A 114009-nucleotide genomic window follows, 5' to 3' on the forward strand; every position below is an offset into this window, starting at 1 on the left:
CGTGGATGTCCGCCACCCGTACGTTCAGGAAGCTGGAGGCGGTGTGGCGGTCCTGCGGTGGGCGCAGTGTGATGTCGGGTTTGTCATCCGTGGGCCCGCCACCGGGGTTCATGATGACCCAGCTGTTGGCGACCTTGATGATGCAGGGGCTCTCCTCCAGCACCACCTGCCCGCCCAGCACATCGGCATAGAACGCCCGCGAGCGAGGGACGTCGCCGACCGTGAGAAAGTGCGTCAGCAGCACCCCCTCGGCCGGTGCGGGAACGTCGTCGGCTGAGGCGCCGGCGGCGATGAAATCGGACATATGGCCAGCGTAGGGCGGGACCCCCCGCTCGGCATTCCCGCTTCGAGGAGGAAGCCGGTTTCACCGTCGACCTGGCGGCACGTCCCGGGGCGCGTTGGACGTTGTGGCGCGCCGCATGCGGTGGCGGTCAACGAGACGGTCATCTCCTTCGTCCTCGTCGGTGCCTTGACCAGGGCAGGCGACGACGGCGGGTTGAGTATGCGTACTCATGCGTCGGGCCTGTTCGCCGGCGGAGGGTTGAGGCGGACGCGACGGACGGATACGGGGGAGAAGCGGTGTCTCGGTGGAGTGGGATCGGTGCGTTGGTGCTCGCAGCGGTGCTGGCCGGGGCGGTCGCGGGGTGCGATCGCGTGCCGGCCGGCGATGAGCTGGCGCAGAAGGCCAGGGCGCCGCAGGCACAGTCGCAGCGGGCGACGGAGGAGGCCCGGATCCGTGACCTGATCGATCGCCTGAGCCGGGTGGAGGGGCCGGAGCCCGTGGTAACCCTGCTCGACGACACCTGCGAGAGGCGTTCCGAGAACCTCTTGGAGTCACGTACGCAGGTGTTGTTGACCTGCAGGATGCACGCCATCGCGGACTTCGGTGTCCGGGGAGACATCACCTCGGTGTTGCCCGGGATCCGCGCGGCCGGTCTCACCAGGTGGGGGCCGGTGGACGGGAACGGCCAGGACGGGCCGTACGCGACAGGAACCGTGCGCTACGCCATGGAGTACCACCGCACCTGCGGTCGCTACCCGGACGGTCGGCCGATGCCCAGCCCGCGGCTGGCGGCAGACGGGCTCGCGATCGACTGGGACCGGCTGGATCTGCCTCTCGTGAACCGGATCGAGGAACCCACGCCCTGTCTGTCGCCGTCCGGCGGCGGCACGTACCACCGCTGTTCGCAGGTTCCGGAAGGAGCGGGGAAGGTGACCGAGGCGCGGGCCCGGTACGGCACCGTACTGGAACTGACGGCGGATGGGCTCGACTACTTCACGGTGAAGAGGTAGGGCTCGCCGGGAGTCCGTCATCGACGGCCGCAGGCTCGCCTGCCTCGGCCTCGCGGGCGCCCGTCTCCACGCGCTGACAGTCGACGACCACCAGGCCGTCCGCGACCTCACCCGCGGCCTCGGCCCCACCACGCTGCGCCAGGCGCGGGAGGCCTGCCGCTCGGCCTTCTCCAGCCGGGCGGACTCGGCCGTGCTCTTCGTCGGCAACACCTGGCAGCCGGCCCGCCGAGCGGGCACCCCGGCGGCCTCGTCCTTGTACCCGGCACCACCGCGATCGGGAAAGTAGACGCCTGACACACTGTGCGCCATGACTGAGCACGAACACCATGCCTCGGTGCAGCTCTCCGAGGTGCTGCACCGCAGGTTGGAGCGGATCGAGCGGCTCCTGGAGCCCGAGAAGCCGGAGCGCCCAGCGTGGCGCTCGGTCACTCTCGGTGAGCAGCGCTGGGCGGTCTCGGTGGCCATCCTGGTCGCGGTGGGCCTCCAGCTTGCCCTGCCGACCCGTCTGACCATCCACCCGCATGGGATGCTGCCCACCCTGGAGCTGGCGCTGCTGGTGGCCCTGGTGGTCCTCAACCCGCACAAGCGCATCGACCAGACATCGCGGTTGCTGCGCCTGCTGAGCCTGGCCCTGGTGGCGGTGATCAGCCTGGCCAACGGCTGGTCGGCGGTGAAGCTGGTGCGCGACCTGATCCACACGTCCGCCTCGCCGGGTGCGCTGGCGCTGCTCGGTACCGGCGGCGCGGTCTGGGCGACCAACATCATCGCCTTCTCGCTGTGGTACTGGGAGTGGGACCGGGGCGGCCCGGCGGCCCGTGCCCAGGGGGTGAGATCGTACCCGGACTTCCTCTTCCCGCAGATGCAGCAGGAGGGCATCGCGGAGCCGGGCTGGGAGCCGTCCTACCCGGACTACCTGTACGTGGCATTCACCAACGCCTGCGCGTTCAGCCCGACGGACACCATGCCGTTGTCGGTCTGGGCGAAGCTGCTGATGATGACGCAGTCGGCGGTGTCGCTGATCACGGTGGTGCTGGTGGTGGCGCGGGCGGTCGGCATCCTGCAGTAGCAGCCACAGTGCGGCAGGCCAGCGATGGCTCGTGGGCAGCGCTCGCGCAGGTCCCCGCCAGGTACGGTTCGATCGGCACCACGTCGGCCCGCATCCGCGCGCAGTGACCACGCAGGCGGCCCGGATCACCGACCTGGTCAACGGCGCCCCCGACAACCAGCCGGTCACCGGGCTCGGAGCTCGCAGGCCATGGCGCCCCCGTCACCGATGGATCACTGCCAAGTTCGGCGGAGTGCCGGCTGTGAATCCGCGACGACTGCGAAGACCCGCGTGCTGCCCGGCCCGCATGGCCGTGTCGACCTTGTGGATGCCCGCCGGGGCCACCAGGTTGAGCGCGGCGATCAGGTAGAGGAAGGTGCCGGAGACGCTGTTGCCGATCACGCCCGGCCACTGGTGCGCGGTGGACCGGTCGTCGACCAGGGTGCCGGCGATCTGGGCGCCGCCGGCGACGCGGTCATCGCCATGACGATGCTGGAGTGGCCGAGCGCGAACCAGAACCCGGCCGAGACCGGGCGCTGGCCGTCCGCCATCAGCGTGGCGCCGGCCTGCCACACCTCGGCGTGCACGACGGGCCGGGTGCACGGCTTCCACTGGCAGGTGGTCGCGGCCGGCTGTTCCGGTCGACGGGCGGCGAGTCGTGGTGTCGGTGAGGCTGCGGCGTCCGGTGCGCCCGGTGCTCGGCTGCCCGCAGCAGACCTTCCGCGAGCAGGTGCCTGCGTCGTGGAGCGCTGTCGGCGCCACGCCAGGCGACTGGCCGACCAGCTGGGCTCCTTCGCCAAGAACCTCAACGAGTGAGGTATTTGCCTAAAGCTTTTAGGTAGATGCACACTGGCCGTAGGCACACTGAGAGTAGGTGATGGTTGTGGCTCGGGTAGGACTGAACCCGGAGCGGCTGACGCTCGCTGGTGCGGAACTCGCCGATGAGGCCGGTTTCGGCCAGGTGACCCTGTCCGCGCTCGCCCGGCGTTTCGACGTGAAGCCGGCGAGCCTGTACGCGCATGTGAAGGACTCCCACGAGCTCAAGACCCGGATCGCGCTGTTCGCACTGGAGAAACTCGCCGACCGGGTCGCCGACGCCGTGGCGGGGCGCGCGGGCAAGGGCGCCTTGACAGCCTTCGCGAACGCCTACCGGGACTACGCCCAGGCGCACCCCGGCCGGTACGAAGCAGCGAGGTACCGGCTCGACCCGCAGACTGCCGCGGCCAGCGCCGGCGTCCGGCATGCGCAGATGACACGGGCGATCCTGCGCGGCTACGACCTGGCTGAGCCGGCCCAGACGCACGCGGTCCGCATGCTGGGCAGCGTCTTCCACGGCTATGCCTCCCTGGAGGCGGCCGGCGCATTCGACCACACGGACGTAGCCGCTCAGCAGTCCTGGGCCTGGACCCTGGACTGCCTCGACACGGTACTGCGGAGCTGGTCCACCCCGGCCGCCCCACCCGAGAAAAGGGCTTGAGGCAATGAGCACCGAACAGAACCTGATCACCACCCCCGTCACTGCCGACTTCCTGCGCGGGCACCTCGACGTGGAAGAGACCGCCCGCGGCCTGCTGCCGCACCGGCTGCCTGCCCGGGCGCGCCGCCGGATTCCCGACGACCGGCTGGCCGTGGCCGAGGCCCAGCCCTCCGGTGTCCGGCTGGTCTTCCGTACCGACGCCACCACCGTCCGCCTGGACACCCTGCCCACCAAACGCGTCTACCGGGGCTTCCCGCCCCCGCCGGACGGCGTCTACGACCTCCTGGTCGACGGCCGCCTCACCGCCCACGCCACCGTGGACGGCGGGAACCTGCACACCATCACTGACATGCAGACCCAGACTGCGGAATTCACCCCGGGCCCCGCCGGCACCGCCCACTTCACCGACCTCCCGCCCGGTGAGAAGGACATGGAGATCTGGCTCCCGCACACGGAGATCACCGAGGTCATCGCGCTGCGCACCGACGCCCCCGTGCAGCCCGCCCCGGACGAGGGGCGCCGGGTGTGGCTGCACCACGGCAGCTCCATCAGCCACGGATCCAACGCCGTCTTCCCCAGCACCATCTGGCCCGCCCTGGCCGCCTCCGCAGGCGGTGTGGAGCTGATCAATCTCGGCTTCGGCGGCAGCGCGCTGGTCGACCCGTTCATCGCCCGCGCGATGCGCGACACCCCCGCGGATCTGATCAGCCTCAAGCTCGGCATCAACGTCGTCAACAGCGACGCCATGCGTCTGCGCGCCTTCGCCCCCGCCATCCACGGCTTCCTCGACACCATCCGCGAGGGTCACCCCACCACCCCCTTGCTCCTGGTCTCCCCCATCCTGTGTCCGACCCACGAGAACACCCCCGGACCTCTCATGCCGGACCTCTCCAGCGGAGCCCTGAGGTTCAAGGCCACCGGTGATCCGGCCGAGACCGCCGCGGGACGGCTGACGCTCACGATCGTCCGCGAGGTCCTGGCCGACATCGTCGAGCAGCGGTCCGTCGAGGACCCCAACCTCCACTACCTCGACGGGCTCGACCTCTACGGCGAGAGCGACCACGACGAGTTCCCCCTGCCGGACGCGATTCACCCCAGTCCCGAAGGACACCGCCGCATCAGCGAGAACTTCGCCGGGCTCGTCTTCGCGGACAACGGGCCCTTCGCCATCACCACCGGCTGACCGGACGACCCGCCGGGCGTGCAACCGGCGGCCCCACGGCGGCCCGCACTCAGGCGGCGCGGTGCGCGCGGCCGGACGGCGACGGCGGCGGCGCGCCGCGCGGGCTGCCCCCAGTGCGGCTCGGGCCTGTTACCGCTGAGACGGGTCATGGCCCAAGGCCGTAGGACGGGCGGCAGCCTGGGACGCGGTCCGTACCCGCTGCCGGGAGCGCCGCGTCCACATCACCAGCGCCGTCACCACCACGACTTCGACGGCTGTCGAAAGGCCGCTCACCACCGAGAGGGGCAGGGTGAACACCAGCACCAGCCGCAGCGCCGCCTCGGCCAGCAGTGCGGCCCCCCAGAGTGCGGTCAGCCGCCGCCGGGCGCTGTGGGCCGCAGGGGTGTCCGGGCCCCTGGCCGGCAGCCGCCGGGCCAGGTAGGCGATGGCCGGGGTCCGGGTGGCGCAGCTGGCCAGGAACACCAGGCCGGTCAGTGCGCTGGTGGCCGGGTCGCGGAGCAGCAGCAGCCGTGCGTCGTGGGTGGGGAGCGTGAGGGCCAGGCCCAAGGCGTACGTGGCGAGCATCAGCACGGCCACCGCGTCCAGGTGCCGACTGCGGAGCACGCTCCAGAGCAGTCGGCCGCCGGCCGCGGCGGTGGCGGCCATTAGCGAGGTGGTCACCGGGAAACCGGCGGCCTGGCAGCCGTAGAAGGTGGCGGGCGACAGCCCGATGTCGTAGGCGAGGCCGATTCTCGCGGCCCGCGTGGAGTGGCCCGCGTCGGGACCGACCGTCCGGCTCACCTTTGCCGGAACCGAGTGCGCGGTCTGGTGAGAGGTCATGCCACGACGCTACGAAGCGGTCGCCGGGGCGGGATCCACCCCGGGACGGAGGCCGGGCGGAGATGGCCCGACCGCGTTCTCCACCCGGAGCTGGAGAAGCAACTCCACCTGACGGAACGATTGGTGGTTTCCGTGCGCCACGCCTGCGCGGTGCGGGTGCGTGGGACGGACCACACGATGCGGTGCGGCGCCCTCGAAGCGCTCTCCGACGCCGGGCCGCTGGTCGGGCCGGTGCTGACCCACGTCGACGTGTCCGCGTGATCACACCGTCCGCCGGTCCCGCTGTCAGGCCATCTCGACGTAGCGGTGGACCCGGTCGAAGCGCCGGGCCGCCCCGGCCGGAACGCACCCGCACCGCCGCCTTCGCGCTGCGTGGCACCGAGCAGGCAGTGCCGTCCGGCCGTCCCGGGGTGCGCCGCAGCCACTTCTGGCGAGCGGCAAGGCGCCGGTCACCACCAGGTGGCCGCACCTTGCGAGATCGTCCCGCTCCTCAAGGAGGAGGGAATCACCGAGGACACCGATCCGACCGATCTGTCGACCCTTCAGGCCGCCATGGACCGCGGCCACGGCGTCGTTCGCGGCGACTTGTGCCGCAAGATCGGCGGCGTCATGGCGTCCATGCTGTCCAGGACGACCGCCACGGCGCCGGACAGCCGATCGGTGAGGTCCCCCGGCACGGGCAGGGCAGGGGGTGGTGTGCCGGAGCGCCGCACCCGTCCTGAGCGTGCGCGAGCACGGTCGCGGCGTCGTGGTCGGCGCACCGCTGGGCCGCGGTCCGGGTGCCGGTAAGGGTAGCCAAGCAGGTCGGCGCCGGTCAGGCTGCGGTCCTCTTTCTTGAGCAAGCGATCCAGATAGAGTACGGTGGAGCCATGGTAAGAACCCGGGAGTTCGACACCGAGGCGGCGGTGAGCCGCGCCATGGAACTGTTCTGGACGCGTGGTTACGAGGCCACGTCGGTACGCGACTTGACCCAGCGACTGGGAATCGGGCAGGGATCCTTGTATGCCGCGTTCGGCGACAAGGAGGGCCTGTACCGGGCGGCGCTGGAGCACTACCGCACCACCCTCGCGGCGGCCGCCCTGCGCAGCCTGGAGGAGGGAGCGGACGCCCGGTCGGCCATCCGTACGATGCTGGTCGAGCGGGTCCGGATCGCCGTGGAGGACGACGGCCGGGGGTGCCTGGCAGTCAACGCCGCCTGCGAGCGCCTGCCGGAGGCTGTGGCGATCCGGCGCACCGTGCGGGACATGCAGGACGCCAGTCGGGACGCGCTCGCGGAGGTGCTGCGGGTCGCGGCGGAGCGAGGCGAGATCGCGGCGCGGCACGACCCGCACACGCTGGCCGCTTTCCTCGTCACGTTCCTCAACGGACTGCTGGTCTCCTCGAAGATCACCCCGGATGCCCGCGCTCTCGAACCCCTCGTGGAGGTCGCCCTGGCCGCCCTCGGCTGACTTTTTCATGCCCGCAAACTGTATCGAACGATCCAGAAAGACGGGCCGGAGCCCGCACGAGTAGGGGATCCGGCGAATCCACCCCAGCTCCATCGACCCCCTTCGGAGGATCCATGCCCGCCGCGCCCACCCCGAGCACACCAGCTCTCGGCGGTAACCGCTGGAACACCTTCCCCGCAGCCGGCACCACCCTGACAGCCCGCGACTTCTTCACCGCCACCGAGCCGCTGCTGCAGGGCGTCATCGATGACAGCGCCCTTACCGGCGCCGACAGCGAGGTGCTGGAGGACCAGATCCGCGCGACACTCGCCCTCAGTACCCGGGAGACCTCCCTGCCGTTGGCCATCGGCCCGGACAGCGCCCCGGCCGCACGCGAACTGGGCACCCAGGCCGAGTCGATCGGCCGGGAGCTCGCCGCCTGGGCCACCGCGGCTTTGAAGAGGCTGCTCGCTGACCGGATACCGCTGCCCGCAGGACCGCTGGTGGTCCGCAGCCACTGCTACGGCCACCTGCTCACCCCTCCCGCGGCCGATCTGCTCCTCGGCCGGCGCGGCAGCCCTGTCGCGATGCAGCTCTACAACGAGTGGCTGCATCAGATGGTCCTGCTGCGCGACGCCCTGCTGCCCTTCACCAACTGGCAGGACGTACCGCTCCTGACCACCCCGTCCGGGCTCCGGCACACCGAACCGGCCCGGGACGCGTTCCTCACCGAACTGCTGGTCCGCCGGATCCGGCACTCCAGCATCGTGGGCTTCGCCCGCCACGTCGTCACCGGCACCTCCGGCCCGGCCGGCTACGGCTTCGAGACGGGCGGCGGGACCGCCCTGCCCGCCGTCCTCGATCAGCAACCCCTGACCGCACCCCGGTACCTGCTGACCTGGCGCACCGACCCGGCCGCCGAAGACACCGTCACGTACGTCACTGAAATACAGGACTACTACGCCGCCCCCCGCACCCTCGTCGAGGACCTGCCGCCCACCAACACCCCATCGGGGCCGCTCACCGCCCGTACCGTCACCGGGCCGATCACCGACGGGACTCGCACCGCCCGCATCGAGATCGCCCACGGCGGCACCCTCGCCCACGTCGACCTAGGCCAGGCCCTACGCGGCCACCGCTTCGCCCACCGGCCGGGCCCGGCCACAGCCGCCGCACACGCCGTTGCCGCGCCCCGCACTGCGGATGTGTGGTCCGCACTGCACGCACCGGGGCTGGTGTGGACGCGAGCAGGCGACGTCACCCTGGACGCCACCGGCCAGGCCGACCTCGTCGTACTGGCCCTGCTCGGCCGGCTCTACCCGGAGAACGTCACCCTGGACCCCGCAGGCCGCTCCGCTGCCCTGCCGACCCCGGACGGCAGCGGCCCGAGCCGCCTGGTGACGCTCGTCGACCCTCCCCGAGTCCACTGACACCCGTATCGCGGAGTACACCGAAACATAGGAGAACATGATGTTCGACCACGACGGAACTCCCGCTCGCACGGGCCGGGCCGCCGTCAACGGAACGAGTCTGCACTACCGCACGGCCGGTTCGGGCCCCGCGGTGGTGCTCCTGCACGGCGTGCCCAAGACCGGATACCACTGGCGCTACCTCCTCCCGAAGCTGACGCCCCACTACACCGTCGTCGTGCCGGACCTGCGTGGTCTCGGCGACTCCGCCCGACCGCCGGACGGCTACGACTCCGCGACGATGAGTGACGACATCGCCGAGCTGATGGCCCACCTCGGACACGGGACGTACGCCGTTGCGGGTGAGGACTGGGGAGCGGTGATCGGCTAGCACACCGGGCGCTCGGCGAGGCCGCCGGCCAGCACTGCAACGCGGTCGTCGGGCCCGCTCTGCGGGTATTCCGCAGGTCAGGGGTGCAACGCTGTCGTTGCGTTGCACCCCGCGTCGCACCTGTGTTGCACCCCGCGTTGCAGTGCCGGCGGGCAGGTGGACAGTTGGCGTGCCGATGCGACGCCTATGGTGCTTCAGCACCCCCGTTCCAGAAATCTGGAACAAGGTCGCGGCGGTCCTGTGCCGTCTGCGACCCGGCATGTGGCGGGTCCGGTGATCGACGCGGCCCGGAGCGTGCGTGCTCCGGGCCCCCGCTGAGGCTCAGCCCAGTGTGCAGGCGAGCTGTGCCTTGACCGCGTTTCGGAGGTCTTCCTGGGCGTAGCACTGGCCGCTGTAGACGTCCTGGAACTGGGGGCTGATGAGGTGGACGTTCACGATCTCGGTCACGATGTTGACGTTCCCCTGGGCCACGATGGTGTTGTGCGCCACGGCCACCTGTCCAGTCGGAGCTGTCTGGGCGCCGATGACGCCGCCTTCACCGTAGATCAGGTTGGTGATCTTGGTGTAGATGGTCACCTGCTTGCCCTGGATGGTGTTGCCGACGATGGCGACCGACCAGTCCTTGTAGTTGCGCTGCCAGGTGTAGTGGGTCCTCTGGTTCAGGGCCTGTACGGCGCCGTACCCGATCACGGTGATCCAGCGGTGCGGGAGCAGCGGGCGGCCGCCCGGGTGGTCGCGGGGCTTCGCAGGCTCGCCCGTCTGCACGGCCTCGGACAGCTCCTGGGTCCCCGTGTTCAGGCGGTCCGCCGCCGAAGCCACCCCGGGGGTGGCGCTCGCCGGTGCGGCGACGCCACCGGTGACGGCGAGGGCCGCGAGCGCGGCGACCGCGATCGTCTTCCACTTCCCGCCGGGCCGCTGACTGATGGCCATTTGTCACTCCTCTTCGCGTCCATCAACGAGCGCGCGCGTACCGACGCACCCGCCGCCGGGCACCCCGGCGCACACCACTGTCGCCGCCCCGCCACCCGGCCCACATCAGTCATTTGACTGCCGAACGCGGTCAGCCCGACTGGGACGCCGGCGCGATGGACGACGAGCAACTCCTGCGCGCCCTGGTCCACCACCTCACCGGCGTCCGCTGGGGCGTGAGCCTGGAGCCGTTCGGCAAGGTCGTCGCGGTCCTGCGCCGACTCCGACGCCGCTCTGCCCGGAGCCGTGTGCGCGGGGAGCCGGCGGCTCCTGCACCTGTTCCTCGCCCGGTTCGACCCCGAGTCAGGCACGGTGAACCTGAGCCAGCGGGACATGGGAGAGCTGCTGGCCCTGTCCCACCCATCGGTGAACAAGGCCGTCGGCGCCCTGGCTTGCACGAAGCTCGCCTGGCCGATCTCATGTGACAGGCGCCGGTCCCGTCGCCGTCGAGCGCCCACCGTTCTCCGGCACACCGGCTGCGCCGCACGTGACCGGCTCCGCCGCACGTGACACGCCCGGAACGCGACAACGCCGTCGACACCGCCGCGCGCCTGGGACGATGCCCGCCGGGCCTGCCTGACCGCCAGCGGACGGTGCCAGGCGCCGACCGCCGTCAGACCCCGTCCAGCCGGAAGGCGGAGGCAGGTTGAGGTTGAGAAGGACCGGTGAAGCCGAGCCCCGTCCCCTGGTCGTCATCGGTGGAGGGGCCGCAGGACTCAGTCTTGCCCATTGGCTGGTCGGACACGGAAACGAGGAACCCCGGCCCCGTCCCCGGCTCGACCTGACCGTCGTCGAGACCCCCGAGGGTCCGCTGCGCCCGCCGCCGCGGACCTGGTGCTTCTGGGACGACCGCCCGGGGGAGTACGAGCAGGCCGTCACCGCGCAGTGGTCCCGGCTGCGGCTCACCGACCCCGACGGGAACACCGTCGAGACGGAGGCCGCCCCGCTGCGCTACCGGATGCTGCGCTCCACCGCGTTCGAGGAACTGGTCCACCACCGCCTCGGCGCCCACCCCGGGGCCAGGATCGTGCGGGCCACCGTGCAAGGGGTGCAGAACCGGCCGGACGGACGCCCGGGTGCCCGCGTGGTCGCCACCGACCCCGCCGGGCGCCCGCTCACCCTCGACGCCCGGTACGTCTTCGACTCCAGGCCCCCCGTGCGGCTGCCGGCGGCCCGGACCACTCTCCTGCAACACTTCCGCGGCTGGTTCGTGCGCACCGCCCGCTCGCGCTTCGATCCCTCGACCGCCCACCTGATGGACTTCCGCCTTCCGCAGCCCACTCACGGCCTCGCCTTCGGCTACGTCCTTCCCCTGGCCCCCGACCGTGCCCTCGTGGAGTACACCGAGTTCTCCCGACGCCCCCTGGCCACCGCCGACTACGAGCGCGCGTTGCACGACTACACCCACCGCATCCTCGGCCTGGGCGCACTCACCGTGGAGGAGACCGAACAAGGCGTCATCCCCATGACGGACGGCCGCTTCCCCCGCCGTGCCGGGCCCGCCTGCGTACGCATCGGCACCGCCGGCGGCGCCACCCGCCCCGCCACGGGCTACACCTTCGCCGCCATCCAGCGGCAGAGCCGAGCCATCGCCGCCGCCCTGGCCCGGCAACCGACCCCCGGCCGGGCCGCACCCGCGCCCGCACCTCACCGCCGACGGGCCCTGGCCATGGACGCCGTCCTGCTGCGCGCCCTGGACACCGGCCGGATCGACGGCCCCCGCTTCTTCACCGACCTGTTCCGCCACACCCCCGCCGAACAGGTCCTGCGCTTCCTCGACGGCAGGAGCACCCCCGCCGAGGAACTGCGCATCGGCCTGCGCTGCCCCGTCGGCCCGATGCTGCGCTGCGCCGCCGAACTCCCCCTGCTGCCCCGCCGGGCCGTGCCCCGCACCGGACCGGAATTCGCCCCCGACTCCTCCGAGGAGGACCGTTGACGTCCATCCTGCACGACCGTGACCTCGTGCGTGCCTTCGACCACGCCGCCCCGGCCTACGACCGGCTGACCGCTCTCAACCCCGGCCACCTCGGCGCCCTGCGCCGCTCGGCCCGCCGCCTGTGCCTGCGCGACGGCGGGGCCGGCCTGCACGTGCTGGACCTCGGCTGCGGCACGGGGGCCTCGACCCGGGCGCTGCTCGAAGCGGCGCCGCACGCCCGGATCACCGCCGTCGACGCCTCCGCCGGCATGCTGGCGCGGGCGGCCGCGAAGCCCTGGCCGCGAAACGTGACCTTCCTTCACCGCACCGCCGAAAACCTGACCGCCGAGAACCTGACCGCCGAAAACCTGCGGGAGACCGGTACCGAAACCGCCGCCCCCGGTGCCGGGCAGCGCTACGACGCGGTGTTCGCCGCGTACCTGTTCCGCAACACCACCGACCCCGACGCCGTCCTCGCCGGCGTGCACGCCCTGCTGCGGCCGGGCGGGCGCCTGGCCGTCCACGAGTACAGCCTCAGCGGCTCGGCGGCGCACCGGATGCTGTGGAACGCCGTCTGCCGGGCGGTCATCGAACCCGCCGGGGCACTCACCGGCGACCGCGCCCTCTACCGTCACCTGCGCCGCAGTGTCCTGGACTTCGACACCGCCCCGCACTTCGCCGCCCGCCTGGCACGGGCGGGGTTCGCACCGGTGCGCATCCTGCCGGCGGCCGGATGGCAGACCGGCATCGTCCATACCTTCCTCGCCGCGCGCCCCCGCCCGGCCGCAGCCCCGCCCGGGACCGCCGCGGCGCGGCCGGGCCCCGTCCACCCGCAGGCGCACGCGTGAAGAACACGACGCCCGCCGCCCGGCGCGGCCGCGACCGCCGGGCCGAAACGGTGCCGGCCGCACCGGGCCGCGCCCGCTTCCCCGGAGCCGAGCCGCCCCGGGTCGCCGTCGTCGGCGGCGGCATCGCCGGCCTGGCTGCCGCCACCGCACTCGCCGAACGCGGCATCGCGGTGACCCTCCACGAACGGGAGCGCGTCCTGGGCGGACGGGTTGCCGGCTGGCCCACCCGTCTCGCCGACGGGTCGGCGGCGACCATGAGCCGCGGCTTCCACGCCTTCTTCCGTCAGTACTACAACCTGCGCGGCCTGCTGCGGCGTACCGACCCGGGGCTCACCCGGCTGTCCGCCCTGCCCGACTACCCACTGCGCCACCGCTCGGGACTGACCGACAGCTTCGCCCGGGTACCGCGCACCCCTCCGCTCAGCGCAGCCGGCTTCGTCCTCCTCAGCCCCACCTTCGGGCTGCGCGACCTGGCCGCCCTGGACGCACGGGCGGCCCTGCCACTGCTCGACGTCCGCGTACCGGAGGTGTTCGAACGGTACGACGACACCAGCGCCCACGAGTTCCTGGAGAGGGTCAACTTCCCCCGCGCGGCCCACCACCTCGCCTTCGAGGTGTTCTCCCGCAGCTTCTTCACCGACCCGCGCCGGCTGTCCGCCGCCGAACTGCTGCTGATGTTCCACATCTACTTCCTCGGATCCTCCGAAGGACTGCTGTTCGACGTCCCCACCGAGCCCTATCCGCAGGCCCTGTGGCAGCCCCTCGCCGACTACCTGGGCGCCCTCGGCGTCGATCTGCGCACCGCCTCCCCCGTCGACCGGGTCCGGCCGCTGGCCGACGGCGACATCGAGGTGGTGACCCCGGCCCGGGGCGCCGAGCGCCACCAGGCCGTCGTCCTGGCCCTCGACGCCGGCGGCCTACGGCGCCTGGTCGCCGCCTCGGAGCGCCTGGGCGACCCGCAATGGCGCGCCGACATCGCCGCCCTGCGCACCGCGCCGCCGTTCCTGGTCTCCCGGCTCTGGCTGGACCGCCCGGTCGCCGCGCACCGGCCCGGTTTCCTCGGCACCAGCGGCTACGACGGGCTGGACAACATCAGCGTCCTCGACCGCTGGGAGGGCGAAGCGGCCCGGTGGGCCGCCCGCACCGGCGGATCGGTGGTCGAACTGCACGCCTACGCCGTGGACGAGGACGCCGACCGCGAAGGGGTCCAGGAACGCATGACGGCCCGGCTGCACGAGGTCTACCCGGAGACCCGCGGCGCCCGCACCGTGGACGTGCGCCACGAATGGCGCGGCGACTGCCCGGTGTTCCCGGTCGGCGGATGGCCGCGCCGCCCCGGCGTCATCACCCCGCACCCCGCCGTCGTCCTCGCCGGAGACCTGGTCCGCACCGACCTGCCCGTCGCCCTGATGGAACGCGCCGCCACCACCGGCTTCCAGGCCGCCAACGCCCTGCTCGCCCGGTGGGGCGTGTCCGGCCAGACCCTGTGGTCCGTCCCCCGGGCCGGGCGCTGCCGCCCGCTGCGCGCGCTGGCCCGCCGGGCGGCCCGCTGACCGCGGGCCGGCGGTCGGCGGTCAGCGGGCCGCCCGGGCGCTCATCCGGGGAAGCGGCCGGTGCTGCGCAGGGCCCAGCGGCGCTCGGCGTAGGCCAGGTCGTCGCGCCACAGCCTCCCGGCCGTACGGCGCACCACCGGCCGCAGGACCGGAGCGAGCGCCCGGGCCACGGCGAAGCCGCGCCGTCCGGACGAGGCGACCACCGCCTCCACGACCGCCGAACGCGGGGCGGGGGAGGAGGGGGCGGTGAGCGCGGTGACATGGGTCTCCACCACCGAGCCGGCTCCCTCGCCCTCGGCGATGCGCATCACGACGGTGCGGGGCCCGGGCGCGGTGAAGACCGCGCGCACCGGTACCACCAGCCGTCCCGTCACCCGGAACGACACGTCGACGACGAACCCGTCCTCCCGGCCTCCGGTGACGTCCGGCACCGCCGCCACCCTGAGGTCCGCGAACGCGTAGGGATGGAGCCAGGAACCGTGCCACGGGTCGAGCCGATTGGCCACCACGTCCTCGGGCTCGCACCGGCCCACCGCGGTGTACACCGCCGTGACGGCCCCCTTCGGGGCGGGGCGCCGCGGCACCGCCGGCTGCTGCCAGGGCTCCTCGCCGCCGACGGCGTCCAGCCGCACCCAGGCCAGCACCCCGTCCTCGTACACCGGGTAGCGCTCCCACCCGGCCGACGCGCCGCCGTCCAGGGCCAGGCCGTGCCAGTGGCACACCAGCGTGCCGCCCACCACCCGGCCGTCCTTGAGCGGTGCGCCCAGGTGCGGGCAGATCCCCGACCCGGCCCGCAGCACCCCTGCGTCGTCCCGCCAGAGCACCACTTCCGTCCCGCCCACCAGGCGCCCGCACGGGCGGCCGCGGGAGGCGATGCTTCCGGCCGCGCCGACGACGTACCAGTTCCCGAACGGCCGGGACGTCGCCCGTTCGAGGGCGGAGGCGATCAACGCGGGCTTCGCCGCCTGCCACGACGGCTCCTGCCGCGCCCAGGCGGGGCCCCGGCGCAGCCGCAGCGGCGAGGTCCAGCGCCGCCCGGGCGACGCGCTCACCGCGCTGCCCTCCGGCCGTCCGGGCCCGCCGAACGGTGGTGCGGCGGGCCGGCGGGAAGGCCGCCCCGCGCAGCCGCCGACACCCGGGCGGCCAGCACGCGTGCCAGCCCCGCCGCCGCGACCGCGGCCCGCCGGCGCACCGGCACCGCCGAACGCCGGTGCAGCACCGCGTACCCGTCCCCGGCGATCGCGTCCAGGATGCCGCCGTAGAGCACGAAGGCGGTCCGGATGCAGGGCCGGACCCTGGGATCCAACATCGCGATGCCAGGCTCCGCGTCCCGGTAGACGCCGCGGGCCACCTCGGCGGCGGCGACCAGGGCGGTCCGGATGCGGGCGTCGTCACGGCCGGTGCGCCGGCTCCACTCCAGCAGCGGCCGGTCCACCCCGTGGGCCACGAGCAGGTCGCCGGGCAGGTAGACCCGGCCGCGGTCCAGGTCCTCCCCCACGTCGCGCAGGAAGTTGGTCAGCTGGAACGCCACCCCGAGGGCCGCGGCGTACGGCTCGGCCTCGGCACGGCCCGTCACCGTCCCGAGGACGGGCAGCATCTGCAGACCGATCACCGCCGCCGAACCGTGCATGTAGCGGTAGAGGTCCTGGTACGTGGGGTAGTCGGTGACGGTGAGGTCGGCGCGCATCGAGGCGAGGAAGTCGGTGAACAGTCCCGGGTCGATGCCGTACCGCTCGGCGGTGTCCGCGACCGCCCGCACCACCGGCTGGTCCGCGCCGCCGCTCCGCAGGCCCGCCGCCAGGTCCTTCTCCAGCAGCCCCAGCAGCCGGTCCCGTTCGACGGGTGTCTCCCGCCTGTCCAGCCCGTCGACGATGTCGTCCGCCCAGCGCGCGAAGCCGTACAGGGCGTGGACGGCGCACCGGCGCTCCACCGGCAGCAGCCGAGCGGCCAGGAAGTAGGTGCGCCCGTGCCGGGCGTTGAGGTCGCGACAGGCGGTGTACGCCGCGCGCAGGGCCGGCGCCGTCACGCCCGCGGCGTCCAGTTCACGGGCCGTCATGCGCCGCCCCTGAGGCCGGCAAGGGCAGCGGGCACCGGTGCGCGGCGGCCCGGGCGCGGCGTGCCGGTGAGGCGGGCGGCGGCGAGCTTCCCGCTGATCAGCACCGTGGGAACGCCGACGCCCGGAGTGGTGCCGCAGCCGGCCACCACCGCGTTCTCCAGCCCCCGCACCAGGTTGCGCGGCCGGAACGGACCGGTCTGGGCGAAGGTGTGGGCCGCGGAGAAGGGCGTGCCCGCCGCATACCCCAGGGCCGCCCAGTCGGCCGGGGTCACCAGGCACTCCTCCTCGACGGCCCCGGCGATGCCGGTGAGGCCGCGCTGCTCCAGGGTGTCCAGCAGGTGGCGGCGGTAGCCCGGCGCCAGGTCGTCCCAGGCCGCGGCGTCCGGGCCGACGACGGTGTTGGGCGCCGGCGCCAGGACGTAGTGGGTGTGCCGGCCGGCCGGTGCGAGCGACGGATCGGTGGCCGTCGCCCGGGTGACCAGGAGCGAGGGGTCCGTCATCAGCTCTCCGGTGCGCGTCAGTTCGTCGAAGGTCCGTTCCCAGGCATGGCCGAAGGACAGGGTGTGGTGCGCCAACTGGGGCCAGGTGCGGTCAGTGCCCAGGTGGAGGACGACCGCCGACGGCGAGAACCGCAACGGCACCCACCGGCGCGGCGCTCGCCCCAGCAGCCGGTACGTCACGGGCAGGTCGGGCGTGAGCACGACCGCGTCGCACGGGATGCGCTCGCGGTCCGTGACGACGGCCGTCACCCGCTGCCCCGACCGCTCCAGACGCACCACCGTGCTCCCGTACCGGAACCCGGCACCAGCCGCCGCGGCGGCCCCCGCCATCGCCTGGGGAAGGGCGTGCATGCCGCCGCGCGGGAACCACACCCCGGCCACGGTGTCCATGTAGGCGATGACCGCGTAAGCGGCCAGCGCTTGGCCCGGAGCCACCCCGGCATAGAGGGACTGGAACGAGAAGACCCGGCGCAGCCGCTCGTCGCGCAGATGGCGTCCGATCTGCGGGGCGAGCCGGCCGAACCCGCCCAGCGCCGCCAGGCGGGCCAGGTCCGGGTTGAGCAGCTGCCAGGGCGAGTCGAAGTTGGTGTCGATGAAGCGCCGCATCTGCGCCTGGTAGAGGCGGGTGAGCCAGTGGCGCAGATCCCGGTAGCCCGCCGCCTCCCGCGGCCCGGCGAAGCGCTCCACCTCGGCCTCCATCGCCTGCGCGTCCGTGTGCACGTCCAATGCACTGCCGTCCGCGAAGCGGGCCCGGTACGCCGGTTGCAGCGGCAGCAGCTCAACGTGCTCGCGCAGCGAGGTGCCCACGGCCCGGAACGCCTCGTCGGCCAGGTGCGGCATGGTCAGCACGGTGGGGCCGGTGTCGAAGACGTAGTCGCCGCGGCGGATGCGCCCGGCCCGGCCACCGGGCGCATCGTCCCGCTCGACCACGGTGACGCGCCGTCCCGCGCCGATCAGGTGGCAGGCTGCCGACAGCCCGGCCAGACCGGCTCCCACGACGACGACGTGATCGGCCGCCGGCACGGCGCGGCTCATGCGCCCCCCTCCTCACCGCGGAGCGGACCACGCGCCAACCCCGCCGCCGCCCTCAGCAGGTCCGCCAGCCGTTCGGCGCCCGGAGCGTGTGGCCTGGCCCTCTCCAAGTGCTCCAGGCTGCGCTCGGACAGACGCTCGATCTCGTCCTGGACCGCCGCCCGGGCCCCGGTGGCGATCAGTACCCGCCGCACCTCTGCCAGACCGCCGTCGTCCAGGTCCGGGTCGCCCAGGCAGCGACCGAGCACATCCAAGGACGCGCTGTCACGGCGAGCGACGGCCCGGGCGTGCGCCACCGCGACGAGGAACGTGGGTTTGCCCGCCCGCACGTCGTCACCGCAGGGCTTGCCGGTGTCCGCCGGATCCCCGAAGAGCCCGTCGAGGTCGTCCCTGAGCTGGAAGGCGATGCCCGCACAACGGCCCGCCCGGCGCAGGGCCCCCGTCTGCTGCCGGCCGGCACCGGCCAGCGCGGCACCCAGGTGGATGGGCCGTTCCACCGAGTACATCGCGCTCTTCAGGCACGCGGTCCGCATGGCCCGCCCCGGCGAACGGGAGCGGGTCACCTGGCCGTGGATGTCCATGTACTGACCGGCCACCAGCTCCAGTCGAAGGTTCGACCAGATGTCCCGCACCTGCTCGCGCCGGTGCGGACGCACCTGCGCCAGCGCCGTGAGGACGAGATCGTCGGCCCATACGAGGGCCAGATCCCCGGCCAGGACGCCCGAGCACGCCCCCAGGTCCGCCGCCGACCGGACACCGGCACCAGGTGCGTACTGGGCGGCCACGTCCGCGTGGAGGGCCTGTCCGCCGCGGCGCCTGACGGAACCGTCCATGACGTCGTCCTGAACGAGCGCGCAGGTCTGCAACAGCTCCACCGCAGCGGCAGCGGTCAGCGCCGCGCCGCCCGGCACGTCCCCGGCGCGGCAGGCGCGCATCGCCCACCAGAGAAACTGCGCCCGGGTCCGCTTGCCACCGCGCCGGGTGAACTCCGCCACCCGGCGGGCGATGTCGGCGGCGAACGTCCCGTCGATGGCAGCAGCCCGAACGACCCACCGGTCGAAGTGTTCGTCGAGCACCCGGCCGACCGCGCCCGGCACGTCGCGGTCCACCCCCTCCACCGCCAACAGGGGCCTTGCAGCAGGTGCCGGCCGGGGCCTGCCGGGCGAGCAGGCCGGCGCCGCCGACGAGGACGGACAAGACATCGGGCTCGCTTTCCACATCACGTTCCGGGGGCCGTGCACCTGCGGGCCCCGGGCGGCCGCGCGGCCAGGACGGCAGCGGATCCTGTCCGTCTATCCCGGATCCCGGCACGCCAGTCGTCCGCGGCGCATGATTCCTCCACCCTGGTGCCGACAAGCCCTCTATCGGCACATTCGCCGCCGCAGCGAATCGGGGGAGGCCATCAGAAGGCCGCCGCGGGTCGAAGCCCCTGTCCCGAGGCGGCCGGACGCCCCCGATGCGGAGCCGTGGTCGAACGCCGCCCCCACCGCTGCGGCGCATGCCCCGGCTCGCCCTACTACGCCCACGCCCGGCCCGAGGCCAGTGCCCGCCTCGCAGCACTTCCACAGCCCGGCCTCGACAGCGTCCAGCACCTCGCCCGGCCGCGCCGTCGAGGACGCCGACATCGCCTACCTCTGAGTCCGCGGCGCGAGCCCGTCACCGTGTACGCGACCCACGCGAGCCCGGAGTGGATCGTCCAGGCCCACTCACCGATGGGAAAAATCTTCAACGGGCCGGATCGGGCCTCCTCGGTCGGGGCCTGAACTCGTGATGTCGGGCCACTGAGCTGCTCAGGCCTTCCCCGCGTGGTGCTCGGTGGACGACGAGTTGGGACACTTCTGCGGTTCGCTGCCCGTGTAGCGGTCCTTGGGATTCTGCCGTACTACCCACATGGTGCCGTCCTCGGCCAACCCGTACAGGTTGATCAGCACCAAGGAGTCACGGTCGCCGTACTTCGCCCTCGGGTTCCACAGGTAGCTGGCCTTCACCTCGCGCATTGCCACGCCGTCCGGGAACGGGACTGTGCCCTTGTCATTCAGCTTCCAGTCGTCGTTCCATGAGCTCGCCTGCCACTGGCGTACCGTCTTGCTGCTGTCGTCCTCCTGGAACAGGTAGAGGTCGCTGGTACCCGCAGTTGAAGGACCCCAGGATCTTCCGGTAGGAGCCGATGGACACCTTCTGAATGTCCGCCCACGGCCCCCACAAGGCCACCTGGCCGTCCTTAAGGCACAGCCCGATGTTCCGCCCCATCATGACGAGACCGGGATCGGCCGCGCCTCGGCAGTCCAACGCCAGAGCGGGTACCACCTCGCCGCTGCTCTTCATGGTGTAGCCCACGGCGAAAGGCCGTCCCGCCCTGCTGCCGGTCTTCGCGAATCCGGCGGCACGGATGGAGAACTCGTGGTAGTCCGCATCGGCGCCCGACGACCTGCGATGGGAATCGAAGAGGCTGTAGGTCCTCAGCCCGGGCTGAACCTCGCCGGAATACAGCTGCTCAGGGGCGTTCCAGGAGCGCCCGTCGCTCTTCAGTGTGGAGAAGTACAGCTTGCCCCCTGAGATGAAGAGGCAGCTGATGAAGTTCCACTCGCTGCCGGTGCCCCAGTGGCCGCAGGACAGCACCTCCGTGACCTGGTACGTGGAAAACAGCCGTTGGGTGTTCCAGCCCGTCGACGAGGTCGCGTCGTGGTACAGGTGAAGGAGCTTGGAGCTGGTGGCGCCCTTTCCCGGGCCCCACCGCGGCGCTCGTCCTGCGCGGGGACCGGCCGGCGCGACCGGTAGTGCGCCGCAATCGGTTCGGACAGCCCGCTGGCTTTGTTCACGAGTTCTGACAGCAGATGTTCAGCACTTCCGACGGCACCATGTTTCGGAGTTGTTCGACATGGCTGTTGATGTGCGCATTGCCTCAGCAGCTGGACTGCTGGGTGTTGCGGGTCATGACGTTGTGGACGCCGGCGGTCATCGGATCTCGTTGTCGGGATGCTGCGCGTCGTAAGCCTGGCGGGCTTGGGCGATGGTGTCTCGGTGCCCGAGTGACCAGTCGGCCAGTGCCTTGACGAGGTGGGTCAGGCTTGCGCCGGTCTCGGTGAGTCGATAGTCGACCTGAGCAGGCACGGTTGGGTAGACGGTCCGAAGTACCAGCCCGTCGCGTTCCAGCCGGCGCACGGTCAGAGTCAGCATCCGCTGGGAGATTCCATCGATGGCGCGCTGAAGTTGCCGGAAGCGCCGCGCCCCGTTCGCAAGCTCGACGATCACGAGGACCGACCACTTGTCGCCCACGCGGTCGAGCACGTCGCGGAGCCCGCAGTCGGGGTGGTCCGGCTGCCCGCACGGATCCAGCTCTGCGGGGCCGACGGTTACATCGGTGTGCGTCACTGACATGAAACTGCCTCCTTGTGGGCCGACCGCGGCCGGTTCAGGATCGCCGTAGTTACTGAAGAGAACCACGGTAGGGGATTGAACCGTAATGATCATGGTGACCGGCGCGACCGGACAGCTCGCCTCCCTCACGCTCCAGCAGTTGGCCGACCGGAAGGTGACCGCCCTGGGGGGCAGCCGAACACCCGCCGACGGGCAGCGCCACCTGGACTTCGACGACCCCACCAGCCTGGACCTCACCGGTGTCTCGACGCTGGTCCTGGTCTCGGCCGGATATGCCGAGGACGACCAGGTCATCGCTCGTCACCGGGCCCTTCTCGACGCTGCGGTCCGCGACGGCGTCGCGCACGTGATCTACACCAGCCTGACCGGCACCGGGGATCACCTCGGGTTCGCGCTTGCCCACCGCGCCACTGAGGACCTGGTCAAGGCCAGCGGTCTCGGGTGGACGATCTTGCGTAACGGGCTCTACGCCGAGCTCTTCGGAGCGTTGTTGACGTGGACACCCGATGGCCTGGAGTCAGCTTTTGGCGATGGCGCTCTCTCTGCGGTGGCTCGGGCGGACCTGGCCGCAGCCGCAGCCATCGTTGCCAGCCACCCGACCGCGCACGTCGACAAGACCTACGACCTGGTCGGCGACCCGATCACCGCCGGCGACGTCGCCGAACGCCTCGACGTCGCCCACCGAGCGATCGGGCTCAGCGAGTACCGCGCCCGACTCCTCGCGGACGACGCACTGCTGCCGTTCCAGCCGCCGATGCTCGCCTCGATCGCCACCAGCGTCCGCCATGGGTTCCTCAGCAACTCCAGCCCCGACCTCGTAGTACTGCTCGACCGACCGCCCACCGACGCGCTGGCCGTCGCGGCGGACACCGCGGCTGCGATGCGTCCCAGCGCGCGCTGACGCGGATGGTGCATCGCAACGCGCCGCTGCCCCTCGAAGGTCGTCGGCGGCTGGCCGAACGCTGCCTTACTCGTCCCATCTCACACGGGGCCGCTGAGATGGGCATCTCTCGTGCGTGCGCATCGAAGTGGGTCAACCGCTACCGCCAGGATGGGGTGCTCGGCCTCCTGGATCGTTCCTCGGCCCCTCACCGCCAGCCGACAGCAATCCCTGCGGACGCCGTGACACAGATCGAGGACCTACGTCGCACGCAGAAGTGGTCCGCCTCGCGGATCGCCTTCGAACTCCGAGACGAGGGCATCAAGGTCAGCCGTCGCACGGTCTCTCGCCACCTTCTCGCCCTCGGGCTGAACCGACGCAAGGTCATCGACCCGAACGGCTCCTCAAACCGCGAACCACGCAAGATCATCGCTCGGCGGCCCGGCCACATGGTCCACATCGACGCGAAGAAGGTCCTGGCGCCGCGAGCCATCGCCCCGACAGACCGGGCCGGCCGCGGCTGGCCACCGTCACGGTGTCCGGCGCATCCCCTCAGCAGATGCCTGACCGGACGGGCGGTTCGGCTACGCGGCCACGGCCGGGGCGGCCTGGTCGTTGACGTGCTGGAGGAGGCTGCAGGAGAAGGCCCGGATCGGGCCGGTTCAAGGGTTCCCGCTTTTACGGTCTGCCGGTGGCAGTCCCGCCCCCCTGCCGCGTGGGGGGCTGTCGTGTGCTGTTACCTGCGCGATGGGCGCTTGACCCTGTGTGTGGTCGGGGCGCGACAGGTGGCCCGGGTGCGGCCGCCGGGTAGCTACGGATGGCATGGCAGTGCGCCGGACTCCTGTGCTCCGGTGACCGATCCGCCCCTATCCCCAAAGGGGTACCCCGATCGCCGACAGCACGGCCAGCAGCAGACATGCACCGGCGAGCGCCCCCACCGCATACACACAGCCGAGCCCGCCCTCCGCTTGCTCCGGCTGCCGCTGAGGAAGTGGCTCCGGCGCCGGCAGCGGCTGGGACAGATGCTCCCTGAGGTGTTCCTCGGAGCAGTAGCTGAGGTAGAGCGTCCGCGCACCGCTTCGGACGATCTCGACGTCGATCGTGTCCTCGTGGTCCGTGAACGCGTCACAGAAATCGCAGGGCAGCTGCGAGCAGCAGTCGTCCAGCTCGTCCTCGGTCAACGGTGTACCCAACATGCGCTGATCGTTTCACAGCCAGGGATGACCGCGTGTTGCACCCCTGAACTGGGCCTTTGCCGTCCTGAAGGGGCCGGCGGGCCGTTGTTGCAGCGGGCGTGTCGCGCCCCTGTGCCCCGGCCGCGTCCGGCTACTCCCAGCGCATGCCCGGCTCGGTGAGCCGGGCGGCACGTTCGGGGTGCGTTCGTATGGGGTGCCGACACCGCCCAGGAGCAGCGTGCAGGCGATGCGTCGGCACCGGGCTGGAACACTAATTCCGTTCCGTCGACGACGACTTGGTGAGCCACCATCTCCAGAACTGCTGCCACACCATCCCCCTCGACCGCCCGGATGCGTGGTTCGCGCTCCTCGCTCCCTTCCTCTCTGCCGATCTGCCGAAGTGACCGGAGCAGGGCCCGAGGAGTCGACCGTCCTGTCACGGTCAAGAAGCGAAGCCATCTGCTGACTCAAGGTCGCTGGACCTACGCAGTGTCGTCAAAGGGTCAGGCTCACATGAGGAGTGAGGCGAGGGCGGCTGCGGCTTGGTAGGAGACGGCGGTTCTGTCGTATCCGGTGGCGAGGCCTCGCCACTGCTTCAGGCGGTTGAAGCAGCGTTCGACGACGTTGCGATGCTTGTAGAGCCGGCGGTCGAAGGCCACGGGTGGACCGCCGAGGCTTCCGCGCCGTAGGCGGTTGGCGATCTGGTCGGCCCGCTCGGGGATGGTGTGGCCGATGCCGCGCTCTCGCAGCCAGACGCGGATCGCCTTGGAGCTGCAGCCCTTGTCGCCGAGGACGTGGTTGGGACGGGTGCGGGGCCGTCCCAGCCCGGTTCTGGGTACTCGTATCGCGTCCATGACTACGAACTCTTCGGCCGGTCACGGTCCATCGGGTCAGCGAGATACTCGGCCTTCCTGTCGGCGTCCGGGGCAAGCTGGAGCCGCTTCGCGCACAACCGACCGAGCTCGCCGACCGCGGCTGGCTGCGCAAACTCGCCGACGGCCGGTTCACGATCGGGGTTGAGAGGATCCGACAGTGGAATAGCGCTGGACGGGCCGGAGCGCGTGGATCTTCACGAACCGCGCGGCGCGTTTCTTAGGTCGGTTCGTTGAGACAGCGCGCGAACACGCCAGTGAAACAGCGATGAAGCACGTACAAGGCGCTGACGTCGCTAAAGGTTCTTCCTCGGTCCGATCCTCCTCGACCCGTGAAGCGGGCTACCACGCTCTCGACACCCGCGCCGGTCCGTGACTTCCTGAACAACCTGGGCTCGAATCCCGCCGCGGCCAGGTGGGTGAGCTCGCGCGTCTGGCGAACGTGGCGAACTCGTGGTCGGCGATCGTTCTTCTCACCCTGCCCTACCGTCCACCCGGCGTGAGTCCGGCCTCGAAAGCGATGATCGCCAGGTGGACGCGGTCCCGGGCTTCGAGCTTGGCGAACAGACGCGCGACATGCGTCTTCGCCGTCGCCGCGCTGATCACCAGCCGCTCGGCTATCTCACCGTTCGACAGTCCCTGTCCGACCAGTGCCAGTACCTCGCGCTCCCGGTTGGTGATCCCCGCGAGGGGACTCGGATCCGGGGCGGGACGCGGGTCCGGGGCGGGCTCGGTGTCCGGTGCGGGGGCCGCGGGGGTGGCGGAGGTTCCGGCGAAGTCGGCGATCAGCCGTCGGGTCACGCTCGGCGCGATCAACGCGTCGCCGGCCGCCACCACGCGGATCGCGTCCAGGATCGCGTCCAGGGCCATGCTCTTGAGCAGGAATCCGCTGGCCCCGGCGCGCAGTGCGCCGTAGACGTACTCGTCGTCGTCGAAGGTCGTCAGCACCAGCACCTTGGGCGGGTCCGGCTCGGAGGTCGCCTGCCGGGTCGCCTCGATCCCGTCCATGCCCGGCATCCGGATGTCCATCACCACGACGTCCGGCCGCAGTTCACGCACCAGGCGCACCGCCTCGCGGCCGTCGCCGGCCTCGCCGACCACCTCCAGGTCGTCGGTGTCACCGATCAGGATCCCGAGCCCGACCAGCATCAGCGGCTGGTCGTCGGCCAGCAGCACCCGCACGCTCATGCCGGGAGCCTCGCCGTCACCCGGAATCCGCCCTCCGGACGCCGGCCCGCGCTGAACTGGCCGGACAGCAACGTCACTCGCTCGCGCATGCCGAGCAGGCCGAAGCCGCTCCCGCCGGCCGCCGCCGCGGGCCTCGGACGGCCGGGTCCGCCGGGACCGTCGTCCCCGTCGTCCACCACCTCGATCCTCACTCCTTCCGGCTCGTAACCGACCTCGACCCGGCACGTCCGCGCACCGGAGTGCCGCACCACGTTCGTCACCGACTCCTGGATGATCCGAAATGCCGACAGTTCGATCTCCGGCGGCAGTGGACGCCGCTCGCCCTGCCAGGTCACGTGGACCCGCACCCCGGCGTCGGCCGTGCGTTCGGCGAGCCGCGGGACGTCGGCCAGGCTGCCGGCCGGCGTCAGCGGAGCGGCCCCCGGCATGGCGTCGTCCGGCTCGCCGCTGCGCAGCGCCCCGAGCATGCGCTGCAGTTCGAGCAGCGTCTGGCGGCTGGTGGACTCGATGCCGGTCAGCGCCTGCCGCGCCTGCTCGGGCTTGGTCTCCACGACCCGCGCCGCCGCCCCCGACAGCACCGTGATGATCCCGATGCTGTGCGCGACGCTGTCGTGCAGTTCGCGGGCGATCCGCAGCCGCTCGGTGACGACGGCGCGGGCCGCCCTCTGCTCGTGCAGGGCTCCGAGGTATTCACGGCGTTTGCGGTAAACCCCCCCGAAGACCCACGCGACCGCGAACCACAACGCGAACCCCCCGGCCCACTGGGCCGCGTCGCCGAGGGACTGGTTGCGGTCGTGGATGTCGTTGACGAACGCGGCCGCGACGCCCGCGACGGAGCCGACGGCGGCAGCCTTCGGCCGCCGGACGGCGAGGTACCCGCCCAGGGCGACGAGCAGGACGAACACGACGGCGGGCCGGGCGCCGAAGGCGTCGCCGAGGACCGATTCGCCCAGGATCACCGCGAAGACGGTCGCCGGCAGACGGCGCACCAGCAGAACCGGAAGGGCGAGCACGACGTACAGGCCCAGCGCCTGGACGGGTTCGAGGTCGGGGAACCCGAACAGGGAGTGCTCGGGCTCCGGGGTGCCCATCGTCAACGGGAGCATCAGCGCGTACAAGCCGGCGGCGGCCAGCACCACGGCCTGTGACGTCAGCCGGGTCACGCGCTTCGATGTCGAGAGACGCTGGAGAAGCTCTTCCATGCGGAGATCGTATTTAGTGGCGCCGGCTCTGCGCGTCGCCCCGGGGATGTACGCGGGGTACGTCCCCGGGCCGACGGCCTGGGGAACGGTGAAATCCACCGGCCGACGCGATGGATCATGGTTCGTTCCTAGGTTCATGGCCATGACGAATCCGCCGATGATCGCTCTCCAAGACGCGATAAAGCAGTACGACGACGGCCCGCCCGCGCTGGCCGGTGTGACCTTGTCCGTGGCGTCCGGTGATCGTGTGGCGCGCTGGAGTACGCCACGCTGGGCTGGAACGTGTTCGGCATCGCGATCTCGGCCATCGCGGCGATCGGCGCCCGGTCGGTGGCTCTGGCCGGGTTCGGCCTGGACTCGCTGATCGAGATCGGCGCCTCCACCGTGGTGATCTGGGAGCTGTCCGGCACCGGCGAGGAGCGCCAGAAGCGCGCGCTCAAGCTGATCGGCGTCGGCTTCGCGCTGCTCGGGGTCTACCTGCTGGTGCAGTCCACCTGGGTACTGGCAACTGGCTACCACCCGCACCACTCGACCCTGGGGATCGTCTGGACGGCGATCACCGCGGCCGTGATGTTTGCGCTCGCCGCAGGCAAGGCCCGCACCGGCGCCGCGCTGGACAACCCGGTCCTCAAGACCGAGGGCCGCGTCACGCTGATCGACGGCCTGCTGGCTGCCGCCGTGCTGCTCGGCCTCGTCTTGAACGCCACGCTGGGCTGGTGGTGGGCCGATCCGGCCGCCGGCTACGTGCTGGTCCATTACGCCGTGCGCGAGGTGCGGGAGATCTTCTCCGGCGACCACTGACGCGGATCATGGCGCCGACGCGCCCAACGCCACACGCGAGGGGCGTCAGCGCGCCGCTTCGATCGCCGCCCCAGCCTGGTCCGGCTCGTCCTGCTCCTCGACCGTGTCGGTGGCATCGCTGAGTCCCAGGCGCAGGTGCTCGATGTGGTAGACGGCCTGGTCGAGGAGTTCGGCGACGTGGTTGTCGTACAGCGCGTACACCACCGAGCGCCCCTGGCGGGTGCCGACCACCAGGCCGAGGTTGCGCAGCAGGCGCAGCTGGTGGGAGCAGGCGGACTGCTCCATGCCGACCTCGTGCGCCAGTTCGGTGGCGGCGCAGGAACCTTCGCGCAGGCGGGAGAGGATCAGGAGCCGGGAGGGTGTGGCCAGGGCCTGGAGTGTGTTGGCCACGCGGGCGGCGCTGGTCGCGTCCAGGCGCGTGTGCGGGACGGCGTTCTTGGCTGGTTCGGCTCCATGACCCATGCGCCCATACTACAAGGCACACTTGAAGGGCTGTTCATATGTTCCTGTATGGTGGGTGGAGTCGTTAGTCCTGCCCATGGCCTGCGCGAAGGGTCCTGCCTGCCATGTCTTCCACCCTGCTCGAACGCCCCGCCCCCGAGGTGGCCGCCGCATCTGCCAGTGTCGCTCCCCGGCGGCGTACGCGGATCTTCGCGCTTCCCGAGGCCCGCTGGGCGCTCGCCGCGCTGGTGCTGTTCCTGATCGCGCTGCCGCTGCAGCTGACCGGCGCCCCCGCCTGGGCGTGGGGTCCGCTGTACGCCCTCGCGTACGCCACCGGCGGCTGGGAGCCGGCCTGGGCAGGCCTTCAGGCGCTGCGGGAGAAGACCCTTGACGTCGACCTGCTGATGATTGTCGCCGCGATCGGCGCCGCCGCGGTCGGACAGGTGATGGACGGTGCGCTGCTGATCGTCATCTTCGCCACTTCCGGCGCGCTGGAGGCGATCGCCACGGCGCGGACCGCCGACTCGGTGCGCGGCCTGCTCGACCTCGCCCCCGCCACCGCGGTCCGGCTTCTGGACGACGGCACCGAGGAGAGCGTGCCGACCGAGGAGCTCGCGGTCGGCGACACGATCCTGGTGCGGCCCGGTGAGCGGATCGGCGCCGACGGCCGCGTCCTGGACGGCGCCAGCGACGTCGACCAGGCCACCATCACCGGCGAGCCCCTCCCGGTCGCCAAGGAGACGGGCGACGAGGTCTTCGCGGGCACCCTGAACGGCACCGGTGCGCTGCGGGTGAAGGTCGAGCGCGATGCCTCGGACTCGGTGATCGCCCGGATCGTCGCCATGGTCGAGGAGGCTTCCGAGACCAAGGCGCCGACGCAGCTGTTCATCGAGAAGGTCGAGCAGCGCTACTCGATCGGCATGGTGATCGCCACCCTCGCGGTCTTCGCGGTGCCGCTCGCCTTCGGCGCGGCCTTCACCGGTTCGCTGCTGCGGGCGATGACCTTCATGATCGTCGCCTCCCCGTGCGCCGTGGTGCTCGCCACCATGCCGCCGCTGCTGTCCGCGATCGCCAACGCCGGACGCCACGGCGTGCTGGTGAAGTCCGCCGTGGTCATGGAGCGGCTCGGCCAGGTCGACGCGGTCGCGCTGGACAAGACCGGCACCCTCACCGAGGGCACCCCCCGGGTCACCGACATCCGCCCCCTGCCCGGCTCCGGCCTGGGTGTGGAGGAGCTGCTGGCGCTGGCGGCGGCGGCCGAGCACCCCAGCGAGCACCCGCTTGCCCGAGCCGTCGTCGACGCGGCCCGTGCCCGCGGCCTGGCTCTCGCCACCACCGAGGACTTCGCCTCCGCCCCCGGCGTCGGCGTGACCGCCACCGTCGACGGCCGGGCCGTCGCGGTCGGCGCCCCGGCCCGGCTGCTGAACGGCGCGGAGGACGCTGTCTCGGCCCGTGCCGCCGCGATCGCCGGCGAGCTGGAGAACGGCGGCCGCACCGCCGTCCTGGTCGAGGCCGACGGTGTGCCGGTCGGTGTGCTCGGCATCGCCGACCGGCTGCGCCCGGACGCCGCTGCCACCGTCACCGCCCTCACCGCGCTGACCGGCACCCAGCCGATGCTGGTGACCGGCGACAACCCCCGCGCCGCCGCCCGACTGGCCGCCGAGGTCGGCATCACCGATGTCCGCGCCGGGCTGCTGCCCCAGGACAAGGTCACCGCCGTCCAGGAGCAGGAGCGGGCCGGGCGCAAGGTGCTGGTGATCGGCGACGGCGTCAACGACGCGCCCGCCCTGGCCGCCGCCCACACCGGCATCGCGATGGGCCGGGCCGGCTCCGACCTCGCGCTGGAGACGGCCGACGCCGTCATCGTGCGCGACGAACTCGCCACCGTCCCGGCCGTGGTGGCGCTCTCCCGGCGGGCCCGCTCCTTCGTGGTGCAGAATCTGGTGATCGCCTCGGTGTTCATCTCCGTGCTGGTGGTCTGGGACCTGGTCGCCACCCTGCCGCTGCCGCTGGGCGTCCTCGGCCACGAGGGCTCGACCGTGATCGTCGGCCTCAACGGCCTGCGTCTGCTGCGCGAGGCCGCCTGGACCAAGGCCCGCACCGAAGGCCGCAAGTGAGCAAGCGCAACCGCAAGCGGGCCGCCACCCCCGCCCAGGGGGCGGCGGCCCGCTGCACCGTCACCGTCTGCCGAGGATGCTGCTGCGGTACCCCCAAGGTCCCGGGCCTGGACCACCGCGCCCAGCTCACCGACCTGCGCGAATCCCTCGCCGGCGTGGCGAACGTGCGGCCCACCGATTGCTTGGACGCCTGTGAGCAGGCCAACGTGATCGTCGTCCAGCCCTCCGCCGAAGGCCGCAAGGCCGGCGGACGCCCCGTCTGGCTCGGCCTGGTCAACGACCCCGACGCCGCCCGCGACATCACCGCCTGGGTCCAGGCCGGCGGCCCCGGCCTCGCAGACCCGCCCGACATCCTCGACCTGTACGCGTTCAGCCCCTCCCGCCGCATCCGCCAGCAGATCGACAGCTGAAGCGAACCCATGCCGAAGGCTCCACCCGCTCACCAGGGTGGAGCCTTCGGTGCCATCGGGACCGAGCAGGTGTGCGAGCCCGCCAAGGCCGGCGCTAACGGGCTGTTCCGTTGTCCCGGGAGGCCGTCGGAGGACTCGCAGACTGTCCGTTCACAACTCGCGAGCCGGAAGTCGTCGGTGCTCGGGTCCGCTCAGGCATACCGCCCCGGTCCCCGGAGCAGGGCAGCGTGCGAGTCGCAGAAGCATGCTGCTGCCGCCGCCCCGGCATGTGTCATGTGAGGTGTCAGCGTGCCGCATTGGTGAGTTCGACGGCGGAGGAGGAGCTCAGCCAGGCCAGGCGGCCCAGCAGGGGCGGAGTCCGGTGTCGAGGCCCCGGGCGGCTCCGGCGGAGGCGCGGAAGAGGGCGAGGGAGGCGAAGATGTGTGCGGCGGAGGGACCGATGTCGGTGATGTCACCAACGGCGGCCTTCACCTCGACCCGCCACTGCGGCGACCACACCGCCTGAGCACCACCGAGGGCGCGGGCCTTGGCCTGTTCATCGTCCGCGCCGTCACCCACGGCCATCTGACCTCCACTGCCTGGCCCGAGGGCGGACTGACCACCACGATCCTCTTCGCCGGGGCCACCCGGGAAGGGATTGCGGGTCGGTCGGACCGGTCGCGGGTCAGACGCCGGAGACGTGGGCGATCTGGCCGACGGCCGCGGTGATGGCCATCGCGAGCCCGCCGCCGACCACCACCCGCACCGCGGGCCGGAGTACCGCCGTGCCGGCGGCGCGCGCGGCGAGTACACCTGCGAGAGCGAGGCCGCAGAGGGTGACGGCGACGATGAGCCACAGCCGTGCCGTATCGGATCCGGCGAGCAGGCCGAGGAAGGGCACGAGTCCGCCGAGCAGGAAGCTGGCGGCGGAGGCGATCGCGGCCTGGAGGGGGTTGGCCGCGGTGTGCTCGCTGTGGCCGAGTTCGTCGCGCAGGTGGGCCTGGAGCGGGTCGGCCTCGTGCAGGGCTTCGGCGACCTGGCGGGCGAGGTCGCGGGGGACGCCCCGGTCCTCGTAGATGGCGGTGAGTTCGGCGAGTTCGGCGTCTGGGGCTTCGGCGAGTTCGCGGGCCTCCTTGGCGCGGTCCGCAGTTTCGACGTCGACCTGGGAGCTGACGGAGACGTACTCGCCGGCGGCCATGGCCATCGCGCCTGCGGAGAGGCCGGCGAGGCCGCCGGTGACGACGGTGGAGGTGCTCGCGCCGCTGGCGGCCAGGCCGACCATCAGGCTGGCGACGGAGACGAGGCCGTCGTTGGCTCCGAGGACGGCGGCGCGCAGCCAGCCGGCGCGGCCGGCAGCGTGGCTTTCCTGGTGGGGGTTGAGCCTGTCGAAGAAGGTCATCGGGTCGGGTGCTCCTGTCCGGTCTTCAAGATCAGTTTGGTGGGGACTCGGCCGTCTGTCGTTTCGGGGCGGCCGTCAGGGCATGGTGAGGGTCACCCTCGGACTGTGCGCACGGCGAGTCGTGGGCAGGCCCGGACGGCGCGGCGGGCGTGAGCGTGCAGGTCGGGCGGGATGGTGGCGTCGTGCTGGACGGGGTAGCCCCATTCGTAGAGGGGAGGAGCTCGGGGAGCAGTTCGGCGCACTGGCCGTGGCCCGTGCAGGCGATCCGGTCGATGCGCAGGGTCTCGCGGTCGGCGGCGGTCATGTCCAGTGCTCCGTCCGGGTGGCCGATGGTGCGGGCACGGTGGTGGCGCGTCGGCAGTGGCCGTGGCGCAGGTGGTGGTCGACGCCGGCCTCGAAAGCGGTGAGGGCGCTGGCGGCGAGGCGGGCGGCGCCGTCGGGGCGGCGGCAGGCGCCGCGTCCGGGGAGCAGGCCGATCCGGTGGTGGAGGCGGTCGAGGAGGTCGGGGGTGGTGTGGCCGTCGGCGAGGGCGGTGAAGTCGTCGGCGACGGCGGGCAGGCCGAAGAGGCAGGGGCCGCACTGCCGGGCGGCGCCGTTGGCGGCGAGGTAGGCGAGGATGCGGGCGGTCTCGTCGAGGGGCAGGCCTCCTGCGGAGGGCGGCGATGACGCCGGCTCCGGGTGCGGCGTGCGGGGCGAGACCCTTCCGGCTGAACGGAAGGCCGTGGGCTCGCGCGGCACTGAGCCAGGTGCCGGCGAAGCCGCCGAGCAGGATGGCTTGGAGCGGCTGGTCCGGGCCCTCGGCTTGCCGGAGGAGTGTCCCGACGGGTGCCGGGTTCGGTTTCGAGGACGCCGGGGCGGTGGACGGCTCCCGCTACGGTGACCGGGGTGGTACCGGGTGAGGCGGCGGTGCCGGACCGCCGGAACCAGTCGGCGCCGCGGCGGGCGATCAGGGCGACGTGGGCGGAAGTCTCGACGTTCGACGAGTGTGGGCCGTCCTCGGACGCCCTTCTCGTGGGCGCGGGGCGGGGAGCTGGTGGGGCGGGCCGGGCCGCCGCCCAGCCAGTGGACCAGGGCAGTCGACTCGCTGGTGACGTGGCCGTGCGGGAGCGCCTCTACCCGGATGGGGACCGGATCGAGTCCGGCGCTTCGGCGTCGCGGCCCTGCGGCTGCGCCTGGACCTGCGCGGGGGCGGCCGCTCATTGCTCTGTTGTCTGTGGTCTGTTCGGGTGGTTCCACCGTCTCCGGGACTGACCGGGCGGTGACGTGAGCGCGGATCCTGCGGGAAGCAGGGCATGGGTCACCGGGTGCGCGTGTTTCATGGACGACAGGCCACACGACGCCCGAAAGGCGGCCGGTGGTGGTGTCGAGGTCGGCGATGGAGAGCGCTGGTCGGCGATCCGGCGGCGCCACTCTCGGGTGGCGGTGATCTCGCCATCGAACCAGGTCGCGCCGCCTGGGCAATGGATGGTTAGCCGGGCGCCGTTCAGGGCGGCGGACCACCCGGGCTGCGGGCCGGCCGTCAGGGCGAGGACGGTGTCGCGGTCGGCCCAGCCGTCTTCCAGGACGGGCAGACGCTCGGAGTGCGCGGGCCATCCCCCTGGCCCTGCCGGACCCAACGCCGGCATCCCAAAGGCGACGGATTTGCCGTTGAGGCAGGGGAACGTCCCGTGAGCCGCCCGCCGCACACATTGCCGACGAGCACGGCATGAGAACACCGTGGCCGGGCAGGTGCCCGCACATGGACCCGACGCGGGAGATGGATCTCGCAGGCGTGCGGAAGGCGACCTCCTGGAGTACCGCCCGCTGTGCCGCGCCCGGCCTCGACCCGCCCAAGTTCCCGCCGTGGCCCGGCCGTGACCGCCACCGGGCCGACATCATCCCGCGGCCGGGCAGCTGGCCGTCGGGTCGTCGCTTGCCGCTGGCTCGCCGTTGTGTCGCCGTCCGGTCGCGCCCCGGCCGGTGCCATGCCACCCCGCGCTCGCGATGTTGGGCCAAATCATCGTGCCTGCAATGGAGTTCGGCCCGTTCTCCTTCCCGCCAGAGAGCCCGTTAGGATCGCCCGGTGACCGACACGAGCATGGACAGAGTGAACCGCTTCCGGGCCGAGGCGGCCTTCCGGGATCTGCCGTCGGAGGAGGTGGAGGAATGGATTCGTGCCACCCGTCCGGCGGTGTACTTGGCGGAGGGCGGTGACGGTCCAGTCGTGGCCCGGATCGGCGGCGACCCCCTGCTGCCGCACGGCGTGTCGAAGCCGTCCGATCCCTTCGTGGCCTCGGTCGACCTCGCCGCTCTCCCATCGGGCGCGACCGGCCTTCCGCTCCCTGCCGACGGCCACCTGCTCTTCTTCTCCGGCGTCGATCTGCACGGCATCGGGGGACAGGTGTCCGATGCGGTGCTGTATGTCCCCGTAGGGACCCCGACGAGCCCGAGCGCCCTCGAACACGGCCGGCGCGAGCCGTACCGGCCGCGTGAACTGCGTACCGTGTGGCACCAGTTGAGCGCGCCGATGCCGGAGAGCTTCGCCCTCGACAGTTGGGGTGAATTCCCCGAGGACGAGCAGTTCGAACTCGCCGACGAACTCTCCGACGCCTGGGCACACGGGGGCGGCTTTCGACCTTCCTGGGACCTGCAGATCGGGGGCCATCCGGTCTCGCCCCAGAACGATCCCGTCCACTACACCCGTGATCCCCAGGAGGAGGCCGGCCCCGGCGAGCGAGGCGGTACGGCCCACGAGGGGGACACCGACGACTGGTCCCTCCTGGCCACCTGGAGGTGCGGCGACGACGTCACCGAATTGGACTCCGGCGTTGCCCACTGGGTAATCCGCCGCCAGGACGTGGTGGCCCGGCGCTTCGACCGGGTCCACCGCTACGTCGAAATGGCCTGACCGAGCGGACGGGGGGCAGCCGGCCGGCGCTCATCAGCCGCCCCCGCCCCGCCCCCGCCCCGTCCTGCCCTTGCCCCTGCGACCCGGGTCGCAGCAGCGACGACTGACCCAGCAGCACACGCCGCGGCGCCTATGAACAGCCCGTGCGCACCCGGCCCCGCAGCGGACCGGCCGTGCCGCTGCGCCCCGGCCGCGCCTGCCCGGCTGCCGGCTGCCTGTCGGCTGCCGCCCGTCGGCCGCCCGCCGTCCGTCGGCCGCCGTTGTGTCGTTGTTACCTGCCGCTGCTGTCCGGTCGCCGTTCGGCTGTCGTCGCGGCCCGCCGATCGGCAAGTACGGCTCGATCAACACCCATTCCGCATCCGTCAGCGGCGGCGGGGCCGGGGGCGACCGGGGCCGGAGGAGCCGGGGCCCGCGGACGAGCCGCGACAGGTCGTTGTCGCTGCCGCTGCCCGCCGTTGTGCCGCCTGCCCGGCCGCCGTCCGGCCGCTGCGTCCGGCCTCCGCCGGGTCGCCGCTCCCCGTGGGTGCGGGCCGGTACGGCGCCGCCCCAGCGCGGTCCGCTATGACCGGTAGGATCGGTTCTGGTTGACGGCGCTGTTCAGCCTGATGCTCCGTCACCGTTGGTGGGCAGTCCTCCCGGTCAGGGCCGGCACGTTGACTTCCATCAGGCGCCGGCGGTCCCCGAGTTGCACCAGCGGGTCCGCCGATGCGGTGTCGCCCAAGTCCTCGTCGAGCGCGGTGATGGTGAAGCCGGCACGCTCCAGAACGGTGGCAACGACAGCCTCAAAGTACTGGGCCCGAGCCGAAGAGCAGGCCATCCCGCACCGGGGTGGCTGGCGGGCTGCCTTCAGCTCGGCAGTCAGGCGCGCCTTGCGCTCCTCACACGTCTGCTCAAGCTCCTCCAGAGCAAGGCGGGCGGTTTGCTCGGCGTCGGTCTCCAGCTCCGGTGTCTGGGCGTGGGGTGCCCGTACCCGGCGCAGCGCGTCGGGGACGAACGCCGGAGGCGCCTGTCCGACCAGCCAGGCCACCATCTGCTCCCAGTCGACGGGCGCGGGAAGGATGGACCAGCGCTGGCTGCCGTCGTCATTCACCCACACGCCGACGACTGTGTCCCCGAGTCCGTCGACCGGGATCGGCTCCGGCCGACCGCCCAGCGGCAGCGGCTCCGTCCCCGTGGCCTTACCGTGCAGGTACAGCTGCTGCGGGGCCGGTGCCCACCACGGCGCGTCCTCCTCACGGCCGTTGAGAAGCCGCAACCCGAGGTCTCGGTCCGCACCGGTTACCCCGGGTGCCAAGGTGATCCGGGGGCCGGCGGGCAACCGCGTGCCGACGACGCTCCCCTAGTCCTGGGAGACCCGAAACCAAGGAGTCGTAGCGGCTCACCGCCCACCGCATGCTCACCGAGGCCCGGCGCTTGGCGGCCCAGGAGAGATTCGTCCCCCACCGCCACGCTCGCGCTGCGCGGCACCGAGCATGTTCCGCCCGGCCCGCCCGGCCCGCCCGGCCCGCCCGGCCTGCCGGGGCGGCTGTGACCGGGGAGCTACTTCCAGGAGCTGTTCAGCGTCATGGAGCCGGACGTTCCGGTGGTGCAGCTGCGGTTGGTGCCGCTCTCCCAGGTGACGTTGCCGTTCGGGTCCTTGGTGATGAACTTGTACTCAAGGGCGGTGTTCGGCGGGAGGCTGAGCGTGGTGGACCAGGTCGGGTAGGCGGCCGGGGAGAGCTTGATCGCCTTGCTGGTGTCCCAGAAGCCCAGTGCGGAGAGTGAGCCGACGAGGTACACGTTGGTGCCGTAGGCGGTGGTCTCGTTCTCGGTGAAGGTCACGCCGACGAGGGTGGTGGCGGCGGCGGTCCAGGAGTCGTTGAGCGTCGCACTGCCCGAGGCGCCAGTGGTGGCGGTGTGGTTCGAACCGGCCTCCCACTCGATCGTGCCGTCGGGGTCCTTCTTGATGTACTTGTACTGGAAGGCGGTGTTCGGTGGCAGGGTGACGCTGCCGTTCCAGGTCGGGTAGTCGGCGGAGGACAGGGCGACGGCGTTGCCGGTGTCCCAGTTGCCCAGGGCAGGGATGGATCCGACGAGGTAGACGTTCTGCCCGGTCCAGGTGGTCGCGGATTCGTTGAAGGTCTGGCTGATGTTCGCGGTGGATCCGTTGTAGGTGTCGGTGCACGCAGAGGTGCCCCGGGAGCCGGTGGTGGCGCTGTGGTTGGAGCCGGGCTCCCAGGTGACGTTCCCGGAGGAGTCCTTCTGGATGTACTTGTACTGGATCGCGGTGTCCTGCGGCAGGCTGACGGTGGTGGTCCAGGTGGAGCCGGACTGCGTCATCGGGATCGCCGAGGAGGGGTTCCAGCTGCCGAGCGGGGCCGACGAGCCGACGAGGTACATCGGGGCGCTGCCGGGGGCGCCGTTGACCGTGAAGGTCTGGGCGACCTGACCCGTCGTGGTCGTGGTGGCGGTCGGGGACGCCGTCGTGGTCGTGGTGGCGGTCGGGGACGCCGTGGCGGTCGGACTCGCCGTCGGGGAGGCGGTCCCGGTCGGAGACGGCGTGCTGCCGATGCGCCCGTAGAGGGCGACGGCGTCTTTCGCGGCGACCGAGACGGTGGCGTTGCCACCGGCGTCGACGGTGATGGTGGGGCCGTTGCAGGTGCCGAGGGCGGCGGTGTAGTCGCCGTGGATGACGTCGCAGTAGGTGCCGGCGGGCAGGCCGGTGGCGAAGGTGCGGCTCTGGGTGGCGGTCTCGTTGTTGATCGCGACCCAGGCTCTGGTGCCGCGGCTGAAGGCGATCAGGTTGGAGCCGTCGCTGTACCAGTTGGCCATGGGCTGGCCCGCGGCGGCGTTGTGCCAGCCCACCATGTTGGCGATGCCCTGGTTGCGGTCGGTGCAGTACCAGCCGTTGGAACAGTCGGTGTTGGTGACGAAGCCGTTGGCGTCGGACGGCGGGGAGTCGTCGGTGCTGTTCCAGGTGAAGCTCGCGTACACCTCGGGGGTGCCGTAGCCCCAGGCCAGGTGGAAGATGTTGGCCAGGACGTAGCTGGCGCCATTCTTGTAGTTGAGTGTCGAGCCGTTGCGCTCGGTGTCGTGGTTGGTGACCATCGAGCCCGAACCGGCTGCCGGCTCGATGCCCCAACTCTGGCCGAAGGTGCCCAGGTTGGTGATGTTGCCGGTGAACTGGTCCTTCAGCTTGGACGCGTAGGTGAACTCGATCACCTGGCCCGTCCCCTCGTAGGCGCTCGGCGCGAGGGCCCCGGAGCCGCCCGGCATGACCTCCTGGAGGACGTAGGGGCGGCTGCCCGTCCACGTGGTGTTGTTCACCTTGGAGAGGATCGCCGAGAGGTCGTTGGCGTTGATGTGCTTGGCGGCGTCGATGCGGAAGCCGTCCACGCCCGCGGCGACCATGCTGTTGAGGTAGTTGACCTCTGTCTGCCGCACGTGGCCGGTCTCGGTGGCAAGGTCCTCCAACGAGACCAGGTCGCACTCCTGCACCTGGGTCTGGTTGTTCCAGTCGTTGATGGCCATCGTGGAGTTCGGGCAGTTGGCCGGGTAGCTGTGGAAGTCGGCCGCGGTGTAGCCGGGCTGGGAGTAGGCGTACGACGAGCTGCTGAAGGCGTCGCCGCCGTAGGAGTCCGCGCTGGTCTGGTTGGCTCCGGCCATGTGGTTGAGGACGGTGTCTGCGTACACCTTGACGCCCGCGCCGTGGCAGGCCGTCACCATGGCGGCGAACTGGGAGGGGCTGCCCATGCGGCTGTTCAGGTCGTAGCCGACGGGCTGGTAGACCTCCCACCAGGGGTGGCCGTTGACGCCGAGCCGGATGGAGTCCTGGGGCGGGGCGACCTGGACGGCGCCGTACCCCTTCGGTCCCAGGACGTTCGTGCACTCGGCGGCCACCGAGGTCCAGTTCCACTCGAAGAGGTTGGCGACGACGTCACCGCCGTTCGGCACGCCCGCGTGCGCGGAGCTCTGGAAGGAAAGGGGCAGAACGGCGCCGGCGACAAGAGCGGCCGTGGCCAGTAGACCGGTACGGACTCTGCCGGGGCGGTCCGGGGCTGGTGCGGCGGGCGGGGATCCGTGGAGCGGACTCATGAACGACTCCTGGGGAGGCAGCCGAAGCCGCGGTGGCCGGGCGCGACGAGCACCACAACGGTCTGCGCCGCAGCGACGGCTGGGGGTGGGGGGGAGGGAGCGCGACCGCGCTCCGTGTGCTGGCTCACCGCCGCGACCGAGGGTCCCACTCGGTCGGCGCGGAGACCTGACGTGCGGTGATCTCTTGCCGGGGCCCCGCGGGGTGGCCCGGCCGAAGATGACGATGCCGTGAACCGGCAGTGTCGGTCAAGACGTTCAGCAAGCTTTCTGGAACTTTCAGAAAGTGATTGCAGGATCCCTGCGGCCGGGCTCCGGGCCCCGCCTCTCGGGGCCCGGACGCAGGAGGCCCGACGGTCGAGCCGTGCTGGTCACCCGATCGCGACGTCGTCCACCAGGAAGGTGGTGGCGAGGTAGGCGTCCTCGGCACCGGCGAACTCCAGCTTCACCGTCTTGCCCTTGTAGGCGCTCAGGTCGACAGTTCGCTGGACGTAACCGGAGCCGGCGTCGGCGTTGGAGTAGGTGGCGAGAGTGGTGCCGTTGACGTTCACCTTGAGGGTGTCGTACGGGGTGGTGCCGCTTTCCTGGGTGGCGACGTTCAGCCAGAACGTGAGCTTAGGGGAGCCGGTGGCGGGCACTGCGACGTTGCTCTGCGACAGAGACTCGGTGGCAGTGGCGCCGTAGCCCATCATCCAGGCGTACCAGGAGCCGCTGCGGGCGGGCCGCAAGGGAGAGTTGGTGATGTCGCCGGCGCTCTCGCTCCAGCCGGTGGCGCCCTGCTCGAAGGAGCCGTTGACCAGCGCGTTCCCGCCCGGGGTGGGAGTGGGGGTCGGGGTGGGAGTGGGGGTCGGGGTGGGCGTGGGAGTGGGGGTCGGGATGCCGGTACCCGGGTCGGGCAGGGCCATGCCGACGCCGACGGCGGCCCAGGCCCTGGAGACGGTGTAGCGCTCCTGGGAGTTAGCGCCGTAGAGGTCGGCGGCGGCCTGCAGGGTCGCGGTGCGGGCACCCGCGTAGTCGGTGGTGGAGGTCATGTAGACGGTGAGCGCCCGGTACCAGATGGCGGCGGCCTTGTCCCGGCCGATCCCGTTGAACGAGTCGCCGTTGCAGGGACTGCCGTTGTGCGGCAGTCCGCCGATGGTCTTGGAGCCGGTGCCCTCGGCGGCGAGGTAGAAGAAATGGTTGCCGATGCCGGAGGAGTAGTGGACGTCCACCGAGCCGGCGCCGGAGTTCCAGCAGGACAGGCTGGAGCCGTCGAGGGAGGGATTGTCCATCCGGCGGAGGTAGCCGTTCCCCGTGTTGAGCTTCTCGCCGATGTAGTAGTCGCCCGGCTCGCTGGGGTTCGCGGCGTAGAACTCCACCATGGTGCCGAAGATGTCCGAGGTCGCCTCGTTGAGGCCACCGGACTCGCCCGAGTAGTTCAGGTTGGCGGTGGCGGCGGTGACGCCGTGGGTCATCTCGTGGCCGGTGACGTCCAGGGCGGTGAGCGGGGTGTAGTTGTTCTGCGAGCTGCCATCGCCGAAGGACATGCAGAAGCAGCTGTCATCGTAGAACGCGTTCACCAGGTTGGTGTCGACGTGCACGTACGCCGGTGCACCGCGGCCGTCGTTGCGGATGCCCGAGCGGTTGAAGGTGTTCTTGTAGAAGTCCCAGGTCTTGGCCAGCCCGTAGGAGGCGTCCACCGCGGCGCTCTCGCGGCTCGACGTGGAGCCGTTGCCCCAGGAGTTGGTGGACTTGCTGAAGATTCGGGCGTTCTGCGCCGGGCTCGACTGCGAGCTGTTGTAGGAGTCGTAGACGATCGTGCCGCCGTGTGCCGCGTCGGTGAGGGTGTAGCCGCCGGCGGACTGGGTGGTCTCCAGCGGCACCTGGCCGACGTTGACGCCGTTGCCGGTGCCGGTGACGCCCTGGTGCAGCTCGTACTGGTCCAGCAGCGCACCGCTGGCAGCGTCCAGGATCACCGCCTCCTGCGAGGCCGGCCCGGCCTCGCCCGCACCGGTGACCGTCGAACGGTACGCGAGGACCGGCGCCTTGCCGACCGCGTACACCACCAGGGTGCTGCCGTCCGAGCTACCGGTCTTCGCGTTCCTCACGTGCTTGGCGTGCTTCACGGCCGCGGCCGCGGCGTCGGCCGCCGTCAGCTTCGGCGTGACGCCGGTGACCGATATCGGGCCCTGGTGCGCCAGGTTGGAGCCGGTGATCACGCCGTCCTTGTCGCGGTGCACCACCAGGTCGCCGCCGATCACGGGCAGGCCGCGGTAGGTGCGCTCGTAGCGCACGTGCCGGGCACCGTCGGTGTCCACCAGCACGTCCTTCGCCACCAGACGCTCGTCGGTGCCAAGTCCGAGCGCACGGGCCGTCGCGCTCGCCTCCCCGTCGGCCGCGCGTATCGCCTCGCCGCGCGCGTCGGCCGTCATCGCCCGGAGGCCGGCGCCCGGCCGGGCGGCCGGGCCGGCGGCGAGCGCGGGCGACTGGGCGGCTGCCACGGTCACGGTGCCGAAGATGAGGGCGGCCGCCACAGCGGCCGCCAGGGCGTTCTTGCGGGACATCACGATCCTCCCGCCGAGCTGGGGTAGAAGGGGGGGACAGCCGCGGAACGTCATCTGACGAGAGGTGGGGGACGTTCGGCGGCCGGTGACAGCTCGACTGTGGCGACGACGTTAGGGAAGGCGAGGGGGCGTCGAAATCAGGGCAAACCCTTGACCTGGCGCAGGGGGGCACTTCGGGCGCACCATGGCCCGATGCCAGACTCCGCACTGTGGATGAGCACGCTTCAGGAGGCCACCGGTACCGTCCTGCCGGTCCTGCCGGTCCTGCCGGTCCTGCCGGTCCTGCCGGTCGTGCCGGTCGTGCCGGTCGTGCCGGTCGTGCCGGACGACGTGGACGGCACCCGTCAGGTGGTACTGTTCGGGCCGCCCGGGATCGGCAAGACCACCGCCGCCGGGCTCCTGGGGCGGCGCTCGGGCCGGCCCGTCCTTCGGCTGGCCCCGGGCCCGGAGGACACCCGGGTCCCCTACACGGGACTGCTCGAACTCGCGCTGGCCCTCCGACCGCTGCCGTCCGCGCGGGACCTCGCGGCGGAGCTGGACGAGGCCGCCGGCGGCCCGGGCCCCTCGGATCGCTCCGGTCCGGCCCTTCGGCTGCGTCGGCTGACCGCCACCCTGTTGCGGGACACACCGCCCCTGACGCTGGTGGTGGACAACGCCCAGTGGCTGGACCCGGCCAGCGCGGCCATCCTGGGCTGGGCCCTGCGCCTGGCCCCGGACCTTCCCGTCATCGTGGCCGAGCGCACCCGGCGGCCGGAGGCCGGAGGCCACTGGTGCGGGGAGGACGCGTGCGCGGTGAGCGTTGCGCCGCTGACCGACCATCAGACCGCGGCGCTGCTGTCGCCGCACCGGCTGCCCTTCCACGAGGTCGCACGGATCCACACCCGCAGTGGCGGGAATCCGGCCCTGGCCCTGGCGCTCGCCGCGGCCGCCGGCCCGTCCGCGGACCAGGACGGTGGGAACGAGGAGGTCCTTCCGCCGACGGCCCGCCGACTGGTGGGCGAGTGGCTGGACGAGGTACCGGCCCAGGTGCAGGAACTGCTGACGTTCGCCGCACTGGACGACCGGCCCGACGTCGACCTGCTCGGCCGCCTCGCAGGCCCGGCGGCCGAACACCTCCTGGCCCAGGCCGAGGCGGCCGGCCTCCTCGACATCCGGCGGCCCGACGGGAAGGTGCGCTTCACCGCGACCGCGATCGGCACGGAACTTGCGACGCGGCTGCCGGGCACCACGCGCAGGCTCCTGCACGCCCGACTGGCCGAGGCCAGCCGTGACAGCGTCCGCCGCGACCGGCACAGCACGCTGGCGGCCGACACCGCCGACCCGCGAACGGCCCCGCACACCGCGCGCGACGCCGCCCGCGCAGCCGGCCGTGCCAGGTCGCGCGGCGAGCACCCGCTGGCCGCCGAACTCTCCCTCCTCGCCGCCGAACGCACCCCGAGTGAGGACACCGGGCTGCTCACCGAACGGGCACTGACCGCCGTGCGCGACGCCGCGCACTGCGGCGACCTCCCCCGCAGCCGGGCCGCCGCCCGCCTCGTACTGGACCACGACAGCAGCCCCACCCGACGCGTCAGCGCAATCCTGGCCCAGCTCGACGCGAGCGGGCAGCGCCTCCACGGCGCCGATGAACTCTTCGCCGGTGCGGTCCACGAGGCAGCGGGACAGCCGGGCCTGATCGCCCAGATCCTGCTACGCCAGGCGATCTGGGCCAACGTCGCCGAAGGCGCCCCCGATCAGGCCGCAGCCCTGGCCGCCCGGGCCACCGCCCTCGCCGAGGCCGCCGGCGACACCACCACCACCGCGCTCGCCCTGGCGATGCAGGCACGCGTCCAACGCATCCTCGGCAGCCCCGGAGCCGAGACCACGCTCCACCGCTCCCTGTCCCTGCCCCGCGCCGCACCCGTGCCCGTGAACGCGACCCCCGAACACCTCGCCGCCCGCCACGCGCTCTTCGACGACCGCCTGTCCGACGCCCGAACCGCCCTGCTGCCCCTGCTCGTCCAGGCCCAGCAGGCCGGGGACGCCGAAGGCAGCGTGGACATCCTGCGCTGTCTCGCGGAGGTGGAGATCCGCGCCGGACGGTGCGCCCGAACCCTCGACTACGCCGGCCGCGCCCAAGCGCTGACGGACCGCACGGGCCTGCCGGCCGGGCCCGCCTGCTACACCTCCGCCATCGTCGAGGGCACCGCCTCGCGCACCGACCTCGCCCTCGCCCACGCCCACCGCGGAGCCGACACCTCCCGGCAGGAGGGCAACCGGGTCTTCCTCTCACGCAACCTCTTCGCCCTCGGACACCTCCTGCTCGTCACCGGGCGCCCGAAGGAAGCCGTGGAGGCGCTGGAGGAGGTGCGCGTTCTGGAGGAACTCCAGCAGGTCCGCGACCCGTCCGTGCTGCGCTGGCACGCTGACCTGGCCGAAGCCCTCATCGCCCTGGGCCGCCTCGATCAGGCCCACCGTCTGCTGACCGGCACCCGCCGCACGGCGACCGCCCTCGGCAGAACCGCCGTCCTCCCCGCGCTCGACCGCGCCCAGGCCCTCCTGGACGCGGCACGCGGCGACTACGACGAGGCCGCCCACCGTCTCACCGAGGCAGCCGAGCGTCTGCTCCACCTTCCCGTCGAACGCGGCCGGACACTGCTGGCCCTCAGCCACACGGAGCGGCGCGGACGCCGACGCGCGAGCGCCCGCGCGGCCGCGCGAAGCGCCGCCGACCTCTTCACCGCGCACGAGGCGCACCCGTGGGCCGAGGCCGCAGCGCGCGCCATCCAGCGGCTGGAGCACAACCCCCCCAACGACCGCAACCATGCCTGCCTGACCTCCGCCGAACAGCGCTGCGCCCGGCTCGCCGCGGGCGGGGCGAGCAACCGCGACATCGCCGCGGCCCTCACCATCAGCGTGAAGACGGTCGAAGCGACGCTGACCCGGGTCTACCGGAAGCTCGGCCTGAACTCACGCGTGCAGCTCGCGCACACCGTGCCCCCGGCACGCGAGTGATCCCGGCGGGGCGCAGGAGGCCGGGAACGGGCGGTGGGGGCCGCGGCGGTCGGCGCGGCTCGCTGCGGGCCTCCGCCGTGGGCTTCGCAGGGATCAGCCCTCGGTGAGGCAGCGCTTCAGTTCGTCCAGGTCGTAGAAGAAGCTGTTCTCGGCGATGGGCCGGCAGGAGGGCTTGAAAGCGGTCTCCTTCTCGTTGTAGAGCATCCGGACCAGGTAGCGGGCGGGCTCGCCGTCGGCGGAGTTGTTGGCGAACAGGTCCCACTGGATGTTGGCGGCCATCGGCGCGACGTCGGCGCCGCGCCAGGGGTTGTTCCGGTAGCTGTACGGCTGCCCCGGTTCAGCGGGCTCGGTGCTGCCGGGCAGTCCCAGTAGGGCGGCGAGCGGTTCGATCTCCTCGGCGTGGGTGAAGCGGAGCACCGCCCCGTTGGTGCTGGTGCCGTTGGCCTTGGCCTGGGCCTGGGCGAGGAGGTCGGACGAGAGCACGTCGGCCATCTTGTAGGTGATGGTGCGTCCGGCGAAGGCGGGGCCCTTCTGGTAGAACTCCTCGGCGTCGTCGAGGTAGGCGAACCAGCGGGCGTCCGCGGCGGTCAGGAACGGAGTGAGGTCGACGTCCGGCGCCTCAACGCTCAGGTCGGGCGCCGCGGCGTAGAGCTGGTAGAGCGAACCGGCGAACGCGATCTGCGCGGCGGCGGGCAGCGTGGCGACGAAGTCGGCGCGGAACAGGCGCGTGACCACGTGGTGGGCAGCCTGGGCGGTGCGCGGGTCGGTGTCGATCTGCGCGAGTGCGGCGGCCAGTTGCGGGTCGTTCTTCAGGTAGGACTGGTAGTCGGCGTTCTGCGGCTGCTTGTGGAAGTACAGCAGGTTCTTGTCGGTGACCGGTGCCTTGATCAGGCCGGCCAGCGCAGGGTCGCCGGAGATCAGACCGCCGGTGAATGCGTTGGCGCTGGCCACCACGCGCGGCACACCCGATGTTTCGACCACGATGGGCTCCTGACCGGCTGTGATGGCCTGGAACAGCGACGGCAGCCGCTGCTCCATCCGCAGCGCGGTCTCCTGCTGCTCCTGGACGCCGCGGCCGGCGAGGTTGCCGTAGCCGAGCGAGGCGGCTGCCGCCATCAGCGACTGCACCTGCGGTGCCAGCCGGCCGCCGAGCCCGGTGAGCGCGTCCTGTGCCTGGGCCTGCCGCAACACCGCGAGCACAGCGTCGCCGTCCGAGCCATCCGTCATGGCCCGCGAACCGTGGCGCGCGACGTTCTCGGTGAAGACCGGGTAGAAGCCCTCCGGCGCCTCCTGGTAACGGCTCTGCCTCTCCTGCGGGAGGTAGGGCGCCTTCGTGCCGTAGAGGTGCCGGTCGGCTCGCGAGGCGTCGGAGCGGTCCCGCGCCGTGGCACTGCCGGCGGTGAACAGCACGCTTGCGGCCAGCGAGGCGGCCATGGCGACGGAGAGGGGAGCGGTGCGCTTCAAGGAAATCCTTCGGTAGTCGTGGCCTGCCGCCCGGCAAGAGGACCGTCCTGACACTGCCAAGTCCCTCGTAAGCACGGATGGTGACGGGCTGTTGCCAAAGTGAAGGCCGACTGAACAGTGAGTGGCTGCAGTGGCCCGGCCGGGTCGCGACAACCCCCCACCGAGCCGACCGCGTAAGGCGGCTCCGGAGGCACGGCGGCGAGCTTGGCCCGGCGGCTCCTCGTGTTGGGGATCCACACTCCGAGCTCCACCTCCACCGTCCCGCCGTCGCCGTTGGGGATCTCCTCGATGTGACCGCGGGGCACGGTCACCGAGACGGTCCGCTCCCGGTACTGCCTGAGCGCGGTCAGGCCCCGGCAGCGGCCGATCAAAGTTCTGACACCCTTCAGGCGGCCAGGTGGTGCGTTCAGCTGCGCGCGGGCTTCCCGTCGGCGGCGATCGCCGCCAGCCCGTTGTCGGTCGGGCCGTAAATCCGCCCGCCGCCGGCCCAGAACGGCACGGGTGTTGACGTGCCGCCGCCGGCATGGAAGTCGAACGTCCAGCGGGGGGAGCCGGTGACCGGGTCGAGGGCCCACACCTTGCCGTGGATCCAGATGTAGAGGGTGTCGTCCGAGAAATGTGCCGCCATGTCCTGGAGCACCCCGATGGGAAGGGAGCCCGACCAGCGGACGGCACCGGTCTTCGCGTCGAGGGCCTGGACGACCGTGCGGCCCTTCGCGTAGTGGGTTCCGGCCGCGTAGACGGTGGCGCCGTCGGTGCTCGCCACCGCCGTCTGGAAGGCCCACTCGCCCGGGGACTGCCAGACCACCTTTCCGTCCGCCGGGTCCACCGCGTAGAGCCGGTCGGCGAGGTAGAGGAACCGGCCCGCGGCGGAGCTGTGCGGACCGTCGCAGAAGAAGGACAGGTTGGTGATGGCGGCGCCGGTGCCGGGGGCCAGTTGCTGCCACAGGCTCTTTCCGCCGTCGCCGGCGTCGAGCGCCTCCAGCCGGCCGGCCTTCTTGAGGGTCTCCAGGTTGTAGGAGGCGCTCTCGAACAGCAGGCGGGAACCGGAGGAGGGGAGGTAGAGGCGGCCTTGGCTGCCCACCTCGTCACGCTGGTGGAGGTTCTGCCAGCGGATCCGGCGGGCCGCCGGATCCACCGCCCACACGAAGTCGGCCCCGTACCTGTACTTGAGCGGGTCCTTCGGGTCGAAGAGGGAGGCGTCCCCGCGGACGTAGACGAGGCCGTCGAGCAGGCCGACCACCGAGGCGGAGGTGCTGATGTGCAGGTCCGGTTCGGGGAGCGTCCAGGTGACGGTTCCCGTCGCGAGGTCGACGGCCTTGAAGACGTAACTCAGGTCGCCGGGACTGGTGTACCCGATGACGTAGGCCGTGCCCCCGCCGACGGCCACCGGGCTGTCGCCGCCGCCGATCCCGCGCGGGGAGCTGTAGTTGGTCAGCGGCTGCCACCGCTGCTGCCCCGCGCGGTCGATGGCCCACACGCTCTTCATGCCGGCGGCGACGATGGTGTCGCCGTCCCCCGTCACCTGGATCAGCGGTTCGGGCACCGGCGACGTCCACAGCGGGGTCGCGGCGACGGTGGTCTCCAGCGAACGGGTGTAGTCGCTCGGATCCGCCACGGGAGTCGGAGGCGGGTTCTGCGAACCGGGGTAGTCCTGGGACTGCTCCCTTCGGCCGGTCGTCCGGGTGAGATAGAGCGCGGTGCCGGCGCCGGCCAGGGCGACCGCCCCGCCGGCCAGCCCGAGCAGCACCTTGCGCCGACCGGGCCTGGACGGAGGCGTCGTGTGGCCGAGCCGGACGGTCGGGGACCCGGCCGCCGACCCGGCCGTCGTCACCAGCGGCTGCGGCCCCGTGGGCGCGACCGGTGGAGGCGGCAGCGGGGCCGGGGCCGCGGCCGGGGCCATCACCGCCGCCGCCTCCTCGATCGCCGAGACCAGCACCGGATGCAGCCACGTGCCGGGGGGCAGCGGCCCGGCGCCCTGGGAGGCGGCCAGTTGCCGGGGCGTCGGCCGGTCGCCCGGGGCCTTGGCCAGGCAGGCCGCGATCAGCAGCCGTACGCCGCGGGGCACCGCCGCCAGGTCCGGCTCCTCGCTCATCACCTTCCGCAGGACCTCCAGCGGGTGCCCGCCGTCGAACGGCCAGGTCCCGCCGGAGGCGGCGTAGGCGAGCGTCGAGCCGAGCGAGAACACGTCGCTCGCCGGGCCCGCCCTCTTCCCCATCGCCTGTTCCGGTGACATGAAGGCGGGCGTGCCGAAGATCGCGCCCTCGGCGGTCAGAGCGGTGCCGTCGGCGGCCCGCGCGATGCCGAAGTCGATGATGTGCGGGCCGTCCAGCGCCAGCAGGATGTTGCTGGGTTTGAGGTCGCGGTGGGTCAGACCGGCCGCGTGGATACTCTTCAGCTCTTCGGCGATTCCGGCCACCAGGATGCGCACGACGTGCTCGGGGAACGCGCCGACCAGCCGCACCGCCTCGTCCAGCGCGACGCCCGGCACGAAGACGGTCGCCATCCACGGGACGGGCGCGTCGGTGTCGGCGTCGACCACCGGGGCGGTGAACGCCGAGGAGGCCGCCCGGGCGGCTGCCACCTCGGCCCGGAAGCGGGCCCGGAACCGGGCGTCGCCGGCCAGCTCGGGTCGGATCACCTTGACCGCGACCGTCCGCCCGCCGGCCGACCGGCCGAGGTAGACCGACCCCATCGCGCCCGCGCCCAGCCGGCCGAGCAGGGCGTACGGACCGATCCACGTCGGGTCGGCGGGTTCCAGTCGGCGCATGCTCAGGCCCCCTTCGCGGGCAGGGCGGTGACCGTCTCGGTGGCCGTGTCGGACACGCAGAGCCGTCCGGCGCCGGCCGCCCAGGCGAGCCGCGTGGTGTCCTGGCCCTTCAGCCCGGAGTACTTCCAGCGTGGCTTGCCGTTCGCCGGATCGAGGGCCCAGAGCACCGCGTCCGGGCCCATCCGGTAGACGGTGCCGTCGGCGTACAGCAGTCGGGCGCCGAGGAACTTGGCCTCCGGATCGTCGAGCGGCAGCGGCGCCCGCCAGCCGGTGCGGCCGTTGGCCGGGTCCACGGTGGCGAGCGAGACTCCTCCGTCCGTGTCCTTCCCGAGGAAGTACACGACCTTGCCGTCCTCGCCGGTGACCAGGCCGCCGCCGCGCAGGGAGGGTGTGATGACGCCGCCGAGGGTCCACGCCGGGCCGCCGTCCTTCGGGTCCACCGCGGTCACCGTGCCCTGAACGTCGGGGGCGAGGAAGTACCCCCCGGCGGCGGCGATGCCGAACGCCATGAGTTTGCGGGACCACGCCACCGCGCCCGTCGCGTCCAGGGCTCTCAGCTCGTCGAAGTTGGTGACCATCAGCCGGTCGCCGCCCGGCAGCAGCGCGGACTGGACCATCAAGGTGTCCTCGCCGTGGAACCAGAGGGTCCGGTGGGCGGCGAGGTCCACCGCCCAGACGTGGCTGCCGGTCGGGAGGATGCCATGGTCCTTGCCGTCGCCCGCGCCCAGCAGGTAGGCCTTGCCGTCGCGGATTCCGGCGAAGAAGGTCTCGCCCGTGGTGTTCGTCTGCTCCAACGGGGCCTTCCAGTCGATCTTCCCGTCGGCCAGGGTGATGCTCAGCAGTTGGGTGCCCGCTACCTTCACCGCGCCGAGCACCCCGGCCCCCGCGCCGAGCGACCCCGTTCCCACCGGGATGTAGAGCCGGCCGCCGTCCGCTCCGGCGACGAGGCACGGGGTGTTCGGAGCGATGGCGAAGACGCCGCCGGCGGTGGTGTCGTCCAGGGTCCACTTGGTCCGGCCGCTGTCGTCCACACCCCAGATGTGCTGGAGGGAGACGCACACCGTCACGCCGTCGGCGCACAGCACCTGCGCGCTGGGACTCGCCTGAGTGACCTGCCACAGCGGTTTGGCCTCGGCCACGTCGGCACCGGACGGGCGGACCAGGGGGACGGGCGTGCCGCTCGCGCCGGCGGCCGGTGTGCCGCCTGCCTCGGCCGCGCCGCCCCGGTCGCCCAGCAGGGCGACCGCGCCGGCCGCGCCCGCCGCCGCGAGGACGCCGCCGAAACCGAGCAGCACCGCGCGGCGCCCCGGGCGGCGTCCGGACCCCGCGCCCTGCGGCGCCGCCCCTGGAGGCAGCTCCGGCGGCACCGGCGGCAGCGGTGGCGCCTTCGGCAGCGCGATCAGCAGCTGCCGCACGCCGAGCACGTCCGCCGCGACGGCCTGCGGGAGCCAACCGCCTTCCCCGGCCGGCCGCCCGATCCGTTCGACCAGCTCGACGAGCTGACGCGGCGTCGGCCGGTGTGCCGGGTCCTTGGCGAGGCACGCCGTGACGAGGTGCCGGATCCCGTGCGGCAACCCGCTCAGGTCGGGCTCGGTGTTCACCACCCGGAACAGCACCGCCGCCCCCGCACCCTCCCCGAACAGGTGGGCGCCCAGGGCCGCGTAGGCGAGCGTCGAGCCGAGCGAGAATACGTCGCTCGCCGGGCTGAGCTGCGTCCCCATCGCCTGTTCGGGGGACATGTACGGCGCAGAGCCGATGACGGAGCCGGTGGTGGTGAGCCCGGTGCCGTCGGCGGCGCGCGAGATGCCGAAGTCGATGACGTGCGGGCCGTCGAGGGCCAGCATCACGTTGGCGGGTTTCAGGTCGCGGTGGATCAGCCCGGCCCTGTGCACCTCGCCGAGCGCCTCGGCGAGCCCGGCGGCGAGGGTACGGACCGTCTCCTCGGGCAGCGGGCCGTGCGTGGTCACCGCCCGTTGCAGCGGGACGCCGACCACGAAGGCGGTCGCCATCCAGGGCGTGGCGGCCTCGGTGTCGGCATCGACGACGGGCGCGGTGAACGCCCCCGAGACCCGGCCGGCCGCGGTGACTTCGTGCCGGAAGCGGGCGCGGAAGGACCTGTCCTCGGCCAGCTCCGGCCGGATCACCTTGACCGCGACGCTCCGCCCGCCCGCCGAGCGCCCCAGGTACACCGCGCCCATGCCGCCGGCTCCGAGCCGCCCCATCAGCGTGTACGGCCCGACCTGTCGTGGATCCGTGGGTCCCAGTTGCTCCACCGCTTCCCCTCCCCGTCCCGCAAGCCCTCACAGGCTAGGCCGAACCATGCGGACATGACAGGCGATCATCCGGGATTGCGCGAAGACGCTGGGCGCGGACGGGGGCAGCGCCGGTCGAGCCCAAGCAGGGCGAGCTGGTTGAGTTGCCAGGCGGTGAGTTCGGCGCGGCGGCTTTTGGTGTTGGAGATCCACGCGCCGAGAGCAGGACGATCCCCGTTCCGCTGCGGGCGAGTTCAACGTGGAGCCCCCGTTCTGGCCAGGGGTGCCGCACTCAGAGTTCGGTGAGACGGGTCAAACTAACGTGAGACGGGTCATCACTCGCTTTGTGTGACAAATGAGCTTGACTGGACGATCTTGATGGACGGTAGGTTTCTGCCACTTGATCTTGATCGGTGGTGGGGTCTCGACACCCCGCTCACCTACAGCGGCCTCAACATCTTCCTCACCCAGGAGCGGTCCGCCCCCACCCAGGAGTAGGCAGATCGGTCCGCCTCTTGATCACCGCTGGCTAGACTCCCGGCGTTCGGATGCTGTCGGTGGACTGGAAGGCCAAGCCGTGGACGACGATTTCTGGGCCGGCTGGCCGGAACGGTGGGCCGGCACGGACTGCGACGTGCGGGTGGCCGTGGGCGCGATCCCGCCGGAGGTCAAGGACGGGTTCAGGTTCGACAAGGTCCCCTGGCAGCGGTTCCCGCACTTCTACGGTCCGGGCGAGGAGATCCCCGGTTTGCTCGCCACGCTCGCGTCGGGGGACGCCGAGGCCGCCGACAGGGCTCTGCTGCAGCTCTGGACGAATCTTCACCACCAGGGCACCACGATCGCGGCGGGAGCCCTGGCGGTGCCGTTCCTGATCCGGATCGCGACAACCGGGCGGCCCGAACTCTGCGCCCAAATCCTTCACCTGGTCGCCGAGATCGGCCGGTGCCAGCACATGGGGGACGGATCGCGCGAGGGCCTGCTCCAGGTCGCCGAGGAACCGCTGATGGTCGAGGGCAGCACGATGTGCCCGGTGGACTGGACGATCCAGGCCGCCCGCCGGGCGGTCACGGACGACCTGCCCCTCCTGCTCCCGCTTCTCGACAGCCCCGACCCCGAGGTCCGATCCATGACCGCTTACGTCCTGGCGGCCGCGACCGACGAGACCCCGCGCGTCTCCTCGGCCCTGCGGTCCAGGCAGGCGAAAGAAGACGACGCGGTGGTCCGGGTGAGCCTGATCCTGGCCATCGCCCAACTCGCCCGCGAACATCACGACGACCACGCTCCCCGGTGGGCCCAGGACCTCTGGTCGGACCCGGGACGACCGCCCGAGATCCGCATCGGCGCCGGTCTGGCCTGGCTGTGCCTGGTCACCGACCCCGCCCCCGACGAACTCCGCACCCTCCTCGCCGACCCCGGCATCCCCCGGTACGACGACCTGCTCCGGTCGGTGCCGTGGCTCACCTGGTGCGACGCCCCCGGCTTCGCGCTGCGCAGCTGCATCGACGAAATGCTCGCGGCGAAGGCCCCCGCAGCAGTGCTGTGAGGACCCCTGGGGCGGTGGGCCGTCAAGCTGAGGCACGCAGCGGCACCTCGTCCAGGACCTTCTCCCGACCCGGCGGCCGCTGCCGGCCCTGCCACCAGGACCGCGAGGAGCGCCTGGAACGGGAGATCCAGGAGCAGCTGGAGGCCGCCCGGGAGGCGAACGCCCCGCTGCGCCCGTGCTGGACGTGCCGGGGCTCGATCGGGGGAAAGGAGAGCTCGACGCTGGAGCTGCGGGAGGAGGCCAGGCCGGATCGGCTGGAGTGCCCCGAGTGTGTACAGTCCCGCGCTGCAGAGGACTTGGGCCCGGTGGTGCTGCCGGTCCCGACCAGGCGCGAGCTGGTGGCCGTGCTGGTCTCCACTTCAGACGATCCGTGGTGGGAGGACCGCATGCTGCACGCAAAGCTCCACCCGGCGAGGGTCCGCCCCGTCCGGGGGCCGCCCCGCCGAGGCCGCCCACCTGTCGGACGGGCAGGCGCCGCTGGCCCGTCCGGGCTGGTCAACGGGGCGGCACCGCTGCATCGGCCGTTCCGAGGGACGCTGTTTCCCTACTCCCGCTTGACAGTTGGCCCTGCGATGCCGAAGCTGTCTTACTGTCATAAGACAGTAGGAGAACTGCTCGTGATCGAGTTCGTACTGGACGGCCGCTCGCGGGTGGCCACGTACATGCAGCTGGTACTGCAGGTCAAACAAGCGCTGCGGGTCGGGCTGGCACAGCCCGGGGATCAGTTGCCCAAGGTGCGGGAGGTGGCGCGCGCCCTGGCCATCAACCCGAACACGGTCCTGAAGGCATACCGGGAACTGGAGCACGAGGGATTGGCCGAGGGGCGGCCGGGGGTCGGAACCTTCCTCGTGGGGACGCTGGCCGGTCCGTCGCTGCAGCACCAGGCCGAGCTGCGCGCCGAGTTGGTGGCGTGGCTGGACAGGGCGAGGGTGGCCGGGCTCAGCCGGGACGATCTTTCGGCGCTGATCGACACCACAGTACGGGCCGCGTTCGACGCCCCGACGGCAGTAGCAGCACGGACAACCGAGGGAGAGACATGACGGACTTGGCGTTGGAAACCGACGCCCTGGGCAAGCGGTACGGGCGCACGTGGGCGCTGCGTGACTGCTCGATGCAGCTGCCGGCCGGCCGTATCGCCGCGCTGGTCGGCCCGAACGGCGCGGGCAAGAGCACGCTGTTACACCTTGCGGTCGGCCTGCTGCAGCCGGACGAGGGGCGGGTTCGGGTTTTCGGGGAGGAGCCGCGCGGGAACACCCGCGCGTTGGCGGACATCGGCTTCGTCGCCCAGGACACCCCGCTGTACCGGGACTTCACCGCCACCGAGTTGATCACCATGGGCGGCAAGCTCAACCGGCGTTGGGACGCGGACGTCGCCCGTAGCCGTCTGGACGGGGCCGGCATCCCGCTCGGCAAGGCGGTGGGCACCCTGTCCGGCGGCCAGCGCGCCCAGGTCGCACTCGCCATCGCGCTGGCCAAGCAGCCGCGGCTGCTCCTGCTCGACGAGCCGATCGCGGCACTCGATCCGCTCGCCCGGCACGAGTTCATGCAGGCACTGATGGACGCGGTGGCCGAGACCGGCGCCACCGTGCTGCTCAGCTCACACCTGCTGACCGACCTGGAACGCACCTGTGACCACCTGGTGGTGCTGCGCGACGCACGCGTCCGACTGGCCGGACCGGTCGACGATCTGCTCGGCGACCACCGCATCCTGGTCGGCCCGCGCACCGAGGGCCCGATCCCGGGCGTCGTGCAGGTGATCCGCGCCAGCCATACCGACCGCCAGTCCACGCTGCTGGTCCGAACCGCCGGCCCGCTCACCGATCCGGCCTGGACCGTGCGCGAGCCGACCCTCGAAGACGTCGTCCTGGCCCACCTCGCGGCCGGCACCCCGTCGACCCGCACCACCCCGGAGGTGACCGCGTGATCTGGCTGACCTGGCGCCAACACCGCAAGCAAACCCTGCTCGCCGCCCTCGCGCTCGCGCTGCTCACCGCAGTCATGGTCCCGACCGGGCTGCGCATGCACGCGGTATTCGACAGCTCCGGGCTCGCCGCATGCCAGGCCGGCAGGGGCAGTACGTGCGAGCGCGTGGCCAACCAGTTCGACAACCAGTTCGGCAGTCTCGGCTTCGTCGCGATCCTGTTCATGCTGCTGCCACTCCTGGTCGGGCTGTTCTTCGGCGCGCCCCTGATCGCCCGTGAGGTCGAGAGCGGTACCCACCGGCTGATATGGACCCAGGGGGTGAGCCGATCGCGCTGGAGTACGGTCAAGTTCGCTTTGCTCGGAGCGGCGGGCGTCCTGCTGTCGACCGTCTATGCCGTCGGGGTGTCCTGGTGGATCGGCCCACTGGCGGCCGCCGGCGCTGGGCGGTTCGGCTACGGGTACTTCGACGTCCAGGGCATCGTGCCGGTCGGCTACACGTTGTTCGCGCTGGCGCTGGGAATCCTCGCCGGCACGGTGTGGTCGCGGGTACTGCCGGCGATGGCGACCACGCTGGGGGCCTTCGTCATGGTACGGACACCGATCGAGGTGTTCGCGCGACCGCACTTCATGCCGGCCAAGACCGTGACCTACGGCATCCAGGGACCCGCGCCGACGACGGCCGACCGGGTCGCGGGCAACTGGGTCCAAGCCCAGGGCGTGCGCAACGCCGCAGGCCAGATGGTTCTGCCTGACGGCGTGGTCAGCTGCCCGACGGAAGCGCCGAGCGACTGCGGAGTGCCGGGACTGGGACCAGGCTCATACAACTGGGTGGTCTACCAGCCAGCGAACCGGTTCTGGGAGTTCCAGGCCATCGAAACGGGCGTGTTTGTCGCACTCGCAGCCGCGCTGCTCTGGTTCGCTGTCCGCCGCATCCGCCGGATCGCCTGACCTCTGTTAAGCACTCCCGCGCGACGGTGGTCGCCGCGACCGGATCCGGCAAGACCCCTGGTCGCGGCCGGCTGCGCCCGGCGCCTGGCCGCGCGTGGTGTCGTCCTGGCTCGGAGGGCTCCAGCGCATCGTCGGGCAGGGCAGTTCCGAGGCGGCGCACTGTGTCCAGGAGGGCGCCCAGGCACCTTCTGAACCCTTCTTCGTTGCCACTCTCCATCTCCGCCAGCAGCTCGTCGTCAAGAGCGTTCAGCTCGGCGAAGTGCGAGTCGGCCAGCTTCACTTGGCCTTCGCCCATGATGCGCACGATCACGGTGGTCTCCCATCTGTGAGTGGCGTTCCCATCGGTGGAGCGCCACCTCATTTCATCGCTCCTTCCCTGGTGGCGCGACGTGATTGACCTGTGGCGGACGCTCTTCACCCGCACGAGGAGTATGACGGTCGTTGGCACCCGCGCCGCCCGGCAGCTCGACTCACGTGAAAGCCGCCCTCCGCGATCTTCTAGGACGCGAGGAGTTGCGGAGAAGGTCGAGCTTCGCACGGCCGAACATCTGCCTTCTGATCATCTTAGAAGTTACGTGGAATCTGTCGGGGTGATCATGTCTACCCGGTGCACCCACGGACTTGGGAGATGGCTTGAGCGGCGACGGTGGTGCTGACGGAGAAGTGGCCGGTGCTGGGCCGGCACGAGCAGGCGGCGGTGTGGCTGCAGATCTGGACCGATCTCGGTCGGGCGCCGAGGACGATCGATGCCTATGCCCGCGGACTGGCCGAGTACCTGGTGATGTGTGAGCGGGAGGACGTCGACCCGGTCACCGTGAACCGCGCCCACCCGCCAGATCGAGTGGTTGCCCGCGTACAGGGGAGTATCTGCTCAGGGTGGTACAGCCGAAGGTGCTCAGCTCCCGTGCTGGTTCAGGCTCGGTGGAATCGCGGCGGCCCGTCGTAATCGGGAGGCGTCAAGGGCGGGCGATGAGGAACACTTTGCCGAATGATCGTGATGCAAGCCGTCCTGGAGATACGCGCCCATGACGGTTTCGACCTGTGGCCCGTCGCCGAGATCGAGCCGACCGGCTTCCTGCCCCTCGGCGGCGGGCTCTCACCCGCCGAGGTCGGGACAGCGGTGATGTGCATCGCCGGCTGCAACGACATCGGACCCGACGATGACCGCCCGCCCCGCCCCGCCGACCCGCTCGGCTCGTTCCTTCACGGACTGCTGACCCTCGACACCCCTCTCGCAGAGGGTGGCCTGCGGGTCACCGACTACTCCGACGGCACCGTGTTCCAGCCCGGCTGCTGCGACGGGTTGGAGGACTGGCGCGACTGGCACCGGCTCGCCGACAGTGGAGGCCTGCTCGGCTTCGGCCACGACCCCGTCTCACCCGTCGCGCAACGCTTCGGCGACACGGTCCGGCTTACGGTCAACGCCGAGCAGAGCGACAGCCCAGTGATCGAACTGCCCGTCACCGAACTCCGCTGCCTGCTCGCCGGTGTCGAGCGCGACCTGGCCGACTTCCTCACGCTGGCCGCCGACTGGGCCCATCGGCACCTGCCCGGCCACCGGGCTCCCGTCACCGCCGCCCTCGCCCGGGTCCTCGACCTGCCCGCCCCGGCCATGCCGCCGGAGCAGTAGACCAGCGGGCCCGCGCCCAGGCCTTCGCTCGGCCGGCCTGCGGCAGGACCGCGAAGGCGGCCCGGCCGAGCAGGGTGGCCGGGCTGGCGGCGGGTTCGGTCCGACCGGATGTGGTGGGGCCGGGCTGGGCCGCCCGTTCGGGGCGGGGCCGGCTCGCCGATGCCGGTCCCTGCTCCGCCTCGCGCAGGTCTCGGCGGTCGCCGGGTGCAGCCCCGCCCGCCGGCCCGCCCCGCCTCGCTGTGGCCCAGCTGCGCCGCGACCTGGGCCGTCGCCGTCCCCACCCTCGCTCGCCGCCGCGAGGTCCTGCCGCCGTCCGGGCCGTCCGGGGATCGGGGCCGGGGGTGTGGTGTGGGCGGCCGTCAGGCCGCCGTCCAGGAGATGGTGCACCGCCGGCAGGTGGGCCGGGCACTACAGTTGTGCAGGACCGTGATGCGTTAAATATCAATATTGTCGTGGTTGAAACTGTGGCTGAGATCAAAGAGGTCGGCACTGCCGCAGTGCTGGTAAGGCCTGTCAACCGGCATCTGTAGGACGTTGGACAGCACACCGGGGGTGTAGGCAGTGATACCGGTTGCACTGACGGTGTGGCTCAAGGTGGTGCAAGTGGTGTCGAAGGCCGGGGAGGCGATGGGTGCGATGCCGCCCGCCGTGGCGGGGGAAGCCGCCGCAGCGAGGCCTGGAGCCGCAGCGAATGCCACGGTGCCGGCCCGGACAGTGTCACGCAGTGCATGCATGCCGGAACAACGAGTCCGCCGGGTCGCGGTCACAGGTGCCTGATCCAACCTGGCTGGAAGCCAGGAACCAGAAATCGGACGCCATTCCGGTTCCGACCCGCGTTGCGGTCACGTAGGGCGGGACCGCATTTGGGTCGCGGCTGCCTCGAAGGGCCCGGCGTCCTACTGGTCAAAGTATTTGCCGGGTGCGCCTGCTGCGTCCCACCTGGTAGTCGGCGGTCGCCCTCGCGCTTGCTGTCCCGGCCGCCGCCGTCGCGCTGCCGCGAGCCGTCTGGCGGGCAGCCCTGTTTCGTCCCGCCCGGTAGGCGCCGGGCTGCTGTCCCGCTCGCCGTCGCCCGGCCGCCGCCGCTCGTCCCGCACACCGGCCGCCATCCCGGCCTGTCGCCCCACCGGCCTTCCGCCGGTGGCGCTCCGCCCCGTGCCCGTCGATGCCGTTGGCCGCCCGCTGTCCGGGGTCGCTGCGCCCGGCCCGCCCCCCGCTCGCCCTGCCGTCGTCCGGCGCTCGCCGCCGGCGGCGAGCCTGCCGTTGGCGCCGTCCCGGCGCGGTCCGCCGCTCCCCGCTCCGTCTCGCCGGGTCGCCGTGCCGGCCGCGGCTGCTTCGCCGTTGCCGGTGCGGCTGGGTGGTGGCGGTCTGCCAGCCGTCCCGGGGCTGCTGCGTTCCGCCAGCCCCGCCCAGGCCCAAGTCGCCGCGCCGTCCCCGGGCGCCTGGCTTCGCCGGTCGCGCCATGCCGCCGGGCTCCGTTCGAGTGCTGGCCCGCGGTGGTGGTAGAAGGGGCGCTGCTTCTTGTCGGACGCCGCCGCGCTCGCGCGGACACCGGTGGCGAAGGCACCGGATCTCCTCTACTCCTACTCGCTAGTAGACATGCCGTCATCGGATGAACGCGGAAGGTAGTCTGGGCGGCCGGTCGAAGGAAAGACCGGACCGTTCCTGGCGCCCTGCGTAGCGGCCGGCAATGGCCTTCGCCAGGTCGATCTGAGGAGCTGTCGCAGTTGGTTGAGTACGACCCCAGCGGGGGCGCGCGATCCGACGCCCCTTCCCCCGAGAGCGCGTACGCCGCCGCCCTGGGACCGGCTGCCGAGAACACCGCGGTGACACGCCTGCAGACCGCGCTCAGGCACAGCGGCCAGTACCCGCGCGCCTCCCTGGAACGCGAGTTCCGGCTGCGCCGGGCAGCGCTGGCCGACCGGCTGGCGCTGGAGAGCGGTGAGGAGTGTGACGCCGCGGAGGCCGCGCGTACGGCGTACGAGCTGGTCGCCTTCGATCTGTCCGACGGCCGGTTCGTCCTGGGTCCGGCCGGGCCCAGCTCCTCCAGGTGGGAGGACTCGGCGCGGCCGTATGTCCGCCAGGAGTACGAGCGGTGGGCGGAGCTGACCGACGGCGGCCGGGACGCCCGCCTGAGGGACACGGGCGGCAGCTGACCCCGAGCGTCAACGGAACGAGGGCCCCCGTTGCCACGAGCGGGACAGGCCGACGTTCGACCTGAGTGACGGACTGACGGCGGTGAGGCCGGGGGAGTCGGCGGTGCCGGGTGCCCCGCGGCACAGGTCGCACGGCTCGGGCCTGCCGGTCCGTCGAGCTGCACCGGGCTGAAGGTGTCCCGGTAGTTCGGGAAGAAGTTGCCTTTGACGGGCGGACTACTGGATGTGACGACGGTGTAGCCCTGTTGCCTGTCTCCGACCCTGGGTGAATGGTCGAGACCTCCAGTTCAGTCGGACTTCGCGCTGCGGGTTCGGCCGCACAGCAACAGCTCGATGTCCTCCTCCCATGCCTTGCGGGGGTTGATCTCCACCGGCCTCGTCCCGGCACGGTGGACCGTCAGGCGGACGGCATGGGGCCGCGGTCCGCGGAGCCAGAAGCTCAAGGCCCGGGCCAGGTCCGAGAGGCCGCCGACTTCGCCGACCACCACGGAGACGGTGTGCTGTACCGGTATCTGTTCCTCAGGGCACGTGGCCCGGCTGGTGAGGCGCACGTCGAGCATCTCCGGATGGGCCCGGAGCTTGTCGGCGAGTGACTCGGCCTCTGCGGATGCCTCACCCCCGGTCACGGAAATTCGCACGTGAACGGGTTCGCCCAGAGTTGTTGCGTCCGAAGGAAGTCGAGGACGGGCGCTCCACCGGCGACGGGTCGGTAGGCGGTGGAGCCTCGACGGTCGCGGCGGGGCGGCCGTGAGGCGAGGCCGGGCTGCGGACCCTGGCAGGGGACGGCCGGGACGTCTGGCCGTCACCGTGCGGAGCACCCCCTCGGCGAAGTCCCGGCCGAGGAAGTGGATGTCGTCCCACGCGCAGTAGAACGCACCGGAGGCGCCGAGCAGGTAGAACCCGATGCTGCCCGACACGCCCAGCCCGACGACGCAGAGGTCCTCACCGGCCTCGCGGCAGAAGCTGGAGAGGGAGAAGGGGTGCAGGGCACTGGTGCCGCAGCCGAAGTCCACACCGGTGAGGCTCTTCGGATCGCGGGGATTCGGGAACCGGAGCGAGAGACCGGCGAACTCGGCGAAGAACTTCAACGCGTACCCGGGGAGTGCGTTACCCGAGGATTCGAATTCTGCGGCCGCCTTGGCCAGTGCCAGACCGGACCAGCGATCGGGGACCCAGCCGGCGGACAGGAGGACGAGCTCGGCGCGGGGGTCGAAGCGCATGCTTCTTCTTTTAACGATTGACTGACAGAACGTTTGATCGATTGATGGTACCGGTTGACGTAGAGCAGGAGTCAACCGGTACCCCGGGGATCAAGAGGTCGTGGCGACGCCGGTCAGGAGGTCGGTAGGACCCGATCGGGACCAGGTGGTCGATGTCGAATGCCTTGGCGTCGATGAAGGTCTTGCCGTCGTAAGGGGCTGGTCCAGGTGCCGGCCACCGCCCGGCACTGGTCGTCCCGGACGACGTCCCGGCCGTCGCGCTTGAGGGCGACTTCGCGGGTCCCGTACTGCGGGATTCCAGTGGGCGAAGAGCCTGCGGTCGTACCCGGCCAAGCTGTGCGGGGCCTCGACGACGAGCTGGTCGAGTTCGGCGCGGACCCGCTCGGCCGGAGGCGGCTCGGGCAGCTCCCGGTGCAGGAAGGTGACTGCGACCGGCGGCGCCGTGGGGGCGATGGCTTGCGCCGCCGGCGCGGACCGACCGGGCGACGGGGCGCAGCAACCGTGCTGAGGGACGGCCGTTCGCAGGGCCGTGCGGCCGGCCGGGGGTCAGCACGCGGGTGACGGACCGTCAGCCATGAGTGATCAATCCGGCCGTCCGTCCCGGCGCCCACTGGTGTCCAGGGACCCGCTGGCTCAACTGTTCTCCCACTCCGGCACCACGGTGGACCAGCCGCTGGGCGAGCGACTGCTCCCGGTGGAGCGCTCCCCGTTCTCCTGAGAGTTCCGGAATCGACGAGCGAGGAATTGAAGTCGAGCTGGACGCGCCGCGGTGCCGCGAGTGCGGCACCGTGCTGCGTGCCTCGGAACCGGGTCGCCGCCCGGTCTACTGCGGGCGGGTCTGTTCCTCGAAGGCGTATCGGCGTGGGCGGGCCGAGTACCAGCAGGACGCCGTCGCCGACGCCCTTGTTACCTCGCGCGTCGAAATCCCGGCCACCGGCGAGGCCGGCCACCACGAGCTCCTGGAGCTCGCCGCCGCCGTGCAGCGCAGCACCGCCCGCTTCCTGGAAAACCTGGAACGGGCCCGCCGCGGCGAGGGCGACGACCCGCGCTGTGACCAGGCCCTCGCGCTCCTGGAGACCAGCTCACCGGCGCCACACAGCGGCTCGTTCGCAAGGCCCACGTGCTGCGCTACGAGATGACCTCCACCCGGCTGCGCACCGAGCAGGCCCGCGCCCAGACACCCACTCCCGAGCCCGCCGCCCGCCTTGATTCCTCGCGCGTCGACACCGACGGCCCGGCCGCCGCCGCGCTCGCCCCGGCCGAACCGGCCGCCGGTGCCCGGCCCGGTCGCCGCAGCGGGCGATGGACCCGGCGCGGTCGCCAGTGCACCCGCCAGCCGCGCCATCATTTCCCCGCGCGTCGAATCAAGCGGCGCCGGCCCGGCCGCTGCCCGCTCCACCGTTTCCCCGCGCGTCGAAACAGACCAGGTCGCGCAGCAGCCGCAACGGTCCGGTCTCGGTGAGCGTGGCGGAGTCGCGGCGAGCGTGGCGAGTTCGGCCTCGTTCGTCTCGGTGAAGTTGGTGAAGATCGCGGATGCTGCCCCCTCTCGGGCGACTTGGTCTAGTTCGCTCGTCGTCTCAACAGCGAAAACTCAACGATCACGCTCGGCTGGACAACGGGCTTCTCAGCTCAGGTGCAACCGGGCGTGGTCAGGAATGGCTTGCTAGCCTCGTTCCGGCCCACGGGGGGCACGGGGGGCGGGGGTTTCACCATGGCGGGGATGTTGACCAGGCTGACGGGCTGGCTGGCGCTGCTGGCAGGGATCCGGGCTGGGTGGGTGGAGTTGCGTGGTGTTCTCGCGCTCACGCCCGTGCTGCCGGCCGACCGGGTGTGGCCCGTTGTGGAGGCGGCGGCGTGCGTGGTGTTGTGGATCGTCGTGTCGCTGGCGGCACGGGGTGGCGGGCGCCCGGAGCCCCGGTGGGACAACCGGGTGGTCGGCGCGGCGCTCGGGTTGGCCCTCGGGTTGTTCTGCCTCGACGCTGTGATGCCCGCGTTCGGGCATCACGGTGCCGCGGCCCGTTGGGAGGCGCAGGTCCGGCAGGCCGGCGGAGGACAGTACGACGTTCCCGTCGCGCGGGTGCTCGGTACGCCGCGGCAGGTCGAAGTGATGAAGAACCAGCGAGTGGAGTACGGGGCGGATGTCGAGGTCGAGGTGCCCTGGACGGCCGGACCTCAGCCTCTCGTGCTAAAGGACCAGCGGTTCATCGGCAAGCCGGCCGTCGGCGACCAGGTCGAAGTCCTCTACGCCCAGACCAGGCCGGATCTGGGGGCGCGAGCGGGGGTGTCCGGCGGGATCCTCTCGGACCTGCTCGGTTACGTCGCGCTGATGGCGGGGGTCGGCGCCTGTCTGGTCCTGACCGTGGTGGGGGCGGTGGAAGCGGAGGCGGTCGCCCAACTACGGCGCTTCCGTCCGGGGGTTCACCTTCCCGCGCTTGCGGCGGTCCTCGGCGCGGCCGGCCTGGATGCGGTGGTGCTGCTGGCGTTCCCCTCGTGGCTGGTCAGTTGGCTGCTGGCGCTGGGTGCGACCGCGCTCACGGCCCTTGCCGGCTGCTGGATGCTGGTGATGGCCGGGTCGGACTGATGGGCCGTCAACCCGTCGGAGTTCAGTCACCGATGGTGCCAACCAAGAAGTGTCATGATCCTGAGCTCGGCATCCCCGATCCGTCTCACCGAATGGCAACCCGCAGCTCGACATCATCGCTTCCGCCATGATCACCTGCTCGTCGGGGGTGCCGGGCCGAACTCACCACCTCGACTTACCTTCGGGGGCCCTGTCTGGTGGTGATTGTGGTGGGTGGTGTGGGCGTTGGTCGGTGTGTCCGGTCGCTGCGCTGGGCTGTTTCTTCCTGGCGTCCGGGTGGGGCCGGCCGCGTGGGTGGGTGAGGTCGGGGCGCTGTCCGGTCTCGGGGGCCTGATCCGTCGTCCGGCTCGGTGCCGTCCCTGTGTGTCCCTGCGTTCCGGTGTCCTGGCCGCCGGCTGCGCCCCCGCCGCCTCTTCCGGGGTGGGGCCTGCGGTGGGGTCACTTGGTTATTTTGGTGTGTTTTGGCGGTTTTGCCCGCCTGTCTCCCGATGTGTGGTGGGGGCGCGAAAGGTGGTTGCGACAACCGCCGGGAGCGGTTTGTGCTGCGCCCGGAAGGGCGTGTGTGTCTTCCGGGCTCCTTGGGATCGGATGGTTGCCTATTGAGGGAGGGACAGGGGCAGGAAGGTGCGGGGCGGGGCGGGATCGGTGCCTGGCACTACGACCATCCCGGAGAAGAGGCGGTCCACCAGGTCGCGGTACGCCGGGGAGAAGATGTCCTGCCCGGTCGCGTCGGCCTTGCAGAACCAGCCCGGCCCGTCCGCGCCCACGATGCGTCGGCGATGGAGCTTTCGGGTGTCGTCCTCCCAGTACGGGAGCTGGAGCCATACCTCGGGGCCCGCAGGGCCGGGAACCTCCTCGAACAGAGTGCCTCGCTCCAACAGTTCGGGATTGCGGACCATTTCGGACCTGATCCGGTCCCAGCCGTCTTCGGCACCGGCCGCGGTGAACGCCGACAGCCTCACCTCGATGCCACCGATGATCAGGTCGACGCTGGTGATGACCTCGCCGTGCCGGTGGGGCCGGATCTCCATCCCTTCCATCGCCGGGATCAGCAGGTGGCCCAGGTCCAGCCGGCCCAGGCAGGGCTCGGCCAGTTCCGTGACGTCCCACGGCCCGGTGGTGCTCCCGCGCTCGGCGCGCCCCTGCCCGCAGGCCGACTCGTCGGGCCCGCCGGGGCGCATCGGGTACGGCAGCCCCGCCCGGTGTGCCGTGAACCGCTCGGCGTCGGTGATGACGCCGATCAGCTCCGCGTCCGACAGCTTCAGGTCATTGACCAGGCCCAGGAACAGGTAGAGCTCATAGGTGACGATCTCGTGGTGCGAGAGCTTCGCCACCGTTTCGACGTCGGCGTCGCCGGCGGCCCACAGGATGAGAGACACCGTCTTGTCCGCCGAGTGCTTGACGTAGTTCCGGCTTGATTCAGCGGGCCACGGGCGCTTGCACGCCATGAACTTGAGAACCTGCCAGAGCTTCACCGACGGGCCGAACCTGAGCTCGACGATCCGGCGGAACGCTTCCTCCAGCAGGTCCTGCCAGGTTTCGCCTTCCTGCGCGTCCTGCCGAAGTCCGGAGGACCAGTGCTTGTAGTCCCTGTCATCCCCCCGGGTGAACGCGTACAGCATCCGCCCGCTAACGGTCCGTGGACCCGGTTCCGTCATCCCCCACCCCCGCAGACTCCCCTGTCAGCTCTTGAGAGTCTTACCTCGTGCAGGTAGGCAATAAGCCCCGGTCGTTGAGCAGGGCATGGACGAGGACGGTCCGCGCCGGTGGTGTACCGGCCGCGGCTTGGCCCGCCGGCCTCGTGCTCGCTCCCGTCTGCCGGCCTGGTGGGGATGGCTCGCGCGAGTCATCAAGTAGCGCTTGGCGGCGCGGCCGCCGTCCTCGACGCCGTCCTGGTCGCTGCGGTGCTGCGTCCTGGGCTGGGCTCCGCCGGCCGCCGACCCCTGCGGCCGCCTCGCTGCGCCCCCTCGGCGCAGTCCTGGCGCGGTACTGGCAGCGGGGCCAGGGGTGTGGTGTGGGTGGCCGTCAGGCCGCCGTCGAGGACGGGTCGGCGCCGCCTCGGGAGAGGCCTCGGGGCTGAGGCTGCGCCCCGCCTGCACCGTGCCGCCTGGCGCGCATCCGCGCCGCCCATCGTTCCGTCGCCGCTGCTGCTCGCCGTCGCCCGGGCCGGTCCCTTGGCCGCCGTCCGTAGTCGGCTGCCTCGGCGCCGTCCCGGCGGGGTCTGGGTGGTCGTCCGCGCCGCCGTCCGTGCGCCCGCCGGCGTTGACCGCCTGCTGCTCGCGGCTGCGCCGATGTTGTCGTGGGGATGGTCGCGTGGGGTGCTGTCGCGGCCTGTGACGTGGGTGGATACCCGTGATCGCCCGTGTGTGGTGAGGACGCGACACCCGTGGGGCAGAGCCCGGGGCCGCCTCAGGAGAGGCCTTGGCGGTGCGGTTGTCCCGCTTGCACCGCCCCGCCCTGCCACCGTCCTGTCCCCGCTCGGCAGGTGCTGCGCCCGTCTCGGCGCATCCGCGCCGCCCGCCGTGCCGCCACCGGTGCTTAAGGGGCGCTGACCCCGTTCTTTCCCGCGGGCCGGGCGGTGCCGGTGCCGTGGCGCCGGCGGTGCGCCTTCTGGCGGCAGGCGGCGCCGCAGAAGCGGGCGGGCCGCCCGGTGCGGGCCGTCGGGACGGGGCGGCCGCACAGCTCGCAGCGGACGGCGTCCAGCGGGGCGGGGCCCGCCGCCCCGTCCGGGGTTCCGTCGTACGGGGTTCCGTCCGGGAGGTCGTAACGAAACGTTTCGTTACTGGAGGGGAAGCGGTCCCGGCTTTCGTTCCGGTCCGGGACGGCCGCCCGGGGTTTCGTGACAGCCCCCGGCGTGCCGTCCGCGGCGTCGGCCCGCAGGACGGATCCGAGCAGGGCGGTCATCCGCCCCGGGCGGGTGCCGTCGGCCCGGGCCCGCTCGGCGGTCGCCGCCCCCACCATCAGGGCCCGCAGGTCGGCTGCGCCGAGGTCGGCGCGGATCGCGCCGGTGGACTGCGCGCGGGCGAGCAGCTCGCCGAGCGCGGCCAGGAAGTCCCGCTCTGCCTCCGGGTCGCTGGTCAGCCCCGGGTCGCCGTCCGGCGCCTCGAAGCCTTCGCACAGTGCCTTGTTGAGGGTGGCCTGCTCGGTCAGCCGGTGGAAGAAGCCGAGCAGTGCCTGGGCCGGGTCGTCGCTCCGGGAGAGCCGGCGCGCCTCGGCCGTCGCCCGGCGGATGCCGTCGGCGACGACGGCGCGGAAGAGGTCGTTCTTGGTCGGGAAGTTCCGGTAGACGGTGCCGACGCCGACCCCCGCGTGCCGGGCCAGGTCGTCGAAGGAGACCCGCAGGCCGTCGGTGGCCAGCAGCCCCTGGGCGACCTGCAGGATGTGCGCCCGGTTGCGCCGGGCGTCGGCTCGCCGCGGCGCGGTCTGCGCGGCTGTCGTCCCGATGGCGGTCATCCTGCCTCCTTTGGCGGTGGTCCGGCTGCTTGACTTCCGGAAAAAATTCTCCGTATCGTCCAATCGGAGTTCATCCTCGATTTTCCACCGGTCCTGGGGCCCGGACAACGCGGCCCCAGCAGTCACCTGGAGTGTCCCGTGCCGTTTACCCCCGTGCAGGTCGTCGAGCGGCTGCGTGCGGCCATGGAGGTCAAGGACCGGGCGGCGTTCGTCGACGAGTTCGCGGCCGACGGCGTTTACGAGCTGCCGTTCTCGCTGGCGGATGCGCCGTCGCGGTTCGAGGGCATCGACGCGATCCGCGCGCTGCTGGTGCGGGACAGCCCCATGTCGAACGTGATGGAGTTCCACCGGGTCTCGGCCCAGGTGCACCAGAGCACCGACCCCGAGACGGTCACCGTCGAGTTCACCGTCGAGGGCAAGAACACCACCAGCGGCGAGCCGTTCTCGTTCCTCTCCTCGGTCGGCGTGATCCGGGTGGTCGACGGCAAGATCAAGCACTACCGCGACTACCCGAGCGTGCTGCGCGGCGCGCAGGTCGCCGGGATGCTCAAGCCGTACGCGGAGTCGCTCGCCAAGTAGTCCCGTCGCACGCTTCCCAGGCCCCGCAGGTGCCCGCCATGCCTCCCCCCAGGCACGGCGGGCACCTGTGGTGGGGTCACAGGTGCGGTGATCGGGGTGAAGTCCCGTCTGAGCGGCGGCGGTTCGGCCGGGGGTTTTCCCTCCCTCGTCGGGGCCGGCAGATCGAGACACTGAACGACTTGGGACGCAGTGAGTGAGCCTTGCGGGTTGCTGGGTCCGGTCCGCCGGACCTTCGCCGTCTGCTGCTCGCGGCCGTGCGCCGAGGTCGCCTGGGGGGATGGCTTACGCGGGTCAGCAAGTGGTGGTTGTGGTGGGTGGGTTGGGGGTGTTGGGTCGGTGTGCCGGTGTCGAGGACCGGTTCAGCGTTCGAGTAGGGGCACAACGGCGCGGGCGAACTCTGCCGGCTCGGCGCTTGCGCCCACGTGGTTGCCGGGCATATCGACCAGAGGTAGTCCCAGCTGGCCAGCGAGTGCTTGGGTGGCTCGGCGCGCCATCTGGTGGTGGCTCAGCGCGCCGGCGCACAGCGCCACCGAAATCCGGCGGGTGGCTTCGATGTCGGGCACGTAGAAGACCGTGGGGCCGGCCATTCGCCCCAGGAAGTAGCGGTTCTTGTCGAGTTCCTCAGCCGGCAGTTCGGGTAGAGCCATGTGCCTGGGAGGCGTCTGATCTGGGCCTGTGTAGTGGCCTGCGCCGCTGAGATCGAAGAACTCTTGCACCGCCCGTTGGGGGTCGGTTTCCGCTGCTGTGAACGCTGCCGCAGCGCGGTCCGCCAGGTCCGCGTCGTTAAGGAGAGTTACAAGGGGTGGCTCATGCAAGACGGCCCGGTCGACCAGGTCGGGATGTTGCTTGGCCAGCTCCAGCAGTGTCACGGCACCACCACTGGTACCGACGAACAGCGCAGGCCCGCCGGTGAACCGGTCGACGAGTGCAGCAAGGTCCTCAGCCAGGACCTCGGGTGTGGGGGCAGCCATCCCCGATACCGCGCGGCTGGCACCGATGCCGCGCGGATCGTGGGTGACGACCCTGAACCGTCCTGCAAGCTCGTGTGCCAGTGCTGCAAAGCCAGCTCGTCCCGCCGGCGCGCCGACGAGGAACAGCAGTGGCCCCTCGCCCTGGGCGCTGAAGGCGATCGTGCAGTCCGGCCGGTGGAGGAGTTCCAGCGAACTCGTGGTTCGCTCGCTGTAGTCCGCGATCTTGCGGCTGATCACTTCGAGGGCACGGTCCAGGTCATCGCGGCGATCTTGGACGCGACGGCGGTGAGCCGTGAGCAACTCCAGCCGGAGGCCGGCCGGATCTGTCACCTTGTCGTCGGCGCCTGTGAACTGCGCAATGTCGGCGAGTGGCATCCCCGTCTCACGGAGATGGACCAACATGCGGATCAGCTCGACATCGGCCGTCGTGTATTGGCGACGGCCCGCATTGTCGCGCCGAGGAGACGGCACGATCCCCTGACGTTCGAAGTAGCGCAGCGTGTCGGGCGCCAGACCGATCCGCGCCGAGACCTCCGCGATGCCGAACTGCTCATCTGTCTCATCCATGCCCCAAGCCTCAGCGTTGGACCTTGGTACAAGTCAAGCGATCACGACTCGGCAAACGCAACCAACCTGTCCGGTCGGCGCATCTGGGCATGGGGCTATCGTCGACCGCGTGCACACTGACCTGGCCCCCGAGGACATCGAGCGGGTCCGATCCCGCTGACCGGCACCCCGTGGCCGCGCACCGGGCGGGATCCTGCGACTGGTGCCGGCCCTGAGCCGACTGCTCGCTCAGCGGGCCGGACCGGCCCCCCGCTCCCCCCTGTTCCGCTCCGTCCACGGTCGGAGCGGCACGGCCTCGGAACGCGGTGGTTCAAGGGCCGCCGGGCGCTCCGCCCGCGACCGGGGTCAGGAGAGGTGGATCGTCGCGCTCGCGTTCTCGGCGTACTCGCCGCTCTCCAGGATGGATTCGCTGCGTACCCGACTCGGTACTGGTGAGCTTCTTTGACCAATCGCTGAAGGTCACACCGCTCACGGCCGCGTTGATGACCTTGGCGAACTTTGCGGCGTCCCCTTCGGCGTTCGCGTCCACGTTCGCCCGGTTGAACGCGTCACCGCCCAGTCCTGATTCGTGTGCACCGAGCGGAGCTGGTGGTCGCCCTTCACGGCGATGCAGACGAGAGTGCCGTCCTCGGGCTTCGTCCGGAGGCTGTCGTTGCCGTCGTAGCAGAAGGTTGCGCCGGCCACGAACTCACCGCCTCGAAGCAGGGGCAGGGTTTCCGGTGTCGTGATCCGGAGCGTGCCCTTCTCCACACTGCCGTCGGGGCGGGTGAACGACCAGGGGACGGCATAGCCGGGCTCGATGCGAAAGCCCATCAGGAGAGGAACGCCGCCGCCCGAGAGCCCCAGGTGCGGATGTCCGCCAGGTCACGGGAGACGTGGAGCCGGGCGGCGGGCATCAGATCCGCCAGGGCCTCGGCGGTTTCGGCAGGGTGGGACGGGTCGCCCTCCCAGGCCAGGATCAGGGCGGGATGAGGCAGGGCACGCAGCGCCGCCGGGTCCGGCAGGTCGCTCGCGGCTGCCGCGCGCAGGACCGTCGGCATCAGGCGCTCCGGCACGTTGAACTCCGGCGGGAAGTCCTCGACTCCCGCCAGCGCGGACGGCGGGCCGGCTTGCCGCATCGCGGCGACGAGCGCCGCCCCGCCCTCCCGTTCGACGAGGTCCGCCGCCGCCTCCAGGCCCGACCGGCGCTCGGCCCGCGCCTGCCAGGCGGGGCCCGGGATGACCAGCACCAGACGGTCGAAGCGCTGCGGCGCCTTCACCGCCGCCCAGAGGACGGTCGCCGCGCCCATCGAGGAGCCCAGGGCAGCCATCGGGCTTCCCGGGGCGACATGGTCGCAGAGGGCCAGCAGGTCGTCCCCGAGCGCCGGGTACGTGTAGTCGGCCTCGACGGCCCGCCCGGTGGACCCGCCGTGCCCGCGGGCGTCGAACTCGACCAGGCGGCGGCCGGACGCGGCCACGGGCGACCAGTCCATGAAGCCCATCCGGCCTTCGTGGTCGCGACTGGAGAGGGCACCGTGGGCGTAGACGGCCACCGGCCCCTCTCCCGTTGCGTGGTAGGCGAGTCGGGCGTTCGGACGGTCGAGTACGTGCGGCGTAGGCGTGGACGCGGGCATGGGCATGACTCCCCCTCATCAAGGCTGTCGCGATGATCAGCACGTCGATCATCATCAAAGTATTGATGATTGTCAACGAAGTTGCCGAGCATGGTGGGCTTGTACGATCACGCCATGGGAATGCCGATCGGCGAGCGCCTCGGAGTCGACATCCGGGGGGCCGAACAGGAGTTGATGGCGGCCAAGCGAGCGGCGGTCGAGCCGGCCGGGCTCACCGTGCCGCAGTACGCCACGCTCTTCGTGCTGGCCGAGAATGCCGGAATCAGCGGCGCCGCGCTCGCCCGCGCCTGCAACGTCACGCCGCAGGCCATGGCCGTGGTGCTCAGGAACCTGACCGAGCGCGGGCTCGTCGAGCGCGCGCCGCACCCCTGGCACGGCAACGTCCTGGAGACCAGACTCACCGAGCAGGGCCGAGCCGCCCTGCACCTCGCCGACGAACGCGCCACAGCGATCGAACGCGCGATGGCCGAGGATCTCACGCCCGACGAGCGCGCGCAGCTCCGCACGCTGCTCGCCCGCTGCACCTCGGCCATCCGCCGCGCCGCCGAGGAACAGGCCGCCGAAGCGCAGCAGTGAGCGCCAGCCGGTGGGCGGGGGCGTTAGCGGGCCGCGTCCGTGACGGGCTCCATCCACGTCGTCCCGGGGTACCGTCGCCTGGTAGGGCCTGGTCAGGTCTGGGCTTGTGTGGGTATGTCGCGGTGGCACGTTGGGCATGTGCCGGCCCAGGTCGCGAGGAGAGTCTGCAGCTCGCGTGTATGTGCCAGCCCCCACCGGCGCTGATCAGTGCGTGTGAACACCCGAACACCCCGAACATCTCCGCCGTGAACGCAGATGACGCTACATCTCCCACCCCTGCGACCCACACGGCGATTGACGAAGACGTCGAAAGTCGAGCTTGTTACCTCGCGCGTCGAAATCCCGGCCACCGGCGAGGCCGGCCACCGCGAGCTCCTGGAACTCGCCGCCGCCGTGCAGCGCGGCACCGCCCACTTCCCCTCGCGCGAGTCAGCAAGTGGCGTCTGGGCGGCCGCGGGTCCTGGCCGGCTGTTGGGGTCGCTTGGGTCGCTGCTCCTGGTCGTGGGCGTCAGTTGGAAACCGGCTGGCTCCCGCACACCGACACCAGATTCCGCGTCCGTGCTCACAAAGATGCGTGTGCTCTCGCCGCCGCGGGAAGTCTGTTCGTCCTGATGCCGACCAGCGCGCAGGCCGCCACCGGAACTGTCCGGACAGGCGCCGGTTTCTGCCTGGTCCGGGACCAGGACATCCAAAAAAACTGCGTCTACCGCGACCCGGACCGCATCTATGCCCATCCGACGGCAGGCTGCTACAAGGCCGTAGCGACCACCCCCGGGAGCGCGGTGTACATCGACAACGAGTTGAACACCACGATCAGGGTCCACGCCGGTCCCGACTGCAAGGGAGGAGCCATCGACTCCCTGCCGAGTGGCGACATGTCGTTCTACCTCAAGCGCGCCTTTCCCGATGGGGTGAGCTTCTACGTCCCTCAGTAGGGGCTCCCTCTCGGTAGGCCATCGGTGACCGACCGGTGGGTCCGGAGCGGCGGGCGTACAGGGCCCGGACGCGCAACGATGCACGCTGCTCGCCCGGGGATGGCTCGCGCGAGCCATCAAGCGGCGCGTGGCCGCCGGTTCTCGCCGGTTGTGCGGGTCGCTTGGATCGCTGCTCCTGGTCGTGGTCGTCGGCCAGGAGCCGGCGAGGCGGTTGCGTCCCGCGGCCGCCTCGCCGCCCGTCCGGGCGCCGGCCGGGTCCCGCCGCCGTCGTGCTGCGCCCCGCCGCGCCCGGCGGGCTTGTGGCCCCGGGTTGTCGTGGCGCGGTCCTGGTGGACGTCGTCAGGGATGCCTCGCGCGTGGCATGGAGCCGGTGGGCGGCGTTTCCCCGGGGCCGCCTCGGCGCTGGCCTCGGCGACCGCTGTCCCGGGGCTGTCGGGTGCCTGTCGTGTGGGGTGTTGTCGCGGCCTGTGACGTGGGTGGATATTCGTGATCCCTCGCGTGTGGTGAGGACGCGACAGTCGAGGGTGGGACAGGGCCCGGGGCCGCCTCGGGGGAGGCCTTGGCGGTGGGGCTGCGCCCCGCCCCGGGGCCTGGTCCCCGCCCGGCCGGTGCTGTGCCGCCTCGGCGCATCCGCGCCGCCCACCGTGCCGCCGCCCCCGAAGTGCTGTGCCCAGCGAGCCACGGCCTGCGGGCCAGATCCCGGCCGCCGTCGTTCGTTGGCCCGGCCGTACCCTGGGTACCCGGCCCCCGCCGTCCAGGCCCCTGCCTCGGCGCCTTGCTGCGCCGCCGTTCTGGTGCTGCCCGGTGCCGCCTCACCGCTGCGTCGGGGCGTCGGCCGGGGTTCGGTTCGAGGTTCGGCCGGTGGTTCGTTTCCGCGGACGGCCCTGATCCGGTGCGCGGCCCGTTTGCACAATTCAGAGGCGCCTCGTGGCGTTCTCACCACTTTGACTTACCTTCCTGGGCCCGGGGACAAGTAGCGTTCAGTAGTCGCTATGACACTGCGTGACGGGTGAGGGGGCTGCCGCCTCTGGATGGGTCCCCGGGGCACACCGCAGCGGGTAGCCAGAGGACTCGGCAAGGGGAGGGGGTTCTGGCGCGTTGTCCTACAGCCCCCACGATCCCCAGATGCGCGCACGGCTGCGCGGTGTGCCGAACCCGGGCTCAGGATCAGTGCACGGACACCGAGCTGGTCCGCTTCCGGCATGGGCCAGCTGGCCCCGCGGATACACCGCGGCCCCCGTCGAGCACGTCGCTCGACGAGGGCCGCAGGGCTGTTTCTAGTACCAGTCCGTCCAGTCCTCCTCGTTGGAGGACTTGAGGTGGGCGCGGGACTTGACGTCCTTGTCGTTGAGCATCGGGGTCCAGAAGCGGCCGGTCGAGTACCAGGTGGCGGTCTGCCTGCCACCCGCGTCGCTGTAGACCTCCAGGAAGTCGCCGGGAATCCCGGCGACATCCCGTCCCCAGATGGCACGGCAGGACGGGCTGTAGCGCAGCTCCAGCGGGCCGTTCTGGGAGACGGTGATGGCGTCGCCAGCGCACGTCGTGGCTGCAGGGTCCAGCCCGGTGCAGCTGCTGGCGTAGCAGCTGGTGGCGGCGGAGGCCGGGGCGGCGGCAAGCAGGGCCCCGGACATGGCCAGGGCCAGGGTGGCGCCGATCGTGGCGGCCTTGCGGGTGGCGGAACGCACGGGGTCCTCCGAGTGGTACGGGAAGTTGGGCCAGCACCCCACTCTCAGGCCCCGCGCGACCGTCCCTCTAGCGTCCCGGCTTCCCAGGGACGCTCGGGTTCGTCCCACCGGGACGTGGTGGGCGCCAGGACCATCTGCACGCCGGGGCGTCGGCCCTGACAGCGCCGCACGTCACGGCCGACGCCCTCCCGTGGTGCACCGGGCCCTGAACGACCCCGCGGCGGTGCCGCCCCGGCAGGCCCACCGCGATCCCCGACCGGGCCTCCTGGACCACCCGGGCCACCGCCGTCGAACTCGGCCCGGCCGGCGGCCTCATGACCGCCTACACCCCGCTGCTCCACCGTCTGGTACGCCGCGGCGGTGACCGTCGTAGCCGTGACCGCTGTCGTGGCCCGGACCGATGCCCGTGAGGTTTGAGGGGGGTGTAGTTGGGATGTGGGGTGGTGTGTGGGCTGGGGTTTTGTGGGTGCGGTGAGAACGGGTGGGCGGGTTCTGAGGCGTTGGGCGAGGGTTGTGGGCTGGGGGTATTGCGGGTTGGGTGGGTTTGATCTTCAGCGTTGGAGATCGTTGTGGTGCCGTAATGGCAGGGATGGCGTTTTGGCTGGTCAGGGCTGTTTTGACTGGTCAGGTGGGGTGTTCTTGAGATGGTCTGGGCGTTTGTCGGCATCCGGTTCTCACTGATCTTGGGGTGTTCTCGGATCATCTCGGGTCGGACGGACGGTGCCGGGCGGTGTTCTTACTGTTTCTGAGGGTTTCTCAGCTGGTCTCGGTGGCCGGTGCCCCTTCACCGGGCGGCGTTCGGTGCCGTCGGGGATCGCGGTGAGGGCGGCTTCGCGGATGAGGCGTGCGAGGCTGCCGATGCGTCCGGCGGTGCGCTGGTGGAGATACGGGGCGTGGCGGGGAAGAGTGCCGGGCCGGTGGCGCCGGAGGTCGAGGGCCGCTTCGAGGTCGGTGACGAGGTCGGTGAAGGGGCGGCGGTTGCCGAGGCGGGCGGGTAGGGCGCCGCGTTCGATGAGGCTGGCGCGGGCGGCGAGTTGCGCGCCGCGGACCCGGTGAACAGGGCCGTGCTGGTGACGTCGATGCCGTCGTGGACGAAGGTCGCGCCGATGCGTTCGGTGAGGTCTTTCAACAGGTCGGCGGCTTCGGCGCCGGTGGTGGTGCGCGGGTTGAGGCGGTGGATCTCGTCGATTTTACCGACCGCGGGAGCTCGGATACCGGCTCTGAACTGCGGCGATTCATAGACTACATGTTCGCGATGGGTAGTTGGGGCCGTTGCCGTAGCTCCTCCGGGCGGAGCTGCCTCACGGCCCGTCCACCGGGACGGTGGGCGGGCCGTGAGGCGGTCAGCGAGGCAGGACCACGTCGCTGATCCCGGGTCGGGGGCGCGAGGTTCGGGGTCGGCAAGGCGCCAGACTTGGCCGAAATGCCGGGCTATTTGATGAGGTCGAGGAAGTCCAGCACTCGATGAGAGACCTGTGCGGCGGCCTGCTCGTCGTAGGACGGCAGGCTGCTGTCGGTGAACAGGTGCCTGTTGCCGGGGTAGAGAAACAGTTCGGCATCCACGGCTGTTTCGACGAGCGCGCGGGCCGCGTCCACGTCGCCCTCCCTGGCGAAGAACGGATCCGCGTTTATGCCACGGACCTGGACCGGGACATCGTGGGGCCAGGCACTGCCGAGCTCCGCGGCCGGGACGCAAGCCTCCAGCAGCAGCGCACCCTTTGCGCCAGGGCGGGTCTGGGCCAGCTTCTGCGCTGGCAGGACGCCGAGCGAGAATCCGAGGCAGACGACTTCCGCAGGCAGTTCCTCGGCGGCAGCAGTTCCGCGCGCGACAACCGTGCCGAACCCGACATCCTCGACGTAACCCATGCCCTCTTCGAGGCTGTCGAATACCTGCCCCTCGAACAGGTCCGGGACGTGGACGGTGTGTCCGGCCTGTCGCAACTGCTCGGCGAACTCACGGACGCCGGCGGTCAGCCCGTGCCCGTGGTGGAAAACCAGCACCTCAGCCATGTCGCTCCCCTCGTGCTGCGGTCTCCGGGCGGCACCGCAGCACGAGTATGGCCCGCGCCACTGACATCTGCGGGTCGCAGCCGGACGGGATTAGGTACCCTGCCACCTACGCCCGACGCGGAGCGTTTCCGCAGCTCAGAGGCGGCTTTCAGGCTGCCGGAAATTCCGACAACCCCCTCCTGTCTGTCCCTTTTCCCTGGTTGCTGGCGGTGTGGTGGTGCGGTTTGGGTGACGGTCCGGACGGCGGGGCTTTCACCCTGCCGGGGGCCGTTGGTGCGGTGAGCGTCCGGCGGTGCCGGCCGCCCCGGGCTCGGCGAGCAGGCCGACCGTCGCAGGGCCGCACCCGGACTCGCTGAACGGCCGTGAGCAACCCTCCGTCAGCCCGGCGCGCCTCGGCCCCGCGCGGCTCGCGCCCTCGCCCCAGCAGAGCCCCAGAGCCGGCAGCATCCGCCCTGGAGCCATCCCGCCGCCACCACCCCACCCGGAGCCCTACAGCCCGCCCCGCGGCCCGCCGAGTAAGCCGCGACGCCCCGCCGCGCTGTGCCACGTCCGCATCCCGGCCGCCGTCCTGGAGGGCGCCCTCCACCTCTCCCAGGCCCTCCTTGAAACAACCCCGCGCCGACCCGCTCCTCCTGGAGGCCGCCGAGGGCCTGGCCGCCGTCATCCCGCAGCACCTCCCCGCCATCCGGCCGCCGGCACCGACGCCGCAGCCCGCACAGACGACCACCGGGGCTGGCCAGCTGACCGCTTGAAGACGGGCGTGCCGCAGGTTCGCGCCGGGTACTGTCGGGGCAGCGTCGCTGTCAGTGGCGCATATGGACGTGGGACGCACGTGACTGAGGGGGAGGCATGGCCTTGGCCGGGCTAGACCCGAGAGGGCCGCCGGAGTCGAAGCGCGCGAGGGCGGACCTTCCAACTGGCGCGCCAAGGAAGAGTGGCTGCGGAGGTATCCGCAGGGGAACTGCGTGGGCTCCTGGCGACACCCCCCCGACTCCGGGAGCTGACACCGCAGCCCAGTCCCTCTTCCTTGGAAGGCCAGAGATGGAAACTGCCGGATGGGTGACCACCATCGTGGCGGGGATCGCCGGGGGCATCACGGTCCTCGGCTATCTCTTCGATCAGGTTCCGCCCCTGTCGCAGAAGCTCGTGAAAGCGATCCGATCGCTGCGCGCTTTGCGTGACGAACTGAGGCGTACGACGAACGGGTGAACGACGGCCGCGCTGGCTCCGACCAGCGCGGCCTTTCTGCCCGCCCGGACGGGCCGTCCGGAAGCTGGCGAGTTTCGCTCCTCAGCCGGTTGTCCCGGCCCTGGACCGGCCCGTTGGCACGCTTCCGGTACCGCTTCCGGTCACCCGTCACCTTGATGCCCTATCAGCACACCGACATCAGCCCGTCGTAGGTCGCACATGTGTGCAGTCGGCTGCGTGGCGTCCTGCTGGGGGTTCGCTGGTCGCGCCCTCGTGTGGCCTGCCGGCTGCCCGTCCTGGCGTCCCCGCCCTGGGGTGTGACCTGCATGAGGCCCGCTTGGTTGTTTTGGTGTGTTTTGGGGTTTTGCCCGTGTTTGGTTGGACCGGTGCAGGCGGGGTCGGTTGTCGGTTTCCGCGTGTTTCGCTGGTGTGGGTGGGCCGGGCTTTGGTTGCTGTGTTTCTGTCGTGAGCATGACATACCGGCTGGGGCGGGGTGTCGGTGGGTGGGAATGTGAGGGGTTGTTTTGTGGGTTTCCTGGCCGGTTTTCAGGGGGGGTTCTCGGCTGTCATTGTGGGGGGGTTGGGGGGGTGGCCGGTGATTTATCCGGGCTGGTTTTGGTGGGGTTGTGCGGGGTTGGGATATTGGCGGGGCGTTTGTCCGGCCCCGAGGTGGAGGATCAGTGAACCGGTATCGGATGATCGAGATCGTCGAGCGCGTCATCGAGTCCTATGTCGAGGGGGTCGACTACGAGGACCTCGATGCCAACGCCCTTGCGGAGCGTCGTCAAGGCGTTGGAGCGGGCGGGGGTGGCCGTCACTGACGAGGGCTGAGGGGTCCGCCGGCGAGGCCTCGGCCGCCGTCCAGCCCGTCGGCCTGGCCGTCGTCGGGGTGGTGCGCGTCACGGGCAATGGGGTGTGACGCGCACCGGGTGGTGATCTTGTCAGCCCGGGTGTCGGCGGCCCTGTCCGGGGGCTGCTGGTGGTCGTTCTGCTCGGCGCCGCCCCGGCGAGGCCTCGGCCGCCGTCCCGCCGCTGGCCTTTGGGCGGGAGATCTTCCTGTGTGGGGGGCGTGAGGTCCGCCCTGTGGACCGGAAATCCTGCGGTCCGGCGGGGCCTTGGCCGCCGTCCGGATGTCCGTCTCGCCGCCGGTGTGGGGGTGGTCGGGGGATGGCTCGCGCGGGTCATCAAGTGGTGTGCGGGCGGCCGCCGGTCCTGGCCGGTTGTGTGGGTAGCTTGGGTCGCTGGTGCTGGTCCTGGTCCTGGTCGTGGTGGTCGGTCGGGAGTCGGCTGTCCGTGTCGGCCTCGGCGTCGGCCTCGGTGTCCGCTGTGCCGCTGGTCGGGTCCCGCCGCTGTCGGCCTGGTCGTTGGCTGCGTGGCCTGCTGGGGGGTGTCCCAGTCCTGTCAGCTGTGTCTCAGCCCTGGCTGTTATGTCCGTTTTGCTGGGACGGTCTCAGGGCGTTTCCCCTGGTGGGAGCGTTTCGTCGTCTGCTGTCCCAGCTCGGCGGGCGCCCTCGGGGGATGGCTCGCGTGTCCTTTGACAGGCGATCTTGGCTGTTTGCCAAGAGATCTCGACCGATGCTGGGTTTCTGCCACCTTGTCCTGACCGGTGGCGGGGAGTCGGTCGCGGTTGCCGCGTTGGCGTACGGCGATGCCGCGATGTCGGTGTTCGAGTCGGACTTCGTCGACGCTGGTGAGCGCCGTCGGCTGCCGCTGGGCCCGGGCTGGAACCGGCGGTTCGAGACGGCCGATCCGGTACACGAGTTCCGCGTGGCGAAGGGCACCAAGGCTTCGAGGGCCCGCAGTTCTCGGCGCGGTGGGCGATTACGTGGGCAGTGAGTCGTAGCTGGAGTTCGACTGGTCGGTCCTGCTGGGCTGCGAGTCCGAGGCGATCGGGATCGCCTCGCCGGTTCTGGTTGCACTGCCCCGACGGGAAGCGGCGGCGCCGACACAGGCCGGAGTACTTCGTGCCATCACATGCCGGGCAACGGCGGCCAATATGCCATCGCGTACGACTGGTAGGCGCGATCGGTGGTGCAGGGGGCCTCGAAGGGAGCGGGCCACACGCTGACGGCGTGGGTGTCCATAGTGGCGAAGACGCACTGGTGCAGTGTGCCCAGTGCGAGCACGGCGACGCCGGAGCGCATGGCGAGCGTGCGCGGCAGGGCGGGATCGATCTTCGCGGTGACGAGCACGTCGTGCAGCTCGTCCACGCCGGGCTGGAGCGCCGCGCCGGCGGGACGGTCCGCGGGGCGGATCCGGCGGGCGAGCTGCGCTGTGCGGCGTTGGAGCGTCCACACGTCCTCAGTGGCCGAGCCGGGGCCCGAGGACGTGTCCGGGTTCGTCGGCGACGGGCCCGGCTGAGGGGGCGGGGGCAGATCCTTCGGGCAGCTGATCACCCGGTGGCGCAGGGTGTACAGCATGTTGGTGAAGGCGTAGCGGTAGCACCCCTGGACCCCCTTGCCCGGGCCCCAGCCGATCAGTCCCTTCGGAACCGCCCCGCTGAACACGTAGTCCACCTCGACCGTCCGGTCCCTGGCGTCGTGGTGCTCACGCACATCGAGCAGTGCGGGGCTCCGGACGTCCTGATCAGACACCACGAAGCGCTGGTCGCTGCCCGTGTTGTTGGACCGGTAGAGGTTCTGCTGCAGCATGTCGTCGATGCGGTCGGCCTCGGCTCTCATCTCCGCCGTCGGAACGTCTGCCGCACTGATCGGGCCGACCTCGTAGCATGTCAATCCCGCCAGGAGCAGCCCCGCGGCCACAGCAACCGCACCCACCCCGCGCCGTACACTCATCGCCCGCCCCCCGGCCCACTCCGATGTTCGGTCGGTACTCTAACCGCCCACACCCTCAACCCGGCCCCAGCAACGGCAGGGTCTACCTCCACAGTCTGCTCTTGACCGGCGGCCTTGACATCATCGTCAACCTCCAGGGCTGCACCGAAGAATGAGGTGCGTCCCGGTTCTCCTTGGCTGGCCGGCCTCGCCGCCACAGGCTCTGGCCTGTTCCGGCATCGACGGGTTTGCCCAAAGCGAGTGGTCAAGATCGCTTGGCAATCGGTCAAGATCGCGTGTCAGAGGACATCGCGCGAGTCATCAAGTGACGCCCGGTCGCGTGGCCGCCGCCCTCGCCGTCCAGGTCCCGCCGCCGCTGTCCCGTGTCGACCTCGGCGTCCGGCTCGGCCGCCGTCCGGCCGCCGTCCGGGGACGGTCCGGGCCCGCCGGGTCGGTCCTGCTCGTCGGCTTCCTGTCCGCTTCGGTGCCTGTGGGGCGGGGGCTGTGAGCCTGCGTGAGGTGTGTCATTGGGGTGCTGTTCTCCCTGGTGGCGGGGGTGGCCTGTAGGGGTTGTGAGCCTGTGAGGCTGTGGTCCGGGGGCCTGCGAGGGCGTGGTCCGGGCCGTCGTCCGGGTGCGGTCGTCGTGGGCCTGGTCGGCGTCATGACCGTCGAAGTCGGCGTCATCACCGGCGACCTCACCCTGCGCACCACCTGGGACGGCCACCAGGCCCTCCTGGACGTCCAGTACGACGGCGCCGACGAGTGGTACACCGTGGAGGGAAGCCCCCTGCCGCCTCCTGACAGGGCCTGCGTCCTGGCCGTCCACAAAGCGATGACCGCGGCCATGGAACGCGGCGGTGGAACCGGGGCGCCGGCCCAGCCATGAGCGCGGCGCGCGGTCCCGGCCGGGGATCTGTCCTCCTCGGCCAGCTGGCCGTCGCCGCCGGGGAGCACCTCCTGGTGGCTGGCCCGCTCGATCCCTGCGGCCGCGTGCTCCAGGATCCAAGCGCGACGCTCGTCCTCCTGGCGGCTGCTGAGCGAGCGCACCCACGCGGCCGCGGCTTCCCCAGCGTCGCCGCCCCGGTGAAACGCGGCGAGCTGGACGGGGTCGAGCTCCTGGTCATCGGATTCGGAGGCGGGCTCGTCCTCGGCCGGTTCGGCCGGGGAGAGCAACGGCAGCGGCAGCCAGGACAGCGGGGTGCAACCGCCCGCGGGACCGGACGGTCACGGGTACAGCAAGGCCACCCATGCTGCACCCGGTCGTGCTACTGCTCCCCGTGGAGCATGGCTGCCCTTGCTGCACTCTGCTGCTCGGCGGTGCACCAGCAGTGCATGCGGCACCACCGGGTGCTGCGACTGCGACGGCCCGCGCAACCGCCGGCTGCGCATCGGGCGGTGGTGCGACAGTGCGGCCCGGGTCGCAACCGCCCGGATCACGATATGCAAGGGAGCGTCCGGGCCAGGTGCGCGGAGTGCGACGCCGCAGGTGGGGCACTGCGATGGGGACCCTCGGCAGGCCCGGGGTGTACGCGCAGGTGCATGTCGAGCGGGAGGTAACCGGAGTTCGGGTGCGCAGGTGCCCCTGGCCGAGGTCCGGTCAGGGGCACCTTTTGGTCAGCTCATCGCCTCATTCAGGGGTTCAGCTTCGTACGAGGGCGGTCCACTTCTGGGCGGGTGTGCCGTTGCAGTCCCAGAGTTGGAGCCGGGCGGTGTTGGTGGTGGTGCCGCCGGGCAGGTCGACGCATCGGCCGGAGGCGGGGTTGTAGAGGCTGCCGTCGGGCCTGGGGACGAAGGTCTGCTGCGGGGCGCCGTTTCCGCATTCCCAGATCTGCAGGGGGGTGCCGTTGGCGGTGCCTCGTCCCGTGGCGTCGAGGCAGTGGCCGAGGGCGCGGAGGCTGCCGTCGGGTTCGAAGGTCCATTTCTGGGCGTTGCTGCTGTTGCAGTCGTACAGCTGGACGGCGGTGCCGTTGGCGGTGCTGGCGCCGGCGATGTCCACGCACTTGCCGGTCTGGGCGGTGTAGGTGATGGGGCTGTTGTCGGCGTAGGTGCTGAGGACGCCGGTCGGTCCGTTGGTCCAGGTGTAGTAGGGGTCGGTGGTGGTGGAGTGACCGGTGAAGGTCTGGATGATGCCGCCTGAGGCCATGCCCCACAGGGTGGGTGAGCCGATGCCGGTGAGGTCCCCGTCGGAGCCGATGACGGGCCAGTTGACGCCGTAGCCGATCTTGGTGTCGGTGGCGATGCCGGTGAGGGTGGGGTAGTTGATGGTGCCGCCGTAACCGTCGCTGATGGCGATGGTGCCGGTGTTGAAGCTGTAGCCGCGCAGGTCGCCGTTGCTCTGGTTGCGGGCCCACAGGCCGGGGTGGCCCTGGCCGATCCAGTCACCGGGGGAGATCAGGTCCCAGCCCTTCCAGCCGGTCGCCGCGAGCTTGGTGGGCGAGCCGAAAATGGCGTCTCCGAAGGTGGGGTAGAACCAGAGGGCGCCGGTGCCGTCCGGGCTGATTTCGATGGTGAACAGGCCGGTGCGGTTGAGGAACTTCTTGCTGGTGTCGAGCTTGGTGGTGCTGGGGTCGCCGCTGGCGGCGATCTGCAGGGTGGTGGACCAGTCGGTGGCGTTGTAGCCGGTGCAGTCGGTCAGTTTCGGGTCGCAGACAGGCTTGGCCAAGGGGCTTTTGGCGTCGAAGACCCCGGTGACGCCAGTGTTGCCAGGATTCTGGTAGTACCAGAGCGTCGGGTTGCTGTCCTTGTGGACGAGGAGGTCGTCGACGTTGTTGCCGCCGCGCAGGCTGCCGCGGTGGGTGAGGCGGTAGTTGGCCCAGGAGTCGCCGCCAGGGGACTTGGCCTTCGGAGCGGCGAGCGGGGCCTTGGCCTGGGTGGCGGGGATGCTGTAGGCGCGCAGGTCGCCGTTGGGGTCGGCCGTGACGATGTCAGGCAGGGCGTCGCCAGTGACGTCGCCGAAGGTCGGGGCCGGGCTGTTGGGGTTCCACGGTGCGTAGAAGGAGTACTGCGCGACCGGGGAGAGGTTGCCGGCGTTGTCCTCGGCCTGGACGTAGAGGACGTTGGTGCCCCAGCGTCCCGGGGTCACCTGGATCTGGCCGGTGGGCATGGAGCTGCCGCACTGCCAGGAGGAATCGACGAGCTGGGGGTCGAAGCTCCAGCGCAGGCAGACCACTCCGGAGGTGTAGGCGCCGCTGGGGTTGGGGTCGGTGGCGGTGAAGGGGATGCCGCCGCTCTGGCCGACGTAGAGCTGAGGGGTCTGGCCGTTGCCGCTGGGCGGGAACTGCTTGCTGGTGTCGGCGACGGTCGTGGGGAAGGTTACGGTCGGCGGGGTGAGGTCGACCTTGAAGTAGCAGTTCGGTGTCGGGGCGGACCAGGGAGTGTCGTCCAGGCCGTCCTTGGCCTGCATGTCGTAGCCGTAGGCGTGCCCGTCCTGGATCAGGCCTGCGGGCAGCTGGAAGCTGGTGGTGCCTCCGCTGCTGACGTAAGGCGTGTCGCCGCTCGCGCCGTTGGATGAGTTGTAGTCCCAGATGTGGTCCCAAGACTTGACCTGGGCCTGGGTGGAGCTGGTGACGGTGGCGTTGAGCCAGACTGCGTTGTTCTGGGCGGAGCCGGCACCGAGCCAGGCCCAGTCGTTGGCGTTGCCGTCACCACAGGACTGGTTCGTCGACGCGGGGCTGACCGTGGTGGGGGCGGGCCACACCGACGGGTTGCTGGGGACGTTGGGCACCCGGTCGTACATCACGGACAGCGCCGGCTGGTAGGTGAACCGCTTGAAGGCGTACTGGTTGCTCTCGTCACCGTAGAGGCCGAAGGTCAGCTGCCCGTAGTTGACGTACTGCTTCATCGCGCCGGTGATGTCGAAACTGAACGGCACGTTGTCGTGGCACGGATCCTGGCCGGAGCCGGTCACCCAGGCCGTGTCGCCGAGCTGGCCCCCCTGCTGTCCGGGTTGGTTGGACCAGGTCGTGCCGTTTCCGATCGGCCCATTGGTGACGTAAAGATTGAGCGGGTACTTGTTGGTGCATGACCAGTCGGCGGAGACGTATTCCTGCATGGTCATCGTCGCCGAGTGGATGACCGCACCGCTGAGCGCGCTGATGTCGAACTGGTAGAAGCTGCGCTCGATGTCGGCGGGTGAGCAGCTGCCGCCGTTGGGATAGGTGCCGCACTTGCCGACGCCCGGGTGGTCGGCATCCGTGCCGCCCTGACGCATCCAGTTGTTGGAGGTGTGGGAGGACTGGACCCAGGTCCAGGAGTTGCCCGTCAGGGTCCAGGGGAGGTAGTCGGGGTCGATGTAGTACGGGGCGGTGCCGTGGGCCAGGAGGTCCTGGTCGGGAGTGAGGTCAATGCCGGCGTCGGTGGCCTTGACCGGCATGGTGGAGATCTTGGCGGTCGTCCCGGGGCCGGCGTCAGAGCTGGCGGCAGTGGCCTGGCCCGGATCCGTGGGTGCGGGTGCGGGTGCAGGCGTGTCTGCCGCAGCTGCTCTGAAGGTCAGGGCGGTCTTCGTCACGGTCGTGGGGGCGCTTGCGGCAGGTGCGGTGGTGCTGTCCCACATCTGCGGGGTGCGGGAGACCCAGCGGGGCTTGCCGTCGGTACCGACGACAGTGACGCTGCCGTGCTCGTCGCTCTTGACGGTGACGCCGTCCAGGGTGGTCCCGAAGTGCAGATTCTTCAGAATCGGGTTGGCAGCCGCGGCCTGGGTCTTGACGATCAGGACGGTGCTCAGGCCGCCCAGCTTGGTTGTGGTGACCTTCAGGTCGATGTCGGGTGCCACCGACGGGTAGACCGCGCTGTCGCCGCTGACGGTGGGCGCGGGCAGCGCGAACGGGGCGGACAGTGCGAGCTTCTTCCCGTCCGAACTGGTCATGGTCGCCAGCGGGCCGTCCCCGCCCTTGGACAAGGCCACCTGACCTGCCGCTGACTTCGGCGAGAACGTGCCGTCCTGATTGGCCGCGAGGGTGGCGTCCAGCCCGTGCCAGACGCCGCCTCGGCGCACCCGCTGCTGCTCCAGATGGCTGGTCAGCGCGAGGTGGCCATCGGGGGTGGCCACGGTTTCGCTGTACTCGGTCGTGAGCGACTCGATCGGGACGTTCTTTTGCGTGGCCTTGGCCTCGGCGAGGGCCTGATCGGCCGCGTTGGCGGGCGGTCGTTCCTGCGACTGCTTCGCGGTGACGGCGTCGATCGTGGCCTGCGACGGCACGTTCGGCGCGTCGGCGGCTTGGGCGCTGAGACCTGAGAGGCCGGTCGCGAGTGCGAGAACGGCCGCCGCGGTCGAAGCCCTGAGCGGCACGCCGTTGTAGCGGCGCTTTCTGTTCAAAACGGGAATCTCCCCCAAAAAAGCACGGTAAGCCTGCGTAGGCACAGGCCAGAGGCACCGTAGGGGGACGCACTGACATCGGCCAGTTCAAATTCGATGACGAAGTCCAGGATTGGTGCGAATTAGCCGCTTCGTGCACCTCCATGAGAGTTCTCACCACGGGAAATCCTTGACTGACCGTCATCAAGTACCGCTAGCATTCGCCGGTTCGGATACAGGACAGCCTCCCGTATTCCGGGGGGATCAATGCTTGGGGGATATAAAAGGGTGTCAGTTATACAACGATCAGGCTTCGAGAGGGCCACGGGCAGGAGGGGGAGACTTCGCGGACGGCTCGCGGCCGTGACGACGGCCGCCGTCCTCGGATCTCTGCTCGCTCCCCTGCCAATCGCGGCTGCCGCGGACGGGCCGGACTACTCGCGCACGTGGTCGCCGCCGAACACTGCCCTGCCGAAGACGCCCTCGGTCGCAGGGCAGAACGCGGCACTGGTGCCGGTTCCGAAGCCGGCGCATCCCGTACCGCCGACCTGGACACCGCCCAAAGAGCCGAGCGCGGTTCCGGGCGGCCACGCCTCGGTGACACTCGGCTCCGCACCCGAGGCCCACCCTCTCGGCGAGGGTGAGAAGCCGCAGGCCGGGGCGGAGGCCAAGGCCTCGGGCCTGCCGGTCACCCTCGCTCCACTGGCCGGCTCGTCAGCCGCGGGCCAGACGATCCAGGTCGAGATGGCCGATGCCAAAGCCTCGGCGACCGTCGGAATTTCCGGCGTGGCGGTGACCCTCACCCGACCCGGATCGGGCGACGACGCACCGGTGCGCCTAGGCGTCGACGCCTCCAGCCTGGACAGCGCGTTCGGGGCGAACTGGGCCGCGCGCGCCCACCTGGTGGTCCTGCCCGGCTGCGCAACGACAACGCCGCAGGCCACCGACTGCCGCAAGCAGACGCCGCTGGAGTCGCACTACGACCCGTCGGCTAAGAAGCTCGTCGCCGACGTCCCGCTGAACGGCACGGGCAGCGCCAAGGCCACCGCTCCTGCTACCAAGAGCGCCACCGATGTCTCCGGTTCGGCTCGCGCTGTATACGCGGGATCCATGGCTACCTCGACTACGGTCGGTGTGGTGTCGGGTTCGTCGAGCGGGGCCGGAACTTACTCGGCGACCCCGCTCAACCCCTCCCAGTCCTGGACCGCGGGCGGCTCCTCCGGCGCCTTCACGTACGGGTACCCGGTGCAGACGCCACCGGCGCTCGCCGGCTCGGCGCCGAAGGTGTCGCTGTCGTACGACTCGGCGTCGGTGGACGGGATGACCTCGTCGACGAACGCGCAGGCGTCCTGGATCGGTGACGGCTGGGGCCTCGGTGCCGGCTTCGTCGAGCGTTCCTTCAAGCCGTGCTCGCTGGACGGGATCACCGGCTCCGGGGACCAGTGCTGGGGCGGCGCGAGCCTGACCATGTCGCTGGGAGGCCACTCGGGGCAACTGGTGCCCGACGATGCCTCCTGCCAGTCGGGCGCGCCGGCGGCGATGGAGCAGTCGGCCTGTACGTGGCGGCTGAAGGACGACGACGGCACGAAGGTGCAGTTCCTGACCGGTGCCACGAACGGCACCTGGAACGGCTCCTACATCAAGGTCACCGACACTGGTGGCACGGTGTCCTACTTCGGCCTGAACCACGTGCCGGACGCGAACGGCAACCCGACCACGCTTGGTGCCGACTCCGGTTCGGCGTGGACCGTCCCGGTGTACTCGCCCAACAGCGGGGATCCGTGCTACGACCCGGCCAAGGGCCACGGCTCGTGGTGCCAGACCGCGTGGCGCTGGAACCTCGACTTCGTCGTGGACCCGCACGGCAACCTGACCACCTACACCTATGCCCCGGAGACGAACTACTACTCCCGCGGCGGCGCCCAGAACAACGGCAACGGCACCAGCACCGCCTACACCCGCGCCGGCGTGCCGACCACCATTGGCTACGGGCAGCTCCTCTCTGACCAGCTGAACAACAACGGCGCCTACAACCCCGCCGCGAAGATCGTCTTTAACACCTCCGAGCGGTGCGTCACCTCCACCACCGCCTGTGACCCGTCCCAGCGCACCGCGGCCAACGCGGCGAACTGGCCGGACGTCCCGCTGGACCAGCAGTGCGACGCGACCAGCCCGTGCAGGGTCTACGGGCCGACGTACTGGACCACCAAGTGGCTGACGTCCATCACCACCCAGGTGAAGGTCAACGGCACCTACCAGACCGTGGACTCCTACGCGCTCAACCACACGTTCATCAACGTGCAGAACGCTACTGAGAACACCCAGGTCCCCTGGCTCGCCTCCATCCAGCGCACCGGCCAGGACCCCCAGGCCACCGGCGGCTCCATCACCCTGCCGCCCGTGTCCTTCACCTCGCAGCTGCTGCCCAACCGCGTGGACGGCACCAACCTGGTCCCCGCGCCGCCGGCCTACAACCGGCCCCGCATCCAGCTGATCACCACCGAGACCGGCAGCACCATCGGCGTCAACTACGCCCCCGCCGCCTGCTCACGGGTCAACAACGTCATGCCGGCCTCCGCCGACAACGACACCCTCTCCTGCTTCAACGTCAAGTGGAACCCGCCCGGCTCCATCGCCGGCGCCACGCCCGTGGACGACTGGTTCCTGAAGTACCCGGTCACCAGCGTGACCGTGAACCCCGGCACTCCTCACTCCATCCCGATGGAGACCGACTACACCTACGGAAAGGCCGCCTGGCACCGCAACGACTCGCCGTCGACCCAGGACAAGAACCGCACCTGGGACCAGTTCCGCGGCTACGCCTCCGTCACCGCGATAGCCGGCAGCGGCAATGACGGGCCGCAGTCACAGAGCGCGAAGACCTTCTACCAGGGCATGGATGGCGACCTGCTCGCCAATGGCACCAGCCGCAGCGTCCAGGTGGCTGGCCCGATGAGCGGCCAGGTGACCGACTCCGACTGGCTCTCCGGCCAAGTCTTGGAATCCGACACCTACACCCAAGCAGCTGGCAGCATCGTCGGCTACACGGTCAACACTGCGAGCAGCCCGGTCACCACGGCAACCCACAGCCAGGGCGGTAACTTGCCTGCCCTCACCGCCCGGTACGCGGCCACCAGCTCGACAGCCACCTCCCGCTCACTGAAGGCGGACGGCACCTGGCGCACGGGCGCGAAGACCACCACAACCGACCCAGCGCACGGCAATCGAATCGCCAGCTCGATCGACACCGCGGACGGTCTGCCAGACATCTGCACCCGCACCAACTACGCCACCGGCGCGGACCCGCAGCTCCTGACACTACCGTCCGAGGTGATCTCGGTCTCCGGTGCCAGTGCCTGTACCGCCACGCCCACCGCCGCCAACACCGTGTCCTGGAGCAGGTCCGCATACGATGGCCAGACCTTCGGACAGCTCGGCACCGCGCACGATGTCACGAGCAGCCTGTCTCTCGACCACTTCGACTCCAGCGGCACACCACAGTTCACCGCGACCAACGCGACGTACGACGGCTACGGACGCGCCACGAGCGCGACCGATCCCAATGCCACCGACAGCGCGCACCCCGGCGGTGCGATCGTCACCACCGCCTACACGGCGGCGGGCGCGGGTGAACTGCCCAACCGGGTCACCGTCACCACCCCGGCTCCCGCTGGCGCAAGTGACGCGGCCACCGGCCGGACCACCACCACCACGTACGACACCGCACGCACCCTGCCGCTGACGGTCACCGACCCCAACGGCCGTACGACCACCTCGGCCTACGACCAACTCGGCCGCGCGACCGGTGTATGGCTGCCGGGCCGGGACACCAAGGCTGGCGCCAACAAGAAATTCGCCTACACACTTCCCGGCGTAGTCAACGGCGCCGCCGTTCCTCCGACCGTGACCACCTCTGACCTGCAGGCGAACCCCAACCAGCAGGCCAATGACATCTACACCGTCAAGATCGATATCACGGACGGTGAGGGACGGTCCGTCCAATCCCAGTCGACACCGGCACTTTCCGCCTACAGTGGCCGACTGATCACCGACACGGTGTACGACTCGCAGGGCCGCGTCACCCAGGCCAACAGCCCGTGGTACAACGACGACACCGCACCGAGCACCACGCCGTTCCAGACCGACACGAAGAAGGTCCCGGCACAGACTGCCACGGTCTACGACGGCCTGGGGCGCCCGGTGACCCAGCAGTTCGTCGCCTACGGCGTCACCCAGAGCACCACCACCACGGCCTACCCAGGCGCCGACCGCATCGACGTCACACCTCCCGCAGGCGCCACACCCACCTCCGTCGTCACCGACGCCCGCGGCCACACCGCCCAGCTGTGGCAGTACAAGACCGCCACCGCCACCGGCAAGCAGACCGACGCGGACACCACCAACTACACCTACACGGCGAACGGCCACCTCGCCACGCAGAAAGACGCGGCGGGCAACACCTGGACCCGCGGCTACGACCTGCGAGGACGGGAGGTCACCACCACCGACCCCGACACTGGGGCCAGCACCAAGACCTACGACACCGCGGGCCGGCTGACCACGACCACCGACGCACGCAACCACACCATCGCCTACACCTACGACCTGCTCGGCCGCGTGACGGGCACCTACGCCGGATCGGTCAGCCCGGACAACCAGCTGACCGGCTTCACCTACGACACCGTGGTCAAGGGCCAGCCCTCGACCTCGACCCGCTACGTCAACGGTGCCTCCGGCATCACCTACACCAGCTCCGTGCTGGCCTACGACACCGCCTACCACGCCACCAAGACCACCACCACGATCCCCGGCACCGAGATCGGCCAGGGCACCACCCCCTTCACCTACACCTACCAAGCGACCTACGACCCTATTTCCGGTGCGCCGATCTCCGACAGGCGCTCGGCCGTCGGCGACATCGCCGCCGAGGTAATCACCTACACCTACGACCTCAACGGACCGCTGCGCAGCTACGGCGCGCTCGGAGGGGCCACCTATGACATGTCCTCGGACTGGGACGCCTACGGGCACAGCATCCGCGCCACGGTGAACCCCTGGGGTACCCAGATCGTCGTCACCAACACCTACGACGAATCCACCGGCCGCCCCCTGCAGCAGTTTGTGGACAAGCAGACGGCTGCCACCGGCGCCGTGCAGCAGCTCACCTACGCCTACAACACGGCAGGGCAGCTAACTGCCGTCCGCAACATCCCGGACAACACCCCCTCTTCCACCGATCTCCAGTGCTTCGGCTACGACTACCTCAGCCGGCTCACCACCGCATGGTCAGACACCGGCACACTCACCCGAGCAGCCCAGCCAACGGTCGGCGGCATCGGCGCCTGCGCCAACTCCACACCCACCAGCGGAGCTCAGGCGCCGCTGAGGACCACGGTCGGCGGCCCCGCCGCCTACTGGCAGAGCTACGGCTACGACCTCACCGGCAACCGCACCCAGCTCGTCCAGCACGACCCTGCCGGTGACACCACCAAGGACACCACCACCAACCAGGCGTTCCCGGCCACCGGGACCGTCAACACCCCGACCACCGCACCCAACACCGGCGGCGGCACCGGCGGCCCGCACGCCCTGACCACCACCACAACAACAGCGCCCACCGGCACGACCGGCAGCAGCGCCCAGTACGACGCGGCGGGCAACACCACCGCCGTCACAGACACCTCCGGCACCGCTACCCTCGCCTGGAACAGCGAGAACAAGCTCGCCTCCTACACCAAGACGGGCACCGCCGGACCAACCACCTACCTCTACGATGCAAGCGGCAACCAGCTCATCCGGCGCGACGCCGGCAAGACCACCATCACACTCGGCGGCGACGAGCTGGTCTACGACGCGACCGCCAACAAGGTCACCGGTGTCCGCTACTACCAGATCCCCGGCGGCATCACCCTAGTCCGCCAGGGCGGCAACTCCACCTATCAGATCGCCGATCCTCACGGCACCGGAACCCTCGCCCTCGACGGCACCACCCTGGCCGAGTCCCGACGCCTGTCGGACCCGTTCGGCAACCCCCGCGGCATCCAGCCCACCACCTGGGCCGGCGACCACGGCTTCGTCGGCGGCACCAAGGACGACGCCACCGGCCTCACCAATCTCGGCGCCCGCGAGTACCAGCCGACCACCGGACGGTTCCTCAACCCCGACCCGCTCATCGGCCCGAGTGATCCACAGCAGTGGAACGCCTACGCCTACAGCAACAACGATCCCGTCAACTCCAGTGACCCGAGCGGCCTCTACACCTGCCGTAACGGCCATGAAGGCTGCAACGAACACGGCAACGCCTGCGGCAGCGACTGCTCCGCCGAAGCCACCATGGTCGGTGACTGCACCACCAGCGAGTGCGGCCACAGCGACATCAATCAGAACCCCGACCACACCATCGCCGAGCAGAAGACCGCCCGCGTCCAGAAGATGGTCAAGGACTACCAGGCGGCCTACACGAAGAAAACCTGCTACGACACGTCGCGGCAGGGGAAACACTGCACCAGCCAGAAGGACCGGGATCAGGACAGGGCCCGCGCTGACGCAACCGTCAAGATGCTGTCCGACATGACGATTGTCATCCCTTGGTACAACTGCTCCAAGGGCGGCGGATTCGGCGGCTCGGACCAGGAGGCCTGCGACACCCTCGGCGCCGCAATGTCCACGTTCGACCTCGGCCCGGCAGCACGGGACCTCTCAGCAGCGGCGGCCTCAGGCGAACAGACAGGCCTGAAGGACCTGCTCGCAGCCATCGGACGAGTATGTGGGACCAACAGTTTCCCCGCGCAGACCGGCGTACTCCTCGCAGACGGCAGCACGAAGCCGATCGAAGAGATCCAGACCGGCGACACCGTACAAGCAACGAACCCCTCGACAGGCGAGACCCGCGCCCAAAAGGTCACCGACGTCATCAAGACCCTCACCGACGTTGACTTCACCGACCTGACCATCCACACGGCCAACGACGACCAGACCCTCACCTCAACCCAGCACCACCCCTACTGGAACGAGACCACCAACAGGTGGACCAACGCCGCGGACCTGGAAGCCGGACAGACACTGCGCCAGCCGAACGGCAGCCGCGCCACGATCACGGCAGTACACAGCTACCAAAAGCCCACCGTCACCTACAACCTGACGGTCAGCGAATTTCACACGTACTATGTGCTGGCGGGGGCCACGCCGGTTCTCGTTCACAACAGCGATTGCCCGCTGACTCCGACTGGTGGGCGGGGAACAAATTTCAGGAACCTTTCGCCCAATGAGCCAGCTACAATCAGTGGTCGCGAGTATTCTGGACATGCGATTGATCGAATGCAGGAGCGCGGCATCATGCCTTCTGTGGTTGAAAACACAATCCGTGTTGGCGAAAGGTCGCCGGGGAAGAGGGCGGGGACTAGTGCCTACTACGAACCGGAGAACAATGTGACCGTGATTGTGGACTCCGAATCTGGGCGGGTTGTCACAGTCAGCTCTGGAAGGATAAAGCAGTGAGTGAGGATTCCGAGGCTCAAGAATGGCTGCGTGAAGGCGCGCGCCAGTCAGTTAAGAGTTACCGGTCGGGAGGCATCACGCTCCGTCAGCTGATTGATGATCTCGATGCGATCTGGTCAAATCTCGCGCAATCTGCATGGAGTGAGAATCTCCGATCGCAATGGTGGGTCCTGGAGGAGATCTATGCTGTTGCTCTTGATCGAGGTGATCTAGAGAGGCTGCCGCGCGAGGATCGGCAACTCATCGAGGGTGCCCTCGATGAGTTGGACCAGCTGCTGAGCTAGAAGTGAGGGTGATGCTGAGACGGCATCACCCTCACTCCGTTGTGCATGGGCATGGGAAGTTCCTGGCAGGTGACTGCGAGGGGATTCCTGGGGCGTAGCCCGCATGAGTAGCTGGCAGATGCCATGGGTGCCGATAAGAACACGGTGCTGGGTGGTACTGTCTACCGCGATAATGGGCGCCTGGTGTTCGCGGAGAATAGTGGACACTATGGGCACCGGTGGACGGATGCTACACGCCAGTAGTTCCAAGAATTCCTGAATGGCTATGGCATTCAGGATGACTACAGGCCGTGGGGTTGATATGACCGAATGGACTTCGGTGGTGTATCGCGGCGACGGGGCATGGATTGGAATCATGCCTGACGGCCGGATCGGCGTGGGCGTTGAGACCGAAGGTCGGGCTACCCTTGAGGGCTCTGGGTTCGTTCCCATCTGGCCCCTCATGGAGCGCGATCTCTCCGCTTGCCTAGGCGAGTTATCCCGGGCATGGGAATCGCTCAACGGAGGTGCCATGTCAACTCCCGAGAAGCTGATCGAGCTGACAGTTGGGTCGGCTTGGAATTCTGGCCGCTCCTATTGGATGGAGCTAGCTGTCCCCCTGGGTAGTTGAGATGGCTGAGCAGCCGAATTTCGACCGTGAAATCATCCGGGAGCTCCTCGATGGGATGGCGAATTTAGAGGTCCTTGCCCCAGATCTGCGAGATCGAGTTCAGCGTGCCAATCCGTAGCCGAGTGCCTGCCATACTGATGGCTGCCGACCTCTAAGTCCCGGTTGGCGAGCGCCTAAACAGCGTGTCGCCTTGGTAATTTAAGTCGCAGTATTGATGCGCGCCAAATATCACGGAGGCCCCACCGGAAGTAATTCCGGTGGGGCCTCCGTGGCGTCTTGACGGCAGTAGTTGACGGCAACGTCAGCGGACGGGTGCTGCACAAAGCGGTGGGTCGTCGCTGTCGTCGGGGTTGGTGGCGGCCTCGGAGGGCTTGCCGAGGGTGCGGCCGAGGAGGTCGATGGCGTCGCGCTGGAGGCGGAGGCGGACGTGTGCGTAGACGGTGGCGGTGACGCCGATGTGGGCGTGGCCGAGGAGTTCCTTGATGACGACGAGTTCGACGCCCTGTCCCAGGAGGAGGGTCGCGGTCGAGTGCCTCAGGTCGTGGAAGCGGATCTGGCGGAGGTGGGCGCGGCGGAGGAGCGCGTTGAAGTGGCGGGTGAGGGTGGCGGGTTCGATGGGGTGGCCGTCGGGCCGGGTGAAGACGAGGCCGTTGTCCACCCACTCCGCGCCGGCCTTCTCCTTCTCCTGGGCCTGCTGGTTGCGATGGGCGCGGAGTGAAAGCAGGCAGGGGGCCGGGAGGGCGATGCGGCGTTCGGAGCTGACTGTCTTGGTCGGGAGGGTGGTCAGGCCGCCGGTGCGGGTGCGCTGGAGGGTGCGGCGGATGCTGGCGGTGCCGCTGCTGTGGTCGAGGTCTTCCCAGCGCAGGCCGAGGAGTTCACCCTTGCGCAGTCCGGTGCGGAGGGCGAGTTCGAACAGGGCGTGGAGGCGGTGGCCCTGGGCGGCGGTGAGGAGGGTGCGGGCCTCGTCGGCGGTCAGGGGTTCGAAGCGGCGGGGTCGGGGTGTGCCGGTGCGGACGTTGCGGGCGACGTTACGCGGGATCTCTTCCTCCCGGACGGCATGCTCCAAGGCGGACTTGAGTACCGAGTGAATGTAGGCGAGGGTCAGCGGGGAGAGCCGCTTGCCGCAGCACGTACCAGTCGCGCAGCAGCGGGGGCGGTCGCGGGCCGCGTCGAGGCCGCGTGCGCAGCACTGGCAGGTGGTGCGGAGCCCGTTGAGCCATGTGCGCACGTCCTTCGCGGTGAGCTTGGCGATCTTCTTCTTGCCGAGGCCAGGGATGAGGTAGCGGTTCGTGCAGGCGGTGTAGCGGATGTGGGTGTTCTCGCGGAGCTGGTGCACGGCGACGTTCTCCAACCAGTACGTCAGGTACGCGGCCAGGCTGCCCTGGGCAGTGACGGCGGGTACGCCGCGGTTGCTGGTGGCGATCTTCTCGGTGAGCTTGGCGAGTGCTTCCTTGCGGGTGATGCCGTAGACGCGGACGCGCTTGCGGGTGTCGCCGGGCGCGAAGAGGTAGCCTGCGGCCTCCCAGCGGCCGTCCTTGCGCTGGTAGACGGTGCCGTCGCCGTTGGCGCGGCTGCGGCGGGAGGCAGGGGTGTCGCGGGGTGTGGTCATCAGGCGGCGTCCTGTTCGAGTCGGGTGCGGATGAAGTCGGTGAGGGCACGGGTGGGGATGCGGCGGGCGCGGCCGAGGGTGATAGAGGCGAGCTGCCGGGTGCGGAGCAGGTCGTAGACGGCGGAGCGGCCGAGCTGGAGTCGGGCCATGACCTGGGGGACCGTCAGCAGGTCTTCGCTCATGCCTGGCCCGGGGAGCACGGCTGTCATGAAGGGCCGCCTTCTGCGGTGAACTGCCGTTCCAGTTCTCTGCGGTGCCAGACGGCGGCGGCGAGGAGTTCCGCGCCGGGGCTGTAGCCCGAGCCGTGGTAGGTCCACTGGCCGATGACGAGGGTCGTGCTCGGGTCGAGGTCGGGCAGGCCGGCGTGTGTGCGGACCTGTTCGGTGCACCATGCGCGGCGGTCGTCGCGCAGAGCGCCGAGGGTGACGGAGTAGCAGCGGGACTTGGTGGAGAAGTGGCCCCGGAAGCCGAGCATGTGCGCCCACTTCCAGAGCTTGAGGTCGGCGAACTCCGGGCGCTTGCCCAGCTCCCAGCAGGTGCGGATCATCTGCCGCACGTGGCGTTCGACGGCCAGGCGGGGCAGCGGCCGGGCCTGTCCGGTGCCGCCGCAGGCGGTGCACGTGATCGGGGTGCCGTGTGCGGCCAGGGCCATGCCGCGTCCCTGGCAGGGGCGGCAGAACAGGGCGCGGTCGAGAGCGCCGGATGAGTCGGCGGACTTGGTGGCGTACTTGGCCACGTAGGCGGCGACCGCGTGATCGGTCAGCTCGGCGTCGGTGCCGAAGGCGGCGATCTCCCGCACGTCGAGCTGTTCGCCCCAGACGAGTTCGCGTTCCCCGACCGCATCCGAGACGACGCTGACCGAGACGCGGTCGGCGGCGGCCCGGATGGCGTCGGCGAGCATGGTCACGGTGGCGGACGGGGGCGGGGGCTGGGTGCTGCCGTCGGGGCCGTCGAGGCGGATGACGGCGTGGAAGTGGACCAGGCCGCGCTTCTGGTACTCGGCGACCTTGGCGAAGGAGACGCGCAGCACGGCGCGGGCCGCCTTCTGGGTCAGGCCGAGCCGGGCGGCGATCTCGCGGCGCAGGTAGATGGTGAAGCGGGCCCACAATGCTCCGGCGTGGGCGTTGAAGAGGACCGCGCCCGGGTAGTCGTAGGTCTTCGGGTCCAGCGGCGTGCCGAGCAGCGCGTCCGTGGGTTCGTGGAGCTTGCCGCAGCGGCAGGGCCGCAGGGCACCGGCCGTGTCGGTGGGGCGGTTGTGGACGGGGCCGAAGGAGGGCGCGGTGAGGGTGGCGAACACGCGAGGGTGGGTGCGGACGGTGTCCGGCACGCTCTTGCCACCGGTCAGGCCCGCGCGGATCAGTTGGAAGGTGTCTGCGGCGTAGACACGGGAGCAGGCCAGGCAGCGCGAGGCGCGTCGGTTGCCGCAGGCCGTCAGCAGACTGCCCGTGGGCTCATCGGCGGTGCTGTAGGAGCGCAGTACCTCACCGGTTGCTGTATCGATGGTGGAGGTCTGGCCGAGCAGGCGCACGGGCTCCGTGCAGCCGCCGAGGCGGTCGATCTGCTGGTGGGCGCGGTCGAAGTCGGGCAGGTTGACCAGGTGGATCAGGTCCCGCAGGGCGGGGCTTGCCACGTGGCGCAGGTCCAGGGTGACCATGGGGGCGTGTCCCTTCTGTCGGGCGGGGTGGCCCCGAGCAGCAACCGGCTAGGCAGGAAGGCGTATTGGTGCTGCTCGGGGCATGGCGGACCGAGCCCGGTCGGGCGGGGTCGGTCAGGTGGGGAAGGGCCGGCGGGGCTCAGACGGAGAGCTGAGCGTGTGCGGCGGTGGCCAGCGGCAGCGTGACGCCCAGGCGGGCCTTCAGCTGACCGGGCGTGATGTGCTCGCCCTGTTCGGCGTGGTGCGTCTCGGCGATGCGCCGGGCAGCGGTCAGCAGGGCCTCGGGGACGGCCGGCAGAGAGGCGGGCACGGTCGGCTTCACCGGCACGGGAGCAGGCGTGGGCTCAGCAGTGACGACCACAGCCGGGGCAGACACCGGCTCGGAGGACGGTGCGAGGACCGGTTCCGGTGCCGGGTCGAGCGACGCGAGGCGGGCCGGCAGGTGTTCCACGACCGGAGCCAGGACGGGGGCTTCCGCCGGAGTCGGGGCGGCCACGGTGTGGAAGTGGCGGAGGAACTGCGGGCCGACCTGGCCCCAGCCGAGCAGCAACAGCGGGGCGACCGCATCGACGGCGGCACGACCGTAGTGTCCGGCCGCCAGCGGCTCGGCGATGTTCAGGGCCAGGGTCAGCAGGCCACACAGGTGCATCAGGCGCGTTGCCGCCGCCAGGGAGCGGGTCTTCGCCGATCTCGACCCGGGCGAGCTTCCCCGCTTGGCACAGGTCGCGGACCATTGGGCGTCACTGACCGCTGAGGACACCTACCTGGACGGGCTCCGGGCCCTGGTGGACGGCCTCCTCGCCACCCACTGACGGACCGCCGCCGATGAGCGCGTCAACGTCCTGCGCCGCTGACATTCTGTCAGCACGCCAGTGCCCGTCCCCTCTGTCGAGCATGGTCGCCTTGAGATGGGTGCGCAGCCGCCACTCCTCGCGGGTCTGGGTTCCGCCGGCCAGGTTGCGGGTCATATGAGCCTCGATGGCGCGGACGGTGAGTAGGTGCGGCAGGACGCCGTAGCCCAGTCGGGCCAGGGCGGCGTCCTTCTGGAGATATGCCCTCGGGGCCACCAACCTACGGAGCCACCAACCTACGGAGCCACCTAACCGTGCTGAATCGGAATCAACCTGCACGAATCTCCTGAACGACACCACCCTGGGGCCGTTCCCGCCTTGTGGGGGAGCGGCCCTTTGCGTTGTCCAGGTGGGGGCCGTCGGCGGTCTTGGCACCAAGTGCGGGTGGGGTGGGGAGAAGTGGACAGGGGATCACGTGTTCGAGGGGTGGCCGCGCTGGCAGGGTGGAGGGCAGGAGACGGCAGGCGCAGGGCGGCCCGGTCGGGTGGGTCCTGCGCGGGGAGCGGGAAGTGTGGAGGCGGCCTTGCAGGTGGCGAAGTGTGTCGTTCGGGCCGGTGCGGTGCTGGTGGTCCTGGGGGTCGCGGTGCCGGGGGAGGCAGTGGTGGGGCTGGTCAACGGCTGGCAGTGAGCGGACGGCGGGCGGCGGGCACATGGTGTGGGTCGCGGCGGTGGGGGAGGGGGCGTGGGCGGTGGCGACCACGGTGATCCGGCTGGTGGGGATGTTGCCGGCGGGGTGGGCCTGTGAGCCGTGGGTGGAGGGCGGGCGGATCGGGCTGCGGGTGGAACCGGGGCCGGGCGGGGCGGTGGACCGGTGGTTGGCCGGGGTGCTGGCGGATCGGGTACTGGCAGGCTGGGGCGCCGTCCAGTGGGGCGGCTGACCGGGTCGGTGGCCGGGGCGGGACGGCGGCGGGGTCAGATCCAGCCGCGTTCGCGAGCCAGCAGGGCCGCCTGGGCGCGGCCGCCGGCGCCCAGGGTCCGGAGGATCTTGGCGATGTGCCGGCGGTAGGTGCGCACGGAGATGCCGAGATTGCGGGCGCCGATCTCGTCCTTCCCGGCCCGGCACATCTCGGCGAGGACCAGCTGTTCGGTCACGGAGAGCCGGTGGGCCCCGTTGGCCGCCAGGTCGGCCGGGCCGGGCAGTTCGGAGGCCTCGCCCCAGAGTTTCTCGAACAGGGCGAGCGCGTTGGCGACCAGCCCGGGCTGGCGGGTGACCAGTGCCCCGCGCGAGGTGTCGGCGGGGTCGGCCGGGACCAGGGCGGTCTGGCGGTCGTAGAGCAGGATCCGTTCGGACAGTTCGTCCGTGATCCTAATCTCGGCGCCCTGGGCGGCGAGTTCGTGCAGGTAGCCGGCGGTCGGCGGGTGGTCCAGCGCCCGGCCGAGGATGAGGCTGCGGATCCGGACGCCCCGGCGTAGGCAGCGGGCGTCCAGCGGGCGGGCGTGGGCGATGTTCTCCGGCGTCAGTTCGGTGTACGGCGCGGCGGAGAGGATCTCGTGGCGGGCGAAGAAGGCCAGGTCGTCGATCCGGGTGCGGATCTCCGCCAGCACCTCCAGCCGTTCGACGTCCTGGGCCGGGCACGACCGGGCGCCCTGTTCGCGGCGTAACTCGTCGATCAGCCACCGGGATTGGGTGACCTGCTGGAGTTCCTCGTGCAGGCTCTGCAGCCGCAGGCGGCTCAGCCGGTCGACGGCGAGGCCCGGGTCGGTCGCGGTGAGCGCGCCCGTACCGGAGCGCTGCAGCAGGCCGAGGTCGGTGAGGCGGTCCAGGGCCGCGTGGGCGGCTTCCGGTGAGGCGTGCAGCAGCAGGTGGACGTTGTCGTCGGTGGTCTCCGGATTGCGCAGGAAATGGCGGTAGAGGCGTTCCTCGACGGGGTCGAGGCCGAGTACAGATATGCGGGTGCCGCCCATGACTATCCCCCAGGTGTGGTGCTCGGCGTGCCGTCCGACGGCGGCCGCGCGAGCGGACCGGACGTCGACGATCGGTCGTCAGGGGAATGGTAATCCACGGTCCATAGGACAGTAATGTGATGAAAAAGTAGTGAGGTTTCCGATGGCTGCCGAAGGCGGCTGTGGTGGGGTGAAATGTCGATGAGGGAGGGTGAATTGGGAGCGTTGACGGGGGCTTCGGTGCATGCGGAGATGGACTTCTCCGTGCTCACCGACCGGGAGCGGGAAGTGCTGGGACTGCTCTCCTCGGGGGAGACCAACCGCCGGCTGGCCCGGCGCCTGGGGATCGCCGAGCGGACGGTTCGGGCGCACACCGCGAGCATCGTGCGCAAGCTGTGCCTGCAGTCGAGATTCGAGGCGGCGCTGGTCTCCGCCCTGAACGCCGCGGAGTTGGCCCGGGAGCCGGCCGATGGGTCGCCGCATCGGGAGGCCCTGGCCGCGGCGCTGGCCCCGGCCCCGGCGGCTCACGGGATGAGCGCGGCGACCGCCTCGACGAGCAGCATCCAGGTCGGGTGCCCGCCGGTGCCGAAGGCGGAGGCGAGGGCGTAACCAATGGCGGCGTCGGCGGGGCGGGCGGGGGCGTCCTTTCGCCACTCGGCGAGGACGATCTGGTCGCCGTCGCAGGAGAAGTCGCCGAGGCGCTTGCCGTCGCGGGTGAGCCGGCTGCTCGGGATGGAGTCCGGGACCAGGGCGTACACCGCGCCCTCGTGCGTGGTCTCGACCCGGTAGGACCCCCGGAGGAACTTGCCCTTGCCCGGGCGCAGCGGCACCGCGACGCCGTCCACGGTCAGGCTGAGGTGGGCGGCGTCGCGCGTGCCGATGGCGATCTGCGGGTCCGGTTCGCAGTCCGGGTCGCGGGTCAGTACGACGGCGGGGATCCGCTCACCGGAGACGGTCACCCGCTCCTGGCCCTCCAGGCTGACGGTGATCGCGCCGAACAGGGTGTCCTCGGAGGTGAAGGGGGCGGGCGTCGGACGGTCGGTCATCGGTGCTTCCTTCCCGTGGTTTGATCAACTAACCTACAACAGACTGGAGTTAGAGGTCGGATCAGCCGCTCGCCGGGGCGAGTCGGCTGCCCGCCAGTTCGCGGTAGAAGTCGCTGCGGTCGAGGAGTTCCAGGTGGGTGCCCTGGTCCAGTACCCGGCCACGGTCGAACAGCACGAGCCGGTCGGCCGAGGCGACGGTGGACAGCCGGTGGGCGATCAGCAGCACGGTGCACTCCCGCGCGGCCTGTTCGACGGTGGTGCGCAGCGCCTGCTCGCTGCGTCCGTCCAGGTGGGCCGTCACCTCGTCCAGCAGCAGCACCTGTGGGCGGCGCAGCAGCGCCCGGGCGATGGCCAGCCGCTGCCGCTCGCCGCCGGACAGGGCCAGACCGCGGGCGCCGATCTCGGTGTCCAGGCCGTCCGGGAGGCCAGCCACGAAGTCGGTCAGCAGGGTGCGGCGCAGGACGTCGACGATTTCCTTCTCGGTGGCGCCGGGCGCGGCGTACAGCAGGTTCTCGCGCAGGGTGCCGGCCAGCATCGGGCAGTCCTGTTCGACGTAGGCGATGCGGCGGCGGAGTTCGGCCCGGGGCAGGGCGCCGATGTCGGTGCCGTCCAGCCGGATGCTGCCGCCGTCCGGCTCGTAGAAGCGCTGGAGCAGGGAGAACAGGGTGGTCTTGCCAGAGCCGGAGGAGCCGACCAGCGCGGTGATCCGGCCGGCCGGCGCGGTGAAGCCGACGCCGTCGAGCGCGGCGGCGCGGCCGGGGTAGGCGAAGGTCACGTCGGCGACGGTGACGCTGGGGGCGGGGCCGGACGGGCGGACCGGGGCGGCGTCGACGTCGTCCTCGGCCTCCATCCGGTTCAGCTCCTCGATCCGGGCGAGCGCGCCGAGGCCCTGCTGGAGCGAGGTGAAGCCGCCGATCAGAGAGACGATCGGGCCGCCGAGGTTGAACAGGTAGAGCAGGAAGGTGACCAGCGCCGCCAGGTCGAGGTCGCCGGTCGCGGCGAGCACGCCGCCGAGGCCGATCACGGCGAGGAAGGACGCCTGGACGACCAGGCCGGCCAGGACGGCGATCAGTGCCTGGTAGCGGGCGCCGCTGAGCCCGGCCCAGTAGGCCCGCTCGGCGGCGGTTTCGGCCCGGGCGGTCTCGATCGCCTCGCCTCCGTTCGCCTTGACGGTGCGGGCGGCGCCGAGGGCGCGGTCGAGGGCGGCGCCAATCTCGCCGACCGACTCCTGGGCCCGGGTGGTGAGGGTGCGGATCTTCGGCATCACCACACCCAGCGCGATGCCGACGACCGCCAGCACGGCGGCGGTGATGCCGAGCAGCGGCAGGCTCACCACTCCCATCAGGACGATGGTGGCGATCAGGTGGATCGACCCGTCGACCAACTGGATCAGCCCGCCGGTCGCGGCGTGCTGGACCAGCGTGCTGTCTGAGGTGACACGGGTGGTGAGGCTGCCGGGCTCGACCCGGTCGAGTTCGGCGGTGCGCAGCCGGATCAGCCGGGCTATCAGGCCCTTGCGGACCTGCAGCACCACCCGCTCCGAGGTGCGCTCGCCCAGCCACGCCTGCCCCCAGGTGAGGGCGACGGAGAGCGCGAACAGTCCGCTCAGGAGCAGGATCTCGTCGCGCAGCCCGTCGCCGGTGGCGAGCTTGACCAGGACATCCTGGACGACCAGCGGTTGGGCCAGGCCGGCTGCGCTGCCGAGCATGGTGAGCAGCAGCACCAGGGAGAGGACCTCGCGGTGCGGCCGTGCGTAGGCGAGCAGCGCACGCAGGGCGGGCCGCTCGGCCGGAGTCTGTTCTGCGTCAGGTGTGGTCACACGATCATTTGTAGCCCGTCAACGGGCACGGGGACATGGTCACTTGCGGCAATGCCCGGAAGGGAATGGCCGGAAGTGGCAATGCCGGGTGCGGAATTGCCGGAAGCGGCCGTGTCGGAAGCGGCCATGCCGCGGTCGGAATTGCCGGGACCGGCGATGCCGCAATTGCCAGTGGTGGCACAGAAATCCGGCGGGTCAGGATGAAGTCGTCCCCCAGGGACAACGGTCCGCCGGCCGATCCGGGAGAACCGGATGGGGCCGAACGGCCCGGCATCGGAAATCCATGTACCGACGGAGGAGAAACTTCATGCAGACCACCACCGAGCAGACCACCACCGAACTGGACCTGTTCGACGGCTACACCGCCTACACCTCGGCCGAGGAGCTGGGCCTGGCGGACGGCAACGAGACCGGTCCGGCCTTCACCCCGACCATCCCGTGGGCGATCCGCGCCACCATCATCACCGCCAAGTCCTCGCAGCAGTGCGCCGCCGCGCTCGGCTCGCTCGCCGCGCGGACCATCGAGAGCAAGTGCTGATCACGCGGTGAACCCTGATCGGGGCGGACCGGCGTCGGGCCCAGCGCCGGCCCGCCCCGGTTCGTCCGGGCGGACCGGAAAGGCCGAGGAACACGAGAAACAGGAGAAGGGACAGAATGGACGAGGACGAACTGGGTGTGCCGGATCATGGATTCCGAAGGATCCTGCTGGCGGGAACCGGGGCGCTCGGGGTGGCGTTCCTGCCGTTCTGGATCAACTGGTTCCGGAATGCCTTGCCGGGCGTGGAGTTGCGGGTGCTGCTCACCCGCTCCGCGTGCCGCTTCGTGTCGCCGGAGGCGGTGTCCGCGCTCAGCGGGCGCGAGGCATTCCTCGACGAATGGGACGGCCCCCGGCGGGCCGGATTGCGAACCGGTCCGCCGGCGCCGCACGTCGAACTCGCCCGCTGGCCGGACCTGGTCCTGGTCCACCCGGCCACCCAGCACTTCCTCGGCCGCTACGCCCTCGGGCTCGCCGACACCCCGCTGCTGCTCGCGCTGCACGCCACCGAGGCCCTGGTGGGGGTAGCACCCGCGCTGCCGCCGGCCGCCGAGCGCAACCCGGTGGTCCAGGAGCACCTGCGCACCCTGCGAGCCCGGCCCGGCGTGGTGGTGGCGCCCACCGTCCCGGCAGCCAGTGCCGCCACCGGTGAGGTGGCGGACGGCGGCGCCGCACCGCTCACCGACCTGCTCGCGCTCTGCGCCGACCGGCGCGGGCGGCCCGCTCGGTCGGGCGGGGAGGCGGGCACCGCATGACGTCCGTTCCCGGAACGGCCGAACTTCCCGCATCCACCGTGGACCCGGCCGGACTCGAACCGGTCGCCGAGTACGTCACCGGCCTGCAGACCACCAACGTGCTCCGTGCCGCAGACGGCACCTACCGGTGGTGGCAGCGACCCGGCCCGCTGGCCGGGGAGCCGCCTACCGCCACGCCGTTCCCCTCCCGCCTGCCGGACGCCCCGGGCGCCGCCCGGCTCGCCCTGCCCCGGCCGACCGGCGACGGGCTGCTCTACCAAGTGCCCGGCCCCGCCTCCGCCGCCGCCTGGCTGCGCGACTTCCGCCCGGCGGCCCGGCTGCTGGTGGCCAGCGCGCTGGCCTCGGTGGCGCGCGGACTGCGAGCGCTGCACCGGTCCGGGCCGCCCGCGCCGGAGCGCTCCGGCCCGCCGCCCGCGCTGCTGCGGCTGCGGTCCTGGGCCGCCTCGGACGACGAATCCCGGGGCCGCGCAGAGGAGTTGTGGGGCCGCCGCCGGACCGTCCGACTGCTCGACTGGGCGGACGAGGCGGCCGGGACGACTGCGACGGCCGGAGCCGAGCTTCCAGCCGGGCCCGTCCACGGCTGGGCGTCCCTGGGTGCCCTGGTGCCACCGCTGCGGGCCGGCCGGACCGCCCTGCTCACCGGCCCGGACCTCGGCACCGGCCGGCCGGAGCTGGACCTCGGCTGGACCCTCGGCGAACTGGCCGAACTCCACTGGCGCCTCCCCTCGCTCCACACCACACCGGATCCGAACCGGGCGCCGTCCAGCCCGCCCGCCCTGGCCCGGGTGTTCCTCGATGCCTACGGCCCTGGCCCCGACCCGGTGCTCCTCGGCCGCTGCGCCGTCCTGCGGATCGCCGTTCACCTCCAGGACTTCGCCCGGCACCAGGGCTGGCACGACGAACTCCTCGACTACTTCGCCTTCACCGCCGATCTGATCGACCAGGAGGGGCGGCCCGCACTGCCCCCCGAACTTGGAGACCACCACCATGACCCCGCCTGAACCGGCCGGTGGACCGGCCCTGCTGCGCTACCGGCCCACCGACCCGGCCGCCGCCCCGGCCCTGCTGCGCTACCGGCCCACCGACCCGGCCGCCGCCCCGGCCGTGCAGGAGCTGCTCGACGACCTGGGGCTCGGCCGCCTGGAGCCGGAGGACCTGGCTGGCTACGGCGGCCGCAACGACAACTGGGCCGGCCGGACCACCACCGGCGCGCTGGTGTTCCTCAAGACGGTGGCCCGCGCGCCAGACGGCAGCAGCGGCGAACTCGACCGCGCGCTGACCTTCGAGACGCTCGCCCGCCGCCTCCCGCCCGGTTCCTCGCTGCGCGTCCCCGAGCACCTGGGCAGCCACCGCCCGGGCGCGGTGAGCGCCTACCGGCTGCTGCCCGGCGCCCGCTCGGGCGCCGAAGCCGCCCTGGACGGCGACTTTGACGAAGAGCTCTGCCGCACCGCCGGCCGGGCCGTCGCCGCCCTGCACGGCCTCGATCCGGCCGGCGCCGGCCTGGACGATGGCGCGCCGCCGCTGCCGCCACTGGACTGGCTGACGGCGTTCCCGTGGAGTGCCCTCCAGGACCGCAGCATGGGGCAGATCGCCGCCTGGAAGCTGCTCCAGGACGACCCGGAGGTGGTCACGGCGCTGCACGGGCTGCGCGCGCGGGAGCGCACCGCGCCCCGCACCCCAGCCCACTGCGACCTGCGGTTCGACCAGTTCGTGCTGGCCGACGAGCAGTTGTACCTGTGCGACTGGGAGGAGTTCCGGCTGGCCGACCCGGCCCGGGACGTGGGCGCGTTCGTCGGCGAGTGGCTCTTCCACGCCACCTGCGCCGTCTTCGCCCCCACCGGCGGCGGGGCCGGGGCGCGGCCGTCGGCCGGGTTCGACTTCAGCCACCAGGAGGTGCTGCGGCGCGGCGCCGAGGGTCTGCGGCGCCACCTGCCGCGCGTCGAGGCCTTCTGGCGGGGCTACCTGGAGTGCCGCACCCCCGATCCCGGGCTGGCCGAACGGGCCGTCGGCTACGCCGGCTGGCACCTCTTCGACCGGCTGATCGCCACCGCCCAGGCCCATGCCACCCTCAGCCCGGTGGCCCGCGCCGCGGCCGGCATCGGCCGCACCCTGCTCACCCGCCCGACCGGTGCCGTCACCACCCTGCGGCTCCACACCCCGACCGGGAGCTCCACGTGACCGTCCCGCCCGAGATTCCGCCGCCTGCCGACCACCTGACCGGCGTCGTCCCGCTCGCCCCCCGCCTGACCGCCGCGCTGGAACGCGTCACCGTCCGCCCGGACGGTCGGCGGGCCGTGGTCGAGGGCCGCGAACTCACCGCCGAGACCCCTCGCGAGCTGCGCGGCCGCCTCACCGACGCGCTCTACCGGGAACTCCACGCGGGCAACAGCCGCCCGGTCGAGGACCCCGCGACGGCCCCGCGCCGCGATACCCGCGACCGGGCCCTGGAGCAGCGCTACGCGGCCGGCGTCCCACACCGCTGGGCCCCCGCCTCCGGCCGGCTGGTCGACGCGCGGCCCGGCGAAGGGCAGTTGGTGGTGCGGCTGCCCGAGATCACCGCCCGGGTCCCCGCCGACCGGCTGCTCGGCCCCGCCGATCCCGCCCCCGGCACCCTCGTGCAGCTAGCCGTCGAGGCAGCCCGGCCCGCGCTCTCCCCGGGATTCTTCTACGTCCTGGGCTCGCGAGCCCTGCCCCGCCCGGCCGGCCCGGTCCGCCGCCTGTTCACCCACCTCACCGATCCCGGGGCGGCGGTCGCCCATTGGTCCGCCGTGCTCACCGCCCTGGAGGCGTCCGGCGCCGCCTACCACGCCAAGGTGCTCTCCGACCCGGAGGACTTCCCGCGCCGCGACGCCCTGGTGGTCTACCTGCACGGCGACGACGGGACGGTCGAACGCGCCGTCACCCGCGCCGTCCACGGCCTGCCGGGCCGGGGCACCGACGTCTCGCTGTTCACCGACGAACTGGCCCCCGGTCTCTCCGCCGCCTGGGACCCGGCCGACCCCCGCCCCGGCCACCGCGACCTCAGCTTCGGCCAGCACCGCTGCCTCACCCTCGCCACCGCGCTGATCGACCACGCCCTCGGCGGGCGCGGCGGGAACCCCGCCGCCCAGGTCGCCCGGGCCTTCCGGCAGGCCGGCATAGACCCGCTGCGCCCCGCTCACAACACCACGCAGACCCGGAGGAGAACTGACATGACCGACACCGCCGTCGACACCGCTGCCGGCCCGGCCGGGGGCTTCGGCACCGCTCTGACCACCGCCTACAGCGAGGCCCTCGCCGGGGTATACGACGACGTCTACCCCGACACCCCCGACCTCGACGACATCGGGACCTTCCTGCTCACCCTCACCCGCCCGGGCTCGAGCGTCCTCGAACTCGGCGTCGGTACCGGCCGGGTGGCGCTGCGGCTGGCCGCCCAGGGCTTCGACGTGCACGGCGTTGAGACCTCCCCGGCGATGCTCGCCCGCCTCGCCGGGAAGGACCCGGCGGGCACGGTCACCCCGCACCTCGGCGACCTCGTCGCCCTCGACCTCGGCCGCACATTCGACGTCGTGCTCGCGCCGTTCAACGTGCTGTGCTGCGCCACCACCGTCGACGAGCAGATCGCCCTGATGCACGCGCTCGCCCGGCACACCGCCCCCGGCGGCCACGTCGTCACGGAGACCTTCGACCCGAGCGACCACCACGTGCAGAAGGGCAACGCGCTCACCACCCACCCGGTCGGCGAGCGGGGCGCGATGATCGAGTCCGTCTCTGTGCTGCCCGCCTCGCAGAACATGCTGGTGCAGAACACCCTCTTCCTCGACGGCGCGGCCCCCAGCTGTGCCACCACCGTCCTGCGGTACCTCTGGCCGTCCGAGCTCGACCTGCTCGGCGGCATCGCCCGGCTGGAACTGACCGCACGTCACGCTGGCTGGCGGGAGCAGCCGTTTGACGGCGGCGACAGTCGGCGGATGTGCGTATCGGTCTTCCGGCCGCTGGCGTGAACGGCCGTCCCCGGCCGCACCGGGAGCAGTTGGCCAACGGGCTGCGGGTGCTGGTCGAGCCGAGGCCGGGGCACGGCCGCGGGCTGGTCGCGGTGGCCCTCACGGTGGCCGCAGGCAGCGACCACGACCCGGCCGGGCGGCACGGGACGGCGCACCTGGTCGAGCACCTGATGTTCCCCCGCAGCGGGGGAACGGACGGCGGCGACGGGCACGCCGCCCGGATCGCGGCTGCGGGCGGCGTCTGCAACGCGGAGACCCACCGCGACCGGACCGTCTTCCACGCCGTGGCACCGGCCGCGATGCTGGCCGAGCTGCTCGACCGGGAGGCCGACCGGCTGCGGGAGTTCGCACCCGCTCCGGCGGTGCTGCGCACCGAGACCGCGGTGATCGCCGAAGAGATCCGCGGCGGCACGGCGTCCGGCCGGCTCTGGCACACCGTCCTCGGCGCCCTGCACCCCGGTAGCCGGGACAGCTACGGGACGCCGGACGAGCTGGCCCGGACCACCCCGGCCGAGGCGGCGGCCTTCGTCCGGCGGCACTACCGGCCCGGCGCGACGGCCCTGACAGTAGTCGGCGAGGTGGAGCCCCGGCGGGCGCTGGACCGGGTCGAGGAGGCCTTCGGCGGCCTCCCGCCGGGCGGCTCCGTCCCGGACCCGCCGCTCGACGGGACCGTCTCCACCACGACGGTCACCGCCCCGCTGCCCTGGGCCGCCGAGGCCGTCGCCGTGGGGCACCTGGCGGCTTCCCCCGCCCGGGACCTTCCCGGCCACCTCGCCCTGGTGGTGCTCGTCGAACTTCTGGGCCGCGGCCGCCTGCCCGCCCTGGTCCGCGCCGACCCCCGGCTCAGCTCCGCCCGAGTCGGCTTCGGCCTGTACGGGCAGTGGCTCGGCGCGCACGCCCCCGAACCCGTGCTCGCCGTCCTCGGCCGCGCCCCCGGCGTCCGCCCCGAGCAGGCCGCCGAGGCGTGGGCGGCCCTGCTGGGCGAGGTGGCCCGCCGCCCGCCCGAACCGGCCGAACTGCGCCGCGCCGTCAACGCGCTGCTGCTCGCCCGGCACCGCGGCGAGGACTCGCTGACCGCCCGCGCTGTCACCCACGGGCACCACGAGCTGTTCCTGACCGGCAGCGGCGGGCCGGCCGGGCTCACCGACGCGCTGCGCCGGACCACTCCGGACAGCGTCACCGCGGCCGCCCGGAGGCTGCTCGCCGGGCCCCGTTCCCTGACCGCTCTGGGCGGATGAGAGGCCATGACCCCGTACTCCACACCCACTCGCCCGGCCACCGTGGACACCGTGCTGCCCGGCGGCCTGCGCCTGGTGGCCCTGCACACCCCGGACGCGCCGCTGGCTGAGCTCCGTCTGGTACTCCCCTTCGCCCGGACCGAGCCCGCGCTCACCCCCGCCCAACGGGCGCTCGCGGCCTGCCTGGGAACCGGTGCCCGCACCGCCGACGGACGGACCCTCACCCGGCAGGCCGTCGCCGACCGGGCCGCCGACCTCGGCGCCGAACTCACCACCGTGGTGACCGCCGAATCACTGGTCATCGCCGTCGGCGTGCTCGCTGCCGGACTGCCCGGCGCCCTCGACCTGCTCGCCGGGCTGCTGGTACGGCCGCACTACACCGACCACGAGATCGGCCTCGCCCACGCTCGTCAGCCCAGCCCGGGCGCCCGCCCGTCCGACCGGGCCCGGCTGCGCGCGGCTCTGATGGGCCGGGCCTTCGGCGACCACCCGCTGCTCGCCCCGCCGCCCCCCGCCGGACCCCCGCCCCGCGCCGCCGAGCTGCACGCCCTGCACCAGCGGGCCGTGGTACCCGCCGGAGCGGTGCTGCTGATCACCGGCGAGGCCGATCCGGCCGCGGTCGCCGCCCGGGCGAGGGAGGCGCTGGGTGCGTGGTACGGCGGCCCGTCCGGCCTGCTGTCGCCGCCCTTCGCCCGTGCCGTCCCCACCCCCGGCCGCACGGCCGTGGGCGCGGCCGACGGGTCCGGGCAGGCCCTGCTGCTCACCGCCGGCCCGGCCGAACCCGGCAACGCCCCGCTCCACCTCGCCCAGTTGGTGCTCGGCGGCCACGCGTCGAGCCGACTCGCCCAGCGGCTGCGCGACCGGCACGGGCTGACCTACGCCGTCTCCGCGACCCTCCGGGAGACCCGGGCCGGCCACTGGCTGGAGACCGAGGCCGCCGGAGCCCCCGGCACCGCCGCCCGGCTGGCCGAGGAGGCCGTCCGCTGCCTGGCGGACCTCGCCGCGCACGGCCCGACCGCCGCCGAGACCGAGCGGGCCCGCAGCTACGCCCTCGGCTTCACCCGGTTCGCCCTCGCCACCCGTGCGGAGGAGGCCACCGCCCTGGCCGGATTCCTCGCCGCCGGCCTCCCGCTGGACTGGCTCGACCGCTATCGAACGACGCTCGAAGAAGTGACACACAGCCAGGTCATCGATGCCGCCTCTGAGTTCCTCGACCCCGACCGGGCGGCGATCGCCACCCTCGACCCCGGCGCCCCCGCCCGGCACGACAAGACGGAGCCCGCTGCATGACCCCCGCCCCGGACGCCCCCGCCGTCCTCTACCCGCTCCAACCAGACCACCCCGAGCTGGTCGCCCCCTTCGCCGCCGCCGCGCAGCGCAGCGGCGCCCGCCGACTCTGGCTCTGCCAGTCCTTCCGTGCCGAACCGCACCAGACCCTCGCCTACCTGGCCGGCCGGGGCCACGCCGTCCCGGTCGGCACCGCCGTCACCCTGCTGCCGCTGCGCCACCCCTACGAGGCCGCCGTCCAGGCGCGCTCCCTCTCCCTGCTCACCGGCGCGCCCTCGGTCGCCGGGTTCGGCATCGGCAGCCCCGGCTTCGTCACCGGGCTCGCCGGGCAGCCGTACGCCAGCCCGCGCCGCGCCGTCCACGGCTACCTGACCTCCGTCCGCACCCTGCTCGACGGCGGGACGGTTGCCCACGACGGCCCCTACCACCGGTTGCACGGCGCCCTCGCCCAACTACCGCACGCCCAGGTCGAGGTCGGCGCGGGCGTGCTCCGCCCCGGCATGGCCCGTACCGCGGGCGAGGCCGCCGACGTGGCGATCACCTGGATGACCCCGCCCGGCTACCTCGCAGGCACCCTCGCCCCCGCGATGGCCGAAGGCGCCCGGGGGCGGCCGGCCCCGCCGCGCATCGCCACCGCTGTGCACGTGGTGCCCGCCGCGCCGGGCCGCGACCCGCGCCGGCTCGCCCTCACCGCCACCCGTGAGCATCTGGCCGCCCCGCACTACGCCGACACGCTGCGCCGGGCCGGCATCCCGGTGGACCCGCACGACCCGGACGGAACCGCGCGTGCCCTCCTCGACTCCGGGGTGGTCCTCACCGGGACTCCGGAGGAGATCGCCGAGGCTCTGGGCGAGTACCACCGCGCCGGAGTCGACGAGGTGCTGCTCAACCCGACCGCCGTGCTGCTCACCGAGGGAGTGCACGCCGCCGCCGAGGAGGTCGAGCGGATCGTCGCCGCCTGCCGGGCAGTCCGCCGTCCCACCGCCCAGCAGCAAGCTGCCGCCCGCAGACAACATGCTGCAGCCGAAGCGGCACCCGCCGCCTCCGGCCCGCTGCTTGGCTGAGAGGGCGCCGTGCCCCACGGGACGTAAGCCGCGCGCACGACAGCTCAAACACCCCGGAGAGGCCACTTGACCGGCAACGACCACAACGACCCCGGCGGGGTCGCCTTCACGGGCGTCAGCAAGCGCTTCGGCCCCCACCAGGCCCTCGACGACGTCACATTCACGCTCCGCCCCGGCCGCGTCACCGGCCTACTTGGCCCCAACGGCGCGGGCAAGAGCACCCTGCTGCGGATCCTGCTCGGCCTGGCCCGCCCCGACCGGGGCACCGTCCGGGTGCTCGGGGCCGCGCCCGGTACCCTGCCGGACGCGGCCCACCGGATCGGCGTCGCCATGGACGCGGTCGGCTTCGCGCCGCGCCCGACTGTCCGCCAGCACCTGGAGGTCGCCGCCCGGGCGCTCGGTCTTCCCGCCGAGCGGGTGGACCGGGTGGTGGACCAGGTCGGGCTGGCCGGGCGGCCCGCCCGGACCCGCTACAAGGCCTGCTCCACTGGCATGCGGCAGCGCCTCGCGCTCGCCACCGCACTGCTGCCCAATCCCGAACTCGTCGTCCTCGACGAGCCGTTGAACGGCCTCGACCCCAAGGGCATCCGCTGGACGCGCCACCTCGTGGAGCACCTGGCCGCCGAGGGCCGCACTGTCCTGATCGCCAGTCACCTGCTCGCCGAGGTGCAGCAGAGCGTGGACGACGTGGTGGTGCTGCGCCGCTCCGTGCTCTTCGATGGTCCGCTCGCCGACCTCGTCCGGCAGGGCGGCGGCAGCCTGGAGGCCGCCTACTTCCACCTGCTCGACGGTGCCCCGACCCCGGTCGGCGGCGACCGAACGGAGGCACCCCGTGCGTGACCAGTTCTCGGCCGAACTCCTGAAGGCCCGTTCCGGCGGCGCCCTGCCCGCTCTGCTGCTGATCGCGCTGCTGCTCGCTGGCGTGGGCCAGCTCGGCGCCGTCTACGCGGAGTCGGGCCTCGCCGACCCGGACACGGCGGCCGCGACCAGCCACCGGGTGCTGACCATGGCCGGCTCCTGCGCGCTGTTCGCCTCGCTCTTCGGCGCGCTGGTGGTCACCGGGGAGTTCCGCTCCGGCGCGATCGGCCGGACCGTCCTGCACGCGCCCGGGCGTTCGGCCGTGGTCGCCGCGAAGCTCGGCACAGCCACCGCCGCCGGGCTGCTCTTCGGCGTGCTCGCGGTCGCCGAGGCCGCAGCGGTCGGCGGCTTCGCGCTGTCGGCCCGCGGCAGCGCACTGGTGCTGGACGCCCGCGGTTGGGGGATCGCGGCCGCGGCCGTGGCGGTCTGCGCCCTCGGGGGCCTCTGGGGCGCCGCGGTGGGCTGGCTGGCGCGACACCAACTCGCCGCCGTCGTAGGCCTAATGGTCTGGGGGACGGCCGGTCAGCTGGTGGTGCTCGGGCAGCTCCCCGGGCTCGGTCGGTTCCTCCCCGAGGGAGCCCAGTACGCGCTGCTCGGGGACCGGCTAACCTTCCCGGAGGCGCTGTCCGCGCCGGTTGGCGGACTCCTGCTGGTCGTCTGGTGCGGGGCGGCGGCGCTGGTCGGACGGGCGCTGTTCCTGCGCTGGGACGTCTGACCCTAACCTCGATCTTCCGTGACGGTCCGTCGGTTCATTCGGCGGGCCGTTTCGGCTTTCCTGGCCGGTGGTGGGCATGCCCGCGGCCCGGCTGTCGCGCCGGGTGGGCGCCGGGTTCCACTGGTCCGGCCGGAGGATGACTCGTCGGGACAGGACGTCGTTGCTACTCAGCCGGGGTTCGGCAGGGCTTGCAGGCACTCGAACGCGGTAGTGATCGTCTCGGTCCAGGGCCAGCGGCGGGCCAGGCGGAGCCAGCGGCGACGGCCGGTGGTCACCAGTTGGGCGGCGGCGGAGAATAGTCGCAGTCGCAGGCGCTTGGGCTCCCACCGGCGCGCTTGCCTGGAAGGTGTCTTTACTGGCCGTACATCGTCTGACCAGCGGCTTTCCGGGCGGTCGCGTGCCGGACATGATCACTGGTCGTGGGTCTGCGATTGATGTACTTGATCTTCTGCCGGCTGCTGGCCTGGCTGACACTACTGGGACGCTCCTCCGCCGCCAACAGGGCCGAGATCCTCGCCCTGCGCCATGAGGTCACCGTGCTGCGCCGACAGGTCGGCGGCCGCAGATGTCCTGGGCCGACCGCGCGGTGCTCTGCGCTCTCGCACGCCATCTGCCGTCCGCCCTGCGCCGGCACCGGCTGGTCACCCCGGGCACGCTGCTGGGTTGGCACCGACGGCTGGTGCGTTGGAAATGGCGCCAGCCACCGGGCAGGTCCGGCCGGCCACCGCTGCCCGAAGAGATCGTCGCGCTCATCCGGCGCCTCGCCACGGAGATTCCAGCCTGGGGGTGCGTCAGGATCCCGGGTGAGCTGCAACGGCTCGGTCACCGGGTCGCCGCTGCCACCATCCGTCGCATCCTGCGTCGCTCCGGCCTGCCACACGCTCCACAGCGCGCCTCCCGGCAGTCCTGGCGCACCTTCCTCCGCTCCCAGGCCCACACGCTTCTCGCCTGCGACTTCCCGCACGTGGAGGCGGTCATCCTCAAGCGCCTCTACGTCTTCCTCGTCATGGAGATCAAGACCCGGCGCGTCCACATCCTCGGCGGCTGCTGGTGAAGCCATGCCCGCGCGGCGGCCAGCACTCGGTTACGGAGGTCCAAGACGACGCTCAGGGATGGATCGCGGTGGTCCCGCATATCGAGCGTCCGCGATCGGCAGGACCGATGGCGTCCCGTGGCACGACAGTGCGTTCGACCGTGAGATGGTTGCTGTCATGACAGATGGCGCGCCGGGCAGCGAGATTGTACTCGAGACGAACCGCCTGCTGCTCAGACCTTGGCGGGTGGCCGAGGCTGTCGTCCAGCGTGAGCTGTGGACCGAACGTGATCCACGAGTGCCGCCGCACCGCCGAATCGACGCGGACGGACACCCCACGGTTGCGGAGCTCGAGGATTCGATCCGCACCAACCAGCTATGGTCGACCGGGTTGCTGGCTATCGAGCGGAAGGCATCTCGCGACGTCATCGGCTACTGCGGGCTGGTCGACAGCGGGCGAGGGCTGGCGGGGGAACCGGAACTGGCATTCGAGCTGCTACGCCGAGTCTGGCGCCAGGGATACGCGACTGAGGCATCGTTGGCGGTTCTGGACTGGGCAAGATCGTCTGGGTTCGAACGCCTGTGGGCCACGGTCTGGGACTGGAACACCGCTTCTCGCCGCGTGCTGGCCAAGGTCAGGTTCACCGAGACCGATCGGAAGGAAGTGGACGCGGTGTACGGGACCACCCTGTTCACCACGAGACGGCTCTGACAAACTCGACGTTTGGCCTTGCGGACGGCTCCATGCAGTGCTGGCAGGCCAGCGGTCTCCGCTCGTTCGTCGATCCGCACGACGCTGCCCTGCCCGGCGGCCTGGCGGCCTTCGTGGCCGACGCCATGGTCAAGGAACCACGCGGCAACTGACCCCTCCGAGGACCCGGTCCCGCCCGACGCGACGGCCC

At 71.5% G+C, this 114009-nt stretch carries 94 protein-coding genes and 8 pseudogenes (1 of these 102 only partly in view); 54 read left to right on the forward strand and 48 right to left on the reverse strand.

The window, feature by feature from the left end; genetic code table 11:
• Positions 1-304: the 5' portion of a VOC family protein gene (locus ACIRVF_RS30030; RefSeq protein ID WP_402824563.1), read on the reverse strand. The gene continues 170 nt to the left of window position 1, outside the view; only the first 304 of its 474 coding nucleotides appear in the window; the start codon lies at positions 302-304; its stop codon lies off the left edge, out of view.
• Between the two features lie 302 nt (positions 305-606).
• On the opposite strand from ACIRVF_RS30030, the gene ACIRVF_RS30035 reads away from it, so the two are divergent.
• Complete coding sequence (locus tag ACIRVF_RS30035) at positions 607-1293, forward strand: hypothetical protein (RefSeq protein ID WP_402824566.1); 687 nt, start codon at positions 607-609, stop codon at positions 1291-1293.
• Between the two features lie 307 nt (positions 1294-1600).
• Entirely contained in the window at positions 1601-2359 is a 759-nt protein-coding gene (locus ACIRVF_RS30040; RefSeq protein ID WP_402824568.1) for a hypothetical protein, read from the forward strand.
• Positions 2360-2629: 270 nt separating this feature from the next.
• On the opposite strand, the pseudogene ACIRVF_RS30045 reads toward ACIRVF_RS30040, so the two are convergent.
• Positions 2630-2892 (reverse strand): annotated as a pseudogene (locus ACIRVF_RS30045) (HoxN/HupN/NixA family nickel/cobalt transporter); the annotation flags it as partial.
• Positions 2893-3221: 329 nt separating this feature from the next.
• Here ACIRVF_RS30045 and ACIRVF_RS30050 point away from each other — a divergent pair.
• Both ACIRVF_RS30050 and ACIRVF_RS30055 read left to right on the forward strand, forming a co-directional pair.
• Positions 3222-3815 carry a TetR/AcrR family transcriptional regulator gene (locus ACIRVF_RS30050; protein WP_402824571.1) on the forward strand — a complete coding sequence of 198 codons (594 nt, stop codon included), beginning with the start codon at positions 3222-3224 and terminating at the stop codon, positions 3813-3815.
• Between the two features lie 4 nt (positions 3816-3819).
• Positions 3820-4998, forward strand: a complete 1179-nt coding sequence (locus ACIRVF_RS30055) for a GDSL-type esterase/lipase family protein (protein ID WP_402824574.1) — start codon at positions 3820-3822, stop codon at positions 4996-4998.
• Positions 4999-5127: 129 nt separating this feature from the next.
• Here ACIRVF_RS30055 and ACIRVF_RS30060 read toward each other — a convergent pair whose 3' ends face one another.
• A complete protein-coding gene (locus ACIRVF_RS30060; RefSeq protein WP_402824577.1) occupies positions 5128-5817 on the reverse strand; it encodes a VC0807 family protein in 690 nt (229 codons plus the stop codon).
• 123 nt (positions 5818-5940) lie between these two features.
• On the opposite strand from ACIRVF_RS30060, the gene ACIRVF_RS30065 reads away from it, so the two are divergent.
• The 4 genes and pseudogenes from ACIRVF_RS30065 to ACIRVF_RS30080 form a co-directional block, all read left to right on the forward strand.
• The gene (locus ACIRVF_RS30065; RefSeq protein WP_402824580.1) at positions 5941-6078 is read left to right on the forward strand and encodes a hypothetical protein; all 138 of its coding nucleotides are present in this window, start codon (positions 5941-5943) and stop codon (positions 6076-6078) included.
• A gap of 608 nt (positions 6079-6686) precedes the next feature.
• Entirely contained in the window at positions 6687-7265 is a 579-nt protein-coding gene (locus ACIRVF_RS30070) for a TetR/AcrR family transcriptional regulator (protein WP_402824582.1), read from the forward strand.
• Positions 7266-7378: 113 nt separating this feature from the next.
• Positions 7379-8674, forward strand: coding sequence for a hypothetical protein (locus tag ACIRVF_RS30075; protein ID WP_402824584.1), 1296 nt, complete (start codon positions 7379-7381; stop codon positions 8672-8674).
• Positions 8675-8711: 37 nt separating this feature from the next.
• Positions 8712-9041: pseudogene (locus ACIRVF_RS30080) on the forward strand (alpha/beta fold hydrolase); the annotation flags it as partial.
• A 324-nt stretch (positions 9042-9365) separates the two neighbouring features.
• Here ACIRVF_RS30080 and ACIRVF_RS30085 read toward each other — a convergent pair.
• Entirely contained in the window at positions 9366-9974 is a 609-nt protein-coding gene (locus ACIRVF_RS30085) for a hypothetical protein (RefSeq protein WP_402824587.1), read from the reverse strand.
• Between the two features lie 691 nt (positions 9975-10665).
• On the opposite strand from ACIRVF_RS30085, the gene ACIRVF_RS30090 reads away from it, so the two are divergent.
• Genes ACIRVF_RS30090 through ACIRVF_RS30100 form a run of 3 tightly spaced genes read left to right on the forward strand, consistent with a single transcriptional unit; the run spans position 10666 to position 14329 of the window.
• A complete protein-coding gene (locus ACIRVF_RS30090) occupies positions 10666-11949 on the forward strand; it encodes a lycopene cyclase family protein (RefSeq protein WP_402824847.1) in 1284 nt (427 codons plus the stop codon).
• The gene (locus tag ACIRVF_RS30095) at positions 11946-12776 is read left to right on the forward strand and encodes a methyltransferase domain-containing protein (RefSeq protein WP_402824590.1); all 831 of its coding nucleotides are present in this window, start codon (positions 11946-11948) and stop codon (positions 12774-12776) included. The genes ACIRVF_RS30090 and ACIRVF_RS30095 overlap by 4 nt, the downstream gene beginning before the upstream one ends.
• Positions 12773-14329 carry an FAD-dependent oxidoreductase gene (locus ACIRVF_RS30100; protein WP_402824593.1) on the forward strand — a complete coding sequence of 519 codons (1557 nt, stop codon included), beginning with the start codon at positions 12773-12775 and terminating at the stop codon, positions 14327-14329. Before ACIRVF_RS30095 ends, ACIRVF_RS30100 begins: the two co-directional genes overlap by 4 nt.
• A 41-nt stretch (positions 14330-14370) precedes the next feature.
• On the opposite strand, the gene ACIRVF_RS30105 is transcribed toward ACIRVF_RS30100, so the two are convergent.
• The 7 genes from ACIRVF_RS30105 to ACIRVF_RS30135 all read right to left on the reverse strand — a co-directional run bounded on the left by ACIRVF_RS30105 (position 14371) and on the right by ACIRVF_RS30135 (position 21295).
• On the reverse strand, positions 14371-15381 hold the full coding sequence (locus tag ACIRVF_RS30105) for a DUF5914 domain-containing protein (protein ID WP_402824596.1): 1011 nt from the start codon (positions 15379-15381) through the stop codon (positions 14371-14373).
• Positions 15378-16385 (reverse strand): phytoene/squalene synthase family protein, encoded by a 1008-nt coding sequence (locus ACIRVF_RS30110; protein WP_402824599.1) that lies wholly within the window; start codon positions 16383-16385, stop codon positions 15378-15380. Before ACIRVF_RS30110 ends, ACIRVF_RS30105 begins: the two co-directional genes overlap by 4 nt.
• The gene (gene crtI, locus ACIRVF_RS30115; RefSeq protein ID WP_402824602.1) at positions 16382-17920 is read right to left on the reverse strand and encodes a phytoene desaturase family protein; all 1539 of its coding nucleotides are present in this window, start codon (positions 17918-17920) and stop codon (positions 16382-16384) included. Before crtI ends, ACIRVF_RS30110 begins: the two co-directional genes overlap by 4 nt.
• Complete coding sequence (locus ACIRVF_RS30120; RefSeq protein ID WP_402824605.1) at positions 17917-19026, reverse strand: polyprenyl synthetase family protein; 1110 nt, start codon at positions 19024-19026, stop codon at positions 17917-17919. Before ACIRVF_RS30120 ends, crtI begins: the two co-directional genes overlap by 4 nt.
• Before the next feature lie 681 nt (positions 19027-19707).
• Positions 19708-19914 carry a hypothetical protein gene (locus tag ACIRVF_RS30125; protein ID WP_402824608.1) on the reverse strand — a complete coding sequence of 69 codons (207 nt, stop codon included), beginning with the start codon at positions 19912-19914 and terminating at the stop codon, positions 19708-19710.
• A 34-nt stretch (positions 19915-19948) separates the two neighbouring features.
• The gene (locus tag ACIRVF_RS30130; protein WP_402824611.1) at positions 19949-20536 is read right to left on the reverse strand and encodes a hypothetical protein; all 588 of its coding nucleotides are present in this window, start codon (positions 20534-20536) and stop codon (positions 19949-19951) included.
• A gap of 336 nt (positions 20537-20872) precedes the next feature.
• Positions 20873-21295, reverse strand: a complete 423-nt coding sequence (locus ACIRVF_RS30135) for a winged helix-turn-helix transcriptional regulator (protein ID WP_402824614.1) — start codon at positions 21293-21295, stop codon at positions 20873-20875.
• Positions 21296-21380: 85 nt separating this feature from the next.
• On the opposite strand from ACIRVF_RS30135, the gene ACIRVF_RS30140 reads away from it, so the two are divergent.
• Together ACIRVF_RS30140 and ACIRVF_RS30145 are read left to right on the forward strand one after the other, a co-directional pair.
• Entirely contained in the window at positions 21381-22196 is an 816-nt protein-coding gene (locus ACIRVF_RS30140; protein WP_402824617.1) for an NAD(P)H-binding protein, read from the forward strand.
• Between the two features lie 5 nt (positions 22197-22201).
• Positions 22202-22651: pseudogene (locus tag ACIRVF_RS30145) on the forward strand (helix-turn-helix domain-containing protein); the annotation flags it as partial.
• Positions 22652-23041: 390 nt separating this feature from the next.
• Here ACIRVF_RS30145 and ACIRVF_RS30150 read toward each other — a convergent pair.
• The 4 genes and pseudogenes from ACIRVF_RS30150 to ACIRVF_RS30165 all read right to left on the reverse strand — a co-directional run bounded on the left by ACIRVF_RS30150 (position 23042) and on the right by ACIRVF_RS30165 (position 26612).
• The gene (locus tag ACIRVF_RS30150) at positions 23042-23356 is read right to left on the reverse strand and encodes a hypothetical protein (RefSeq protein WP_402824850.1); all 315 of its coding nucleotides are present in this window, start codon (positions 23354-23356) and stop codon (positions 23042-23044) included.
• A 503-nt stretch (positions 23357-23859) separates the two neighbouring features.
• Positions 23860-24207: pseudogene (locus ACIRVF_RS30155) on the reverse strand (transposase); the annotation flags it as partial.
• A gap of 498 nt (positions 24208-24705) precedes the next feature.
• On the reverse strand, positions 24706-25410 hold the full coding sequence (locus ACIRVF_RS30160; protein ID WP_402824620.1) for a response regulator: 705 nt from the start codon (positions 25408-25410) through the stop codon (positions 24706-24708).
• On the reverse strand, positions 25407-26612 hold the full coding sequence (locus ACIRVF_RS30165; protein ID WP_402824623.1) for a sensor histidine kinase: 1206 nt from the start codon (positions 26610-26612) through the stop codon (positions 25407-25409). Before ACIRVF_RS30165 ends, ACIRVF_RS30160 begins: the two co-directional genes overlap by 4 nt.
• 282 nt (positions 26613-26894) lie before the next feature.
• Here ACIRVF_RS30165 and ACIRVF_RS30170 point away from each other — a divergent pair, with 282 nt between their 5' ends.
• Complete coding sequence (locus ACIRVF_RS30170; RefSeq protein ID WP_402824627.1) at positions 26895-27413, forward strand: cation transporter; 519 nt, start codon at positions 26895-26897, stop codon at positions 27411-27413.
• A 45-nt stretch (positions 27414-27458) separates the two neighbouring features.
• On the opposite strand, the gene ACIRVF_RS30175 is transcribed toward ACIRVF_RS30170, so the two are convergent.
• Positions 27459-27875: an ArsR/SmtB family transcription factor gene (locus ACIRVF_RS30175; protein ID WP_402824630.1), complete on the reverse strand. Its 417-nt coding sequence runs from the start codon at positions 27873-27875 to the stop codon at positions 27459-27461.
• A 104-nt stretch (positions 27876-27979) separates the two neighbouring features.
• Here ACIRVF_RS30175 and ACIRVF_RS30180 point away from each other — a divergent pair, with 104 nt between their 5' ends.
• Both ACIRVF_RS30180 and ACIRVF_RS30185 read left to right on the forward strand, forming a co-directional pair.
• Complete coding sequence (locus ACIRVF_RS30180; RefSeq protein WP_402824633.1) at positions 27980-29971, forward strand: heavy metal translocating P-type ATPase; 1992 nt, start codon at positions 27980-27982, stop codon at positions 29969-29971.
• Complete coding sequence (locus ACIRVF_RS30185; RefSeq protein WP_402824637.1) at positions 29968-30381, forward strand: (2Fe-2S) ferredoxin domain-containing protein; 414 nt, start codon at positions 29968-29970, stop codon at positions 30379-30381. The genes ACIRVF_RS30180 and ACIRVF_RS30185 overlap by 4 nt, the downstream gene beginning before the upstream one ends.
• Before the next feature lie 324 nt (positions 30382-30705).
• On the opposite strand, the gene ACIRVF_RS30190 is transcribed toward ACIRVF_RS30185, so the two are convergent.
• The 3 genes from ACIRVF_RS30190 to ACIRVF_RS30200 all read right to left on the reverse strand — a co-directional run bounded on the left by ACIRVF_RS30190 (position 30706) and on the right by ACIRVF_RS30200 (position 32497).
• On the reverse strand, positions 30706-30945 hold the full coding sequence (locus ACIRVF_RS30190) for a hypothetical protein (RefSeq protein WP_402824640.1): 240 nt from the start codon (positions 30943-30945) through the stop codon (positions 30706-30708).
• Positions 30946-31045: 100 nt separating this feature from the next.
• Positions 31046-31759, reverse strand: coding sequence for a VIT family protein (locus ACIRVF_RS30195; RefSeq protein ID WP_402824643.1), 714 nt, complete (start codon positions 31757-31759; stop codon positions 31046-31048).
• Between the two features lie 300 nt (positions 31760-32059).
• Entirely contained in the window at positions 32060-32497 is a 438-nt protein-coding gene (locus tag ACIRVF_RS30200) for an NADH-ubiquinone oxidoreductase-F iron-sulfur binding region domain-containing protein (protein WP_402824646.1), read from the reverse strand.
• Between the two features lie 1465 nt (positions 32498-33962).
• Between ACIRVF_RS30200 and ACIRVF_RS30205 the strand changes: the two genes are divergently transcribed.
• Positions 33963-34646 carry a DUF1963 domain-containing protein gene (locus ACIRVF_RS30205; RefSeq protein WP_402824649.1) on the forward strand — a complete coding sequence of 228 codons (684 nt, stop codon included), beginning with the start codon at positions 33963-33965 and terminating at the stop codon, positions 34644-34646.
• A 613-nt stretch (positions 34647-35259) separates the two neighbouring features.
• Here ACIRVF_RS30205 and ACIRVF_RS30210 read toward each other — a convergent pair.
• The 3 genes from ACIRVF_RS30210 to ACIRVF_RS30220 all read right to left on the reverse strand — a co-directional run bounded on the left by ACIRVF_RS30210 (position 35260) and on the right by ACIRVF_RS30220 (position 41260).
• The gene (locus ACIRVF_RS30210) at positions 35260-35901 is read right to left on the reverse strand and encodes a hypothetical protein (protein WP_402824652.1); all 642 of its coding nucleotides are present in this window, start codon (positions 35899-35901) and stop codon (positions 35260-35262) included.
• A gap of 284 nt (positions 35902-36185) precedes the next feature.
• On the reverse strand, positions 36186-38720 hold the full coding sequence (locus tag ACIRVF_RS30215) for a carbohydrate-binding module family 20 domain-containing protein (protein ID WP_402824654.1): 2535 nt from the start codon (positions 38718-38720) through the stop codon (positions 36186-36188).
• Positions 38721-39088: 368 nt separating this feature from the next.
• Positions 39089-41260 carry a M4 family metallopeptidase gene (locus ACIRVF_RS30220; protein ID WP_402824657.1) on the reverse strand — a complete coding sequence of 724 codons (2172 nt, stop codon included), beginning with the start codon at positions 41258-41260 and terminating at the stop codon, positions 39089-39091.
• A 192-nt stretch (positions 41261-41452) separates the two neighbouring features.
• Between ACIRVF_RS30220 and ACIRVF_RS30225 the strand changes: the two genes are divergently transcribed.
• Positions 41453-44254 (forward strand): AAA family ATPase, encoded by a 2802-nt coding sequence (locus ACIRVF_RS30225; RefSeq protein WP_402824660.1) that lies wholly within the window; start codon positions 41453-41455, stop codon positions 44252-44254.
• 93 nt (positions 44255-44347) lie between these two features.
• On the opposite strand, the gene ACIRVF_RS30230 is transcribed toward ACIRVF_RS30225, so the two are convergent.
• From ACIRVF_RS30230 to ACIRVF_RS30240, 3 genes are all read right to left on the reverse strand, one after another.
• On the reverse strand, positions 44348-45718 hold the full coding sequence (locus tag ACIRVF_RS30230; protein ID WP_402824663.1) for a histidine-type phosphatase: 1371 nt from the start codon (positions 45716-45718) through the stop codon (positions 44348-44350).
• Between the two features lie 406 nt (positions 45719-46124).
• Positions 46125-48488 (reverse strand): PQQ-binding-like beta-propeller repeat protein, encoded by a 2364-nt coding sequence (locus ACIRVF_RS30235; RefSeq protein ID WP_402824666.1) that lies wholly within the window; start codon positions 48486-48488, stop codon positions 46125-46127.
• Between the two features lie 2 nt (positions 48489-48490).
• Positions 48491-50761: a PQQ-binding-like beta-propeller repeat protein gene (locus ACIRVF_RS30240; protein WP_402824669.1), complete on the reverse strand. Its 2271-nt coding sequence runs from the start codon at positions 50759-50761 to the stop codon at positions 48491-48493.
• Between the two features lie 556 nt (positions 50762-51317).
• Here ACIRVF_RS30240 and ACIRVF_RS30245 point away from each other — a divergent pair.
• Positions 51318-52283: a hypothetical protein gene (locus ACIRVF_RS30245; protein ID WP_402824672.1), complete on the forward strand. Its 966-nt coding sequence runs from the start codon at positions 51318-51320 to the stop codon at positions 52281-52283.
• A gap of 22 nt (positions 52284-52305) precedes the next feature.
• Here ACIRVF_RS30245 and ACIRVF_RS30250 read toward each other — a convergent pair whose 3' ends face one another.
• Positions 52306-52641 carry a hypothetical protein gene (locus tag ACIRVF_RS30250; RefSeq protein WP_402824675.1) on the reverse strand — a complete coding sequence of 112 codons (336 nt, stop codon included), beginning with the start codon at positions 52639-52641 and terminating at the stop codon, positions 52306-52308.
• A gap of 259 nt (positions 52642-52900) precedes the next feature.
• Here ACIRVF_RS30250 and ACIRVF_RS30255 point away from each other — a divergent pair, with 259 nt between their 5' ends.
• Genes ACIRVF_RS30255 through ACIRVF_RS30265 form a run of 3 tightly spaced genes read left to right on the forward strand, consistent with a single transcriptional unit; the run spans position 52901 to position 55154 of the window.
• The gene (locus ACIRVF_RS30255) at positions 52901-53323 is read left to right on the forward strand and encodes a GntR family transcriptional regulator (protein WP_402824678.1); all 423 of its coding nucleotides are present in this window, start codon (positions 52901-52903) and stop codon (positions 53321-53323) included.
• Positions 53320-54207 (forward strand): ABC transporter ATP-binding protein, encoded by an 888-nt coding sequence (locus ACIRVF_RS30260; protein ID WP_402824681.1) that lies wholly within the window; start codon positions 53320-53322, stop codon positions 54205-54207. Before ACIRVF_RS30255 ends, ACIRVF_RS30260 begins: the two co-directional genes overlap by 4 nt.
• Positions 54204-55154, forward strand: coding sequence for an ABC transporter permease (locus tag ACIRVF_RS30265; RefSeq protein ID WP_402824684.1), 951 nt, complete (start codon positions 54204-54206; stop codon positions 55152-55154). The genes ACIRVF_RS30260 and ACIRVF_RS30265 overlap by 4 nt, the downstream gene beginning before the upstream one ends.
• Positions 55155-55263: 109 nt before the next feature.
• Here the strand turns inward: ACIRVF_RS30265 and ACIRVF_RS30270 are convergent.
• Positions 55264-55464 (reverse strand): annotated as a pseudogene (locus ACIRVF_RS30270) (hypothetical protein); the annotation flags it as partial.
• Positions 55465-56142: 678 nt separating this feature from the next.
• On the opposite strand from ACIRVF_RS30270, the gene ACIRVF_RS30275 reads away from it, so the two are divergent.
• Complete coding sequence (locus ACIRVF_RS30275; RefSeq protein WP_402824687.1) at positions 56143-56784, forward strand: hypothetical protein; 642 nt, start codon at positions 56143-56145, stop codon at positions 56782-56784.
• 434 nt (positions 56785-57218) lie between these two features.
• On the opposite strand, the gene ACIRVF_RS30280 is transcribed toward ACIRVF_RS30275, so the two are convergent.
• A complete protein-coding gene (locus ACIRVF_RS30280) occupies positions 57219-57518 on the reverse strand; it encodes a chaplin family protein (RefSeq protein WP_402824690.1) in 300 nt (99 codons plus the stop codon).
• 990 nt (positions 57519-58508) lie between these two features.
• Between ACIRVF_RS30280 and ACIRVF_RS30285 the strand changes: the two genes are divergently transcribed.
• Positions 58509-58937 (forward strand): hypothetical protein, encoded by a 429-nt coding sequence (locus tag ACIRVF_RS30285; protein WP_402824693.1) that lies wholly within the window; start codon positions 58509-58511, stop codon positions 58935-58937.
• 287 nt (positions 58938-59224) lie between these two features.
• Here ACIRVF_RS30285 and ACIRVF_RS30290 read toward each other — a convergent pair whose 3' ends face one another.
• Positions 59225-60157 carry an SUKH-3 domain-containing protein gene (locus ACIRVF_RS30290; RefSeq protein ID WP_402824696.1) on the reverse strand — a complete coding sequence of 311 codons (933 nt, stop codon included), beginning with the start codon at positions 60155-60157 and terminating at the stop codon, positions 59225-59227.
• Positions 60158-60731: 574 nt separating this feature from the next.
• On the opposite strand from ACIRVF_RS30290, the gene ACIRVF_RS30295 reads away from it, so the two are divergent.
• The 3 genes from ACIRVF_RS30295 (at position 60732) to ACIRVF_RS30305 (ending at position 62738) form a co-directional block, all read left to right on the forward strand.
• The gene (locus tag ACIRVF_RS30295; RefSeq protein ID WP_402824699.1) at positions 60732-60875 is read left to right on the forward strand and encodes a hypothetical protein; all 144 of its coding nucleotides are present in this window, start codon (positions 60732-60734) and stop codon (positions 60873-60875) included.
• A 70-nt stretch (positions 60876-60945) separates the two neighbouring features.
• The gene (locus ACIRVF_RS30300; protein ID WP_402824702.1) at positions 60946-61296 is read left to right on the forward strand and encodes a hypothetical protein; all 351 of its coding nucleotides are present in this window, start codon (positions 60946-60948) and stop codon (positions 61294-61296) included.
• Between the two features lie 581 nt (positions 61297-61877).
• Positions 61878-62738: a hypothetical protein gene (locus ACIRVF_RS30305; protein ID WP_402824704.1), complete on the forward strand. Its 861-nt coding sequence runs from the start codon at positions 61878-61880 to the stop codon at positions 62736-62738.
• A gap of 596 nt (positions 62739-63334) precedes the next feature.
• Here the strand turns inward: ACIRVF_RS30305 and ACIRVF_RS30310 are convergent.
• Positions 63335-64360: a DUF3710 domain-containing protein gene (locus ACIRVF_RS30310; protein ID WP_402824707.1), complete on the reverse strand. Its 1026-nt coding sequence runs from the start codon at positions 64358-64360 to the stop codon at positions 63335-63337.
• Between the two features lie 916 nt (positions 64361-65276).
• Positions 65277-66191 carry a TetR/AcrR family transcriptional regulator gene (locus ACIRVF_RS30315; RefSeq protein ID WP_402824710.1) on the reverse strand — a complete coding sequence of 305 codons (915 nt, stop codon included), beginning with the start codon at positions 66189-66191 and terminating at the stop codon, positions 65277-65279.
• Positions 66192-66329: 138 nt separating this feature from the next.
• Between ACIRVF_RS30315 and ACIRVF_RS30320 the strand changes: the two genes are divergently transcribed.
• Complete coding sequence (locus ACIRVF_RS30320; RefSeq protein WP_402824713.1) at positions 66330-66770, forward strand: nuclear transport factor 2 family protein; 441 nt, start codon at positions 66330-66332, stop codon at positions 66768-66770.
• Between the two features lie 359 nt (positions 66771-67129).
• Here the strand turns inward: ACIRVF_RS30320 and ACIRVF_RS30325 are convergent, their stop codons facing one another.
• From ACIRVF_RS30325 to ACIRVF_RS30335, 3 genes are all read right to left on the reverse strand, one after another.
• Positions 67130-68308, reverse strand: a complete 1179-nt coding sequence (locus tag ACIRVF_RS30325; protein WP_402824716.1) for an alpha/beta fold hydrolase — start codon at positions 68306-68308, stop codon at positions 67130-67132.
• 468 nt (positions 68309-68776) lie between these two features.
• Positions 68777-69121, reverse strand: coding sequence for a hypothetical protein (locus tag ACIRVF_RS30330; RefSeq protein WP_402824718.1), 345 nt, complete (start codon positions 69119-69121; stop codon positions 68777-68779).
• On the reverse strand, positions 69121-69927 hold the full coding sequence (locus ACIRVF_RS30335) for an alpha/beta fold hydrolase (RefSeq protein ID WP_402824721.1): 807 nt from the start codon (positions 69925-69927) through the stop codon (positions 69121-69123). The genes ACIRVF_RS30330 and ACIRVF_RS30335 overlap by 1 nt, the downstream gene beginning before the upstream one ends.
• A 108-nt stretch (positions 69928-70035) precedes the next feature.
• Here ACIRVF_RS30335 and ACIRVF_RS30340 point away from each other — a divergent pair, with 108 nt between their 5' ends.
• A complete protein-coding gene (locus tag ACIRVF_RS30340) occupies positions 70036-70497 on the forward strand; it encodes a MarR family winged helix-turn-helix transcriptional regulator (RefSeq protein WP_402824723.1) in 462 nt (153 codons plus the stop codon).
• Positions 70498-71108: 611 nt separating this feature from the next.
• Positions 71109-71432, forward strand: a complete 324-nt coding sequence (locus ACIRVF_RS30345) for a hypothetical protein (protein WP_402824725.1) — start codon at positions 71109-71111, stop codon at positions 71430-71432.
• A 1277-nt stretch (positions 71433-72709) separates the two neighbouring features.
• Here the strand turns inward: ACIRVF_RS30345 and ACIRVF_RS30350 are convergent.
• The 3 genes and pseudogenes from ACIRVF_RS30350 to ACIRVF_RS30360 all read right to left on the reverse strand — a co-directional run bounded on the left by ACIRVF_RS30350 (position 72710) and on the right by ACIRVF_RS30360 (position 75127).
• Positions 72710-73117 (reverse strand): DUF2690 domain-containing protein, encoded by a 408-nt coding sequence (locus ACIRVF_RS30350; protein WP_402824728.1) that lies wholly within the window; start codon positions 73115-73117, stop codon positions 72710-72712.
• Between the two features lie 674 nt (positions 73118-73791).
• Positions 73792-74306 (reverse strand): annotated as a pseudogene (locus ACIRVF_RS30355) (hypothetical protein); the annotation flags it as partial.
• Between the two features lie 242 nt (positions 74307-74548).
• Positions 74549-75127 carry a dienelactone hydrolase family protein gene (locus ACIRVF_RS30360; RefSeq protein WP_402824730.1) on the reverse strand — a complete coding sequence of 193 codons (579 nt, stop codon included), beginning with the start codon at positions 75125-75127 and terminating at the stop codon, positions 74549-74551.
• A 602-nt stretch (positions 75128-75729) separates the two neighbouring features.
• Between ACIRVF_RS30360 and ACIRVF_RS30365 the strand changes: the two genes are divergently transcribed.
• From ACIRVF_RS30365 to ACIRVF_RS30380, 4 genes are all read left to right on the forward strand, one after another.
• Positions 75730-75879 (forward strand): hypothetical protein, encoded by a 150-nt coding sequence (locus ACIRVF_RS30365; protein ID WP_402824733.1) that lies wholly within the window; start codon positions 75730-75732, stop codon positions 75877-75879.
• Positions 75880-76186: 307 nt separating this feature from the next.
• Positions 76187-76336 (forward strand): hypothetical protein, encoded by a 150-nt coding sequence (locus ACIRVF_RS30370; RefSeq protein ID WP_402824736.1) that lies wholly within the window; start codon positions 76187-76189, stop codon positions 76334-76336.
• A gap of 674 nt (positions 76337-77010) precedes the next feature.
• A complete protein-coding gene (locus ACIRVF_RS30375) occupies positions 77011-77136 on the forward strand; it encodes a hypothetical protein (RefSeq protein ID WP_402824739.1) in 126 nt (41 codons plus the stop codon).
• Between the two features lie 706 nt (positions 77137-77842).
• The gene (locus tag ACIRVF_RS30380) at positions 77843-78151 is read left to right on the forward strand and encodes a hypothetical protein (RefSeq protein ID WP_402824742.1); all 309 of its coding nucleotides are present in this window, start codon (positions 77843-77845) and stop codon (positions 78149-78151) included.
• Positions 78152-78285: 134 nt separating this feature from the next.
• Here the strand turns inward: ACIRVF_RS30380 and ACIRVF_RS30385 are convergent, their stop codons facing one another.
• Positions 78286-78996: a hypothetical protein gene (locus ACIRVF_RS30385; RefSeq protein ID WP_402824745.1), complete on the reverse strand. Its 711-nt coding sequence runs from the start codon at positions 78994-78996 to the stop codon at positions 78286-78288.
• A 418-nt stretch (positions 78997-79414) separates the two neighbouring features.
• Between ACIRVF_RS30385 and ACIRVF_RS30390 the strand changes: the two genes are divergently transcribed.
• Positions 79415-79597 carry a hypothetical protein gene (locus ACIRVF_RS30390; RefSeq protein ID WP_402824748.1) on the forward strand — a complete coding sequence of 61 codons (183 nt, stop codon included), beginning with the start codon at positions 79415-79417 and terminating at the stop codon, positions 79595-79597.
• A gap of 153 nt (positions 79598-79750) precedes the next feature.
• Positions 79751-79975: a hypothetical protein gene (locus ACIRVF_RS30395; RefSeq protein ID WP_402824750.1), complete on the forward strand. Its 225-nt coding sequence runs from the start codon at positions 79751-79753 to the stop codon at positions 79973-79975.
• Between the two features lie 753 nt (positions 79976-80728).
• Here ACIRVF_RS30395 and ACIRVF_RS30400 read toward each other — a convergent pair.
• Positions 80729-84403: a ricin-type beta-trefoil lectin domain protein gene (locus tag ACIRVF_RS30400; protein WP_402824753.1), complete on the reverse strand. Its 3675-nt coding sequence runs from the start codon at positions 84401-84403 to the stop codon at positions 80729-80731.
• Positions 84404-84745: 342 nt separating this feature from the next.
• On the opposite strand from ACIRVF_RS30400, the gene ACIRVF_RS30405 reads away from it, so the two are divergent.
• The 3 genes from ACIRVF_RS30405 (at position 84746) to ACIRVF_RS30415 (ending at position 92406) form a co-directional block, all read left to right on the forward strand.
• Positions 84746-91879, forward strand: a complete 7134-nt coding sequence (locus ACIRVF_RS30405) for a polymorphic toxin-type HINT domain-containing protein (protein WP_402824756.1) — start codon at positions 84746-84748, stop codon at positions 91877-91879.
• The gene (locus ACIRVF_RS30410) at positions 91876-92163 is read left to right on the forward strand and encodes a hypothetical protein (protein WP_402824758.1); all 288 of its coding nucleotides are present in this window, start codon (positions 91876-91878) and stop codon (positions 92161-92163) included. The genes ACIRVF_RS30405 and ACIRVF_RS30410 overlap by 4 nt, the downstream gene beginning before the upstream one ends.
• Before the next feature lie 123 nt (positions 92164-92286).
• Entirely contained in the window at positions 92287-92406 is a 120-nt protein-coding gene (locus ACIRVF_RS30415) for a polymorphic toxin type 43 domain-containing protein (RefSeq protein WP_402824760.1), read from the forward strand.
• Between the two features lie 668 nt (positions 92407-93074).
• Here the strand turns inward: ACIRVF_RS30415 and ACIRVF_RS30420 are convergent.
• The 4 genes from ACIRVF_RS30420 to ACIRVF_RS30435 all read right to left on the reverse strand — a co-directional run bounded on the left by ACIRVF_RS30420 (position 93075) and on the right by ACIRVF_RS30435 (position 96685).
• The gene (locus ACIRVF_RS30420; protein ID WP_402824763.1) at positions 93075-94382 is read right to left on the reverse strand and encodes a tyrosine-type recombinase/integrase; all 1308 of its coding nucleotides are present in this window, start codon (positions 94380-94382) and stop codon (positions 93075-93077) included.
• Positions 94382-94591: a helix-turn-helix domain-containing protein gene (locus ACIRVF_RS30425; protein WP_402824766.1), complete on the reverse strand. Its 210-nt coding sequence runs from the start codon at positions 94589-94591 to the stop codon at positions 94382-94384. The genes ACIRVF_RS30420 and ACIRVF_RS30425 overlap by 1 nt, the downstream gene beginning before the upstream one ends.
• Positions 94588-96036, reverse strand: a complete 1449-nt coding sequence (locus ACIRVF_RS30430) for a replication initiator (protein ID WP_402824769.1) — start codon at positions 96034-96036, stop codon at positions 94588-94590. Before ACIRVF_RS30430 ends, ACIRVF_RS30425 begins: the two co-directional genes overlap by 4 nt.
• A gap of 139 nt (positions 96037-96175) precedes the next feature.
• Positions 96176-96685 (reverse strand): hypothetical protein, encoded by a 510-nt coding sequence (locus tag ACIRVF_RS30435; RefSeq protein ID WP_402824772.1) that lies wholly within the window; start codon positions 96683-96685, stop codon positions 96176-96178.
• Between the two features lie 10 nt (positions 96686-96695).
• Between ACIRVF_RS30435 and ACIRVF_RS30440 the strand changes: the two are divergent.
• Positions 96696-96848: pseudogene (locus ACIRVF_RS30440) on the forward strand (TetR/AcrR family transcriptional regulator); the annotation flags it as partial.
• Here the strand turns inward: ACIRVF_RS30440 and ACIRVF_RS30445 are convergent.
• Entirely contained in the window at positions 96777-97103 is a 327-nt protein-coding gene (locus tag ACIRVF_RS30445; RefSeq protein WP_402824853.1) for a hypothetical protein, read from the reverse strand. The pseudogene ACIRVF_RS30440 and the gene ACIRVF_RS30445 overlap by 72 nt on opposite strands.
• A 473-nt stretch (positions 97104-97576) precedes the next feature.
• Here ACIRVF_RS30445 and ACIRVF_RS30450 point away from each other — a divergent pair, with 473 nt between their 5' ends.
• Positions 97577-97765 (forward strand): hypothetical protein, encoded by a 189-nt coding sequence (locus ACIRVF_RS30450; RefSeq protein WP_402824775.1) that lies wholly within the window; start codon positions 97577-97579, stop codon positions 97763-97765.
• A gap of 34 nt (positions 97766-97799) precedes the next feature.
• On the opposite strand, the gene ACIRVF_RS30455 is transcribed toward ACIRVF_RS30450, so the two are convergent.
• Positions 97800-98792, reverse strand: coding sequence for a helix-turn-helix transcriptional regulator (locus ACIRVF_RS30455; protein WP_402824778.1), 993 nt, complete (start codon positions 98790-98792; stop codon positions 97800-97802).
• A gap of 231 nt (positions 98793-99023) precedes the next feature.
• On the opposite strand from ACIRVF_RS30455, the gene ACIRVF_RS30460 reads away from it, so the two are divergent.
• Positions 99024-99380: a response regulator transcription factor gene (locus tag ACIRVF_RS30460; protein ID WP_402824781.1), complete on the forward strand. Its 357-nt coding sequence runs from the start codon at positions 99024-99026 to the stop codon at positions 99378-99380.
• On the opposite strand, the gene ACIRVF_RS30465 is transcribed toward ACIRVF_RS30460, so the two are convergent.
• Both ACIRVF_RS30465 and ACIRVF_RS30470 read right to left on the reverse strand, forming a co-directional pair.
• Positions 99296-99817, reverse strand: a complete 522-nt coding sequence (locus ACIRVF_RS30465) for a hypothetical protein (protein ID WP_402824784.1) — start codon at positions 99815-99817, stop codon at positions 99296-99298. The two genes, ACIRVF_RS30460 and ACIRVF_RS30465, sit on opposite strands and share 85 nt — an antisense overlap.
• Positions 99818-99878: 61 nt before the next feature.
• A complete protein-coding gene (locus ACIRVF_RS30470) occupies positions 99879-101636 on the reverse strand; it encodes an ABC transporter ATP-binding protein (RefSeq protein ID WP_402824787.1) in 1758 nt (585 codons plus the stop codon).
• Between the two features lie 307 nt (positions 101637-101943).
• On the opposite strand from ACIRVF_RS30470, the gene lxmA reads away from it, so the two are divergent.
• From lxmA to ACIRVF_RS30520, 10 genes are all read left to right on the forward strand, one after another.
• A complete protein-coding gene (gene lxmA / locus ACIRVF_RS30475) occupies positions 101944-102174 on the forward strand; it encodes a lexapeptide family class V lantibiotic (protein ID WP_402824790.1) in 231 nt (76 codons plus the stop codon).
• 116 nt (positions 102175-102290) lie between these two features.
• A complete protein-coding gene (gene lxmD / locus ACIRVF_RS30480) occupies positions 102291-102926 on the forward strand; it encodes a peptide terminal cysteine decarboxylase LxmD (RefSeq protein ID WP_402824793.1) in 636 nt (211 codons plus the stop codon).
• Complete coding sequence (locus ACIRVF_RS30485; protein ID WP_402824796.1) at positions 102923-103927, forward strand: hypothetical protein; 1005 nt, start codon at positions 102923-102925, stop codon at positions 103925-103927. The genes lxmD and ACIRVF_RS30485 overlap by 4 nt, the downstream gene beginning before the upstream one ends.
• On the forward strand, positions 103914-105104 hold the full coding sequence (gene lxmK, locus ACIRVF_RS30490) for a class V lanthionine synthetase subunit LxmK (RefSeq protein ID WP_402824799.1): 1191 nt from the start codon (positions 103914-103916) through the stop codon (positions 105102-105104). Before ACIRVF_RS30485 ends, lxmK begins: the two co-directional genes overlap by 14 nt.
• Positions 105101-106912, forward strand: a complete 1812-nt coding sequence (locus tag ACIRVF_RS30495) for a T3SS effector HopA1 family protein (protein WP_402824802.1) — start codon at positions 105101-105103, stop codon at positions 106910-106912. The genes lxmK and ACIRVF_RS30495 overlap by 4 nt, the downstream gene beginning before the upstream one ends.
• Positions 106909-108150: a M16 family metallopeptidase gene (locus ACIRVF_RS30500; RefSeq protein WP_402824805.1), complete on the forward strand. Its 1242-nt coding sequence runs from the start codon at positions 106909-106911 to the stop codon at positions 108148-108150. Before ACIRVF_RS30495 ends, ACIRVF_RS30500 begins: the two co-directional genes overlap by 4 nt.
• 6 nt (positions 108151-108156) lie before the next feature.
• Positions 108157-109440, forward strand: a complete 1284-nt coding sequence (locus ACIRVF_RS30505; protein ID WP_402824808.1) for a M16 family metallopeptidase — start codon at positions 108157-108159, stop codon at positions 109438-109440.
• Positions 109437-110501 (forward strand): F420-dependent peptide dehydroalanine reductase LxmJ, encoded by a 1065-nt coding sequence (lxmJ, locus tag ACIRVF_RS30510; RefSeq protein ID WP_402824811.1) that lies wholly within the window; start codon positions 109437-109439, stop codon positions 110499-110501. The genes ACIRVF_RS30505 and lxmJ overlap by 4 nt, the downstream gene beginning before the upstream one ends.
• A 66-nt stretch (positions 110502-110567) precedes the next feature.
• Entirely contained in the window at positions 110568-111341 is a 774-nt protein-coding gene (locus ACIRVF_RS30515; RefSeq protein ID WP_402824813.1) for an ABC transporter ATP-binding protein, read from the forward strand.
• Positions 111334-112074, forward strand: a complete 741-nt coding sequence (locus ACIRVF_RS30520; RefSeq protein WP_402824816.1) for an ABC transporter permease — start codon at positions 111334-111336, stop codon at positions 112072-112074. Before ACIRVF_RS30515 ends, ACIRVF_RS30520 begins: the two co-directional genes overlap by 8 nt.
• A 167-nt stretch (positions 112075-112241) precedes the next feature.
• Here the strand turns inward: ACIRVF_RS30520 and ACIRVF_RS30525 are convergent.
• Positions 112242-112433: pseudogene (locus ACIRVF_RS30525) on the reverse strand (transposase); the annotation flags it as partial.
• Positions 112434-112639: 206 nt separating this feature from the next.
• Between ACIRVF_RS30525 and ACIRVF_RS30530 the strand changes: the two are divergent.
• Positions 112640-113128, forward strand: coding sequence for a hypothetical protein (locus ACIRVF_RS30530; RefSeq protein ID WP_402824819.1), 489 nt, complete (start codon positions 112640-112642; stop codon positions 113126-113128).
• A 157-nt stretch (positions 113129-113285) separates the two neighbouring features.
• On the forward strand, positions 113286-113819 hold the full coding sequence (locus tag ACIRVF_RS30535) for a GNAT family N-acetyltransferase (protein WP_402824822.1): 534 nt from the start codon (positions 113286-113288) through the stop codon (positions 113817-113819).
• Positions 113820-114009: the final 190 nt, after the last annotated feature.

The organism is Kitasatospora sp. NPDC101157, from assembly GCF_044768255.1.
In the GTDB taxonomy this organism is placed as follows: Bacteria; Actinomycetota; Actinomycetes; order Streptomycetales; family Streptomycetaceae; genus Kitasatospora.

What these genes read in the sequence shown, in the direction of transcription:
- ACIRVF_RS30055 (WP_402824574.1), top strand. Translation starts at nt 3,820, where the DNA reads ATGAGCACCGAACAGAACCTGATCACCACCCCCGTCACTGCCGACTTC.
- ACIRVF_RS30430 (WP_402824769.1), bottom strand. Translation starts at nt 96,036, where the DNA reads ATGGTCACCCTGGACCTGCGCCACGTGGCAAGCCCCGCCCTGCGGGAC.
- ACIRVF_RS30305 (WP_402824704.1), top strand. Translation starts at nt 61,878, where the DNA reads ATGTTGACCAGGCTGACGGGCTGGCTGGCGCTGCTGGCAGGGATCCGG.
- ACIRVF_RS30360 (WP_402824730.1), bottom strand. Translation starts at nt 75,127, where the DNA reads ATGGCTGAGGTGCTGGTTTTCCACCACGGGCACGGGCTGACCGCCGGC.
- ACIRVF_RS30070 (WP_402824582.1), top strand. Translation starts at nt 6,687, where the DNA reads ATGGTAAGAACCCGGGAGTTCGACACCGAGGCGGCGGTGAGCCGCGCC.
- ACIRVF_RS30325 (WP_402824716.1), bottom strand. Translation starts at nt 68,308, where the DNA reads ATGGATGAGACAGATGAGCAGTTCGGCATCGCGGAGGTCTCGGCGCGG.
- lxmJ (WP_402824811.1), top strand. Translation starts at nt 109,437, where the DNA reads ATGACCCCCGCCCCGGACGCCCCCGCCGTCCTCTACCCGCTCCAACCA.
- lxmD (WP_402824793.1), top strand. Translation starts at nt 102,291, where the DNA reads ATGGACGAGGACGAACTGGGTGTGCCGGATCATGGATTCCGAAGGATC.
- ACIRVF_RS30215 (WP_402824654.1), bottom strand. Translation starts at nt 38,720, where the DNA reads ATGAGTCCGCTCCACGGATCCCCGCCCGCCGCACCAGCCCCGGACCGC.
- ACIRVF_RS30435 (WP_402824772.1), bottom strand. Translation starts at nt 96,685, where the DNA reads ATGCACCTGTGTGGCCTGCTGACCCTGGCCCTGAACATCGCCGAGCCG.
- ACIRVF_RS30110 (WP_402824599.1), bottom strand. Translation starts at nt 16,385, where the DNA reads ATGACGGCCCGTGAACTGGACGCCGCGGGCGTGACGGCGCCGGCCCTG.
- ACIRVF_RS30235 (WP_402824666.1), bottom strand. Translation starts at nt 48,488, where the DNA reads ATGCGCCGACTGGAACCCGCCGACCCGACGTGGATCGGTCCGTACGCC.
- ACIRVF_RS30190 (WP_402824640.1), bottom strand. Translation starts at nt 30,945, where the DNA reads ATGGCCGTGGGTGACGGCGCGGACGATGAACAGGCCAAGGCCCGCGCC.
- crtI (WP_402824602.1), bottom strand. Translation starts at nt 17,920, where the DNA reads ATGAGCCGCGCCGTGCCGGCGGCCGATCACGTCGTCGTCGTGGGAGCC.
- ACIRVF_RS30425 (WP_402824766.1), bottom strand. Translation starts at nt 94,591, where the DNA reads ATGACAGCCGTGCTCCCCGGGCCAGGCATGAGCGAAGACCTGCTGACG.
- ACIRVF_RS30275 (WP_402824687.1), top strand. Translation starts at nt 56,143, where the DNA reads ATGATCGTGATGCAAGCCGTCCTGGAGATACGCGCCCATGACGGTTTC.
- ACIRVF_RS30460 (WP_402824781.1), top strand. Translation starts at nt 99,024, where the DNA reads ATGGACTTCTCCGTGCTCACCGACCGGGAGCGGGAAGTGCTGGGACTG.
- ACIRVF_RS30420 (WP_402824763.1), bottom strand. Translation starts at nt 94,382, where the DNA reads ATGACCACACCCCGCGACACCCCTGCCTCCCGCCGCAGCCGCGCCAAC.
- ACIRVF_RS30225 (WP_402824660.1), top strand. Translation starts at nt 41,453, where the DNA reads ATGCCAGACTCCGCACTGTGGATGAGCACGCTTCAGGAGGCCACCGGT.
- ACIRVF_RS30085 (WP_402824587.1), bottom strand. Translation starts at nt 9,974, where the DNA reads ATGGCCATCAGTCAGCGGCCCGGCGGGAAGTGGAAGACGATCGCGGTC.
- ACIRVF_RS30075 (WP_402824584.1), top strand. Translation starts at nt 7,379, where the DNA reads ATGCCCGCCGCGCCCACCCCGAGCACACCAGCTCTCGGCGGTAACCGC.
- lxmK (WP_402824799.1), top strand. Translation starts at nt 103,914, where the DNA reads ATGACCCCGCCTGAACCGGCCGGTGGACCGGCCCTGCTGCGCTACCGG.
- ACIRVF_RS30485 (WP_402824796.1), top strand. Translation starts at nt 102,923, where the DNA reads ATGACGTCCGTTCCCGGAACGGCCGAACTTCCCGCATCCACCGTGGAC.
- ACIRVF_RS30040 (WP_402824568.1), top strand. Translation starts at nt 1,601, where the DNA reads ATGACTGAGCACGAACACCATGCCTCGGTGCAGCTCTCCGAGGTGCTG.
- ACIRVF_RS30140 (WP_402824617.1), top strand. Translation starts at nt 21,381, where the DNA reads ATGATCATGGTGACCGGCGCGACCGGACAGCTCGCCTCCCTCACGCTC.
- ACIRVF_RS30505 (WP_402824808.1), top strand. Translation starts at nt 108,157, where the DNA reads ATGACCCCGTACTCCACACCCACTCGCCCGGCCACCGTGGACACCGTG.
- lxmA (WP_402824790.1), top strand. Translation starts at nt 101,944, where the DNA reads ATGCAGACCACCACCGAGCAGACCACCACCGAACTGGACCTGTTCGAC.
- ACIRVF_RS30280 (WP_402824690.1), bottom strand. Translation starts at nt 57,518, where the DNA reads ATGCATGCACTGCGTGACACTGTCCGGGCCGGCACCGTGGCATTCGCT.
- ACIRVF_RS30455 (WP_402824778.1), bottom strand. Translation starts at nt 98,792, where the DNA reads ATGGGCGGCACCCGCATATCTGTACTCGGCCTCGACCCCGTCGAGGAA.
- ACIRVF_RS30125 (WP_402824608.1), bottom strand. Translation starts at nt 19,914, where the DNA reads ATGCGCGAGGTGAAGGCCAGCTACCTGTGGAACCCGAGGGCGAAGTAC.
- ACIRVF_RS30180 (WP_402824633.1), top strand. Translation starts at nt 27,980, where the DNA reads ATGTCTTCCACCCTGCTCGAACGCCCCGCCCCCGAGGTGGCCGCCGCA.
- ACIRVF_RS30345 (WP_402824725.1), top strand. Translation starts at nt 71,109, where the DNA reads ATGCCGACCAGCGCGCAGGCCGCCACCGGAACTGTCCGGACAGGCGCC.
- ACIRVF_RS30535 (WP_402824822.1), top strand. Translation starts at nt 113,286, where the DNA reads ATGACAGATGGCGCGCCGGGCAGCGAGATTGTACTCGAGACGAACCGC.
- ACIRVF_RS30295 (WP_402824699.1), top strand. Translation starts at nt 60,732, where the DNA reads ATGAGTGATCAATCCGGCCGTCCGTCCCGGCGCCCACTGGTGTCCAGG.
- ACIRVF_RS30220 (WP_402824657.1), bottom strand. Translation starts at nt 41,260, where the DNA reads ATGTCCCGCAAGAACGCCCTGGCGGCCGCTGTGGCGGCCGCCCTCATC.
- ACIRVF_RS30135 (WP_402824614.1), bottom strand. Translation starts at nt 21,295, where the DNA reads ATGTCAGTGACGCACACCGATGTAACCGTCGGCCCCGCAGAGCTGGAT.
- ACIRVF_RS30415 (WP_402824760.1), top strand. Translation starts at nt 92,287, where the DNA reads ATGGGTGCCGATAAGAACACGGTGCTGGGTGGTACTGTCTACCGCGAT.
- ACIRVF_RS30340 (WP_402824723.1), top strand. Translation starts at nt 70,036, where the DNA reads ATGGGAATGCCGATCGGCGAGCGCCTCGGAGTCGACATCCGGGGGGCC.
- ACIRVF_RS30530 (WP_402824819.1), top strand. Translation starts at nt 112,640, where the DNA reads ATGTCCTGGGCCGACCGCGCGGTGCTCTGCGCTCTCGCACGCCATCTG.
- ACIRVF_RS30315 (WP_402824710.1), bottom strand. Translation starts at nt 66,191, where the DNA reads ATGACCGCCATCGGGACGACAGCCGCGCAGACCGCGCCGCGGCGAGCC.
- ACIRVF_RS30385 (WP_402824745.1), bottom strand. Translation starts at nt 78,996, where the DNA reads ATGAGAGCCGAGGCCGACCGCATCGACGACATGCTGCAGCAGAACCTC.
- ACIRVF_RS30260 (WP_402824681.1), top strand. Translation starts at nt 53,320, where the DNA reads ATGACGGACTTGGCGTTGGAAACCGACGCCCTGGGCAAGCGGTACGGG.
- ACIRVF_RS30330 (WP_402824718.1), bottom strand. Translation starts at nt 69,121, where the DNA reads ATGGGCTTTCGCATCGAGCCCGGCTATGCCGTCCCCTGGTCGTTCACC.
- ACIRVF_RS30165 (WP_402824623.1), bottom strand. Translation starts at nt 26,612, where the DNA reads ATGGAAGAGCTTCTCCAGCGTCTCTCGACATCGAAGCGCGTGACCCGG.
- ACIRVF_RS30395 (WP_402824750.1), top strand. Translation starts at nt 79,751, where the DNA reads ATGACCGTCGAAGTCGGCGTCATCACCGGCGACCTCACCCTGCGCACC.
- ACIRVF_RS30175 (WP_402824630.1), bottom strand. Translation starts at nt 27,875, where the DNA reads ATGGGTCATGGAGCCGAACCAGCCAAGAACGCCGTCCCGCACACGCGC.
- ACIRVF_RS30195 (WP_402824643.1), bottom strand. Translation starts at nt 31,759, where the DNA reads ATGACCTTCTTCGACAGGCTCAACCCCCACCAGGAAAGCCACGCTGCC.
- ACIRVF_RS30375 (WP_402824739.1), top strand. Translation starts at nt 77,011, where the DNA reads ATGATCGAGATCGTCGAGCGCGTCATCGAGTCCTATGTCGAGGGGGTC.
- ACIRVF_RS30335 (WP_402824721.1), bottom strand. Translation starts at nt 69,927, where the DNA reads ATGCCCATGCCCGCGTCCACGCCTACGCCGCACGTACTCGACCGTCCG.
- ACIRVF_RS30310 (WP_402824707.1), bottom strand. Translation starts at nt 64,360, where the DNA reads ATGCTGTACGCGTTCACCCGGGGGGATGACAGGGACTACAAGCACTGG.
- ACIRVF_RS30465 (WP_402824784.1), bottom strand. Translation starts at nt 99,817, where the DNA reads ATGACCGACCGTCCGACGCCCGCCCCCTTCACCTCCGAGGACACCCTG.
- ACIRVF_RS30160 (WP_402824620.1), bottom strand. Translation starts at nt 25,410, where the DNA reads ATGAGCGTGCGGGTGCTGCTGGCCGACGACCAGCCGCTGATGCTGGTC.
- ACIRVF_RS30290 (WP_402824696.1), bottom strand. Translation starts at nt 60,157, where the DNA reads ATGCGCTTCGACCCCCGCGCCGAGCTCGTCCTCCTGTCCGCCGGCTGG.
- ACIRVF_RS30060 (WP_402824577.1), bottom strand. Translation starts at nt 5,817, where the DNA reads ATGACCTCTCACCAGACCGCGCACTCGGTTCCGGCAAAGGTGAGCCGG.